General features: G+C 48.1%; 102 protein-coding genes (2 of these 102 cut by a window edge). 38 read left to right on the top strand and 64 right to left on the bottom strand.

Annotated features, from left to right (window positions below):
• From HNQ56_RS00775 to HNQ56_RS00760, 4 genes are all read left to right on the top strand, one after another.
• Nucleotides 1-242 carry the 3' end of an ATP-binding protein gene (locus HNQ56_RS00775; protein ID WP_429141795.1) on the top strand. It extends 316 nt beyond the left edge of the window, so only the last 242 of its 558 coding nucleotides appear in the window; its start codon lies off the left edge, out of view; it ends in the stop codon at nt 240-242.
• A 95-nt stretch (nt 243-337) separates the two neighbouring features.
• Complete coding sequence (locus HNQ56_RS00770) at nt 338-709, top strand: (2Fe-2S) ferredoxin domain-containing protein (protein ID WP_429141793.1); 372 nt, start codon at nt 338-340, stop codon at nt 707-709.
• Between the two features lie 18 nt (nt 710-727).
• Nucleotides 728-2515 (top strand): NADH-ubiquinone oxidoreductase-F iron-sulfur binding region domain-containing protein, encoded by a 1788-nt coding sequence (locus HNQ56_RS00765; protein WP_429141791.1) that lies wholly within the window; start codon nt 728-730, stop codon nt 2513-2515.
• A gap of 38 nt (nt 2516-2553) precedes the next feature.
• Nucleotides 2554-4308 carry an NADH-dependent [FeFe] hydrogenase, group A6 gene (locus HNQ56_RS00760; RefSeq protein WP_429141789.1) on the top strand — a complete coding sequence of 585 codons (1755 nt, stop codon included), beginning with the start codon at nt 2554-2556 and terminating at the stop codon, nt 4306-4308.
• Between the two features lie 143 nt (nt 4309-4451).
• Here the strand turns inward: HNQ56_RS00760 and HNQ56_RS00755 are convergent, their stop codons facing one another.
• The 5 genes from HNQ56_RS00755 to tig all read right to left on the bottom strand — a co-directional run bounded on the left by HNQ56_RS00755 (nt 4452) and on the right by tig (nt 11133).
• Nucleotides 4452-4997 carry an NADH peroxidase gene (locus HNQ56_RS00755; protein WP_429141787.1) on the bottom strand — a complete coding sequence of 182 codons (546 nt, stop codon included), beginning with the start codon at nt 4995-4997 and terminating at the stop codon, nt 4452-4454.
• Between the two features lie 413 nt (nt 4998-5410).
• Entirely contained in the window at nt 5411-5794 is a 384-nt protein-coding gene (locus HNQ56_RS00750; protein ID WP_429141785.1) for a Fur family transcriptional regulator, read from the bottom strand.
• 88 nt (nt 5795-5882) lie between these two features.
• Nucleotides 5883-7475 (bottom strand): DEAD/DEAH box helicase, encoded by a 1593-nt coding sequence (locus HNQ56_RS00745; protein ID WP_429141783.1) that lies wholly within the window; start codon nt 7473-7475, stop codon nt 5883-5885.
• 294 nt (nt 7476-7769) lie between these two features.
• Nucleotides 7770-9935 carry a YgiQ family radical SAM protein gene (locus tag HNQ56_RS00740; RefSeq protein ID WP_429141781.1) on the bottom strand — a complete coding sequence of 722 codons (2166 nt, stop codon included), beginning with the start codon at nt 9933-9935 and terminating at the stop codon, nt 7770-7772.
• 52 nt (nt 9936-9987) lie between these two features.
• Nucleotides 9988-11133 (bottom strand): trigger factor, encoded by a 1146-nt coding sequence (tig, locus tag HNQ56_RS00735; protein ID WP_429141779.1) that lies wholly within the window; start codon nt 11131-11133, stop codon nt 9988-9990.
• A 260-nt stretch (nt 11134-11393) separates the two neighbouring features.
• Between tig and HNQ56_RS00730 the strand changes: the two genes are divergently transcribed.
• On the top strand, nt 11394-13181 hold the full coding sequence (locus HNQ56_RS00730) for an ABC transporter ATP-binding protein (protein WP_429141777.1): 1788 nt from the start codon (nt 11394-11396) through the stop codon (nt 13179-13181).
• Nucleotides 13178-15052, top strand: a complete 1875-nt coding sequence (locus HNQ56_RS00725) for an ABC transporter ATP-binding protein (RefSeq protein ID WP_429141775.1) — start codon at nt 13178-13180, stop codon at nt 15050-15052. Before HNQ56_RS00730 ends, HNQ56_RS00725 begins: the two co-directional genes overlap by 4 nt.
• 56 nt (nt 15053-15108) lie before the next feature.
• On the opposite strand, the gene HNQ56_RS00720 is transcribed toward HNQ56_RS00725, so the two are convergent.
• Both HNQ56_RS00720 and ileS read right to left on the bottom strand, forming a co-directional pair.
• Nucleotides 15109-15426 (bottom strand): cyclic-di-AMP receptor, encoded by a 318-nt coding sequence (locus HNQ56_RS00720; protein ID WP_429141773.1) that lies wholly within the window; start codon nt 15424-15426, stop codon nt 15109-15111.
• A gap of 558 nt (nt 15427-15984) precedes the next feature.
• Nucleotides 15985-19263: an isoleucine--tRNA ligase gene (ileS, locus tag HNQ56_RS00715; RefSeq protein ID WP_429141771.1), complete on the bottom strand. Its 3279-nt coding sequence runs from the start codon at nt 19261-19263 to the stop codon at nt 15985-15987.
• 472 nt (nt 19264-19735) lie between these two features.
• On the opposite strand from ileS, the gene HNQ56_RS00710 reads away from it, so the two are divergent.
• The 6 genes from HNQ56_RS00710 to HNQ56_RS00685 all read left to right on the top strand — a co-directional run bounded on the left by HNQ56_RS00710 (nt 19736) and on the right by HNQ56_RS00685 (nt 26419).
• Nucleotides 19736-20383: a manganese efflux pump gene (locus HNQ56_RS00710; protein ID WP_429141769.1), complete on the top strand. Its 648-nt coding sequence runs from the start codon at nt 19736-19738 to the stop codon at nt 20381-20383.
• 232 nt (nt 20384-20615) lie between these two features.
• Entirely contained in the window at nt 20616-22070 is a 1455-nt protein-coding gene (locus tag HNQ56_RS00705) for a nicotinate phosphoribosyltransferase (protein WP_429142983.1), read from the top strand.
• 220 nt (nt 22071-22290) lie between these two features.
• A complete protein-coding gene (locus HNQ56_RS00700; RefSeq protein ID WP_429141767.1) occupies nt 22291-23598 on the top strand; it encodes a M15 family metallopeptidase in 1308 nt (435 codons plus the stop codon).
• Between the two features lie 27 nt (nt 23599-23625).
• Entirely contained in the window at nt 23626-24357 is a 732-nt protein-coding gene (locus HNQ56_RS00695) for a lysophospholipid acyltransferase family protein (protein ID WP_429141765.1), read from the top strand.
• A gap of 322 nt (nt 24358-24679) precedes the next feature.
• The gene (locus tag HNQ56_RS00690; protein ID WP_429142981.1) at nt 24680-25138 is read left to right on the top strand and encodes a hypothetical protein; all 459 of its coding nucleotides are present in this window, start codon (nt 24680-24682) and stop codon (nt 25136-25138) included.
• 87 nt (nt 25139-25225) lie between these two features.
• Nucleotides 25226-26419 carry a CapA family protein gene (locus HNQ56_RS00685; RefSeq protein WP_429141764.1) on the top strand — a complete coding sequence of 398 codons (1194 nt, stop codon included), beginning with the start codon at nt 25226-25228 and terminating at the stop codon, nt 26417-26419.
• Nucleotides 26420-26552: 133 nt separating this feature from the next.
• Here the strand turns inward: HNQ56_RS00685 and HNQ56_RS00680 are convergent, their stop codons facing one another.
• From HNQ56_RS00680 to HNQ56_RS00660, 5 genes are read right to left on the bottom strand one after another with little or no spacing between them, the layout of a single operon-like run.
• Entirely contained in the window at nt 26553-27632 is a 1080-nt protein-coding gene (locus tag HNQ56_RS00680; RefSeq protein WP_429141762.1) for an Ig-like domain-containing protein, read from the bottom strand.
• Nucleotides 27633-27687: 55 nt separating this feature from the next.
• Nucleotides 27688-28581, bottom strand: coding sequence for a carbohydrate ABC transporter permease (locus tag HNQ56_RS00675; protein ID WP_429141761.1), 894 nt, complete (start codon nt 28579-28581; stop codon nt 27688-27690).
• On the bottom strand, nt 28578-29513 hold the full coding sequence (locus HNQ56_RS00670) for a carbohydrate ABC transporter permease (protein ID WP_429141759.1): 936 nt from the start codon (nt 29511-29513) through the stop codon (nt 28578-28580). The genes HNQ56_RS00675 and HNQ56_RS00670 overlap by 4 nt, the downstream gene beginning before the upstream one ends.
• Before the next feature lie 2 nt (nt 29514-29515).
• Nucleotides 29516-31216, bottom strand: coding sequence for an ABC transporter substrate-binding protein (locus tag HNQ56_RS00665; protein ID WP_429141757.1), 1701 nt, complete (start codon nt 31214-31216; stop codon nt 29516-29518).
• Nucleotides 31217-31226: 10 nt separating this feature from the next.
• On the bottom strand, nt 31227-32600 hold the full coding sequence (locus HNQ56_RS00660; protein WP_429141756.1) for a beta-galactosidase: 1374 nt from the start codon (nt 32598-32600) through the stop codon (nt 31227-31229).
• 164 nt (nt 32601-32764) lie between these two features.
• Between HNQ56_RS00660 and HNQ56_RS00655 the strand changes: the two genes are divergently transcribed.
• Nucleotides 32765-33694: a helix-turn-helix domain-containing protein gene (locus tag HNQ56_RS00655; RefSeq protein ID WP_429141754.1), complete on the top strand. Its 930-nt coding sequence runs from the start codon at nt 32765-32767 to the stop codon at nt 33692-33694.
• Nucleotides 33695-33697: 3 nt separating this feature from the next.
• Here the strand turns inward: HNQ56_RS00655 and HNQ56_RS00650 are convergent, their stop codons facing one another.
• Both HNQ56_RS00650 and HNQ56_RS00645 read right to left on the bottom strand, forming a co-directional pair.
• Nucleotides 33698-35869: an alpha-L-rhamnosidase-related protein gene (locus tag HNQ56_RS00650; RefSeq protein WP_429141752.1), complete on the bottom strand. Its 2172-nt coding sequence runs from the start codon at nt 35867-35869 to the stop codon at nt 33698-33700.
• Between the two features lie 272 nt (nt 35870-36141).
• Entirely contained in the window at nt 36142-36564 is a 423-nt protein-coding gene (locus HNQ56_RS00645; protein ID WP_429141750.1) for a YwiB family protein, read from the bottom strand.
• 201 nt (nt 36565-36765) lie between these two features.
• Here HNQ56_RS00645 and spoIIR point away from each other — a divergent pair, with 201 nt between their 5' ends.
• Both spoIIR and ispE read left to right on the top strand, forming a co-directional pair.
• Complete coding sequence (spoIIR, locus tag HNQ56_RS00640) at nt 36766-37503, top strand: stage II sporulation protein R (protein WP_429141748.1); 738 nt, start codon at nt 36766-36768, stop codon at nt 37501-37503.
• Between the two features lie 105 nt (nt 37504-37608).
• Nucleotides 37609-38478 (top strand): 4-(cytidine 5'-diphospho)-2-C-methyl-D-erythritol kinase, encoded by an 870-nt coding sequence (gene ispE, locus HNQ56_RS00635; protein WP_429141746.1) that lies wholly within the window; start codon nt 37609-37611, stop codon nt 38476-38478.
• On the opposite strand, the gene HNQ56_RS00630 is transcribed toward ispE, so the two are convergent.
• The gene (locus HNQ56_RS00630) at nt 38466-38609 is read right to left on the bottom strand and encodes a hypothetical protein (protein ID WP_429141744.1); all 144 of its coding nucleotides are present in this window, start codon (nt 38607-38609) and stop codon (nt 38466-38468) included. The genes ispE and HNQ56_RS00630 overlap by 13 nt on opposite strands.
• Nucleotides 38590-39183 carry a hypothetical protein gene (locus tag HNQ56_RS00625; protein WP_429141742.1) on the bottom strand — a complete coding sequence of 198 codons (594 nt, stop codon included), beginning with the start codon at nt 39181-39183 and terminating at the stop codon, nt 38590-38592. Before HNQ56_RS00625 ends, HNQ56_RS00630 begins: the two co-directional genes overlap by 20 nt.
• 253 nt (nt 39184-39436) lie before the next feature.
• Between HNQ56_RS00625 and HNQ56_RS00620 the strand changes: the two genes are divergently transcribed.
• The 5 genes from HNQ56_RS00620 to HNQ56_RS00600 are packed head-to-tail and all read left to right on the top strand — an operon-like array spanning nt 39437 to nt 44240.
• Nucleotides 39437-40585 carry an MGDG synthase family glycosyltransferase gene (locus tag HNQ56_RS00620; RefSeq protein ID WP_429141740.1) on the top strand — a complete coding sequence of 383 codons (1149 nt, stop codon included), beginning with the start codon at nt 39437-39439 and terminating at the stop codon, nt 40583-40585.
• Nucleotides 40560-41156 (top strand): polysaccharide deacetylase family protein, encoded by a 597-nt coding sequence (locus HNQ56_RS00615; protein ID WP_429141738.1) that lies wholly within the window; start codon nt 40560-40562, stop codon nt 41154-41156. The genes HNQ56_RS00620 and HNQ56_RS00615 overlap by 26 nt, the downstream gene beginning before the upstream one ends.
• Nucleotides 41149-42195, top strand: a complete 1047-nt coding sequence (locus HNQ56_RS00610; protein WP_429141736.1) for a lysylphosphatidylglycerol synthase transmembrane domain-containing protein — start codon at nt 41149-41151, stop codon at nt 42193-42195. Before HNQ56_RS00615 ends, HNQ56_RS00610 begins: the two co-directional genes overlap by 8 nt.
• A gap of 34 nt (nt 42196-42229) precedes the next feature.
• Nucleotides 42230-42928: a response regulator transcription factor gene (locus HNQ56_RS00605; protein WP_429141734.1), complete on the top strand. Its 699-nt coding sequence runs from the start codon at nt 42230-42232 to the stop codon at nt 42926-42928.
• Nucleotides 42918-44240 carry a HAMP domain-containing sensor histidine kinase gene (locus tag HNQ56_RS00600; protein ID WP_429141732.1) on the top strand — a complete coding sequence of 441 codons (1323 nt, stop codon included), beginning with the start codon at nt 42918-42920 and terminating at the stop codon, nt 44238-44240. Before HNQ56_RS00605 ends, HNQ56_RS00600 begins: the two co-directional genes overlap by 11 nt.
• Before the next feature lie 61 nt (nt 44241-44301).
• Here the strand turns inward: HNQ56_RS00600 and HNQ56_RS00595 are convergent, their stop codons facing one another.
• A complete protein-coding gene (locus HNQ56_RS00595) occupies nt 44302-45084 on the bottom strand; it encodes an OmpA/MotB family protein (protein WP_429141730.1) in 783 nt (260 codons plus the stop codon).
• Entirely contained in the window at nt 45081-45830 is a 750-nt protein-coding gene (locus tag HNQ56_RS00590; protein ID WP_429142979.1) for a motility protein A, read from the bottom strand. Before HNQ56_RS00590 ends, HNQ56_RS00595 begins: the two co-directional genes overlap by 4 nt.
• Here HNQ56_RS00590 and HNQ56_RS00585 point away from each other — a divergent pair.
• Nucleotides 45748-45933, top strand: coding sequence for a hypothetical protein (locus HNQ56_RS00585; protein ID WP_429143022.1), 186 nt, complete (start codon nt 45748-45750; stop codon nt 45931-45933). The genes HNQ56_RS00590 and HNQ56_RS00585 overlap by 83 nt on opposite strands.
• Nucleotides 45934-46180: 247 nt before the next feature.
• Here HNQ56_RS00585 and HNQ56_RS00580 read toward each other — a convergent pair whose 3' ends face one another.
• Entirely contained in the window at nt 46181-48148 is a 1968-nt protein-coding gene (locus tag HNQ56_RS00580) for a glycoside hydrolase family 31 protein (RefSeq protein ID WP_429141728.1), read from the bottom strand.
• A 285-nt stretch (nt 48149-48433) separates the two neighbouring features.
• Here HNQ56_RS00580 and HNQ56_RS00575 point away from each other — a divergent pair, with 285 nt between their 5' ends.
• Entirely contained in the window at nt 48434-49345 is a 912-nt protein-coding gene (locus HNQ56_RS00575; RefSeq protein WP_429141726.1) for a cupin domain-containing protein, read from the top strand.
• 93 nt (nt 49346-49438) lie between these two features.
• Nucleotides 49439-50398 carry a stage II sporulation protein D gene (spoIID, locus tag HNQ56_RS00570; protein WP_429141724.1) on the top strand — a complete coding sequence of 320 codons (960 nt, stop codon included), beginning with the start codon at nt 49439-49441 and terminating at the stop codon, nt 50396-50398.
• Between the two features lie 94 nt (nt 50399-50492).
• Here spoIID and HNQ56_RS00565 read toward each other — a convergent pair whose 3' ends face one another.
• The 14 genes from HNQ56_RS00565 to HNQ56_RS00500 all read right to left on the bottom strand — a co-directional run bounded on the left by HNQ56_RS00565 (nt 50493) and on the right by HNQ56_RS00500 (nt 62719).
• Entirely contained in the window at nt 50493-52934 is a 2442-nt protein-coding gene (locus tag HNQ56_RS00565; protein ID WP_429141722.1) for a DUF4129 domain-containing transglutaminase family protein, read from the bottom strand.
• 69 nt (nt 52935-53003) lie between these two features.
• On the bottom strand, nt 53004-54197 hold the full coding sequence (locus tag HNQ56_RS00560) for a DUF58 domain-containing protein (protein WP_429141720.1): 1194 nt from the start codon (nt 54195-54197) through the stop codon (nt 53004-53006).
• A 100-nt stretch (nt 54198-54297) separates the two neighbouring features.
• Nucleotides 54298-55341: an AAA family ATPase gene (locus HNQ56_RS00555; protein ID WP_429141718.1), complete on the bottom strand. Its 1044-nt coding sequence runs from the start codon at nt 55339-55341 to the stop codon at nt 54298-54300.
• The gene (locus HNQ56_RS00550) at nt 55328-56077 is read right to left on the bottom strand and encodes a 5'-methylthioadenosine/adenosylhomocysteine nucleosidase (RefSeq protein ID WP_429141716.1); all 750 of its coding nucleotides are present in this window, start codon (nt 56075-56077) and stop codon (nt 55328-55330) included. The genes HNQ56_RS00555 and HNQ56_RS00550 overlap by 14 nt, the downstream gene beginning before the upstream one ends.
• A gap of 139 nt (nt 56078-56216) precedes the next feature.
• Nucleotides 56217-56963 carry an alpha/beta fold hydrolase gene (locus HNQ56_RS00545; RefSeq protein WP_429141714.1) on the bottom strand — a complete coding sequence of 249 codons (747 nt, stop codon included), beginning with the start codon at nt 56961-56963 and terminating at the stop codon, nt 56217-56219.
• Between the two features lie 41 nt (nt 56964-57004).
• The gene (locus HNQ56_RS00540; RefSeq protein ID WP_429141713.1) at nt 57005-57433 is read right to left on the bottom strand and encodes a pyridoxamine 5'-phosphate oxidase family protein; all 429 of its coding nucleotides are present in this window, start codon (nt 57431-57433) and stop codon (nt 57005-57007) included.
• A gap of 106 nt (nt 57434-57539) precedes the next feature.
• Entirely contained in the window at nt 57540-57980 is a 441-nt protein-coding gene (locus HNQ56_RS00535) for a MarR family transcriptional regulator (RefSeq protein ID WP_429141712.1), read from the bottom strand.
• Between the two features lie 155 nt (nt 57981-58135).
• Nucleotides 58136-58507 (bottom strand): ankyrin repeat domain-containing protein, encoded by a 372-nt coding sequence (locus HNQ56_RS00530; protein WP_429141710.1) that lies wholly within the window; start codon nt 58505-58507, stop codon nt 58136-58138.
• The gene (locus HNQ56_RS00525) at nt 58508-59029 is read right to left on the bottom strand and encodes a GNAT family N-acetyltransferase (protein WP_429141708.1); all 522 of its coding nucleotides are present in this window, start codon (nt 59027-59029) and stop codon (nt 58508-58510) included.
• 68 nt (nt 59030-59097) lie between these two features.
• A complete protein-coding gene (locus HNQ56_RS00520; RefSeq protein WP_429141707.1) occupies nt 59098-60216 on the bottom strand; it encodes a MerR family transcriptional regulator in 1119 nt (372 codons plus the stop codon).
• A 151-nt stretch (nt 60217-60367) separates the two neighbouring features.
• Nucleotides 60368-60886 carry a helix-turn-helix domain-containing protein gene (locus HNQ56_RS00515; RefSeq protein ID WP_429141705.1) on the bottom strand — a complete coding sequence of 173 codons (519 nt, stop codon included), beginning with the start codon at nt 60884-60886 and terminating at the stop codon, nt 60368-60370.
• Between the two features lie 109 nt (nt 60887-60995).
• Complete coding sequence (locus HNQ56_RS00510; RefSeq protein ID WP_429141703.1) at nt 60996-61532, bottom strand: hypothetical protein; 537 nt, start codon at nt 61530-61532, stop codon at nt 60996-60998.
• Nucleotides 61533-61686: 154 nt separating this feature from the next.
• Nucleotides 61687-61995: a type II toxin-antitoxin system RelB/DinJ family antitoxin gene (locus tag HNQ56_RS00505; protein ID WP_429141701.1), complete on the bottom strand. Its 309-nt coding sequence runs from the start codon at nt 61993-61995 to the stop codon at nt 61687-61689.
• An 88-nt stretch (nt 61996-62083) separates the two neighbouring features.
• Entirely contained in the window at nt 62084-62719 is a 636-nt protein-coding gene (locus tag HNQ56_RS00500; RefSeq protein WP_429141699.1) for a YcxB family protein, read from the bottom strand.
• Nucleotides 62720-63014: 295 nt separating this feature from the next.
• Here HNQ56_RS00500 and HNQ56_RS00495 point away from each other — a divergent pair, with 295 nt between their 5' ends.
• The 5 genes from HNQ56_RS00495 (at nt 63015) to HNQ56_RS00475 (ending at nt 68654) form a co-directional block, all read left to right on the top strand.
• Nucleotides 63015-65711, top strand: coding sequence for a DUF4118 domain-containing protein (locus tag HNQ56_RS00495; protein WP_429141697.1), 2697 nt, complete (start codon nt 63015-63017; stop codon nt 65709-65711).
• A complete protein-coding gene (locus HNQ56_RS00490; protein WP_429141696.1) occupies nt 65704-66423 on the top strand; it encodes a response regulator in 720 nt (239 codons plus the stop codon). Before HNQ56_RS00495 ends, HNQ56_RS00490 begins: the two co-directional genes overlap by 8 nt.
• A gap of 126 nt (nt 66424-66549) precedes the next feature.
• Nucleotides 66550-66705, top strand: a complete 156-nt coding sequence (locus HNQ56_RS00485; RefSeq protein WP_429141694.1) for a hypothetical protein — start codon at nt 66550-66552, stop codon at nt 66703-66705.
• Nucleotides 66680-67975 (top strand): TrkH family potassium uptake protein, encoded by a 1296-nt coding sequence (locus HNQ56_RS00480; RefSeq protein ID WP_429141692.1) that lies wholly within the window; start codon nt 66680-66682, stop codon nt 67973-67975. Before HNQ56_RS00485 ends, HNQ56_RS00480 begins: the two co-directional genes overlap by 26 nt.
• Nucleotides 67976-67985: 10 nt before the next feature.
• Nucleotides 67986-68654: a potassium channel family protein gene (locus tag HNQ56_RS00475; protein ID WP_429141691.1), complete on the top strand. Its 669-nt coding sequence runs from the start codon at nt 67986-67988 to the stop codon at nt 68652-68654.
• A 25-nt stretch (nt 68655-68679) separates the two neighbouring features.
• On the opposite strand, the gene HNQ56_RS00470 is transcribed toward HNQ56_RS00475, so the two are convergent.
• A complete protein-coding gene (locus HNQ56_RS00470; protein WP_429141689.1) occupies nt 68680-69141 on the bottom strand; it encodes a GNAT family N-acetyltransferase in 462 nt (153 codons plus the stop codon).
• Between the two features lie 280 nt (nt 69142-69421).
• Here HNQ56_RS00470 and HNQ56_RS00465 point away from each other — a divergent pair, with 280 nt between their 5' ends.
• Complete coding sequence (locus HNQ56_RS00465; protein WP_429141688.1) at nt 69422-70384, top strand: hypothetical protein; 963 nt, start codon at nt 69422-69424, stop codon at nt 70382-70384.
• 329 nt (nt 70385-70713) lie between these two features.
• Here HNQ56_RS00465 and HNQ56_RS00460 read toward each other — a convergent pair whose 3' ends face one another.
• The 3 genes from HNQ56_RS00460 to HNQ56_RS00450 all read right to left on the bottom strand — a co-directional run bounded on the left by HNQ56_RS00460 (nt 70714) and on the right by HNQ56_RS00450 (nt 72287).
• Nucleotides 70714-71523 carry a hypothetical protein gene (locus HNQ56_RS00460; RefSeq protein WP_429141686.1) on the bottom strand — a complete coding sequence of 270 codons (810 nt, stop codon included), beginning with the start codon at nt 71521-71523 and terminating at the stop codon, nt 70714-70716.
• 247 nt (nt 71524-71770) lie between these two features.
• A complete protein-coding gene (locus HNQ56_RS00455; RefSeq protein ID WP_429141684.1) occupies nt 71771-72049 on the bottom strand; it encodes a hypothetical protein in 279 nt (92 codons plus the stop codon).
• The gene (locus HNQ56_RS00450; RefSeq protein ID WP_429141682.1) at nt 72036-72287 is read right to left on the bottom strand and encodes a MerR family DNA-binding transcriptional regulator; all 252 of its coding nucleotides are present in this window, start codon (nt 72285-72287) and stop codon (nt 72036-72038) included. Before HNQ56_RS00450 ends, HNQ56_RS00455 begins: the two co-directional genes overlap by 14 nt.
• A gap of 528 nt (nt 72288-72815) precedes the next feature.
• Between HNQ56_RS00450 and HNQ56_RS00445 the strand changes: the two genes are divergently transcribed.
• Nucleotides 72816-73067: a TIGR03905 family TSCPD domain-containing protein gene (locus tag HNQ56_RS00445; RefSeq protein ID WP_429141680.1), complete on the top strand. Its 252-nt coding sequence runs from the start codon at nt 72816-72818 to the stop codon at nt 73065-73067.
• Complete coding sequence (gene murG / locus HNQ56_RS00440; RefSeq protein ID WP_429141678.1) at nt 73064-74140, top strand: undecaprenyldiphospho-muramoylpentapeptide beta-N-acetylglucosaminyltransferase; 1077 nt, start codon at nt 73064-73066, stop codon at nt 74138-74140. Before HNQ56_RS00445 ends, murG begins: the two co-directional genes overlap by 4 nt.
• A gap of 145 nt (nt 74141-74285) precedes the next feature.
• Here murG and HNQ56_RS00435 read toward each other — a convergent pair whose 3' ends face one another.
• A complete protein-coding gene (locus HNQ56_RS00435; protein ID WP_429141676.1) occupies nt 74286-74702 on the bottom strand; it encodes an HIT family protein in 417 nt (138 codons plus the stop codon).
• A gap of 149 nt (nt 74703-74851) precedes the next feature.
• On the opposite strand from HNQ56_RS00435, the gene HNQ56_RS00430 reads away from it, so the two are divergent.
• Entirely contained in the window at nt 74852-75604 is a 753-nt protein-coding gene (locus HNQ56_RS00430; RefSeq protein WP_429141674.1) for an ATP-binding protein, read from the top strand.
• Nucleotides 75605-75616: 12 nt separating this feature from the next.
• Here the strand turns inward: HNQ56_RS00430 and HNQ56_RS00425 are convergent, their stop codons facing one another.
• The 5 genes from HNQ56_RS00425 to bglB form a co-directional block, all read right to left on the bottom strand.
• Nucleotides 75617-76618 (bottom strand): SCP2 sterol-binding domain-containing protein, encoded by a 1002-nt coding sequence (locus tag HNQ56_RS00425; RefSeq protein WP_429141672.1) that lies wholly within the window; start codon nt 76616-76618, stop codon nt 75617-75619.
• Between the two features lie 22 nt (nt 76619-76640).
• The gene (locus tag HNQ56_RS00420; RefSeq protein ID WP_429141670.1) at nt 76641-77750 is read right to left on the bottom strand and encodes a rhomboid family intramembrane serine protease; all 1110 of its coding nucleotides are present in this window, start codon (nt 77748-77750) and stop codon (nt 76641-76643) included.
• A gap of 60 nt (nt 77751-77810) precedes the next feature.
• Nucleotides 77811-79307, bottom strand: a complete 1497-nt coding sequence (gene glpK / locus HNQ56_RS00415; protein WP_429141668.1) for a glycerol kinase GlpK — start codon at nt 79305-79307, stop codon at nt 77811-77813.
• Between the two features lie 33 nt (nt 79308-79340).
• On the bottom strand, nt 79341-79589 hold the full coding sequence (locus HNQ56_RS00410) for a hypothetical protein (RefSeq protein ID WP_429141666.1): 249 nt from the start codon (nt 79587-79589) through the stop codon (nt 79341-79343).
• Nucleotides 79590-79792: 203 nt separating this feature from the next.
• Complete coding sequence (gene bglB, locus HNQ56_RS00405; protein ID WP_429141664.1) at nt 79793-80914, bottom strand: beta-galactosidase BglB; 1122 nt, start codon at nt 80912-80914, stop codon at nt 79793-79795.
• Nucleotides 80915-81066: 152 nt separating this feature from the next.
• Between bglB and HNQ56_RS00400 the strand changes: the two genes are divergently transcribed.
• Nucleotides 81067-82077, top strand: a complete 1011-nt coding sequence (locus HNQ56_RS00400) for an AraC family transcriptional regulator (protein ID WP_429141662.1) — start codon at nt 81067-81069, stop codon at nt 82075-82077.
• Nucleotides 82078-82079: 2 nt separating this feature from the next.
• On the opposite strand, the gene HNQ56_RS00395 is transcribed toward HNQ56_RS00400, so the two are convergent.
• Complete coding sequence (locus HNQ56_RS00395; protein ID WP_429141660.1) at nt 82080-83768, bottom strand: hypothetical protein; 1689 nt, start codon at nt 83766-83768, stop codon at nt 82080-82082.
• Nucleotides 83769-83782: 14 nt separating this feature from the next.
• Nucleotides 83783-85444 (bottom strand): CehA/McbA family metallohydrolase, encoded by a 1662-nt coding sequence (locus tag HNQ56_RS00390; RefSeq protein ID WP_429141659.1) that lies wholly within the window; start codon nt 85442-85444, stop codon nt 83783-83785.
• A 391-nt stretch (nt 85445-85835) separates the two neighbouring features.
• Here HNQ56_RS00390 and HNQ56_RS00385 point away from each other — a divergent pair, with 391 nt between their 5' ends.
• Nucleotides 85836-86171 carry a helix-turn-helix domain-containing protein gene (locus HNQ56_RS00385; RefSeq protein ID WP_429141657.1) on the top strand — a complete coding sequence of 112 codons (336 nt, stop codon included), beginning with the start codon at nt 85836-85838 and terminating at the stop codon, nt 86169-86171.
• Here the strand turns inward: HNQ56_RS00385 and HNQ56_RS00380 are convergent.
• From HNQ56_RS00380 to HNQ56_RS00320, 13 genes are all read right to left on the bottom strand, one after another.
• Nucleotides 86166-87536: a DUF6382 domain-containing protein gene (locus tag HNQ56_RS00380; RefSeq protein WP_429141655.1), complete on the bottom strand. Its 1371-nt coding sequence runs from the start codon at nt 87534-87536 to the stop codon at nt 86166-86168. The genes HNQ56_RS00385 and HNQ56_RS00380 overlap by 6 nt on opposite strands.
• A 2-nt stretch (nt 87537-87538) precedes the next feature.
• Nucleotides 87539-88117 (bottom strand): hypothetical protein, encoded by a 579-nt coding sequence (locus HNQ56_RS00375; RefSeq protein WP_429141653.1) that lies wholly within the window; start codon nt 88115-88117, stop codon nt 87539-87541.
• A 23-nt stretch (nt 88118-88140) separates the two neighbouring features.
• Nucleotides 88141-88581, bottom strand: a complete 441-nt coding sequence (locus HNQ56_RS00370) for an A24 family peptidase (protein WP_429141652.1) — start codon at nt 88579-88581, stop codon at nt 88141-88143.
• Nucleotides 88582-88646: 65 nt separating this feature from the next.
• Entirely contained in the window at nt 88647-89705 is a 1059-nt protein-coding gene (locus HNQ56_RS00365; protein ID WP_429141650.1) for a hypothetical protein, read from the bottom strand.
• A gap of 111 nt (nt 89706-89816) precedes the next feature.
• Nucleotides 89817-90191 carry a DUF5702 domain-containing protein gene (locus HNQ56_RS00360; protein WP_429141648.1) on the bottom strand — a complete coding sequence of 125 codons (375 nt, stop codon included), beginning with the start codon at nt 90189-90191 and terminating at the stop codon, nt 89817-89819.
• Nucleotides 90179-92257 carry a DUF5702 domain-containing protein gene (locus HNQ56_RS00355; RefSeq protein WP_429141647.1) on the bottom strand — a complete coding sequence of 693 codons (2079 nt, stop codon included), beginning with the start codon at nt 92255-92257 and terminating at the stop codon, nt 90179-90181. The genes HNQ56_RS00360 and HNQ56_RS00355 overlap by 13 nt, the downstream gene beginning before the upstream one ends.
• A gap of 167 nt (nt 92258-92424) precedes the next feature.
• Nucleotides 92425-92631, bottom strand: a complete 207-nt coding sequence (locus HNQ56_RS00350; RefSeq protein WP_429141646.1) for a Flp1 family type IVb pilin — start codon at nt 92629-92631, stop codon at nt 92425-92427.
• A gap of 61 nt (nt 92632-92692) precedes the next feature.
• Nucleotides 92693-94231 (bottom strand): hypothetical protein, encoded by a 1539-nt coding sequence (locus HNQ56_RS00345; protein WP_429141644.1) that lies wholly within the window; start codon nt 94229-94231, stop codon nt 92693-92695.
• A gap of 36 nt (nt 94232-94267) precedes the next feature.
• The gene (locus tag HNQ56_RS00340; RefSeq protein ID WP_429141642.1) at nt 94268-95008 is read right to left on the bottom strand and encodes a type II secretion system F family protein; all 741 of its coding nucleotides are present in this window, start codon (nt 95006-95008) and stop codon (nt 94268-94270) included.
• A gap of 19 nt (nt 95009-95027) precedes the next feature.
• On the bottom strand, nt 95028-96242 hold the full coding sequence (locus HNQ56_RS00335; RefSeq protein WP_429141641.1) for a TadA family conjugal transfer-associated ATPase: 1215 nt from the start codon (nt 96240-96242) through the stop codon (nt 95028-95030).
• Entirely contained in the window at nt 96239-97243 is a 1005-nt protein-coding gene (locus tag HNQ56_RS00330) for a P-loop NTPase family protein (RefSeq protein WP_429141639.1), read from the bottom strand. The genes HNQ56_RS00335 and HNQ56_RS00330 overlap by 4 nt, the downstream gene beginning before the upstream one ends.
• A gap of 581 nt (nt 97244-97824) precedes the next feature.
• A complete protein-coding gene (locus HNQ56_RS00325) occupies nt 97825-98157 on the bottom strand; it encodes a hypothetical protein (RefSeq protein ID WP_429141638.1) in 333 nt (110 codons plus the stop codon).
• 172 nt (nt 98158-98329) lie between these two features.
• Nucleotides 98330-98596, bottom strand: a complete 267-nt coding sequence (locus HNQ56_RS00320; protein ID WP_429141636.1) for a pro-sigmaK processing inhibitor BofA family protein — start codon at nt 98594-98596, stop codon at nt 98330-98332.
• 145 nt (nt 98597-98741) lie between these two features.
• Between HNQ56_RS00320 and HNQ56_RS00315 the strand changes: the two genes are divergently transcribed.
• The 3 genes from HNQ56_RS00315 to HNQ56_RS00305 all read left to right on the top strand — a co-directional run bounded on the left by HNQ56_RS00315 (nt 98742) and on the right by HNQ56_RS00305 (nt 102938).
• The gene (locus HNQ56_RS00315) at nt 98742-98963 is read left to right on the top strand and encodes a YaaL family protein (RefSeq protein ID WP_429141635.1); all 222 of its coding nucleotides are present in this window, start codon (nt 98742-98744) and stop codon (nt 98961-98963) included.
• 715 nt (nt 98964-99678) lie between these two features.
• The gene (locus HNQ56_RS00310) at nt 99679-102006 is read left to right on the top strand and encodes an excinuclease ABC subunit UvrA (RefSeq protein ID WP_429141633.1); all 2328 of its coding nucleotides are present in this window, start codon (nt 99679-99681) and stop codon (nt 102004-102006) included.
• A complete protein-coding gene (locus tag HNQ56_RS00305) occupies nt 102003-102938 on the top strand; it encodes a serine hydrolase domain-containing protein (protein ID WP_429141631.1) in 936 nt (311 codons plus the stop codon). The genes HNQ56_RS00310 and HNQ56_RS00305 overlap by 4 nt, the downstream gene beginning before the upstream one ends.
• 167 nt (nt 102939-103105) lie before the next feature.
• On the opposite strand, the gene HNQ56_RS00300 is transcribed toward HNQ56_RS00305, so the two are convergent.
• The 3 genes from HNQ56_RS00300 to HNQ56_RS00290 all read right to left on the bottom strand — a co-directional run bounded on the left by HNQ56_RS00300 (nt 103106) and on the right by HNQ56_RS00290 (nt 108881).
• Complete coding sequence (locus tag HNQ56_RS00300) at nt 103106-103585, bottom strand: flagellar export chaperone FliS (RefSeq protein ID WP_429141629.1); 480 nt, start codon at nt 103583-103585, stop codon at nt 103106-103108.
• A 52-nt stretch (nt 103586-103637) separates the two neighbouring features.
• A complete protein-coding gene (locus tag HNQ56_RS00295) occupies nt 103638-105239 on the bottom strand; it encodes a flagellin N-terminal helical domain-containing protein (protein ID WP_429141627.1) in 1602 nt (533 codons plus the stop codon).
• Nucleotides 105240-105362: 123 nt separating this feature from the next.
• Nucleotides 105363-108881: a DUF6240 domain-containing protein gene (locus tag HNQ56_RS00290; RefSeq protein WP_429141625.1), complete on the bottom strand. Its 3519-nt coding sequence runs from the start codon at nt 108879-108881 to the stop codon at nt 105363-105365.
• A gap of 249 nt (nt 108882-109130) precedes the next feature.
• On the opposite strand from HNQ56_RS00290, the gene HNQ56_RS00285 reads away from it, so the two are divergent.
• Nucleotides 109131-110882: a DUF885 domain-containing protein gene (locus HNQ56_RS00285; RefSeq protein ID WP_429141623.1), complete on the top strand. Its 1752-nt coding sequence runs from the start codon at nt 109131-109133 to the stop codon at nt 110880-110882.
• A 224-nt stretch (nt 110883-111106) separates the two neighbouring features.
• On the opposite strand, the gene HNQ56_RS00280 is transcribed toward HNQ56_RS00285, so the two are convergent.
• The 3 genes from HNQ56_RS00280 to HNQ56_RS00270 all read right to left on the bottom strand — a co-directional run.
• The gene (locus HNQ56_RS00280) at nt 111107-112903 is read right to left on the bottom strand and encodes a phosphoenolpyruvate carboxykinase (GTP) (RefSeq protein ID WP_429141621.1); all 1797 of its coding nucleotides are present in this window, start codon (nt 112901-112903) and stop codon (nt 111107-111109) included.
• Between the two features lie 252 nt (nt 112904-113155).
• Nucleotides 113156-114772 carry an ABC transporter ATP-binding protein gene (locus HNQ56_RS00275; RefSeq protein ID WP_429141619.1) on the bottom strand — a complete coding sequence of 539 codons (1617 nt, stop codon included), beginning with the start codon at nt 114770-114772 and terminating at the stop codon, nt 113156-113158.
• On the bottom strand, nt 114766-115343 hold the 3' end of the coding sequence (locus HNQ56_RS00270; protein ID WP_429141617.1) for an ATP-binding cassette domain-containing protein. Its footprint extends 1072 nt past the window's final position; only the last 578 of its 1650 coding nucleotides appear in the window; the start codon falls outside the window, past its right edge; it ends in the stop codon at nt 114766-114768. The genes HNQ56_RS00275 and HNQ56_RS00270 overlap by 7 nt, the downstream gene beginning before the upstream one ends.

The following is a 115343-nucleotide window of genomic DNA, read 5'->3' as shown; positions in this document are numbered from 1 at the left end:
CCCACATTGACCGTATGCCCCTTGGTGATATGAACAGTACAATACATACGTTAATTACCTTGAATACTCAGATCGATTTTCTCTACCGGTATCAGTTCCACGACAGGGAATTCACCCTGGACACCAGGGAATTCCGCCAGATTCTCGGCGGCGTGCCCTTCAATACCCCGGAGGTCTCTGATTATATCAAGGAATACCTGAAAGAAAACCAGTACGAAACGGACGGCGGTTATCCCGTGTAGGTTTTCTTAACTCCATTTTAAAAAATCTTACGCTTATATATTATCAGAACAGAAGCATGTTCCGATAATCATGTATTATCGAAGGAGGATAAACTATGAAATCTCTCGAAGAGCTGAAAGCAATCAGAGAAAAGATGCAGGGCCAGATCGGAATCCGCAGTGAATCCAGTGACCAGACCCGTGTTATTGTAGGAATGGCTACCTGCGGCATTGCCAGCGGCGCACGTCCGGTTCTTACCGCGCTTTCTGATGCAGTTCAATCCAGGGGGCTTACCAATGTGGCTGTCACACAGACAGGATGCATCGGATTATGCCAGTATGAGCCCATCGTAGAAGTACTGGAGCCCGGCAAGGATAAAGTCACCTATGTAAAAATGACTCCCGAAAAAGCACTTGATGTCGTAAACTCTCATTTAATCCACGGTGAGGTTGTCACTAAATATACGATTGCCGAAGTACTCGGCTAATCAGAAGGAGGGCACATAATGTATCGTTCACACGTATTGGTTTGCGGTGGTACCGGATGTACTTCCTCTGGAAGCATCAAAATCATCGAATCCCTGCAGGCAGAAATTCAGAAAAACGGTCTGAAGGACGAGGTTTCCGTAGTACAGACCGGCTGTCACGGCCTCTGCGCCCTGGGACCCATTGTAATTATATATCCGGAAGCAACCTTCTATGCCATGGTTAAGGAGGATGACATTCCCGAGATCGTATCCGAGCATTTGCTGAAGGGCCGTATTGTACCCCGTCTGCTTTACAGGGAGATGGTAACCGAGGACGGACTCCGTTCCCTGAATGACACGGATTTCTATAAGAAGCAGCACAGAATTGCTCTCCGCAACTGCGGTGTAATCAATCCTGAGAATATTGATGAATATATCGGAACCGGCGGCTATGAGGCACTGGGCCGTGTTTTGACCGAATATACCCCCGACCAGGTTATCCAGACGCTTCTGGACAGCGGTCTGAGAGGCCGGGGCGGCGGCGGTTTCCCCACCGGCTTAAAGTGGAAGCTGGCGAAGGGAAATGATGCCGACCAGAAATATGTATGCTGTAATGCCGACGAAGGCGATCCGGGCGCTTTCATGGACCGTTCCGTGCTGGAGGGTGATCCCCATGTAGTACTGGAGGCTATGGCCATTGCCGGTTATGCCATCGGGGCTTCCCAGGGCTATATCTATATTCGTGCGGAATATCCCATCGCGGTTGATCGTCTGGAGATTGCCATCAATCAGGCAAGAGAATACGGATTGTTAGGCAAGGGTATCTTCGGCAGCGATTTCGATTTTGATATTGAGCTGAGACTTGGAGCCGGCGCCTTTGTGTGCGGTGAGGAAACAGCGCTTATGACCTCCATCGAGGGCAACCGCGGCGAACCCCGTCCCCGTCCTCCGTTCCCCGCTCAAAAGGGCCTGTTCCAGAAGCCTACTATTTTAAATAATGTAGAAACCTACGCGAATATTCCTCAGATTATTCTCAACGGTCCCGAATGGTTCTCTTCCATGGGTACCGAGAAGTCCAAGGGAACCAAGGTATTTGCCCTGGGCGGTAAGATCAACAACACCGGCCTTGTGGAGATTCCTATGGGAACCCCCCTTCGTGAAGTAATCGAGGAGATCGGCGGCGGCATCCCTAACGGCAAGAAGTTCAAGGCAGCCCAGACCGGCGGCCCCTCTGGCGGATGTATCCCCGCAGAGCATTTTGATATTCCCATTGACTATGACAATCTCATCAGCATCGGCTCCATGATGGGCTCCGGCGGTCTGATTGTAATGGATGAGGACAATTGCATGGTTGATATCGCCAAGTTCTTCCTGGAATTCACCGTGGATGAGTCCTGCGGAAAGTGTACTCCCTGCCGTATCGGAACCAAGCGTCTCTATGAAATTCTGGATAAGATCACAAAGGGACAGGGTACCATGGCGGATCTGGATAAGCTAGAGGATCTTTGCTACTATATCAAGGAGAATGCACTCTGCGGCCTGGGCCAGACTGCTCCTAATCCGGTATTGTCAACCCTGCGCTATTTCAGGGATGAGTATGTTACCCATGTAGTGGATAAAAAATGTCCCTCCGGTGTATGTAAGGCCCTTCTTTCCTACATCATCGACGCTGATAAATGTAAGGGCTGTACCCTCTGTGCAAGAGTCTGCCCCAGCAATGCCATCGAAGGTAAGGTGAAGGAGATCCATATCATTGACCAGAGCAAATGCATCAAGTGCGGCGCTTGTATGGAAAAATGTAAGTTCGGCGCTATTTTCAAGAAATAACGGATGCTGGCCATATCGATTATTATAGGAGGATTTAAATGGAAACGGTTAATATTAAAATAAACGGCATGCCAATGCAAGCCCCTAAAGGCGCTACCATATTAGAAGCAGCAAAGCTTGCCTGCATCGATATTCCCACCCTCTGCTTTCTGAAGGATATCAATGAGATCGGCGCCTGCCGTATCTGCGTCGTAGAAGTCAAGGGTGCCCGGAGCCTTGTTGCAGCCTGTATGTACCCGATTTCGGAGGGTATTGAAATTATCACCAATTCACCCAAGGTTCTTTCATCCCGTAAGAAAACCCTGGAACTGATCCTGTCCGACCATGACAGAAAATGTCTCTCCTGTGTGCGCAGCGGCAACTGCGAGCTCCAGAAGCTCTGCAATGACCTGAATGTACAGGATGAGTACCTGTATGACGGAGAGCGCACCCACTATACACTGGACAACAGCTCTTCCCATATGGTTCGTGACGATAACAAATGTATTCTTTGCAGACGCTGTTCCGCAGTCTGTGATACCATTCAGGGCATCGGTGTCATCGGCGCCAATGAGCGCGGCTTTGATACCAATATTTCCTGTGCCTTTAACATGGGTCTGGGCGAGACCAGCTGTGTATCCTGCGGTCAGTGTATCGCCGTATGTCCCACCGGCGCACTGCTGGAGAAGGATTATACCGATGAGGTATTTGCAGCCCTTGCAGATCCCGACAAATATGTAATTGTCCAGTCCGCACCTTCTGTACGTGCCGCTCTCGGTGAGTCCTTCGGTCTCCCCATCGGCACCAATGTAGAGGGCAAGATGGTGGCAGCCCTTCGCCGCTTGGGCTTTGACAAGGTATTCGATACCGATTTTGCCGCTGACTTAACCATTATGGAGGAAGCCAATGAGCTGATCGACAGAATTCAGAACGGCGGCAAGCTGCCTCTGATTACCTCCTGTTCCCCCGGCTGGGTTAAGTTCTGCGAGCATTATTTCCCTGAGATGCTTGATAATGTATCCAGCTGTAAATCTCCTCAGCAGATGTTCGGTGCCATCACCAAGACCTATTATGCTGAGAAGAACAATATTGATCCTAAGAAGATTGTTATGGTCAGCGTTATGCCCTGTACGGCGAAGAAGTTCGAGATCGGCAGAGAGGATCAGAACGCTGCGGGCGTTCCCGATGTGGACATCTCCATCACCACCCGTGAGCTTGCCAGAATGATCGAACGTGTGGGCATCAACTTCCTGTCCCTGCCGGATGAGAGCTTCGACGATCCCCTGGGCAGATCCACCGGAGCGAGTGTAATCTTCGGCGCTACCGGCGGTGTTATGGAGGCAGCCCTCAGAACGGCAGTGGAGACCATTACCGGTGAGGAGCTTTCCAGCCCTGACTTCAAGGAAGTTCGCGGAACCATGGGCATTAAGGAAGCAACCTACCAGGCTGCCGGCCTGAAGGTTAATGTAGCGGTAGCTTCCGGTCTTGCCAATGCCAGAAAGCTTCTGGAGGATGTGAAGGCCGGCAGAGCCGATTACCACTTCATCGAGATCATGGGATGCCCCGGCGGCTGTGTAAACGGCGGCGGACAGCCCCAGCAGCCCGGCGTGGTAAGAAACTTCACCGACATCAGAGCACTGCGTGCAAAGGCCCTGTATGACCAGGATGCCCGGATGGAGGTTAGAAAATCTCATGAAAATGAGGCGATCAAGGCCCTTTACAATGATTATCTCGGGAAGCCGGGAAGCCATAAGGCCCATGATATCCTCCATACCACCTATGTAAAGAGATCCGTGAATAAGATCGGATCATAGTACCCAAAAAGATAGCCCCTGTTTTCACAGGGGCTATCTTTACTCTGGGAACAATATATAAGGGGAGTATATATAATGAGGGGTTATATATACTTTAGATGTAAGCAAATTCATTGGGAAGCTCTCTCTGGGAGATCCCTTCTCTATTTATTGAAATATCTCTGAAGCAGACCCTGGAACGCCTTACCGTGTCTGGCTTCATCCTTCGCCATCTCATGAACCGTGTCATGAATTGCATCCAGATTAGCCGCCTTGGCACGCACCGCCAGATCCTTCTTACCCATACATGCACCGTTCTCTGCGTCCACTCTCATCTGAAGATTTTTCTTCGTGCTGTTTGTTACAACCTCACCAAGGAGCTCTGCAAACTTCGCCGCGTGCTCTGCCTCTTCCCAGGCCGCTTTCTCATAATACATTCCAATCTCCGGGTAACCTTCTCTGTGGGCCACTCTTGCCATTGCGAGATACATTCCGACTTCCGTGCATTCACCCATATAGTTGTCTCTTAAATCCTTAATGATATCCTCGCTGACACCCTGGGCAACTCCTACCACATGCTCATCAGCCCAAAACATATCATCCGACTTCTCGGTAAACTTCTCTTTCGCTGCCCTACAGATAGGACATGCATCCGGTGCACTGTCTCCTTCGTGAACATAACCGCATACCTGGCAAACAAACTTCTTCATGATGAAAATCTCCCTTTACTGTCACAATTTATGTATTTTTAATATCAGTAATAGTTATCATTACTGTATTTATATGATACTACTTGATTAACTGTTTGTCAACACCCTTTTTAAACTTTTTTTCTAATATCTTCATTAAACAATAACCGTTGAGCCTGTGGCAGGGAGGAGGGCATGGTGCTCCCATAATGCACTGTATGTAAGAGATGTGATTGGATTTGTATAGCACAAACGAACATTTTTGTACGATGGTGACATACAAATCCAGTCATATGTCTTCCATTCCGTGTGTGAGGGAGCACCATGCCCTCCTCCCTGCCACAGACTCAGCGGTTCCACTAAACTCAAAAAGGCCCGGAGTATTATGAAAATTCATATCACTCCAAGCCTTTTGGTAGCATCCTTTTACACTGTCACATATTACAATCAGGGCATAAACCATGGAAATAGGTGACATGTCCTTCGACCTTGCCCCCAAAGCCCTTTCCTGCAGCATTAATAATATGATCAATGGACTCCATTTCAAGATCCATTACCTTACCGCATTCTTTACAAATAAAATGATAATGTGGATCCGGGTTGGCGTCAAAACGGTCACTGCCATCCTGACAATTTATCTTTAGTATTTCCCCCTGCTCCGCCAGCAAATTCAAATTGCGGTAGACGGTTCCAAGGCTGATGTTCGGATGTGTTGCCCTTATATTCATATAAACGGTGTCAGCGGTCGGATGCTCCTTCGTTTGCATTAAATATTCTTTAATGGCCTCCCGCTGTCTGCTGTACTTATTGACTGCCATAATAAATACACTCCTATCAATAATAGTAATTATTATTATAAACTCTTTAGAGTGCCTCGTCAAGATAAGAATTCTACCAGTTCAGTTCCTACTTACGGTTTGCCGGTTCGATATTGATGGTCTTTCCTTTGATTTTTGCTGATTTCATGACCTGGATGACATCGGAGGCGTACTCTCTGGGCACCTCCACGAAGGTGTACTTGTCGTACATATCGATGGAGCCGATGAGCTTTCCGGGCATGCCGGTCTCGCCGGCAATCGCTCCGAGGATGTCTCCCGGCCTTACATTCTGCTTCTTACCGAGATTGACGAAGAGCCTTACCATTCCAGCCTCCGCACCGGTATCGCCGAAGTCCTCCCGGCCTTTTTCCTCTTCCGGCCTGCTCAGGTCCTCTCCCATGCTCATCTTAAGGAAAGCAGCCGCAAGATCCAGGGAGGTGAAGTCCTCTTCGTTTAATCTCTCTTCGATCCGATCGATATATTTGGATAAATCCTCATTGAGGATGAGCTCCTTTACCCGGTCCAGAATCTTATCTGCCTTGACCGCTGTCACATCATTCAGGGAAGGAATTGGCTGAACCTTCACCTTGGTGTTGCAGTATCTCATAATATCCTTCAGCTTATAGATTTCCCTGCCTACCACCAGCGTAAAGGCTCTTCCTTCCCGCCCGGCCCGGCCGGTACGTCCGATACGATGGACATAGTATTCATCATCCTGGGGAACATCATAGTTGAATACCGCCTCCACATCATCCACGTCGATTCCCCTGGCCGCCACATCCGTTGCTACAAGAATCTCTGTTCTTCCGTTGCGAAAGCTATGCATTACCCTATCCCTCTGCTGCTGCTTCAGATCACCGTGAAGCCCCTCGGCAAAATATCCTCTTCCCTGAAGCGCCGCCGTAAGCTCATCCACCTGCTTCTTGGTATTGCAAAAGATCAGGGAAAGCTTCGGATTATACATATCCAGAAGGCGGGACAATACATCCTCCTTATTTCTATGGGTAACCTCATAATAATATTGCTCAATCTTGGGAACCGTCAGCTCCTTCTTAACCACGCGGATCGTCTGGGCATTCTTTTGATAGGTCCGGGCAATCTCCAGAATCGGTCCGGGCATGGTAGCAGAAAATAATACAGTCTGCCTTTCCTCCGGAACCTGGCTTAAGATGGTTTCAATATCTTCCCGGAATCCCATGTTCAGCATCTCATCCGCCTCGTCCAGGATTACCGTATTCACAAAGTCAAATTTGACCGTCTTTCTTCTCATATGATCCATTACCCGTCCCGGCGTACCGATGATAATCTGTACACCCGACTTCAAGGAACGTATCTGTTTTGCAATCTCCTGTCCGCCGTAAACAGGAAGGATCTTAATCCCATGCATAAAAGCCGCCAGCTTCCGGATCTCTTCCGCTACCTGAATTGCCAGCTCCCTGGTAGGGCATAGCACAACGGCCTGAAGCTGCCGTTCCTTCGGATTCACCTTCTGCAGCAAGGGTATTCCAAACGCAGCAGTCTTGCCCGTTCCTGTCTGTGCTTGCCCCACTACATCCTTACCCTCCAGAATTACCGGAATTGCCTTCGCCTGTATAGGCGACATCTCTTCAAATCCCATCTCCTCAACTGCACGGAGAATAGCAGGATTCAAATCTAACATTTCAAATTTTGTTGTTTCCATTCAATATCTTCCTCTTTCTTTCTATAAATAGTCTGCTGCCCAATCCTCTGATTTGATATAAGAGTGGTTCGAAAAGCGTGCCGCCCGTTGTTCTATCACTGTTATTATTACCCGCAGGAATGTATCCATTCCAGAGACACACAGCACACCGTAAAAACAGCTCTTAGTCCCTTAGACCAAGAGCTGATTCATCCTTAAATTAACTTTAAATCAATTCATTATGAAACAGATTCCTTGCGTAGTATATCATTGGAACCATCCGATGTCAAGAACTTTCCTTAGGAGCAGGGTATTTTAGTGCCTGCTTTTTTGTTTCTGCGATTTGCCGGATGAACGGGATCCTCCTGGCCTTCCCAGATTCTTAGATCTTTCCTGGACCGGTCCTTTCGCTTTACTGCTTCTGTCCATTCTCCCCTGCCGGTCTCTCCCCGCAGCTGCTACTTTCTGTCCCTGCTGCTCTCTTTCTGTCCTTTGTCTGCTTCTCTGCTTTTCTCTTTCTATCCTTTGTCCGCTCCTCTGCTTCGACCCTTCTATCCTTTGTCCGCTTCCCTGCTGCTCTCTTTCTGTCCTTTGTCCGCTTCTCTGCTTCGTTCCTTCTGTCCGCCGTTTTCCCTTCTCGGCTCCCTGCTTTACGGCCTCTGCCCCTTGCTTTTCTCTGGAAAGCTGTCTGGGACGGATCAGACATTTCTTATCAAAGCCGATCAGATCCATACGCCCGGCCTTTCTTAGGGCTTCTGCTACCAGCTCATAATTCTTCGGATTGCGGTATTGGATCAGTGCACGCTGCATCGCCTTCTCATGGGGGGATTTGGGCACATATACCTCCCGCAGGGTCCTGGGATCCAGTCCGGTATAGTACATACAGGTGGAGATGGTGGAGGGGGTAGGATAGAAATCCTGAACCTGTTCCGGCATATATCCCAGATCCCTGAGATACTCTGCCAGCTCAATTGCCTCCTTCAGCGTGGAACCGGGGTGGGAGGAAATCAGATAGGGCACAATAAACTGGTTCTTCCCCAGCCTCTGATTCATCTTCTTATATCTCTCCTGGAACTTCTCATATACGGCATTGTCCGGCTTCCCCATCAGCGTCAGAACACTGTCACTGATATGCTCCGGTGCTACCTTCAGCTGACCGCTGACATGATGCTCACAAAGCTCTGCCAGGAACTGATCGTCCTTATCCGCCATGAGATAGTCGAACCGGATACCGGAACGGATAAATACCTTCTTAACCCGGGGCAGACTTCTGAGCTTGCGCAGCAGATTCAGATAATCGCTGTGATCTACCTTCAGACTCTTGCAGGGCTCAGGAAACAAGCATTGCTTATTGATACAGGCCCCTTTCGTCCCCTGCTTCTCACAGGCAGCATGGCGGAAATTCGCGGTCGGTCCTCCCACATCATGGATGTATCCTTTAAAATCCGGTTCCCAGATCAGCTGATTCGCCTCGGACAGAATGGACTCATGGCTTCTTGTCTGAAGAATTCTTCCCTGATGGAAGGTCAGTGCACAATAATTGCAGCCTCCGAAGCATCCCCGGCTGCTGGCCAGACTGAACTTAATCTCTTCAATTGCAGGGATTCCCCCTGCCTCCTCATAGGAGGGATGATAACTTCTCATATAAGGAAGGGAATATACCCGGTCCATCTCCGCCTGAGTCAAGGGTCTGGCCGGGGGATTCTGCACCACATATTCCTTTTCTCCATAGGATTCCACCAGACGTTTCCCGGAAAAGGGATCCGTATTGGAGTATTGGATTTGGAAGCTCCGGGCAAATTCTCTCTTGCTCGCGGCAATATCCTCATAGCTGGGCAGCATCACTGCATCATAGACCGAATCCAGGCTTTTGGCCTTGAAGACAGTGCCGTTAATAAAGGTGATATCCCTGATCGCTATCCCGCTGTCCAAGGCCTCCGCTATCTCCACGACGGAAAGCTCGCCCATTCCGTAAGAGATGATATCCGCCTGGGAATCCAACAGGATTGACCGCTTCACCTTATCACTCCAATAATCGTAATGGGCAAGCCTTCTTAAGCTCGCTTCTATTCCGCCGATAATAATCGGTACCTGTTTATATTTCTTCCGGATCAAATTGCCATAAACAACTGTCGCATGATCCGGCCTTCTTCCCATCTCCCCGCCGGGAGAATACGCGTCGGTCTGCCGCCTTCTCTTAGCAACAGAATAATGGTTGACCATGGAATCCATGTTTCCGCCGCTTACCAGAAATCCCAGTCTTGGCTCTCCAAGAACCGTGATGCTCTCGCTGTCCTTCCAGTCCGGCTGAGGAATGATACCAACCCGGTATCCGTGGCTTTCCAATACTCTGCTGATAATAGCCGGACCAAAGGAAGGATGGTCCACATAAGCATCCCCTGTCACATAGACAAAGTCGCACTGCTCCCATTCCCTCCGTTTCATATCCTCCATGCTGATGGGTAAATAATCTCTAATCATTCCATTCTACCTTTTCATTAGATACCCTGCTTCGGCCGGTTAACTTTCTATCTTAAGCCTCTACAGACTGTCCGATAATAAAATCAACCGCCTTTTCCCAGGTCAGGCTTTCCCTGATCTGCTCTTCTGTGGCATACTGTAAGAACTGTTCCTCGGACTCATAGCCATATTGATCCACAAAATCCGCGATGCCCTTCTTGTATTCATCCTCTGTAATATCCAGCTTCTCAGCCTTAATAATTGCAACAAGCACCAGTTCCTGCGCGGCTCTGCTTTCTGCAAGGGACTTCATATCTGCCTCAAAATCCTCCATTGTGATACCGTTAAGAGAAACAAAGTCCTCCAGGCTATACCCAAACATGGCCGCATACTGTGTATAAGAGCTTTCCAGCTCGTACGAATAATAGTCAAGCAGTGACTGTGGGTAGGATGAAATCGTAGAGTTCTCAATGATGGCGGTCAGCAGATTCGTGGCCTTCTCATTCCTCATCGCATCCTCATTCTCTTCCACCAGGTCCGCACGGATCGCTTCCTTATATGCAGCTATACTATCATAATCCGTATTGTCCTTTACATAGTCCTCGGTTAATTCAGGAACTATGGAAACCTTAATGGCATTAACCTTTACATTAAAAACTACAGGTTGTCCCGCCAGATCGGGATTTCTCTCATACGGGCTGGGAAATGTAAGATCCAGCGCCAGCTCGTCTCCCACCTTGGCACCGATCAGTCCTTCCTCGAAGCCGTCAATAAACTGGTTGGAACCGATCTCCAGGTCAAAGCCCTGGGCCGTACCGCCTTCAAAGGCAACGCCATCCTTTAAGCCTTCATAGTCAAGATTAACCGTATCACCGGTCTGAACCGCGCGGTCTGTTACTTCTTTTTCCTCCGCATTTGCATTCAGTTCATCCTGAATTGCATCCTCTACATCCGTATCCGTTACTTCACGCTTCGTATAGGTTACAGTAAGCCCCTTATAGTCACCCAGTGTGATGTAGTCATCCACTTCATAGGCTTCCTTTACCGGAGCTTCCGGTACAGTGCTGTCTCCTTCGGAATTATCGCTGTCCGCCCCCGGAGTTACTTCCGTATTCGTATTATCAGGCTGTAATCCGTCCCCTATATTCTTCTTTCCGCATCCCCATGCCAGCGTCATGACGCTTAGGCTTAAAACTAAAAATAATAATTTCTTTTTCATTCTATTAATCCTTTCCTCTTTGCACATCGGCAGGCTGCTCTCCTCATCCGAAACATATTTTTGCAGTGCTATACTACGTTATATCATATTTTTCATAAAAAAGAAAGTCAAAAACAAGATTTCACAAATATTTCATCTATTCTGAAGCAGTTATTTTTTTAATTGTTGCGATTGCCGTAATCTGTTATAATGTCCACGATGAGCAGATTAGTCCATAACAGCTATGATGCCAAAGGTTTCTATCGGGGGAGGACGGGGACATGATAAAAATAGAAAGCCGGGAATATACGCTGGGGGATTTTTTCAGACTTCCCTGGGCCGTCTCGCCGGGAATGGCGCTCTTGCGGGTAGTTGATAAAATTATCTACGCTCTGATTCCTTCCTTACAGGTATTGGTAACGGCAGATTTTATTGATACTGCCATTGATATTTTCAACGGGCAGGGGGAGAAAAGCCGGATTATTATGCCCCTGACGGGAATCCTGCTGCTAATCTCCCATCAATATATTACCTATGCCCTTATGGGCCTTGTTAAGACAAAGCTGGATTTAAATCTGACGGAGGCCTTCCGCACTGCTGTTACGGACAAATGTGCCATGTTGGAATACCGTCATATAGAGAATAATGAAACCTGGGATTTGATTGAACGTGTGGGGAAAGATCCTGCCGGGCGGTTTGGAAACGGATTCGACATTATGCTGCGGATGGCCGACATGGTCCTCCGCGTCGGTTCCATATTGCTTGTGCTGGCAGCCCAGGTATGGTGGGCGGCGCTTGTTATTCTAGCCTTCTCCATTCCGCTGTTCCGGCTGGCTGTCAAAAGCGGCAGGGACAATTATGAAGCCTCTAAGGAGGCCGCAAAGCATACGCGCCGGGCCGGCTATCTGCAGGGTGTGCTGACTCAGCGGGACAATGTGGAAGAACGGGCGCTGTTTGAATATTCCGGGGAGCTGAATAGACGGTATTATGAAAAATATACGGCAGCCTATCAGATTACCATGCGGGCACAACGCCGCCGCTTCGTGAAGATGAAGAGCGCCAGTCTGATCACCGTGCTGATTTCTGTTTTAATTGCAGGAGTGCTGATTCCCCCGCTGGGTACCGGCGCGATTACCCTGGGAATGTTCATGGGTTTTGTCACATCCGCCTTTGGTCTGGCTCAAATGATGTCCTGGGAGCTCACCCACATCACGAGCGAACTCGCGGGCAGCCGGGAATATCTGCGGGATCTGACCGCCTTTGGCAGACTCTCTGAAACAACGGGCGCCGCGGATCTGCCCTCTCCTCATGTGATCGAACCGCAATGCATGGAGTTTTGCGGGGTATCCTTCGCCTACCCCGATACCGGAAGGGTGATTCTCCAGAATTTAAACCTGAAATTGCTGGCCAAAAAGCATTATGCCTTTGTTGGTGTCAACGGTGCGGGGAAGACCACCATTACCAAATTACTGACCGGCCTGTATGATAATTACACAGGAGATATTTTGATTGACGGAAGAAACCTTCGCGATTTCACCCAGTCAGAACGGAAAGCCCTGTTTTCCGTGGTATATCAAGACTTCGCCAAATACCAGCTTCCCATGGCTTCCAGTATTGGGCTTGGGAATATCCATGGAGCGGCGGAGCCGGAGATCAAAGAAGCACTTCAGACCCTGGGACTGGATGAAATGGTTTCAAAACTGCCGGAAGGCCTGCATACACCCCTGGGCAGGATAAAAAGCAACGGAGTCGACCTGTCCGGCGGCGAGTGGCAGAAAATAGCCATTGCCCGCTCCCTTATCAGCCGCGCTCCGGTACATATTCTGGACGAACCCACCGCCGCTCTTGATCCTGTGGCCGAAAGCGAGGTGTACCGGCTGTTTGGCAAAGTCACGGAGGGTAAATCCACCATATTCATCACGCACCGGCTTGGTGCGGCGCGGCTTGCCGACGAAATTTTCGTAATTGCAGACGGATGCGCAGCCGAGCAGGGCACCCATGGAGAGCTGATGGAGAAGGGCGGCGTCTATGCAGAAATGTATGAGGCCCAGAGGGGGTGGTACGCATGAAGACAGAAACACGCAAAAAGACGAAGGATCATTCCCGTATCAATGTTTTTGAGGCATTTTGTACCCTGCTTCCTAAAATCATCCGGGTTTCCCCCTGGGTTTTTGTTCTGTGGCAGGTAATATCCATAGCCCACGGACTTGCCTATGGCATGATGGCTCCTGTTACCCAGATATTTTTTGACCAGGCCGCCGGCTACGCGGCCCATAAGACCGAATTATTAACCGTGATCCTGGGATTGATTTTTCTGGGGCTTGCGCATGCTATAAAGCAGGTGCTTAACGGTGTCTCCAACTTTATGCTGATGATGTATTATCGTAAGGCCGAAGGGGCCCTCTCCCTCGGGGTTCACGAGAAGATGAGCCGGATTGCGCCCGTATGCTTTGAGGACACCGGGATACTGGACGATATGAATAAGGCCCTTCAAGGAAAGAACGAAGCTGTCTGGTTTACAGGAACCATTTTATTAATGTGCAATTTTTATATTCCTTATTTTGCGGTCATGGCTTTTTATCTTTTTGCCATCAAACCGCTTTTAGCAGTTTCACTGGCACTCATCTTCACGCCGACTTTACTGACCCAGATTTTCCGGACAAAGGTTTTCACAAGGGCGGAGGATCGGGCGGCTCCGGTCCGCCGGGAATTCGATTATTATGAAAGCTGTTTAACCGGGCGGGAATATTTCAAGGAAACCCGGATTCTGGGCGCCTTCTCCTTCTTTAGAACGTTGTATGCGGATTCCTTGTCCCTTTTGAACCGGTTAAGGTTTCGGGCTTCTGTAAAATCCGATCTGGCTGAATTGGGAATGCAATTGCTGTCACTTAGCGGATACGCGGGTATTTTGCTTCTGCTGCTTGATTCCCTCTTGAAGGGAGAGATCAGCGCCGGCGCTTTTGCCGCCATATTCGGTTCGGTTGATCAGATGTTTTCCTTGATGAAGGAGTTGATTTGTTCCAATCTCGGGGCCGTTGCCCGTGATTTCGGCAGAGTCCAGAATTATCTCCGCTTCCTGCAGATGCCGGAGAGGGAAGGTGCAGACGCTGAGATGCCGGAACATGCGGACATCTCATTGCAGGGAGTATCCTTTTCCTATCCGGGGGCAGAGAAAAAGGCGGTGGACAATGTCACCCTGACCATCCGCTCCGGGGAAACCGTCGCTTTGGTGGGTGAAAATGGTTCCGGCAAATCCACCCTGGTCCGCCTGATTACCGGGCTGTATCTGCCCGATGCCGGAGATGTGCTGTATGAGCCGGTAACGGTTCCTGCTTTGCAGACCGCCCCGGTGTTCAACGGCGGAAGGCCGGACTCCCCTCGTATCTTTAATACAAGGAATATGTCGGCAGCTTCCTTATTCAGACAGACTTCAGCCGTGTTTCAGAAATACCAGCGGTATCAGATGACCCTGGGTGAAAACATCGGTATCAGTTCTGTAAATAAGCCCGTCAGTGAAACCGAACTGGGTAAGGTCTGCATCCAGGCCGGCATTGATCAGAGTGACCGTTCCTTATCCAATGGCTGCGATACCATGCTGTCACGGGAATTTGACGGTGTTGATCTGTCCGGAGGCCAGTGGCAGCGCGTGGCGATTGCCCGAAGTTTTTTCCGGCCCCACCGCTTTATTGTCCTCGACGAACCTACGGCGGCCATTGACCCCATTGAGGAAACAAAAATATATAACCGCTTCGCCGAAATTTCCCGGGATAAAACTGCCCTTATTATCACCCATCGGTTAGGCTCGGTTAAATTGGCGGACCGGATTTTAGTAATGAAGGGCGGCAATCTGGTTGAGCAAGGCACACATGCGGAATTGATGGCATTGGAGGGGGAATATACCCGCCTATACCGGTCACAGGAGCAGTGGTATATTGAATAGGTCAAACCAAAAAAAGATATCCTTCATCTTACATTATGAAGGATATCTTTTCTTAACTATATTTTTTCATATCGGTCTACATCCATTACGAATATGGTGGCTCCCCCTACATTGACGACAACATTCATTGATGCATATTCTACTGTGCCTACCGGATTGGAGATGATCTGCTGTCTCGGACCGCATTCCTTCCTCACAATTTCGATCACCTTCTCCACCTTCTCTTCTTCCGTTCCGATCATCAGAGTGGTATTGCCTTCCCGAAGGAATCCTCCCGTCGACGCCAGCTTGGTCACATAATATCCGGCTTTGTTCAATGCCTCCGTTACATAGCTGCTATCAACATTACGAACAATTACATAAATTAATTTCATAAGACTCCCTTCCTTTCTATACTTCTGTCTTAACAAATGTCTTAATGTATAAAAATTCTGTTATCTGCAGACAAGCTTACCGTTCTTCCTTATACCTTTTTATACCTTTATTATAATATACCCGCTTTGGAAAGTAAAGTGACAATACCGTCTTGCAATTCCGCCTTGCGGCTCCATTTTCCTCTGCCTTCCCTCTCTTCGCTTACCGCTTTTAAAAAGAGGAGAAGCCAGCGGATTAGGCTGGCTCTTAAAAAGGGAGGGAAATTTATGAAAAAAACTCAATCTATGTAAATAGGCTAATTGTTAGTCGAAGCCAGTAACCGCTCTGCAGTCGTGACTTCTTTTATTGATGCTATAACCATATTATAAAATAGAAATGTGTTCATTCTATTACCGAATAGTGAATTATTTATGAAGATTCTGAGCTTCTGTTCACAATTTAGATTCTTTCTCGGTGCCTGACACCGGATCAAAAGAAGGCCTGCAATTATAAGAATCTCCTGCAATTCCTATAATCCCGGCCTTCTTAAGTTTCATATATGCCTGCGGTATGGGTGCCTACAGCTTCTCCACACCAAGCACAACATCCTCGCTATTCAAATTCCAATTCCGGTGGTACCCCTGATTCTGGCCAAAAACTATTTCTTCTGCAAGCACCTGGATCTTAATCTCCTCCGCATTCCGCAAAAGGATTTCTTTAATCCTGTCATTACCGCTTTGGAATACCCGGATATGATCCATTACCTCGAATCCCGCCTCCTTACGCATTGTCTGTATCTTGCTGATAATCTCATTGACAAAGCCTTCTTCAACCAAAGCATCCGTCAAGTTCGTATCCAGAACAACTGTAATTCCATGGTCGGAATCGGAGACAAAGCCCTCGGTCTGGGCGGCCTCAATCAACAGATCCTCCTTATCCAGCACCGCCTCTGTTCCTTCCAGCATGATCTTAAGCTGTCCGGTGGCATTGATTTCATCCATGGACTGATTCCCATCCAGCTCCGACAGCAGCGTGCGGATGGCGCCGATCTGCTTGCCGAATTTGGGACCCAGGGTCTTAAGCTGGGGCTTAAAGCTATAGGAGGTAAAGCTGCGGACATCCCCGGTGAAAACCACTTCCTTGACATTCAGCTCCTCCGCAATAATCGCGGTATAGAAATCGGACAGCTTCGCCTTTGCCTCCGCCTTTACATACATCCTGCCGATAGGCTGGCGGTTCTTTATATTTGCCGCGTTACGGCAGGCACGGCCAAGAACCACAACCTCCAGTACCTCTTCCATATTCGCTTCCAGCTCTGCATCAATCCAGCTTTCCTGACATACGGGATAATCACACAGATGGATACTCTTCGGTGCCATTTTATCGATATTGACCACCAGATTCTGATAGATATCCTCCGTCATGAAGGGAATGAAGGGTGCTGCCAGCTTCGATACCGTTACCAATGCTGTATATAAGGTCATGTATGCATTGATCTTATCCTGGGGCATTCCCTTGGCCCAGAAACGTTCCCTGCTTCTTCTCACATACCAGTTGGACAGCTCATCTACAAATTCCGCCAGAAGCCTTGCCCCTTCCGTGATCCGATAGTTCTCCAGATGCTCATCCACGGATTTTACCAGGGTATTCAGCCTGGACAGCAGCCATTTGTCCATTACCGTCAGCCCGTCATAATCCAGCTCATATTGGGAGGCGTCAAACCCGTCAATATTCGCATAGAGCACAAAGAATGCATAGGTATTCCACAGAGTACCCATGAACTTTCTCTGTCCCTCTGTAACCGCGGCATGATGAAAACGGTTTGGCAGCCATAATGCGGAATTGGTATAGAAATACCAGCGGATGGCATCGGCACCGTGCTGCTCCAGAGCCTCAAAGGGGTCTACCGCGTTGCCCTTGGATTTGGACATCTTCTGTCCATTCTCATCCTGCACATGTCCCATTACGATGACATTTTTAAAGGAGGGCTTATTGAAAATGAGAGTGGAGATCGCCAGGAGGGAATAGAACCAGCCCCTGGTCTGATCCACCGCTTCACTGATGAAGTCCGCTGGGAAATTCTTCTCAAAGATCTCTTGATTCTCAAAGGGATAATGCCACTGGGCAAAGGGCATGGAGCCGGAGTCATACCAGCAGTCAATCACCGGCTTCACACGGGTCATCTGCTTGCCGCATTCCGGGCAGCGGATGGTGACCTCATCAATAAATGGACGATGAAGCTCGATTTCATCCGGACAGTTATCCGACATGGACCTTAATTCTTCAATGCTTCCAATGCAGTGGCGGTGTCCGTCCTCACATTCCCAGATGGGAAGCGGTGTTCCCCAGTAACGGTCACGGGACAGCCCCCAATCCTGTACATTCTTCAGCCAGTCACCGAAGCGTCCCTGCCCGATGCTTTCCGGCATCCAGTTGATCTTGTTATTATTGGCAATCAGTTCTTCTCTTACTGCCGTCATCTTAATAAACCAGGATTCCCTTGCATAGTAAATCAAAGGCGTATCACAACGCCAGCAGAAGGGATAGCTGTGCTCGAATTTCAGTATCCGGAAGAGCAAGCCCTTCTCCGCCAAAAGCTTCATAATCGGCTCATCTGCTTTCTTGCAGAACAGGCCTGCCAGTTCTCCTGCTTCCGGCTTGAATTCACCCTTGCCGTCAATTAGCTGAACAAAAGGAAGGTCATAGCTTCTTCCTACACGGGAGTCATCCTCACCGAAGGCCGGAGCAATATGAACTACCCCGGTACCGTCGGACAAAGTTACATAATTGTCACAGGTAACATAATGCCCCTTCTTATCCAGCTGCGCATAATCAAACAGGGGCTCATACTCCTTATATTCCAGATCCTTGCCCACATAAGTCTCTTCTATCTCGTAGTCACCTTCCAGCACAGAAAGCAATGCCTCCGCAAGGATATAATGTTCTGTGGAGACAGCGGCTTCATTTCCATGGTCATGTTCCTGCCCATGCTTGTGATCCTGAGCGCCATCCTGTCCATGCTTCTGCTTCTGGACGCCATCCTGTCCGTGGTCATGCCCGCAGGAGCAGCCGCCCTCCTTCTTCAGCACATTGCCCCTGGCATCCACACTCACCTTGACCTTAACATAGGTTTCCTCCGGGTTTACACACAAAGCCACATTGGAGGGCAGAGTCCAAGGGGTAGTTGTCCATGCCAGAATATATTCATCCGCAGCTCCCTTCACACGGAACTTGGCAATCACGGACTTTTCCTTCACATCCTTATACCCTTGGGCGACCTCGTGACTGGAAAGAGGAGTTCCGCAACGGGGACAGTAGGGAACGATCTTAAAGCCTTTGTATAGCAGCCCCTTATCCCAGATTTGCTTTAAGGACCACCACTCCGATTCGATATAATCATTATGGTAGGTTACATAAGGGTCCTTCATATCCGCCCAGAAGCCTACGGTTCCGGAGAAATCCTCCCACATGCCCTTATACTTCCACACGCTTTCCTTACATTCCTGGATGAACGGTCCCAGACCATACTCCTCGATCTGCTCCTTTCCGTCAATTCCCAGCTTCTTCTCAACCTCCAGCTCCACCGGAAGCCCGTGGGTGTCCCAGCCCGCCTTACGGAGCACATCATACCCCTTCATGGTCCGGTATCTCGGAATCATATCCTTAATTACCCTGGTCAGCACATGGCCGATGTGTGGTTTGCCATTGGCTGTCGGAGGGCCGTCGTAGAAGGTATAGGGCATTCCTCCCTTCCCCTTTTCAATGGTAGCCTCAAAAGTCTTGTTATCCTGCCAGAACTTTAAAACCTTTTTCTCCCGGCCGACAAAATTCAGGTCCGTAGACACTTTATCGTACATAGTAATGCTTCCTCCTTATCTTAGATTAATGATTACAAAATTGCTTAACAATTAAAACAGCTCCCATCCGAAATAGGATGAGAGCTGTTCACTATCATTATACCACCTGTTTCACGTACTCCGCCGTCAAGGCTTCCATACATTATCCATATAACGGTGGATACCGGCACAGCCTACTGGGCCCGCACGGCCTTTGGAGCTTGCTGCTAGGGAGTGATGTTCAGCCGCAGGCTACTGATACCGGGCTTACACTGTCCCCGGCTCGCTGGGATGTTCCTCTGCGCTTACTGTCTCCGTCAATGCATTTATCAGTTTCAATTTAATCTATCGTCTATCATAGTATAAATTATTTTTATTGTCAATAGGTAGGTGCCTGACACCGCAATAACGGTGTCAGGCACCGGCAAGGCGGTAACCCCGTACAGGCATCAGACATAAGATAATCTCGACAATACAGCAAAGGGCATACAAAATGAGTGATCTATTATTCAAAGTCTTGGAAGCAATTATATTTGTAGCTGCACTTTCTACGGATGCCTTGATCGCAAGCATAGCCTATGGAAGCAATCGAATCCGGATTCCCCTGATTTCTCTCCTGGTAATCTCTTTTCTGTGTACTATCATCCTCGGAATTTCTCTTCTGCTGGGGACATTCACCAGGCAATATATTCCCGGCGGCTTCCTGCACTTTATTTCCTTCGGTATTTTATTTGTCTTAGGCATTATCAAACTGCTGGATAATGCAATCAAGTCAATGATTGATAAACATACCATTATTAAAAAACAAATCCGGTTCCATTTCTTAAATCTCAATTTTATTCTAAGCATTTATGCAAATCCGAAGGAAGCAGATGTGGATGACTCCAAAATACTCTCGCCGAAGGAGGCCATCTCCCTTGCCGCCGCCCTATCCATAGATAATATGGCCGCAGGCATGGGGGCCGCTCTTTCGAGCATAAGTATTCCCGCGGTACTGACCGCCTCTCTCCTGCTCAGCATGCTGGCTGTAAAATCGGGAGAGCTTTTGGGAAATAAGCTGAGTGACAAGTTTTCCTTCCGCTTATCCTGGCTCAGCGGCGGCCTGCTGATCCTGCTTGCTTTCCTGAGATTGGGTGCCTGACACCCAAATGAAAATAAACAGGTGGCTGATACCGCGGGGAACGGTGTCAGCCACCTGTTTTATTAGCCGCTTATATCATAATGATCTGCAGTTATATCCCCTCTTTCAGAATTTTACTGGGCAGAAAGGAGTCAGAAAAGATATGCCCTTGACTTATTTACGAATCTGGTATATGTTTTTCTATGATAAAATGCTTATGTCACGGCTGCCTGGCAGCAATACGGAGGAAATGATGGGTAAACAAAACTTAACCTTATTAACGGATTTTTATGAGCTGACAATGATGCAGGGTTATTATAATAATAAGAGCAATGAAATGGTAATCTTCGATGTATTTTACCGTGAGAATCCCAGCGGAAGCGGGTATGCCATCTGCGCCGGCCTGGACCAGGTGATTGACTATATAAAGGAACTGAACTTTAGCGAGGAGGATATTGGGTATTTACGTACCTTAAAGATTTTCCAGGAAGATTTTCTGGCTTACTTAAGGGACTTCCGCTTTACCGGGGATATCTACGCCATTCCGGAGGGAACCGTCGTATTCCCCATGGAACCGCTGGTGAAAGTAATTGCTCCTATTATGGAAGCACAGATGATCGAGACCGCTCTTCTCAATATTCTGAATCACCAGAGCTTAATTGCTACCAAGGCCTCCCGTGTGGTTTATGCGGCAAAGGGCGAGCCGGTGATGGAATTCGGACTCCGCAGGGCCCAGGGGCCCGACGCCGGAACTCTGGGTGCAAGAGCCGCCGTCATCGGCGGCTGTATCGGAACCAGCAATGTGCTGGCGGCAAAGCTCTATGATGTTCCCGCCCTGGGAACCCATGCCCATAGCTGGATTATGAGCTTTGACGACGAGCTGACCGCTTTCCGTAAATACGCGGAACTCTATCCTCAGAATACAACGCTGCTGGTGGATACCTATGACACCCTTCGCAGCGGTGTTCCTAACGCAATTAAGCTTTTTGAAGAGCTGCGGGCCGCGGGAAAGATGCCGAAGCGGTACGGAATCCGCCTTGACAGCGGCGACCTGGCTTATCTCTCCAAGAAGGCCAGAAAGCTCCTGGATGCCGCCGGTTTTACGGAGGCCGGGATTACTGCGTCCAGCGACCTGGACGAGTATCTTATTGACTCCTTAAAGACCCAGGGCGCTAAAATCGATACCTGGGGTGTCGGCACCCGATTGATTACCTCTAAGGACTGCCCTGCTTTCGGCGGTGTCTATAAGCTGGCTGCCATAGAGAAGAACGGAGAGTTCCAGCCCAAGATAAAGCTGTCCGAGAACCAGTGGAAGATCACAAATCCCGGAAACAAGAAGGTCGTGCGCATCTATGAAAAGGAAAGCGGAAAAGTAATGGCAGACCTCATCGCCCTTAATGAGGAAACCTTCCACCCCAGTGAAGGATTGCTGCTCTTTGACCCGATTGCCACCTGGAAAAAGACTTATTTGAAGCCGGATACCTATACTCTGAGAGAGCTCCTGGTTCCTGTCTTCTTATCGGGAGAATGCGTCTATACCTCTCCCTCCGTTATGGAAATCCGCGACTACTGCTTAAAGGAGCAGGATTCCCTCTGGGATGAGGCCAGGCGTCTGATCAACCCTCATGAGGTATATGTGGATCTTTCCCTCAAGCTATACCGTATGAAGACCGGGCTTCTTGACAGCCTGACCGGGCACAGCAAATGAATCAGCCGCGCTGCTGCAGTCCACTCCGTGGCAGTGCTGCAATGTTCCCATATATTACATTGATTTTATGAGATTATTTACTGCATTTATCGCCTAAATATGTTATACTATCCACGATGAGCAGATTAGTCCAAGAGTTCCTGATCTGCGGGCGATACGTTTACTATCCACCAACAGCAGATTAATTCTCCTCGTTATATTCACGAAAGGAGCCAAGGTTTTGAAAAAAAGACAAAGAAAACATATTCTTATTGCAAGCTTCGCCGCTTCTCTTACATTACTCAGCGGAGTCGTATTTGTTAACATATCCCAGGCCCGAGGTAATACCGGCATCATTCCGACCGGAGGAACCTTTCCCGGTGTCCATGAGACAAAGATGGCCGGGGAGGATACATACACTACCCCGATCCCGGCCGGCGCCGAAGCCTCCCCGGATGATTCGGTTTCCGTTGATCCGTCTGCCAATGCGGAAGAGACCTTTGTTCCCGCCACCGAGATGGATCTGGATCCCTCCAGCCTTACCGTTTTTGTCAATAAAGAATATGCTCTTCCCAAGGATTACAGGCCTGACGAGCTGGTAACGCCCAATGTGGCCTTCAACCTGATTTCCTATGATGAGCGGACCCTGATGCGTCCCGAGGCTGCCGAGGCTCTGGAGAAATTATTTGATGCCGCAAAGCAGGACGGCATTATCCTCTATGGCATCTCCGGCTTTCGCTCCTACCAGCGCCAGGCCAGCATCTTCACGAGTAATATTGTAAAGAGAGGCAAGAAATATACTCTGCGTTACAGTGCGGTTCCCGGCACCAGCGAACATCAGACCGGACTTGCCATTGATGTATCCGCCAAGTCCCTTGGCTTCAAATTATCCACCGGCTTTTCCTCCTCCCCGGAGGGTATCTGGCTGGCAGATAACGCCCATCATTACGGATATATTATCCGCTATCCTAAGGGTGATGAAGAAATTACAGGCTATGCTTATGAGCCCTGGCATATCCGCTATGTCGGAACAGCACTTGCCGATTACCTGTATACAAATCAGCTGACCCTGGAAGAATATTACCACTATACTCCCAGCCCGGACTTTGATTTTGAAGCGGTTTATGCAGACTTTATAAATTATACGCCCCCCAAGGTTACCGAAGTGCCCCTCGAAGAGGATGAGATTATCGTAGATGAGAATGGCAATGTCATTGAAGGCACCCCCGATGATTCTCTGGAGAATCCGGAAGAGGAAGGAGAGGACAATGTACCGGGCGATGTGCCGGAACAGCCCTCCGATCCCGAGGAAGAGGTCCCGGAGGAAGAGGAGGATACCGAGGAAATCCCGAAAGAGAACGAGACCACTCAGGTGCCGGAACAGCCTTCTGAAGAAGAGACCGGCTATGAGACTGACGATGATGGGATAACCGATGTTCCGGAAGTGACAGAACCGGCAGCTCCCACGCCTACCGTCATTCCTTTCTCCACGGCTGCGCCCGGCCCTACGGCTACTCCCTCTCCGCTGCCGGAGCAGGATGGTCTGTAACAATCAAAAACAGGAGGTCTGTCATCCATGCTGCGATTATTATTAACACTGATTTTTTTGCTTATATTCTTTATTATAAGCATTCCCCTATATCTAATCGAGTATATCATAGGCCGTTTTAACCGCAGGGCCATGGTAGCAAGCTCTCAGGCCATTGTCGTGGGCGCTTTTCATATCATTTTATTCCTCTGCGGAATAAAGCGGACGGTTCTGGGCCGGGATAATATTCCCAAGGAAGAAGCGGTTCTTTATATTTCCAACCACCGGAGTTATTTTGATGTTCCGGTTGCTTATTCCAGCATCCCCACCCTGACCGGATTCATGGCGAAGAAGGAGATCGCTAAAATTCCTTTTCTGAGCTATTGGATGCGGTTCCTGCAGTGTCTTTTTCTGGACCGCAGCGACATCAAGCAGGGGCTGAAAACCGTCCTCAAGGGCATTGAACTGGTAAAGGACGGCTACAGCGTATTCATCTCCCCGGAGGGCACCCGCAGCCAGGGTAAGGAAATGCTGCCCTTTAAGGAAGGAAGCTTCAAGATAGCCGAGAAGACCGGCTGTGCCATTGTTCCCGTTGCCATCCTTAACACCGAGGCGGCATTTGAAAATCATATCCCCTGGATTCGCAGCGCGCATGTGGTAATCGAATACGGCAAACCCATCTATCCCAAAGATCTGAGCAAGGAGGAGCTGAAATTCCTGGGCTCCCACGTGCAGGGCATTATCCGTGAAATGTTAACTAAAAATGAGGCTCTGATATAATATTACCGGCCTGTGCTGGCATGAAGTTACGCTGGTGTCACTCCACCAAGTTACTTTTGCGCTGACCGGCTGAGTGCATCTTGTGAAGCGGAGCGTTCTGAACGCACGAAGGTAAGGCAAGCAAAAGTAACTTGGTGGAGTGACACCAGCGTAACTTCATGCCAGCATTGGCTTAGTTAGTATATTTTTTTAAAAGTGAATTTCCCTATTTATTTTTTTGGGAAAAGATGATACAATAAACGGTGCCCAGCCTGTCAGCGATTCCGCTTACATGACTCCGGCACAGAATAGAATTTGCAGAGGAAAGAGAGGTACATATCTCATGCAGCCATGGGTTATTGTATTGATAGTGGTAGCGGTCGTAGTTACCGGTGTGTTAATTGCTTTATATTTTGTAGGAAAGAAGCTGCAAAAGAGACAGGAGGATTCAGAATCCCAGATGCAGGCAGCTGCACAGACGGTCTCCATCCTCGTTATTGATAAAAAGAAACTGAAGATGAAGGATGCCAACCTTCCCAAACTTGTTCTTGATCAAACGCCAAAGTATCTTCGCGGCTCCAAGGTACCCATTGTAAAGGCAAAAATCGGTCCCAAGGTAATGAATCTGGTATGTGATGCCAAGATATATGACCTTATTCCGGTGAAGAAGGAAGTAAAGGCTGTACTCAGCGGTATCTATATCATGGATGTCAAAGGAATGCGAGGCCCTCTGGAGCAGAAGAAGGAGAAGAAATCCCTTCTGAAGCGGGTGACCGGCGTATTCAAAAAGGAAGCAAAATAAAGAGACAATATTGTGTAAACTGTAGAATCCTCTTACTCTGATGGTATCAATGCTGTCTGGTAGGAGGATTTATTCAAAGGAGGGCCTATGAGAAAAAGAAATCTGATTCTTTTAGTTATCATCTGTATTATGTCAGTCCTTGTACTTACCGGCGTGCTGGCTTACGTCTATTATCAGCAGCGCACCCAGGAGAGCGCTCCGACAGCAAGCATTACACCATCACCGGAGCCGGCACCCACGGAGGCACTCACTCCTGCTCCCAGCCCGCTGCCCCAGACGACCGCAACGCCTATCCCCACCCCCTCGCCCGCTCCGACAGAGCCTCCGGAACCCATTATACTTGGATTTGCGGGAGATGTTAATTTTGACGAGGATTCCTATCCCGTCAAGGAGTATGACAAGGTGGGTAAGGGTCTCCCCGGTGTTCTCTCCGAGGATCTGATTGCGGAGATGAACCAGGCGGATCTTATGATGCTGAATAATGAATTTGCCTACAGTACCAGAGGAGTGGAGGAACAGAACAAATCCTACACCTTCCGGGCTGATCCCAAGCGGGTGGACATTCTTAAGGAAATGGGTGTGGATATCGTATCCCTGGCCAATAATCATACGCTGGATTTTGGGATGGAGGCTTTGCTGGATACCTTCACGACCCTTGACAATGCCGAAATTCCCTATGTAGGGGCAGGGGATACCATGGCCCGTGCAAAGGCTCCGGTCTATCTCAAGGCTGGAGACAAGACCATTGCCTTCGTCGCTGCCTCCCGTGTAATATTTGCCATGGACTGGTATGCCACCGATACCTCCCCCGGTATGATCGGAACCTATGATCCGGCTCTGTTTCTGGAAGCCATCCGTGAGGCGGATGCCAGCGCTGATTTTGTTGTAGCCTACGTTCATTGGGGTGTGGAATATAAACACTATCCTGAAAAGTACCAGAAGACCATGGCCAGGCAATATATTGAGGCCGGTGCGGATGCCGTAATCGGCTGTCATCCCCATGTCATGCAGGGCTTGGAATTCTACCAGGGCAAGCCCATTGCCTACAGTCTCGGCAATTACTGGTTTAACCGCTCCAACAAGGAATCCGGAATGCTGAAGATCTATATTGATCCGGATGATACCCTGCGTGTTCAGATCCTTCCTGTCATGAACAAGAACATGAAGACCTACCTCCTGACAGAAGAGGCGGACCGCCGCTCCTATTTTGATTTTATGGAAAAGCTCTCCTTTGATGTGGACATCGACGATAATGGCTTTGTTACAGAAGAGGGTAAATAATTCTAATATGAACCACATGGAAAATGCGCCTTGAGCTGGCTGTGACAAGCCATCTCAAAGCGCATTTTTTATATTCTTATATCGGCCCTGCTGCCCCGGGATATTGAACCCGGCCGAAGCAATTGTGGCGGCCTTATTTCGCAAAATACGGGTTTCCGATATAGAATGTCCCCTCTTCTCCCGGAACCGCAAGCCCAAATGCGCCATTTTCCAAATTATCCTTTTGAATCCGGATTTTAAAGGTGTATGCCGTATCTTTCACAAGCTGCGTTCCCAGTGCGCTTTCTCCATCCTTTGTCAGGATCTCAAGATCACCCTCCTGGAAGGTCTGACCATCACCTGCGGATACCTCCGGGCCATTGACAAAGACAGGATATCCGCCCGTCCATATAATCAGGCCGGGTACATCCTGATTAAATACAACATCAAATCCATAATATTCATATTCCCTATATACGGGACCTACCGCAAATACGCTGTCGATTTCCTTCCGGCCGATTATCAGCCTCTCTCCCCAGGCATCCAGCATATAATTTACCTGATACCACTGTGCATAATCCCCTGATTCTGCCTTCTCCCCCAGCTCACCGGCTTCGACCTGTTCCCCTCTTATGATATACAGGCCTTTTGTATCCATTCCCTGCTGACTGCCTTCTTCCTCAGCTCCTACCTGTACAGCAACGGACTTATCAAAGGTCTGTCCTTTATAAACACCTGAAACAGATATAACAGCAGTACCATTGGATACACCGGTAACGGTTCCATTATCGACGGAAGCAACTTCTGTATTATCTGATTTCCATTCTAACTCTGCTGCTATATCCTTTCCGTCCTCCTTCAGAACGGCAGCTACTGTGTCTGTCTCTCCAGGCAGAAGTACAAACTCTTCCTTGTCAACCATTAAGGTACGCCCTTTGGCTGAAGGAATTACCGTCACCTCACAGGAAGCCTTCTTTTCCCCGCTGGCCGCGGTAATTGTGGCGCTTCCCAGCTTTAAGGAAGTGATCAGCCCATTCTCTACCTGCACCGTTCTGGGGTCGGATGATTCCCATTGCACCTCGCTGCCTCCCTCCACGCTAAGCTGCATGGTTTCATACTGTTCCATTTCCAGCGTTTCATGGCTGAGCTTTAATTTACCTGCGCATGCTGCCAGCACCATACTGCTGCATATCACTGCTGCAGTTGCTATTGTCTTTCTAATCCATTTCTTCATATTCTTCCTCCTCGTTTTTTATATTTTAGCCTTTATAAAGGCTGAAAATATCCATTTATTCTTTAATACCGCCCATAGAGATATTGCCCAGCAGCCGTTTATGAAAGGCAACAAAAACAAGCAAAATCGGGATGATCAAAACAATGCATCCAGCCAGACGCATGGGGGTGTTGCTGATTTCCTGGGATGCGGAAAAGCTGTAAGCATACAGCCCATAAGCCAGTGTCGGATGGGTCGGCATATAAGTCAGCGTCACGGTATAATCATTCCATAGCTCAATGAACTTTATCAGCATAACGGTCATAAAGGTCCCCCGAACCAAAGGCATTGCTATGGAAAACAGTACCCGGAAATTGGAGGCGCCGTCCATATAAGCGGCTTCCGTAAAGTCCTTCGGCATAGTCTTAAACAACGCATGAAAGACCAGATAATAGAGCCCTAAAAAGTTGGCTTTGCAAATCCACAAGCCCCATATATGATCATAGAAGCCAAGACTCTTTAACAGCTGAAGCTCTGACGGTAAATTTCCTACTATGGGCAGCGTCATTGTTATAATAACGATGGCATAGATAACCTTGCTCAGCTTAAAGTCAAATCTCGCCGTGGCATATGCCGTCACGGTACAGGTAAAGGTTGAAATAAATGCTCCTCCTAATGCATACAGCAAGGAATTAAGAAGCATTTCTTCAATATAAACCGGAGCCATGGAACCGTTTTTATTAACCGTTACGGTAAAATTATTAACAGCTGTCAGTATATTTTTGAAAAACCATTTCTGAGGCATCCAAAGGGGATTCTCAAGATAATCCAGGTTGCTTTTAAACGCCGTCACAAATGCCCAGACCAACGGAATGCACAGAGAAATCACATAGAGAATTAGTACGGCCAGGGTAAGAATGGCCAGAACATTGATTTTTTTCTCCGTTCTTATATTTACTCTTTCCTTCATCGCCTTCTTCCTTTCTTTTCATAACCGGGCCCATTCCTGGCTAACAGGTGTTTTATAAAATACACCAGCGGAATCGTTATGAAAGACAGCAGGAGTCCAAAAGCAGAAAGCATCGGATAGTCCGCATAACCGTTTGGTTTCACCGTTTCCTTGTACAGCCAATAACCGATGGTAACAATCCGCTCCTCCGCCGCATCGGAGTAAAATGCATAAATATTGGCCTGATTTACGAAGATACCTCCTACCGCAACAATGAGAAAGGTGGACATTGTCTCCCATATTAAAGGAAGCGTGATATACCTCAATTCTTTAAAATATCCTGCGCCATCCAATTTGGCCGCTTCTACCACGGATTCGGAAATATTGCTCATAGCGCCTACATAAAGCAGGATGGATACACCGAAGCCCGCCCATATATTATAAAACAGGATGGTCCCAAAGGTCGTTCCCGCATTGGACAATAATCCGTTTACCGTCTGCCCCAGAACATCAAAAAATGCCGGAAACGCACCATCTGCAATCTGCTTGAACATGACCACCAGGGCTATGCTGGGAATAATACTCGGTAAAAAGAGCATTATTTTAAAGAAATTTTTCAGCGGTGCTTTTTTATAGATATAGTAAGAAAATAAAATACCGCAGATCATCCCGGTTGCTGTTCCCACCAGAAACACCGTGAGAGAATTCCTGAGCCCGACGCCAAATACCGTCAGATCGCGGAAATTAGTGAACAGGGTTTTAAAATTATCCAATCCGCTCCAGTGATATCCGCCATCCTCTCCATAGCTTTTAAAGGCAAGAAGAATGGAATTGATATTGACGCCGAGATAAAAGATAACAAACTGCAGCAGGGGGAAGAAGACTAATACCGTATAAAAGATACCATCTCTGGTACGGCGCTTTTCAAGGTACTTCTTAAGCTTTTCTCTCACAATCAACGCCCCTTTTGAACACTTTTAAAGTGGTTCTTCCACACACTTTCCGTCCAGTATGCCGACAATCCCTCAAAATAATCTTCCGCCTTAATGTTCTCATTGATCATGGCGGTTGCCGGGTAGGTAAAGGTCTCTCCGTTCACCGTCGACAGCCACAGTCTTGGGGAATACCAAAGATCCGTACTGTAATTTTGCATCATCGGGCTTGCCGAATCCTGAATTGCTTTCCGGGCATTCTCATGCATGTCTACCATGGTCTTTCCCCATGCGCTGAGCTCCTCCTTTTTGTCTCCCATCTCGTAGTCAACCGCACGGCATACATTGGTAACCGTTGTGTACTCAACGAGAGATTCCTCCGTATAACAAAACTGGAGAAATGCTTTTGCTAAATTAACCTTCTCAGCCGGTGTCTTTGCATTAATGAATGCAATATCCCCTGTAAGCTGCAGGATGGTATACTCCCCTGCTTCCTTTACCTTTGGCAATGGCATAAGCCCAAATCTGCGGTTTTTAACGGAGGCCTCTTCCCCGTGCTGTGCCGCGAGATCATTAAAGACCCCCTTTGCCTCACTTTGCCACCAGTTTCCGTCGATGAGCATAGCCGCACGCTGTATTTTTTCCGAATACTTTCCCATGACGAACTGTCCCTGGGCATCCTTATGGGTGAAGGAGGTGCTGGTTGCCGTCTTATTATTATAATATCCCGGATTGCTTACCAGTCTTTCTATGAATTTAAGAGCATAATAACGGCCTGGCAGCTTATACAGTTCATATCCGTTTTCTGCGGTAATAGCAATGGGATCGCTGCTGATTACCGGAGCACCGCTTTCGTCAACGGAGCTTACATGATGACTCATTACACCATCATAATTATAATTAAGCTCCATTTGCTCCACACCCTCATAATCCGCAGCCAGTGCGATTAACAGGCTGTTCACATATTCTTGTACATTGCCTCCCCACATCACCGGTATCAAATTGGGATCAAGGGAGAGGATTCTGTCACAAAGCTCGAAGAACTGGTCATAGGTTGCCGGAAGTCCGTTGTCATAGACGGTTTCCTCTCTTCCATCCGGTCCCCCGGAGCGCGCCGCATCTTTGTCCTTAACAAAGCTTCCATCGGGTGCAAAAAACAGATTGTTTTCTTCAAATAACTCGATATCATATGCAATTCCAAAAAACTTCTCCGTGGTGGGCAGGGCATAGTATTTTCCTTCAATTGCAGAGTAGTACTCCTTCTGCGCCTCGCTTAATTTAGACTCAACGGTACTGGTCTCCGCCGCCTGGGAATCCGTCTCCCCTGTTACAAAGTCATAGGACAGCGGTTTTGTGGCAACATCCGTGACATCCAGGAAATTCCCTTTCTTCGCAAAATAAGTTGCGCTTGCACCTTCTGCAAAGATTATGTTTTCATTGAAGCTGTCTATATTATTTTCCATTCCGGTCTGTGTAAAAGCCGCAGATTCCGTTACCCGAATCTCAACGCCCTTTTTTCCCTCTTCAAAAGAAGTCTCTTCATATTTCTTTTCAAACCGCTTTTTCAGAGTGTAAACCCATTCCGACCCCAGACCGCCGTCGAATACCCCTATGGTCAGCTGGGTTTTTTCCTTATTGGCTACTTCCGCCTCTCTTCTTCCGCATCCGGTAAGCCAGCCCAACGCTATCACAACGGACAGGAATATACATAATTGTTTTTTCATAACCTTCCTCCTAGATAAATAAATAGATTGCATCTCCTTTTAATATGGTCAGCTTCAACGTTCCGTCCGTCACCGCCATTTCCACAGCCTCGCCATTTACATATGCCTTGACGAATTTTACGCTCCGTGCAAAGCTCAAGGTAATATTAACATCCTCTCTTGGGGTGGTTGCTGTGATAAGAACACTCTTTTTTTCAGTATTGCGGTCGGTAAAGCATCCGATTAATACCGTATCGCCCTCCGCACCAAGTAAGGTTCCAAAGGATGCCAGGCTTTCTTCATATAATTGATAGCGCTCCTTCTGGGACTCGGTGTTTAAGATGACCCCTTCTGCATGGCAATTTAAAAGCTTGTCCCCATAAGCCCCAATCTCCCGGTTCAATTCCTTCACGTAATCAAAACGTTCCGTTTTCTGCCCGTCCGTTGTGATAAGTGCGGGAGTGAAGGACTCACTTCCCTTATCGGGTGTAAAATAACAGAAATACTGAAGTCCTTTTACTCCGAAGGCCAGATTGGTAAACACCTGCCATCGGATATCCTCCCGGGAGGGTGTCCGTTTATCGGGCACTCCCTCCGTACCTGAGATGCCCACGGTTTGAATAAAGGACCAAAACGGGATCTCTTCCCGGCGGGTTTTCGAACGGAGCAAATCCAGATTGTAGTAATAATCGCTGATCTCCTGACGTGCCAATGGGTTATTTTCATCATAGGTCAGCAGCGGATAGGAATCGTAAGAATAGTAATTCGGGCGCGCCAGTTCGATCCAATCATCTACATATTGTTCATAAGGAGCGCCAATGCCCCCTTCCGCATAATGGGGAAACATATTGACATGCCATTGCTTGCCGGGATAGTTCCGGCCGTAGGCTTCCACAAAGGGATATAGGCTGTCAAACATAGCCCTTCCCGGTTCATCCATCAGGAGCTGTCCGGCATAGGCCGGATACTGATAATATTCCTCTATCTGCTTCATTGCCTTTTCCAGTATTCCCGCATCGGAAGACTTCTGATATTCTCTGATACAGGCGGTCACCTTCTGATCTGCAACCAAAAATTTTAATCCCTGTTCCTCGGCAAGGGACAGGCTCTGTTTAATTGCATCCGTATTTGCCTCATAGGATGCAAAGCCATTGACAAAATTAATACCGCACTCCTTCATCAGCGCATAATATTCTGATGTGCGAAACTTCTCCGGCGGCGTAACCCACATTCCAATTGGAATTTCCCCCATATGTAATACATCATAACTATTATTTTCTGCGGAATTCCCCCTTGTATCCGTCCTTTGGCATCCGCTGCAGCCTACAACAAACAAATTCACCATAATAAAAATCAGACCTCTTATTACCACTTTTTTCATGGTATCCCCTTTCAAATTTTGCATCTTTCATAGGTAGAGTATAATCCTTTCTGCCATATGCATCACATCATTAATTTATAAAAATACACCGTTTTTTATTATTGCAAACTTGACATTTTCCATGTATTTTGATAAGTTAGCTATATAACCACCAATATTTTTCCAGGTCATTCAGAAAGGACCTTCCTATGCTGATTTATGATATCAATGAGATAAAATCCACACCGTTTTCCAAATTATCTGTATTCTCCTATTCCGCCATTATGCACAGCCACACGTTTTTTGAGTTCACTATCATTTTAGACGGAAGCTGCAACAGTATTATCAACAGCGGCAAGAAAAGTATTCTTCATAAAGGAGATATGATCTTTCTTCGTCCCGGTGACGTCCACATGCTGAACCCTATTACAAAAAACTACAGACACCGTGATTTCTATGTTACCGTTGAAAAGATGAAGCATATCTGCAGCATATTTTCAGAGACATTCTTTCAGGAGCTGTTTTCTCCGGAATTGAAGCTGCACTATGTTTTGGATATTAATGAATACACCCTGCTGGATCAGAAATCATCTGTCTTCGATATCTCTTATCTTCCTGATTCGGAGGCCGGTGAAAAACTGGATCAATTGCATACCTCGATTATCATACAATTGCTGGGCGTTATCATAAACAGAACATTGCCTGCCAATCATAATGTACCGGAGTGGTTAAGCTCTCTTTTTTTACATTTATCCAGTTTTCATTATGTTAATCACAGTATTGACGAAATCATCGCCACAACCGGTTATTCCCACAGCTATGTATGCCAGAAATTCAAAAGTACTTACGGCATGACCCTGCTGGACTGCCTCAATAAAAGCAAGATTATATTATCCGCCAATCTGCTGGGGAAAGAGAAGATCATTGATATTGCAATGTCCCTGGGCTGGGAAAATCCCAAAAATTATACCATAGCCTTTAAAAAGGTCTTTGGCATTACGCCTCAAAAATATATTGCCGCAACAAAATCCGATAAGGTTTGCCATAACGCCAATGTTGTCTTCCCTGTTCCGCCGCAGACCAGCCATCTGACGGATTTACCCCCTATGGTTCTTCCAAAGAACGCAGAGGAGGATTGATTCCTATTTCAGATATTTATGAAAGATATAGCAGGGAACGGCTGCCCAGGCATGGCAGAGACTGCCCGCATCTTCAAAATCACGCTCGCCGTCCTGGGTTTCCGGAAAGGTGGATATCCCTTCCAGAAGCACACGGCCAAATACCTCACAGATCTCATCAATAACACTGTCGATATCCCCGGTTGCTCCAATGATCGCGTCATATTTCCACTGCAGTGTTGCGAAGGTCTGGGTTACCATGCCTTCCGGGGGATTTTGCAGTGCCGCCGCTATGCCTGCAATACGTGATTCGGGAATTATTTTTGAACAGATCAGCAGGGACAGGGTATACCCATGAAGCCCCTGCTTTCCATTTTGGCTGAGATAGGAGGCATACAGCCCGGTATCCTCGCAGTAGAATACCTCTGCCGCCCAATATGCCCTCTGTGCCAGGCTTTCATATGCTCTTCCCTGCTCCCTGTTGTTAAGGCGGCATTCTAACCGGGACAACTCTTTCGCCGCGATATAAAATAAAGCGGTCAAGATCAGATCCTTTGTCCGGCCTGTCCCGGATATACTGAATGAACCATGCTCCGATGCTTCCTCGTCTGTAAAAACCGCACCGCCCTCCAGCCCGTCCGCCCATTCATAAAAGTTCCAGTAGCGGCTTCCGCCGAAGCTCTCTACTCCTTCCTCCGTGAGCTGCCCCTCAAAGGTATAGATAATCCTTTCTGCATAAGGAAGCATCTCTTCTATAAATTCCTTCTGAAAATCCGCCTCGGCATTCTCACATAGTGCAATAATCCAATACAAGCTGAAGGAGGGTATCGTAATTTCCGTCCGTGCAGGGGCACACAGCGCCAGAAGACCGTCTGCCTGCTGGGAGTATGCCATCAGTCTCAGGCTGGCTTTGGGCATCCGGTATTCGCCAAAGACGCTGTATCCAAATAGCATTTGATTCCTTGAGTCCATGGCGTATAATGCCTGTTCCCGCCATGGACAGTCTTCATAATGCTCGTGCGCGCAGAGCCTTAGTGTCCGGACTCCCGCATCGTAGATACGCTGTAAAAACCGGTCCTTCAGTCTCCTTCCCGCCACAGAAAACGGATAGTCACAGCTTACCAGCGTTGCCCTGTGCAAAGTAAAGGAGGGTGCTGAAACAAACAGCATTAAATACCTCCCGCCAAGTCTCCTTGTATACTCCGCGAGATAATTTCTCCCCTCTTTCAGCTGTATCCCGAATGCAAAATTGCGTCCTCCCATGGCTGTCCGGACACGCAAATCCGCCAAATGCTCTCCATAACCCAAATACATCCTGCAGGATTCGCCTACCTCCACTTCAATAATAGGATAGCCTGCTCTCTCTTCTTTTAAATCGATTACCAGGTAAATTCCATCTGCTCCCTTTGCCTGAAAGCATACCGGTTTTTCCAGCTCGTCTGCTCCCTTCCTCGGCTGCCCTGTCATTTCCCAGAAGGTTCTCGCGCTCATCCAGGCAGACTGCATCCGTTCTGCCGGTGTCCCGCGTTCTTCTTTCTCCCGGTAAACGCCCTGTGCACAAATTTTTGAAGGCACGGTATGCTTTACCTCACATTTTGGAATGGGACGCGGATACAGCCTATATTCCGTCTGTACGACCACCGCCGGAACGAAGCCCTCCGCCGGTCTGACCTTCCATTGGTCCTCACGGGTGAAGTCATATGACCATGCATATCCTAACTGCGGTGTAATCATATACCCCGGAGCTAATTGCTCAAGGTATGGCGCAGCCTGCCGGGATTCCCCGCCGCTGCCCCCGTTCCCGTATGTATGAGTGCCGCCATATCCCCTGGAGATACGGCACTGGGTAGAGACACCGGATTCCTCCAGCACCCTTCCCTCCGAATCTATGATGCTGAAACAGATTGCTGCGCATTTGCTATAATGAGTGGAAACATCCTCTCCCATGTGCCAGGCCAGTATAGCCAGCCTGTTTTTTCCGCAGGAAACAAAGGATGAGAGATCCACTTCATCATATACCTTATAATGCGGATAATCCGCATACTGACCATTTGCGGCAAATACTCCGTTGATCCAAACAACATATTCTGTATCCGCACTAATGTGCAGTTTGCAGGCCTTTGACACAGCAGTAAAGTCTGCCGCAAATTCTACATATTGATTCTTACAGGCATGATCCGTCCATATCCATTCCATATTTGTTCTCCTCATTGTTTTTACTTCCTGTTTTTGCTTCTTATCTTTGCCTCTTATCTTTGTTTCTTGTTTTTATTTCTTGTCTTTATTCCTTGTCTTAGCTTCTTGTCTTTTCCCAGTCTACATGATACTTTCTGCAAATTCACTACATTAATTTTGATTTTCTAACCGCAAATTATGATACTGCCTGTAAAAGCAGGAAAACGCGCTCTGATTTGGCTGCGGCAAGCCATTTCAAGGCGCGTCTTTATATTCTTATGCTATTTCCGGTCCTAAGAAATGCGGGGTGCAATCCGGATCATGGTTTGATTCCTCGAGGCACATACCCCGTCCGAGTACAGGGCATATTCCAGATGGATCTCCAGAAGCTCCGGCAGCTCCTTGATTACAATCCGGGAGGTGTTTACTTCAAATCGCAGCTCCCCGTAGGGGGTCCGGTAGACCGCCTCCGTATTGCGGCCCAACTCAAAGCTCATATCGGCACTTGCCGCACCGGTTCTGGTTATCACCACCAGGTTCGGGGCTATTTTAATTCTGCTCTTAATAAGCCCTTCTCCCTCTGCCGGAAGCTCCTCATAACTAATATAGTGCATTTCCTTATGCAGATGATAGGTTCCCTGCGCTCTGGTGACCACCGGCTCCTCCGGGGCGTCTGATTGGCATCCCTCTATTAAAACAAATACTTCCTTTGTCATTTTCTTCTCCTTCTAACCCATGCACGGGACTTGCTCAACGGCCTGAATATTTTTTCACTCATTATTGTACTACCTGTCCCGGTTTTGTTCAACTGCTTCTAAATTTTCCTTCAGGCCTGCTACTTTCTCAATTTTTATGTATAGCGTTCCATTAACTGGAAACACTTAAGAAAACAACAAGCACTTTACATGGAGGTCGTTATGAAAAAAAAGCTTTTTCCTATCATAAAAATACTTACCGATAAAATGCACATTTATGATTGCCCCGCTGCATCCTCCCCTGCCATACATACCCGGACGCAGAATCAGTCCGGATTCCGGCCTTTTCTGCTCTTCTTCCTTCTTCTCTGCTCCGCTGCCTCCATATGGCTGATTAAGGCCAATGCAAGGGCTGATTCAGACATTCAGGAAGGGATCGCCCGGAAGGTTCTCCGGTTCCATGTCATTGCCAACAGTGACAGCGAGGAGGATCAGGCATTAAAGCTGAAGGTAAAGACCGCCCTGGTACAGGAGCTGGCTCCCCGTTTGGAAAACCTTGCGGACATAGACGCTGTACGGACCGCGGTGCGGAAACAACTGGGTGATATTGAGAAGCTTGCAGAGGAGATTCTTCGCCAAAACGGCTCCTCCTATCCTGTCAGCGTCTCCCTGGAGCAATGCTATTTTCCTCTGAAGATCTACGGCGGCTACACCTTTCCTCCGGGCAGCTATGAGGCTCTGCGGGTGAGAATCGGTGCCGCAGAGGGCAAGAATTGGTGGTGCGTCATGTTCCCCCCTCTCTGCTTTGTGGATGAGACCTACAGTGTCGTAGACGAGAATTCCGACAAAAAACTTCTCTCGTTATTAACGGAGGAGGAATACGATGCCCTGGTCGGCAACAAGACTCCCGTGAAAATAAGATTTAAACTGCTGGATAAGATTAAGAGCCTGTTCCAATAACTCCATTTATATTCTGTCCCGTTGCTTTCCGCCTCCTTTTTTATTTGTATCCGGTATTTCTATGTGTTAAAATACAAATAATGAAAACACGTTACGGAGGTTCCCATGGATTCAATTACGGTGAAAGCCTATGCAAAAATAAATCTTGGTTTGGATGTTCTTAGAAAAAGAGAAGACGGATATCATGATGTTTGCATGATCATGCAGTCCATAAAGCTCTGCGATACCATCACCATCCGAAGGGAGGCGGCGGAGGGAATCCGCATCCGGACCAATCTTCCCTATCTTCCCGACAACCAGGATAATCTGGTTTATAAGGCCGCCGCTCTCCTGCAGCAGACCCTGGGCATCCGGGACGGTCTCTCCATCGAGCTGGAGAAAAAGATTCCCGTTGCCGCGGGCCTGGCAGGCGGAAGCTCCAATGCGGCCGCCACCCTTCTGGCCCTGAACCGGCTCTATCAGGCCGGCCTGCCCAAGAGCGAGCTGAGACAATTAGGGGTTCGGCTGGGTGCGGATGTTCCCTACTGCGTCATGCTGGGGACAGCGCTTTCCGAAGGAATCGGGGAGGTACTGACCCCTCTTCCATCCATGCCCTCCTGCTCCATCCTGTTGGTTAAGCCGGATATCAGCGTATCCACCCGGTATGTTTATGAAAATCTGAATCTGACAGAGGACAGCGCCCACCCGGATATCGAAGCGATGAAGATAGCCCTCTCCCGAAGCGATCTCTACGCTCTGACCAGGGCCATGGATAATATTCTTCAGAGTGTGACAGTAAAGGAATATCCCATTATTGCGGACATTAAGGATAAGATGAAGGAGCTGGGTGCCTTAACCTCCCTGATGAGCGGCAGCGGCCCCACGGTATTCGGAATTTATCAAAACCAGAACTTTGCCAGAAAGGCGCTGAATTACTTCCGAAAGCACCGTCATTACGGCAAACAGGTCTATCTTACCACCCCCTACTGGCCGTAACAGCCGGATACATAACCGGATTGCTGCAAAATAACAGGGTTATTGCAAATTGTCTTCCCATGGGGAAGTATTCTGCAATAACCCTGCTCTACTTCTTTTCTTATCTGCTTTCTATTTGCTTTCCGTACCATCCCGCCATGCTTCCATCTTCTTAATGGCCGCATCGATTGTCTTCTGGGAGATATCCGGGAGGTCGCCGCCCCAGGCCTTTGCTGCCTGATTAAAGCCCTTCTTTACCGCGCCGATCAGCTCGTCTGCTTTGGAGGTGTCTCCGCCGGAAAGCGCCTTGGCAAATTCCAGTATACGGTCCGAGGTCTTCTCTATTCCCCAGTAACCATCCTCTGCAATGTCCTTCTGTGCCTGCAGTCTGGTGGCATCATCCACCTGAACCTGACCGGTCCGAAGCGCCGCATAAATATCCGAAGCGCTGTTCACGGTCTTCCCCTGCTTCGTCATAAGCTTCTGAACCAGATCCAGCATGCTCTGTGTTCTTCTCTCCGCCTCTGATTTCAGACGGTCAATGGTAACGGTATCCCTGGTATAAAGCTTGCCGGAAGCCGCTGCCTGATCACCCTTCTCATATACCGCAGCCGCACCGTTATCCGGCGCCTTTGCCTGCTCCTTCTGAGCGGCCTGATTCTGCGCCGCCTTGGCAGCTGTGCTGTCATAGGCCGGTGTCGTATTGGAAACACGATTTACACTCATTGTATCATCCTCCATGATATTGTCGGAGTCTTTAATTCTCCTCAGTAATGGGCTCTCGCCCGGTTCCATCTGTGCCATCCTTGGCTGTAATTGTATTATTGTCTTATCTGTAAATACTATTTCGGTTGATTCTTTATAAAACCTTAGCTTTTTTCCTTAATAATTCTTAATAATTGCTTTATCCTTCCTAAATACTGACATGTTATACTACGCTTATGTATTAAAGCATAGACAAAGGAGTGTGGCATAATAAATGAAAATCGTGGTATTAACAGGTAGATTCGGAATGGGCCATATGATGGCGGCCCTGGCTGTCAAGCAGCAGATTGAGCTCAGCCGCCTTGAAGCCGAAGTGGAAGTAGTTGACTGGCTTGAATATGCCTCTCCCAGGTTGGCAGACCAATACTACGCCTTTTTTCAGCTCCTGGTAAGCAAGGGACACACCCTGTACAACAGAAGGTATCGTTACCTGGAGAATAAACAGACGGATCAAAAGCCGGAGCTTCGCGGGTTCTTCCTTCGATGCTGTTCCCGGCTGATGAAGGAGAAAGCTCCGGATTTCATCATATCAACCCTTCCCATCTGCTCTCAGATTCTGTCCTTATACAAGGAAAAGACCGGAGCTTCCCTGCCCCTCATTACCTGTGTTACAGATATCACCGGCCATTCCGAATGGATTAACCGGAATACGGATTATTATTTTGTAGGCTCCCGCTGTGTTGCGGATAAATTCATCGCCAAAGGTGTTCCTCCCTCTGAAATATTTATTACCGGCCTGCCGGTGCGCCCCGGCTTCCTGGAGGAGCTCCCCGGGAATGCGGATGCAAAAGGCAGCGGCACCAGGCATATCCTGATTATGGGGGGCGGCCTGGGTATGCTCCCGAAAACCCGGGGCTTTTATTCTGATCTGGATCGCATTCCAGGCATCCGCGTCACTATTATTACGGGTAAGAACCAGGCTCTGTTTCGTCGGCTTCAGGACCGGTATGAGAATATCCGGGTATTGGGCTATGTTCCTAATGTCCATGACTATATGAGACAGGCGGACCTCATTATTACCAAGCCCGGCGGGGTCACGACCTTTGAAGCGATTTACGCCGGAGTTCCCATTCTTGCCCTGAAGCCTTCCCTGCAGCAGGAATGCTATAATGCCCAGTATATTCAGGATATGGGAATAGGCACTGTGATGCCCGGCAAGGCCAGGCACTGCCTGAGGGAAATCACCAGGAATCTGGAGGATTGCCGTCTCTTAAGCTATAGAACCAATGTGGAACGGCTCAGGAACAGCCTGATCCATTATAAAATGACCGAGGTTCTGGAAGATACCCTGATCAAGGACAGTTATAAATACCATTCAAGAGAGGATTATGACATCGATGAAACGGTTAGTTTTAACATTTGACGACGGTCCCGATCCGGTTTACACCCGGAATCTGCTGGACGTTCTGAAGGATGAGGATATAAAGGCCACCTTTTTTGTCGTGGCAGGCAACGCCGCCCTTTACCCTGCTTTAATCAGCCGCATGCGGGCGGAAGGGCATTCCATCGCCCTCCATTCCCTTCACCACCGGCATGCCCTGCTCTGCAGTTACCGGTATATGAAACACGATTTTTCCAAAAGCCTGGAGATCTTAAGAAATATGAACTGCGATATCCGCTTCTACCGTCCCCCCTGGGGTGCAAGGAATCTCCTGACCCCCCTGTTTCTAAAACGGCATCAGCTGAAGCTGGTTCTATGGGATGTTATGGTGGGGGATTGGAAGTCTGATTTCGCTCCCCAGGAGCTGGCGGACCGGATACAGGCGAAGGTTTTTGACGGAGCCATCCTCTGTCTTCATGACGGCTGCGAAAAATACGGAGGAGCCAAGGGCGCGCCCTTTAATACCATTGACGCCCTGAAGCTGGTTCTTCCCAGGCTGAAGGAAGAAGGCTACCAATTTGTGACAGTGGAGGAATTTTATCATTATGCATGAACAGGGTATTAAATTGAAAAAACAAATTGCCGGCGTCCTGCTGCTTCTCGTATTGATTGTTATCACCTTTCTCATCTATATGAGGGGCTATACCCTTCGTGAAATGCAGCAGGCCCTGGCCGGAACCGATATCCGGTATCTTGCCGCCGGCCTTGGCATGATAGGGATCTTTATCCTGTGTGAAGCAATTGCCATCCGCCTTATACTGAAGGCCTTGGGCTACCGGACCTCCTTCTTCCGGTGCTATGAGTACTCTTCCATAGGCTACTATTTCAGCGGTATTACCCCTTCTGCCAGCGGAGGGCAGCCGGCCCAGATTTACTATATGAAACGGGATACGATTCCTATGGCGGTGTCTTCCATCACCATATTCTTTATTGTATACGTCTATCAGATTGCAATGATGCTGGTGGCCGCCGCTGCCGCCCTGCTGCGGTTTACGGAAGCATCCCTCTTTGCCGGCAAGCTGCCTTACTTATTAATCTACGGTATCATTGTCAATACCGGGGCTATATTCCTGTTTTTCGCCCTCATGTTTTCAAAAAAACTGGTTCCTTCGATTCTCAATCTGGGTCTGGGCCTTGGCGCGAAGCTCCGGCTGATTAAGCGGACGGAGGAGCGCCGTCATAAATTAGAGCAAAGTCTGTCATCCTATCATGAAAAGGCTCTGGTTTTAAAAAAGCATCCTCTGCTGTTCATAAAGATATTAATTGTAAGCATTGCGCAGATACTCTCTTTTAATTCCATACCTGCTCTGGTATACTGTAGTATGGGTTATGATGCAGGGCGTGTTCCTGATCTCCTCACCTGCCAGTCCCTTCTGACGGTCTCCGTCTCCGCCGTTCCCCTGCCGGGTGCGGAAGGAGTCTCCCAGGGCGGCTTCCTGCAGGTGTTTGACGTATATTTTCCCTCTGATATGCTTACCTATGCCATGCTGATTCACCGGGTCATCAGCTTTTATCTCCCGTTGCTTCTCAGCTTTGCCATGTATCTCTTTACCCATATAAGAGGTCCCAAAGGGTATGCCTCAGAGGAGTAGCTTCCGACAATCACAGCAGAATGGAGGGGTAACTTTGAAAGAAAATAAAATCAAAATATTGGTTGCCGATGATGATGCCGACATTCGCGAGATTCTTGAGATACTTCTGAAGGCGGAGGGCTTTGACGTTATTCTGGCCAGCAACGGGAAAGAGGCCATTGAAGCGGTGGATGAAAGCATTGATCTGATTATCCTGGATGTAGCCATGCCGGAGAAAAACGGCTTCCAGGTATGCAAGGAGATTCGCACCATGTCCGTGGCTCCTGTTCTGTTCTTAACCGCCAAGACCCTGGAATCAGATAAAGCCATCGGTTTCAGCGCCGGGGGCGATGATTATCTGGTCAAACCCTTCTCGAACTCCGAGCTGATATTCCGGGTCAAAGCCCTGCTTCGGCGCTGCTACCAATACCAATCCCTGCACCGGGAGAAGAAGAACATTTACCGGGTGGGCAATATTCTTCTGGATGACAACACGAAGAATGTGACGGTGGATGATATCCCCACCGTATTGACTCCCATCGAATATGACATTCTATGTCTGATGATGCGGTATCCCACTAAGGTCTTTTCCGTACAGAATCTGTATGAATCCATATGGAAGCAGGACTATACCTATCTGGATAATAACACGATTGTGGTCCATATCAGCAACCTGAGGAAAAAAATCGAGAAAGATCCAAAAAATCCGAAGCATTTGAAAAGCATGTGGGGAAGAGGGTATTATGTGGATTAAACAAATCAAGCCTTCCAAACTGGAATTAAAGCTGATGATCCGGGTTATCGCCTCCGGTCTGGTCTGCATTCTGATCTATATTATTTTCATTAATATTGCCGTCTATTATGTGGATCATATGAAGGTGGACTCCCAGATATACCATGAGCAGATTCTCAGCGCCAGCCAGGACTTCCAGAACTATGTCACGGAAAACAATCTGTCGGTCCAGGATATCAATGCCATCCGGGCCTGGGATAAGAAGCAGAATTTGATGCATATTAAGCTCATCGAGAACGGGAAATCCATCTATGACTCTCTGGATTATACCATTCGGATTACCCCGAAGGTATCTTATATTTATTATGAGGCCTCCAGAGACCCGTCCCAGGTGATCAGCTTCCGGGACGGTGAGACCAATCTGTATGTCACCATCCTGTACAAGCAGCAGCTGGAACAGAGGCTGGACTACTTCTTGGGCTTTTTTTGTGTATTTATGTTTTTTATCTCCACCCTGCATGAATTCAGAGTACTGGTAAGGGACATCCTGGAGATCAAGAAAGGGATTCAGATTCTGGAGGGCGGTAATCTGGCTTATGAGATTCCGTCAAAGAGGAAGGATGAGATCACTGATCTGGTGAACTCCATTAACCGGATGAGCCGGGAATTGGATCTTCAGAGAAAGGAAGAGGAGCTGCTCCGTCAGAGAAATTATGATTTAGTTACGTCCATCTCCCATGATATCCGGACCCCGCTGACAACGGTGAACAGCTATATTGATTTGATCATGGACCGGAAGTATTCCTGCCCCCAGGAATTAGACCGGTATCTGACCAAGATCAAGGAGAAATCCATTCTGATCAATGATCTGTCGGATAATTTATTTTCTCATTTTTTGAATCAAAATAAGGATTATACCTATAATTTTGAAACGGTAATCGGCAGCGAATTCATCAGCTATCTTCTTAACAGTATGCAGGAAAGCTTAAGGGATAAGGGCTATTTGATGGAAACAGAAGTGGATTTAAAGGATGAATGCTTCCTTAAGGTAGATGTTATGCAGATTGAGAGAGTGTTCAATAATCTGGAAGGTAATCTCATTAAATATGCCCAGAAAAGCAAACCCATTCATTATAAGGCTTTTCTTGTGAATAATATGCTCTATTTTACCGGAAGCAACTATATTGTACAGAACAGCCAGCTTGACAGCCATGGTGTGGGCATTATTACCTGCCAGGAGATCATGAAGCTGCATTCGGGAGAGATGAGAACCTATATCGAGGGAGATTATTATCATATTGTAATCGGTTTCCCAGTCTATCTGATCCCATAGAATACGGACAATAAAAAGACCTGTCCCTACGCAGCGCAATGCTTTCGGTTCAGGTCTTCTATTATTTATCTGCATCACTTTTCTGTTCCTGCTTGCCTGCAATCTCTTCACTCACCGTCTCAATTACGAAGTCTACACGCCGGTTCAGCGCTCTGCCCTTTTCCGTTTTGTTGCTGGCAATCGGGTGATATTCCGAGTAACCGGTAGCGGACAGCTTGTTGGCATCCAGACCGGAGGTCTCCAATATAACCCTCAGGACATTGACGGCTCTGGTGGTGGACAGCTCCCAGTTACTGTCGAAGTTATCCTTGTTGGTAGGCACATTGTCCGTATGTCCCTCAATTCGAACGACATCAATATATTTCTCGTGCATCATAAGTACTTCGCCAATCCACTGCAGCAGGGTCTTCGCACCGGGAGTCACCTTTGCCTTGCCGGGATCAAAGAGAACGGAAGCGGCTACTCTCAGGAGGACGTCATCCCCTTCCTTTACCACCGTCAATTGGTCGCTAATTCCCTTTTTCTCAATATATTCACTAATCGATTCGTAGAAACTGCTATCCGAACTCTCCGAGGCATCCGGCTCGGCAAGAACATTATCCCGCCCTTCCATGACACTCTCACCGTTGGCGAACTCCGTTACCACATCGGCTCCGCCGATCATCTGCATGATTTCCGTTGCCGCCGTTGTCCGGCGATTCGCGGCGCTTTGATTTATCATAGCAAAGGACAGAAGCAGCACGAACACAGCAAGCAAGTCGGTCATCAGGTCACTGTAACTATCTTTCCAGTCCGCCTCTTCGCCGTCATCATCGTCTTCCATGTCACTAAATTTGCTCCTCATGCCTGCTTCGGTACCTCCCTTCCTCTGATCATTTCTGCTTCTTTTTCTTCTTCCTCTATGGTTATATTTGCATAGGACATCAGCTCTTCCTTCATCAGCTTCGGATTCTTTCCCTGCTGAATAGCGGCAAGACCCTCGATCAAGATATCTCTCCGCTCTGCTTCTTCCTTGCTCATATTCTTCAGTCTCTTAGCCAGAGGAGAGAATATGATATTAGCCAAAAATCCGCCGTAGAAGGAGGAAACCAGCTCCAGAGCCATCATGGGGCCCAGGTTATTGGGATCATCCAGATTGGTTAACATGGGGATAAGGCCTACATAGGTACCAACGAGTCCAAGTGCCGGTGCAGTAATTGCCAACAATTCTAACATTGCCGCCCCTTTTTGATGTCTTTGCTTCATGAAGTGGGTGGCACCCTCCAGCTGGTTCCGCAGCTGTTCCTCGTCTGCACCATCCACAATAAGCCTTATGCCTTTTTTGATAAATTCATCATCAATGTACTGGTCCACATGATCTTCAAGAGCCAGTAAGCCTTCTCTTCTTGATACCTCTGATAGCTTTACCAAAGCTTTAATATCTTCTTTTAGATTATAATCGTTCTTTGTAAAAGCCTTCTTTAATACCGCGCCGAAGGTCTTAAGCCTGGAGGGCGGAAAGGCTGTTATGAAGGAACCCATAGTTCCTCCGATAATAATAAAGAAGGAGGGAAGATTCCAGAATAACTCCGGTTTTCCGGACGTTACTATTCCGCTCAACATAAATCCTAAATTTAATAACAGTCCAAACAACGTTGATATGCCTAATACTCTTAACAAGATTAATGCCCCCTATTTTTATAATAATGTATGATCACATGGTAACCTATCTTATCTATTCATCCAGCCAAAATATTATATCGGCCTTTTTCTGTCATAAATTAATAGCTTCCGGCCTTATAGAGCCCTTTGTACTATTTTATAACCATAATACCACATTTTTCTTATAAATCCATATTTTTTTTGACATATTACGAGGATTTGCAAAGCTTTGTCCTATGATTCATAAAACAGCAGACTCTACGCGGTCTGCTGTTCTTTTCTGTGCTTATAAGCCGGCTTTAGAATATCTCCAGGATATCACTGCCCCTTTTTACAAATGCGATGAACCGATCCAGCCCCGCCTCCATTTCTACGTACTGTCCGCCCGCATATTCCTTCTTTTCATATACCTCGTTCCATTCCCCTTCCGGAAGATAGACCCTTCTCCTGGTCTGTCCCTGGGTTACAACGGGCGCAAAAAGGATATCCTCTCCGAACATATACTGGTCTCCCAAGCTATAGCAGATCTCATCCCGGGGATATTCATAAAACATGGGCCTCATCAGCGGCGCACCGGTTTTTTCGGCAATCTCCATGTACCGGTGGATGTACGGCCTCAGGCGCTCTCTCAGCTCAATCAATTCCTTCAGGATGGGATATACCTTCTCACCATAGCTCCAGATCTCGTTATCTCCGCCGCTTGGTTCCCGGACCCCGGGATTCCGGCTGACAAAATCCTTGGGCCGGTGCCTTGTTCCATGGAGCCGTGTCACAGGGCAGAATACGCCGAACTGGAACCAGCGCACCAGCAGCTCCCGGTAAGTCTCGCTCTCCGGGTCTCCTCCCCAGAAACCGCCGATATCACTGTTCCACCAGGGAATGCCGCACATGGCCATATTAAGGCCTGTTTTCACACTCATGCGAAGAGCGTCGAAGGTGGAGGGCACATCTCCGGACCATACCAGGGTGCCGTATTTCTGGCTTCCGATCCAGGCGGCACGGGCCAGGGAGATAATCTCCGTCTCGCCCTCCTGCTTCAAGCCCTCATAAAAGAGCCTGGAATAATAATAGGGATAGACCAGCGCCACCTCTTCCCCATTGCCTATGGATAACCGCAGGTTATCAAAATGCGTGGGATGGATCTCCGGCTCCGCCTCATCCAGCCAGAAGTTCTTAATTCCCTTGCTGTAATAGTTCTCATGTACTCTGGACCATACATATTCCCTGGTCTCGGGATTGGTCGGATCGATATAGGTCTGCATTCCGTTAAAATGGAACAGCCCGTATTGTCCGCTTTCCGTCCGCAGCAGCATATTTCTTTCATCCATATGGGCATAATTCTCACTGTTGGGGTTGATGGTGGGCCAAATGGACACAATGGTCCGGATTCCCATCTCCTCCAGCTCCTTCACCATTTTCTCCGGCTCCGGCCAATACTTCGGATCCAGCTTCCAATCCCCCTGCTCCGGCCAGTGGAAGAAATCGATTATAATGGCGGAAATGGGAATTCCCCGCTTTTTATACTCTCTGGCTACGGTCAGCAGCTCTTCCTGGTCTTCGTAGCGGAGCTTGCTCTGCCAGAAGCCGGAGGCCCAGGCCGGGAAAGCAGGCGCGTGCCCCGTCAGATCCGCGTATTTTTCCATAACCTCTGCGGGCGTATCCCCCGCAACCACCAGATAGTCCACCTGCTTCGCAGAATTGGCCTGCCATAAGGAATGATTATTGGTCAGTTCACAGTGACCTATGGACGGATTATTCCACAGGAAGCCATATCCCCTGGAGGAATATACAAAGGGGATGGAGGATTTGGTATTCTTATGCAGGAAATGGCTGGTAGAGCCCTTCAAATCAAAGCAGTCATTCTGCTCCTGGCCCAGGCCATAGAAATGCTCTCCCTCCTTCGCCTCAAAAATCACCGTCATCCGGTGATTGTCCGCCCCTACGGCGCGGTATTCCCGGTATCTGGCAAAAAAGGCCATCTCGGAACGCTCCGTAAGAATTTCCTTTCCCTCCTTATAGTAAACCACCTTGCCTGCGTCGGTAATCTCTGCGGACAGCTTTCCATTGACAATAACCGCTTTCTTTTCCTCCAATGCCGTATTGCAGTCCGTTCCCTCCTGGGGCAGCAGATTCCAGTTCTCTTCGGTCAGCTTCCCATTGGGCGTGGAGCGGAAGCGAAGGCAATCCCTTCCCCATGGTTCAATCACTACGGTCTCATCCCGCTTCTGAAATTGAATCCGGTTGCTTTGCACTGACAGTATTCCCATATTCTTCACCTCGTTTTTCTATTTTTTACGAACCGGTCCCGCAGGTATACCAGCCGGGCATTTTCTCCTTTGCGGATATATCAGCCGGGTTATCCGGTCTATAATTAACATTGTATAATATAATCTTCTTAATACTTTAAATTTATAATTAATTTCTAACACTATTTTGATATCTTGATCTATAATTAAAAGAAGAACAAAAGGAAAGACAAAAAACACTGACAACCGGTGCCTGGCCGAAAAATTGCAGCAATAAAAGCCCAGGTACAGAAAGGAAGAATTGCCATGCCTGTTACAGAGACGAATCGGAAAGCCTTAAAGGAAGCCCTGGCACACGGAACCTTTGAGATGCCCTTTTCCCTGCATCATATCAGAATTCCTGCGGGAGAGAAGCAGGTGCTTTATCTTCACTGGCATACGGAGCTGGAATTTCTGATGATTGAATCCGGAGAAGCTTTTTTTACCGTGGAGGATGATACCATTCATCTGCGTGAGCAGGAAGCGATATTCATTAACGGCAACCAGCTGCACAGCGCCAGGGCCGCGGAGGACCGCCCCTGTGAGTTCTATGCCGTAGTCTTTCACCCCTCCCTCCTGTTCGGCGATACCCGAAGTATGTCCTTCCTCCGGTACGTAAAGCCGATCCTGACCCGTTCCCTTTCCTGTCCGGAGCATCTTCGCCGGGAGAAGGACCGGGAGCTTCTGCTTCTGCTGAAGGAGATTGCCGCCGTCTTCCATAAGGATGTATATGAATACGATCTCTATGTGCGCGGAAAGCTGCTGGAGCTGTGGCATCTGTTTTATCGCCGTTGTGTCCCCTCCTCCGCCCCTGCAAAGGAATATAAAATCGACCGTCTTCAGCCCGTCCTGGATTATATCAATTCCCATTACAGCGAAGAACTGCGGCTGGAGGAGCTGGCCTCCCTTATCCCCCTCAGTCCGGGCCAATTCTGCCGCTCCTTCAAGGAGACTATGGGTCTGACTCCCATGGCCTACCTGAATCGGCAGCGCATTCTCAAAAGCTGTGAACTCCTAGCTTCCGGCAACCGGAAAATCTCAGAGATTGCCGGTCTGACGGGTTTTGATAACATCAGCTATTACAACCGCTGCTTCCTCTCCCTCATCGGATGCACCCCTTCCGCCTACCAGGCGCAGGTATCCCTGCGCTCCCGGAACGGCATCCCCAAAAACGAATAAAGCCGGAGTTTTTATACATAATCACCGCCTCCTCCAATATAATGTAATGATAGCAATCTCTCTGTACTGCATATCTGTTAAAATGGAGGCTCTATGAAAAAAGTACTGATAAAAGCTGCCCTTGTGACCCTGCTTGTCCTCGTTCTTCCCTTTTTACTGACGCTGCTGTTTGCCCGGAAGGAGCATGCGGCTTCCCTGGATGCCCTGGACTTCGCCATAATCTATCAGGTAAATGATATCCAGAAAAAGCTTACCTTTAATGAATATCTCACCGGAGTAGTGGCCGCAAATATGTCCGTCGGTTACCATGTTGAAGCCCTCAAGGCACAGGCTGTTATTGCCAGAACCTATGCCTTGTATAATATTGCCCTTCTGACGGAGCAGAATCCGGAAAAGACCTCCTTCACCACCTCTGAGCTGGGACTTTCCTATATCAGCCTGGAGGATCTGAAGCAGCTCTGGGGCTCCGATTATAATAACTCCTACTTCTCTAAATTGGAGAATGCCGTCTATGGCACGAAGAATGAGGTTCTTCTCTATCGGAAGGATCTGATTCTTCCGGTTTTCTTTGATACGGGCTCCGGCTATACCCGCAATGCCTCCGAGGCCTGGGGTGTTTCTGTCCCCTATCTGACCAGCGTGGCCAGCAAATATGATGTTACTTCGACGAATTATCTCTCCATCGATGAATTCCAGCTGAGCGAACTCATTGACCTGCTGGAAAAATACTACCCGGAGCTTTCCCTGCAGGAGAGCAATTTCTTCAGCCAGGTAGCCGTGGCCTCCCGGGACAGCGCCGGATATGTGACGCAAATGAACCTTGGCCGCCAGACCGTCTCCGGTGAGGAATTTGCCAAGGTTCTTGGGTTAGCTTCCAATCATTTTTATATTGAGGAATATGAGGGCAAGGCCCGCATTATCTGCAACGGCTCCGGCCACGGTATCGGCATGAGCCAGTACGGCGCCAATGCCATGGCAGAAGGCGGTTCTTCCTACACCGAGATTCTGCAATACTATTATTCGGGTGTATCTATCACCGATCTCTCCCACTGACCCCCTGCCGGTTTTCCGCTCTTGCAAGGGGTTGTTATGCTTCGTGTTCCTGCGGCAGCATATGGGATTTGGGAAGGCGTCCTCCTTCAGTGGATTATTGCGATTGCTTCCAGCCCATGTGTAATTGGCTTAAAAAGATAAACTCCTCCAGCCATAGCTTCAGCCTTGGCTGCGTCTCCCGGCGTCTGCGCATCAGCTCATCCTGAAAGCCTGCCACCGCTTCCTGCTCCTGCGCCGTAACGGCCTCCTCACCATAGCGATACCGCATGAATATCCTCGCCACATCCTCAAAGAGAATTTGATCATGCCGGAAATGATCCTTTACCCTCTCCGCCAGCATGAATATTGTCTCCTGGGGTTCCAGCATGAAGCCTTCCCTTCTTAGCAGCTCCAATATTCGCAGAAAGCTCAGATACATCTTCCCGCTGTCATCCTCCCTGTCATAGAGCTTCCGGTAATGCCCGGCCAGAACAGTATAATACAGCAGGACCATGAGCAGAAGAATGAGCACCCCTCCCATGAATATCAGCATACCTGCCGCCACTTCATGGATTCTGCCTGCTCTTTCCTGTTCTGAAGACATCCTCTCCTCATTATTATAGATCAGAGGCGGGGTGGGTACTTCCGGTATTTCCACGTAAGCTCCCTCGCCGCTCTCTGTCCCTGCACTCTCCTTCTTGGGCTCCGCCCATCTGGTATAACGCGCTCCCTGGAAGGGTGAGGTGGCTTCAAAGGGAATCCAGCCCACTCCTTCAAAATAGGCTTCTGCCCAGGCATGGGCCTGACTGTTTCGGATGAGATACATGCCGTCCTTGTCCTTCTCCTCATATTTTGCAATAAAGCCTTCCACATACCGGGTCGGTATTCCGACGCACCGCCCCAGGACTGCCATGGCGGTGGCGTAGGAGGTGCAATAGCCTTCCTTTCCTTCAAACAGAAAATAATCGATAAAATCCTGCCCCTCCTCCGGCTGTTTGGACGACAGGCTGTAGGTATAGGCGCTGAGATAGGCTTCTATCGCCTTCAGCTTATCATAATTGGTATCGCAGTCCGCCGTAAGCTCCTGCGCCAGCTCTCCGACCCGGGAGGGCAGCCCTTGGGGAAGCGCCGTGTATGCCTGCCGGATCAGCTGCGCCCGTTCCCCCAGCCGCCCATAGATATCCTCCCTGTCCTCCAGCGTAACGGAGCTTCCCCTCCGCAGCGGGTTGGCCTGGAGCCATTCCATAGAGTCCTGCCGGATGGCCGGCGGCGTCTGATAGGAAAAATGATCCGATGCCTTCAGCATGTTGATAAAGGCTTCCCCCTGGAGATTCATCTCATAAAAGGAATTCTCATAGCGGGTTCCTCTCTTCCGGATCTTTCCGAAGGCGAGATTGGCCGATTCCGATACCGGCGCCGCTGTCTCGGACAACATACGATAGGAATTCATTTTCAAAGGGTAGAAAAAGGTTTTTGTCTTAATATTACTGTACTGCAGCTTCAGAGACATCCTCTCGATGAAGCGGTTGTTCTCCAGAACCATCGGCTCCTGTCTGGAAAGGGCATAGATCAGCTCCAAATAATCCAGCTGGTACTCCTGTTCTCCCGGCAGATAGTCCTTCCCGCTCTTCTCCCAGCTGTGTCCCGTATAGGTATCGCTCACCGCGCCGGTCAGGTAGACCGCCCTGTCCCTGCCGGAACCGGAGAAACGGATCGCTACATTATCATTCTTCACCAGTCTGTCATTTTCATTGCCCAGCTCACTGGAATCCTCCGAGTACCCGGTGATACTGATAAAGAACTCCTCCGGCTGCCGGGTGAAGTAGTAATCCAGATCGACTTTCCAGATTTCAATCTGTTCCCTGATATTCTCATAAACATAGCGCACCGTCTTCCAGCGGATCGGCTCCTCCCTGGAGGGCATCACCACGGATAGAAAAGCCAGAAGGAGACAGACCGGCAGCAGATAGAGAATGCTTTCTCTTTTCTCCTGCTTTCCCGCCTTGCGGGCATAGAGAACTCCGAAGCTCTCCACCAGGACGGACAGGATATAGAAGATAACAATGGCAATCACCAGCTTGTGCAAAGGAATCTCCCCGATGCTCAGCAGCACCAGTCCGATGACCAGAGCCGCCGCCAGGAGCATCTTCCCCAGCTGATTCTTTGTCAGCAGAAAGAAGAGCAGGGCGCTGAGGACGCCGGTCATCAGCCCTGTGAAATTGGAAAAGCCCGCCTGGTACAACTCCTTAGAGCCGTCATACAGGGCAATCCATGCAGAATACTCCTCCATCCAGGCCGCGGGATTAAAATGCCGCACCCAGAAGACCAGTATCAGAAGGAGAAGAATGCCTGCGATGATAAGATAGGTCAGCGCATTCTTCCGGTTGAGCTGGATGAAGGAAAAGCCGATGGCAGGAAGAAAGGAAAAGCACAGGGTCAGAAAGACCGGGATGTGAAGTTCAAAATACTGGTTCACAGCCAGGGACAGGGCCCAGCTTAAGGCCATGCTTAACAGAGTGTGGTAGATTTGATAGCGTTTTTCTTTCTCTCGAAACATAGCTCTCTCCCTTCCGTAATATTACTAATGTTACGCATCAGACAACAACGCCATCAAGTCCGGCTGAGGTTAGTCCAGCTCCTGCGAAAGTATGTTGGCGATTTCATCCTCCGACATGATCTGATGCACCGCAACACCGGAGACCTTCATCCCGGCGATCCTCTGCTTTGTCTCTTCGGATACGTCATCGCTGATGAACAGGATGCAGAAGTGGTTCCCCGCAGCTGCCGCCGCCATGCCCGCCATATAGAGCTCTTTGGTCAGGTTGTGGGTGACTGCCACGCAGAACAGTCCTTCCTCTCCCGGACGCATTCTCTCCCTGATCATATCACTGAGGGGAATCCGGCTGTCGAACCGCATCTGGGCACAGGCCCTGTAAAAGGCGTTAAAGTCCTCCTTTGCGGCTATCTGAACCTGCTTCTTTCCTCCCATTTCGTATATGATCTGGGAAGGAGTATTACGCCGGGCATAGAAATTTGCAATCGCCAGGACGCTCTCGATGATCTTGTCCTCGGCAATCACGACCTTCAGCTCCTCTTCCTCTATTGTCTCAAGATCCATGAACAGCAGAATCCGCGCCTTGGGGATATGCTGATATCTTCTGCTGACCAGCTCCCGCATTCTTGCAGATGCCTTCCAGTGAATCCGCTTGCGGCTGTCTCCCGGATAGTACTTCCTTACCTCCGTGTCCAGCTCCTCCTCGGCTGTATCGCTGTAACGCAGAGGATTCTTCACATCCGCCTGAGGCGGGGCAATCCCCAGCCGCTCCAGGGGCACCACCCGGGGCAGAACAATCACCTTCAGTTTGGAAGCCATGGGGTAGGTAATCCGGAATAAATATAGAAAATCCGTTATTTCTACGGAATCCACACCCACATAATACTCTCCCCGGTAATTGCAGCGGATTTTTGTCTCCATGCGCTCACTTTCACTGGGCAGCAGACTGTATTCCGTGATCTCCTTCCTCGCTTCGATGGTAGATTTGTCGCTGAGAAAATTCACCTTAACATTGCGGAAGGTGATATAGTCCTCATTGGCAACGACAAAGGAATAGGTGGTCCAGTCCCCCTTCACCACCAGACGGGCCTCTATGGACTGGTACAGCTTAAAACGGAAATACACATATACCGTATATAAAAATGCGATCACCGGAAGAAGCACCGTCAGATAAAACAGGGCATAGGAAATATTCCCCCCGTAAAAGGAGGCAAAGAGACCGCTTCCAAGGATGGCCGCCGTAATAAATAACCGGTTTATTCTCATAGAAATCCCCATTCTGCCGCCCTGCGGCATGTCAGCCAGGAAGAAAACCGGGATGGTTTCCAACCGAGACCCTGTTGATTTTCTTCCCGCATAAAACATCTTACACCAGTACCGGTACAGGCACTTTGGAAATCAAATTCTTCAACACCCGCTCCACTCCCGTCTGGGACAGTCTGGCCTCCGGCGCCAGGATGATACGGTGCGCCAGCACCGGATGGAACAGGCGCAGGATATCGTCCGGGATGCAGTAATTCCTTCCCTCCAGATAGGCCAGAGCCTGGGATGCCCGCAGCAGGGCCAGGGTTGCCCTCGGACTGGCCCCCAGGGCGATATTGCTGTCCTTTCTGGTCTCCTGGACCACCTTGGTGATATAGGTAATCAGGTCCTGATTGACCTTAACCTCCTCCACCTCTTTCTGCATCTTCAGCACCGTCTCTCCGTCCGCCACCGGCTCCAGCTTCTGGTTCAGCTGACGCTTTAAGAAGCGTTCCGCCATCAGCTTCTCATCCCCCGCCTGGGGATATCCCACGGAAATCTTCATCATAAACCGGTCCAGCTGGGCTTCGGGAAGGTTATAGGTTCCCAGATAGTCGATAGGATTCTGGGTGGCAATCACCATGAAGGGACGGGGCAGCAAATAAGTGGTTCCGTCCACCGTCACCTGCTTCTCCTCCATGGCCTCCAAAAGGCTGGCCTGGGTCTTGGGAGAGGTGCGGTTGATCTCGTCCGCCAGTATGATATTATTCATAATGGCCCCCTGGGAATACTCAAAGCTCCCGGTCTGCATATTGTAAATGGACAGACCCGTCACATCCCCGGGCAGGGTATCCGGTGTAAACTGTATCCGGGTAAAGCCGCAATCAATGGTCTGAGCCATGATCTTTGCCAGCGTGGTCTTTCCCACTCCCGGAACGTCCTCTAAAAGCAGATGCCCTCCCGCCAGGAGGGTTACCAGGGTATGCTCGATCACCTCTCTTTTTCCTACGAGAATCCGTTCCATGTTCTGTAGCATTTCCGCAATTTTCTTCTGGTTCTCCATTCTATCCCCCTTCTCTCTTATTGACTGATCCCCTTTATGCAAAAAGGATGCCAGAACCTTTCGCTGTGCAAAAGGCCCCGCATCCTGATATTCATATTTTTTCAAGCAAGCCGTTTAACAGCTTTACCGTATTTCTGATGGCCAGCTCTTCGAATTCCTGGTAGCTCATCTCCGCACTGTGGTCCGCCTTATCCGATATGGCCCGGATAATCAGGAAGGGAATCCGGTTTAAAAATGCCGTCTGTGCGATTGCCGCACCCTCCATTTCCGTGCAGTAGCCGCCGAACTGCTCTGCCAGCCATACCTTTTTCTCCTGATCTGAAATGAACTGGTCCCCGCTCACGATCCTTCCCACGTGAACGCCCAGCCCCGGCAGAGTTTCCAAACATACCTGCTTCGCCAGCTCCACCAGACGCCGGTCCGCCGGAAAGACGGACTGCTCCATCCTGGGTATCACCCCTGCAGGATAGCCAAAGCCCGTGGCATCCATATCATGCTGCTGTGTATCCGAGGACAGCACGATATCCGCGATATCTATCTCATTTCTCAGGGAGCCGGCCACTCCGGTGTTGATCACTGCGTCCACCTGGAAGAGATCAATGAGAAGCTGGGCGCATACCGCTGCATTCACCTTCCCGATCCCGCAGCGCACCACCACCACATTACGGCCCTGCAGGCTTCCTTCACAGAATTCCATAGAGGCAGCCGTTCTCACCGCGGCCCCTTGCATCTGGCTTTTCAGGATATGAACCTCTTCATCCATGGCTCCGATAATTCCTATTTTCTTCATGACAACCTCCATCCCGGCCTCCCTGGCGAAGCTGCTCCGGATCAACGGCATTTTCCTGCCCCTGTCCCCTGATCGTTCTGCTGCTTCTTTTCAAGAATACCATTTGAAAAATATTGTACATGATTTTATAAGGAAATTCAATATATCATATCCTGTCCGCGGTATTATTATTTTATTAAAATTCTTCCTCTTATGCGGTTTTAAGAAATCCCAGAATTCGCTGGTTGACCTCAATACACTGCTCCATGGGCATATGGGGACGGTGGCTTCCTCCGTGGACGATAAGAAGCTCCGCCTGGGGACAGCGTCTCTGAAGCTCCAGCAGCTTCTCCCGGGAAGCAAAGATATCCTTCTCCCCTCCGATTGCCAGCATCGGCATGGTGATACGGTGCCAGTCCTCCTGCGTAAGCCGGGGATAATTGCGCCAGTCCCCGGCGCTCTGCCTGCAATGCTCCTGCCAATCCCCGCCGTGGGCCGGCCCATGCAGCGCCTTGATCATCCCGATGAAGGCTTCGTTCTGACCCTTTAAAAGCGCCTCCGGTTCAAAATCATCGGCCCCGGCAGGGTCCGCCTCCCCACCGCAGCCGATGGTCACAACGCTGCGGACCATCCCGGGATATTTTGCCGCTATATGCAGGGCTACTCCCCCTCCCAGGCTGTAACCGACCAGATGCGCCTGTTCGATCCCCAATTCCTTTAAAAAGCCTGCCATATCATCACAGATCATGGGGGTGCTCCAGTCCTTGCGCCCGCTGACGGTCCGTCCATGCCCCCTCATATCCGGCAGCAAGCAGCGGCAGGTATGGAAGAAGGGCTGGATCTGCCCGCAGAAAGCGATAATTCCCCGGCTGTAGGCACTGTGCAGAAAGAGAACCGGGTCGCCTGTCCCGATATCCTCATAAAAGATATTACAATCATTTACCTGTTGATAAGGCATACCATCCCTTCTCCCTTCTATACGCTGCCCGCGTATGCTTTTTATAATCCGGCCGCTTCAAATTCGTATTTTCCCTGATACCAGTAGTTGCCCTTGTCCGCCGTAAAGCGCAGCATACAATAATCCGGGTCTGTGGGGCCCTGGGGATAATAATTAATGTCACCCGGCTCAAAGAAGCGCTTCTTTGTCTCATCGTCCATACATACCTGAAGCTCCCCTGTCACCATCAAACCCCGGAATTCCTCCGAATTCAGAAAATAAAGACATGCCTTGGGATTCTCCTGCCATCTCTTCGTCCGGGACGCAGATACATTACTGGAAAACCAGAAGGTATGCAGCCCCTCATGGCTCCTTAAAAACATGGCCTTTGCATTGGGCATCCCATTTTCATCCACCGAGCATACGATAACATCCCGGGTATCGTCCACCTGCTTTATAACATCCTCTAATACCTTTTCCGTCAGTTTCATTGTTTCATCCCCCTGTTATTTTCATTGATGATTTCCGTTCATGATATCCATTCATGATGTCCGTTCATGATGATATCCGTTCCTGTCTTCCATCCACGGATTTCCATTACAAATCCTTTCCCTGCTGTTCCAGATTATCCTTAATCCGCCGCAGCAAAGCCTCGAAAGCCTCTATCTCTTCCTCGGCAAAGCCTTTGTAAAATAAATGATTCATCTGTTGGGATACGGCGTCATACTGCTCCCGGTATGCCTTCGCTTTCTCGGTAATTCGTATAAAAATCCTTCTCCGGTTCTCCTTATCCGGGATTCGCTCCACCAGACCGCTTTCCTCCATCCGGTCCAGCATACTGGTCAAAGTCGTCTTCGCCAGGGAAGTGAGCCTGCCGATCTCCGTGATGGGCAGCTTGTCCTTCTCCCAGAGGACGTATAAAATCCTTCCCTGGGGTCCGTTAAAGGCATCTACCTGGCTTTCCTTCAACAATTTCTCAAAGGCACGCCCGTTCAGCTGATGTATCTGTGACAGAAGAAACCCTCCGCTTGTCTTCATTCTTCTCCTCCTCTCCCGGGATACTTTTCTCTGGTTGAAAGATGCGCATTTAATTTACACTATATAGGATAGTACTATATAGTACATTTGTCAATCTCTTTTTCTTATATCCCTTCTGCTGATTGTACTGTTTCTGTTGGGGGAAGCAATCTGATTTAAAAATTGCTGCTCATTATGGCCGCATTGATTGCATCATGAAGAACGGGAGCTTTCCATTCATTGCAGCAAGGTTCTGCTTCCATAAAATTTACATCTGCGCCCAACTCCAGAAGATAATCTACAATATCAAAATTTCCTGTTTTTAATGCGACCTGCAACGGAGATTGACCATCGTCGTTTTTCGGCGGCTGCTTCGCTGTACAGGCAATTAGCTCCGGTCTATCGGTAAGTATTTCTTTTACGGTATCTATATCACTATGTCTGATGGCTATAAATAATTTTTTCAAAATAGTATCTCCTCCAAACCAAAGTTTTGAAAATGGCCCATCCCTTGAAAGCAGCTTCTTTTCATATATACCGTCTGGCATTTATAAAACCTTTTGATAGAGCTGAAATTTATCCAGGCCATATTCACTGTAGCCCAAGTCCACTGTATCAATGTACTGAAAACCGTATTTTTTGTATAGGGAAATTGCGGGAGTGTTTTTCTCATACACGTCTAAACGGATTGCTTTTAGCTTCAGATCCCGGCTGTATTGAATAATAAATTCCATCAGCGCCTTTCCTACTCCCTGTTTTAAATAAAGAGGATGTACCGCAAAGGTATATATAACAAAAATCTCTTTATACTCTAAATTTATCTTCCAATTGGCCTGAGAATAAGCCGGCTCCGGTTCCTGTCTCAGAATAACGCTGCCTATAATCCGGCCGTCCTCCTTTATCACAAATAGATTATCTTCTTTTATGCCTTCCATGGCTGTTTCTCTAACAGGATAGATTCCCTTCCTCCAGCCCGGAAAATTAGTATGCCTTTCAAGGTAATCGTTTAAATCATCATACAGAACTTCCAATTCATTTATATCACTTATCGTTCCTTTTTCTATCCTCATTGTCTTCTCTTCCAGTATATAATTTTTTGTTTGTTAATCTGCTGAATTATTCTCTGGTACTGCTCTTATCAACCACAGTACAATCCAAAATACTCCGCAATCATATCCACAGCTTGTTCCACTGTCGAATTATCATCCCAGATAATATGCTTTACCCCATATTGTGTTGTTTCACCGGGAATCTCACCCTTGACTTTTTCAAATGCTGCATTAACCGTACCAACCAGTCTTTCCTTATCCTTTTCAGAAATATCACGGCTGCGAATCTCTTCTGCATACCGGTTACAAAATTCATCGGCGGCCCTATCGTTGGAAATTCTCACTGCATTGGTTACATACGGGAGTATACTTTCAATGTCAATATCGTTTTCACAGATTACTTTATCATATTTTGCAGTAAGCTGAATCAAATCCATTATAACCATTGGCGTAAAATCACGTACGACTTCATGTTCCCACTGCATGGCATCCTCCGGATCCTGCGCCCAAAAATCCGGTATGCTGCGGCATAATCCCGGCTGAAATTTGGGGTCGGCATTTTGGGAATGCTTAGCCCGATTCTCACATGTGTGATATACGAAAAGACCGTATCTGCGTCCAAGCTCCTCCGCCACAGAGATTCCTTCGTTACTCCCCCATATAAAATAAACATTCTGCAGCATTCTCCTCAGAACATTATCGGGAATTGACAATCTTGATACGGCTCTTTCCTCAAGTTTTTCCGTCACTTCAAACAACCGGTGTACGGGGGAGGGGTTACCGGTATACTCTGCGTTGATGAACTGCGTTTCGATTTCCTTTGCCCTGTCATACAGCTGCTTTATGTCGGAAGCTTTGCTAAAATCAGCCTGTTCAATCTGCCGGATAAAGGTTAGTACAATCGCCTTCAACTCATGCAAAAGCGCGACCTCTTCGTCAATGTCATTTACCTTCTGCCCCAATACTTCCAAAACGGCTTCCGATCCGGCTGTGCTGAAAATACGCCGGATGTCCTTGATGCCAATATTGAGCTTACGCAGGATCAAAATCTGCTCCAGCCTTTTTATATTGGCATCGTCATACATTCTATAAGCATAATCCTTTGTTCGCCGGCTCTGAATTAGTCCGATTTCCTCATAATAGCGGAGCGTCCGCGTTGTCACGCCATAGCGGTTTGAAAGGTCGCCTGCCTTGATTAATTCAGTCATTGCTACCACCCTTATTCAATTTAAGTACAGTAAATTTTACTGCCTGATTATATGGTAACCGTTGACGCAACGTTCGTGTCAATACCAAATCATACAATGGGGAAAATGAGACGCAACAGTTCAAATTTATCCAATGCATGAGTAAACAATATCAAGCTTTTTGTCCGTTATTTCTTTGCGGATAGATCCGATCTTCGATATAAATCATCATGCGGTTTCTAAAAATCATATATGCAATAATGCCGAGAAAAGGGCATGCTCCTGCAATCCAGGTAAAATCCTCGTACCACGCCCAGGCAAACAGCCCGATGCCTGCCGTAGCACAGGCAAGAATGAATGAGATATGATCTTTTATCCATTTTTGTTTCCAAAAGGCAGTGCGTTCTTTCAAAGAAAAGCTGCTCTCCTTGAAAACGGAAATAAGGTTTAAATCCGCTTTTTCTTTAAATTCACTATCCGTTAACCGTTCTCCGCAAAGCAGTTCATTTATGCTGACATGAAAGATTTCACTTAGTAATTGGAGCATTTCTATATCCGGCATATAATTTCCTGTCTCCCAGCGGGAAATGGTTTTATTGGTCACACCGATTTTCTGTGCCAATGCTTCCTGCGTCATGCCTTCCCCGTGTCGTAATGTCGCTATGAATTTACCTGTTTTGATTTGATCCATGTCGTATCCTCCTTTTAAGGATAAATGTATCTCGTATTCCGTTCTGTGTCTTTACCATAAACAGCGAATTCAATTGGACATGACAGGTGTTAAAGGAATTTATCCGTTATTATGTCAGCTCAAACCGTTTTATCAATCTCATGGGATAGGTGTAAACCTCTAATGCGGTAATTTCCGCTCCCCCAAAAATATTCTGTGAAAAGATAAGCTCCATCATCCTTTGCATCTCGGCCACCTTGACAATCCCTATTGTCGCATGAATAACGGGGTTGCCGTGAGTAATAGAATTAAACCACCCGATGCCAGTGCAATACTCCTCGTATTTTTCATGGAATTCGTAATAAAAATCAACAAAGGACTTTGAATGTGCCGGATCAAGACATATTACCGCCGTTTCCGTATGCTCACCGCCAGGCGGGAGGACACTGATGGAATGAAATGCAATTTTCTGTCTCTTATGCTTCGCTGCAAAGTCCGAGGTCCATTTGCAAAGAAGCTCCTCATCTAAATTTTCATAGGCCGCAATGGTAATATGGAGCGGCCATTCAGGCACAGAATATCCCTCATCAGACAATGCTTTTTTCAAATCCATTAATTGCAGCTCTTTTTCTTCGTTAAATCTTGCCAATACAACATAGTTACTCATTGCCTGCCCTTCCCTTCACTTATTTTTCTATCTGCTTCATAAGCTGGTTATCAATATCTCTGCCCGAATACATCACACGAATTACAGTTACAATAGCCGCACCCTTTTCCTCTCAAATCGGCATCCGCCTGGTCGGTGGTAATTACTTCATAATTCATACACCATAGTCCCTGCGAATATCAGCAAATGTCTGTTTTGCAGGCTTTGTTTTTCCTGTAACCATATCCGTATATCCTTTCTCAAGTTCTGCATTTAAACCTGCTTCAGAAAGCTCCGCTGCATTTACAGGTCTTGCATTTGGAAGCTTTACGTCAAAAGGAAGTCCTCTATTTAAAATAATCTGTTTATAAAACATATTGATTGCATTGGATGCAGGGATGCCAAGAGCTGATAAAATGCTCTCGGCTTCTTCTTTCACATCCGGTTCTATTCTTGCGTATAAATTAGCTGATTTTGCTGCCATAGTCTATACTCCTTTCCAAAGCATAGTATTCCTACTTCTCACCTTCATTATACATTTTTGTGCGCACAATAGCAATACAAATTATTTTCTAAGCGATATTCACTACCTCAAATAAATTGTCCGATTTATATGTAATGAAGTTTATAAACTCCGTCACATTATTTGGCGTCAAATCTTTCTTTTGCAAAACGGTAATTCGCTTATTCCAAATCAATATAAACAAATCGTCCGTGATAAACATTCTTTCTATTTCACTATAGTCAATTGCATTATCTTCCAATAATCGGATTTTTTCGTCCGTAAATGTAACCTGATGCTCTGCAGGAAGTGCTTCATACCCGCCAAACAGCTGCATTGCCGCTTTATCAAATGCAGTTAACTTTACCTTCTTTTGTTTCCTTCCGCTCATTAAATATATCATTCCTGTACCAATGGCAAGGGCTCCTACTATTAACGGCATTCGCATCTCCTTTGGGTCCATAAGTGAAGGAATAAAAAGAAAAAACCCGAAAAGCAAAAAAAATATTCCATATATTTTATATATGATCCGCCCCGTTTTCAACGCTTTTCCGGCGGCTTTTTTCGCATTCATTTTATCTGTAAACCTCCATATTTTAGGGTATGCTTTTCTTGAAAACAGCTCACTTCTCTTTTCTAACGCCTTACTCACTTGTGACTTAAAGATTACATCATTATACTCACTTAATACAAAAACAAACTCCATACCCTGTTTCTCCTCCTAAGCACTGACCTGGATGCCGGTCAAATCCTGTTTGCCGGTCTGCCAAACCGGAAGCTGTTAAACTTCATATTGTACTTACATGGACTTCATTATATCAGATGACACCGCTTATTTCTATCATTTATATCAGTATGGTGCAATCAAGTCCCTTATTTATTTTCAAGTCATCTTTATGTAAATTTAATGTCATATGGGAAACCATAATGCTATAGTAATTTGTTTTATGTTACACTATAATTTAAAATATACATTATGAAAGAAAGGGGGACAAATTGAGATGCCAATTCATCAAACCGATTCCGAAGGCCTTTCCGGGCAGTCTTCTCCTGCCCCTGCCGAAAAAAAACGCGGCAGGCTGAAAATATACTTCGGCTATGCAGCCGGGGTCGGCAAGACCTGCGCCATGCTGCACGACGCTCATGAGGTAAAAAAAGACGGTACCGATGTTGTCGCCGGCTATATTGAACCCCATGCCTGGCCGGAAACGGCGGCCCTGATAGAAGGATTGGAACCGTTGCCCCCTTTGGAACTCTCCTATAAAGGCGTCACGTTCAAAGAGTTTGATTTGGACAGGGCGATGCGCAGAAAGCCTGAGATTATTCTGATCGATGAGCTGGCCCATATCAACACGGAAGGCTGCCGTCACAAAAAAAGGTATCAGGATGTGGAAGAACTGCTGCGGGCCGGAATCGATGTATATACCACCATTAACGTGCAGCATATCGAAAGCTTGAACGATGTTGTGGTGTCCATCACGGGTATTCCCGTGCCCGAACGTATCCCGGACAGCGTGTTTGACAGTGCGGATCAAATTGAACTTGTGGATATTGAGCCGGATGAGCTGATCGACCGCCTGAATAGAGGGAATGCCTATCATGAAGAGCCCCGGCAGACGCTTTCCGACTTTTTTTCCAGGGAAAAGCTGATTGCTCTCCGTGAAATTGCGCTGCGGCGCACAGCGGACCAGGTCAACCGGATTTCATTACAGAGCGGTGAGCAGGCACAAAGCAGCGGCCCTTATCCCAATGAACATATCCTTGTCTGCCTGTCCCCGTCGCCCTCCAACGCCAAGGTGATTCGCACCGCCGCAAGAATGGCAGATGCATTCCATGGCATGTTCACCGCGCTCTTTGTAGAAACACCGAAAACATCGGATGGAAAGAATAATGGTCAAACATGGCTTAAGGAGCACTTAAGGCTGGCCGAGCAGCTTGGCGCTCAAATCGCCACCGTGTATGGGGAGGATGTTCCCGGACAGATTGCGGAATATGCTAAGGTGAGCCGTGTTTCAAAAATCGTCATGGGCCGCTCCAATCATATAAACAGATGGTTCACAAAACCTACCTTTATGGACAGGCTGTCGATTCTTGCGCCCAATATAGATATTTATATCATCCCCGATTCTCAGCCTTCCTTCCGTTTTCGGCTGCCCGGATATCCAAAAACCACTCGGTTCTCACTGGCGGATTCCTTTAAAACCATAGGCGTTTTAATTGTCTGCACGTTAATCGGGCTGTGGTTTAACTCGCTGGGCTTCAGCGAAGCAACGATTATAACGGTTTACATTTTGGGCGTATTGATCAATTCCATTGCGACAAGGGGGCAGATATACAGTGTGATATCCTCCGTCGTTAGTGTGCTGATCTTTGATCTTTTCTTCACCGAGCCATATTTTAATTTTCATTCCTTTGACGGAGGATATCCGGTCACCTTTCTGGTCATGCTCGCGTCGGCCATCATTACCAGCACGCTGACCAAGCGGGTGAAAGCCCAGGCACGGCAGGCCGTACAAAAAGCTTACCGTACGGAGGTGCTTTTGGAAACAAGCCACAAGCTGCAGCAAGCCAAGGATGAGGCGGCCATTTTAAGTGAAACAGCGCAGCAGATGGTCAAGCTGCTGGATAGAAGCATTGTTTTTTATTCCGTACGGGAAAACGCGCTGTCCGACCCGACGGTTTTCTTGAAGGAAGCTTCGGAGGCCGATCCCCAGGATTATCTCGAACCGGATGAACGCATGATAGCGGAGTGGGTTTATAAGAATAATAAGCGGGCGGGAGCCACTACAGACACCTTATCCGCCGCAAAATGCCTATACCTTGCGGTGCGCGGAAAAGACAGCGTTTTTGCTGTTGCGGGAATTGCCATGGAAAACGAAGCGCCTCTGGAGGCATTTGAAAAGAGCTTAGTGATCGCCATGCTCGGAGAATGCGGCCTGGCGCTGGAAAAGGAATGGTTAAATGAATCGAAAAAAGAGATCACCCTGCAAGCGCAGCAGGAGCAGCTCCGAGCCAACCTGCTTCGAGGAATCTCCCATGATTTACGCACCCCGCTTACCAGTATTTCAGGCAACGCAGGTATTCTCATAGGGAATTCAAACGTCCTTAGCGAGGAGCAGAAAAATGGGCTCTATACCGATATCTACGACGATTCCATGTGGCTGATTAAGCTGGTGGAGAACCTGCTTTCCATCACCCGAATCGACAACGGTACGCTGAATTTGAATTTACAGCCTGAGCTTTTGGATGAGGTGATCGCAGAAGCCCTGCTTCATATCAACCGGAAAAGTGCGGAGCATAAGATAGAAACGGTTCTCGACGACGAATTTCTTATGGCGAAAATGGATTCCCGCCTTATTATTCAGGTTCTGATCAACGCCGTAGACAATGCGATTAAATATACTCCGGCGGGCTCTCATATTAAGCTTTCAGCAAAAAAGGAAGGCCCATTCGTCCGCATTGAGATAGCCGACAATGGCCCCGGTGTTTCGGATGCGGTAAAGACGAAAGTGTTCGATATGTTTTTTACGGCAAATACCGTCAGTATAGACGGCCGGCGCGGGCTAGGGTTAGGTCTTACTTTATGCAAGGCAATCGTGAATGCCCACGGAGGTACAATCTATATTAATGACAATATCCCGCAAGGGACCGTGATTGGCTTTACCTTGCAGGCAGAGGAGGTGGATGTTCATGAATAAACCGTTAATTCTTGTGGTGGAAGACGATAAGGCGGTGCAAAAGCTGATCACCACAACGCTGGAAACCCAGGGGTATCAATATCATGCGGCCAGCACCGGCAAAGGCTCCATTCTTGAGGCTGTTTCCAAACAGCCGGATATTATGATACTGGATCTGGGGCTTCCTGATATGGACGGTGTGGAGATTATTAAGAAAGTCCGGGCATGGTCGAATATGCCCATCATTGTGGTCAGCGCTCGCAGTGAGGACCGTGACAAAATCAATGCGCTGGATGCCGGTGCCGACGATTATCTGACCAAGCCCTTCAGCGTGGAAGAGCTCCTGGCACGGCTCCGGGTCAGCCTGCGCCGGGTACGTTATGACAGTGACAAGCTGCAAAAGGATGCGACCGTCTTTATAAATGGGAATTTGAAAATCGATTATGCCGCGGGCTGCGCATGGCTGGATGACGAGGAAATACACCTGACGCCTATGGAATACAAGCTCCTATGCCTTCTGGCCAGAAATGTCGGAAAGGTTCTGACACATAATTTCATTCTCCATGAGATTTGGGGAAGCTACTCCAGCGATATTCCGGCCCTGCGTGTCTTTATGGCGACCCTGCGTAAAAAAATTGAAAAAAACTCCTCACAGCCCAAATACATTCAAACGCATATCGGCGTTGGTTACCGGATGCTCCGGGTGGGTGATGACGGAAAGGCGGACTATTAGCTTTATGCTGATAGTCCGTCTTTCATCTTAATGCGGTATTAATGCTCTCATAGGAACCCTAACCCTATGCTAATGCCATAAATGGTATAGTAAAGTCAGGCTTATGGCAAAAGGAGGGAAGCAGACATGAATACCGCAGGTTTTTTTCTTTCTGCAGTGTTTTTCCTGTTAGCTATGAATGCGGCGGTGATTGTCGCAGTAGTATTGAAGTACACATCTGAGTTTATATATAAGGCGGCTGATAAGAAGGAGTGTGGTGGTGTTGACAAAAAGATGGCTTAGTCCGGGCAGGTTTTTGGCTTTGGGATTTGCTGCTGTAATCCTGCTGGGAACAATATTATTGCTTTTACCTGTTTCTGCAAATCCCGGCGTTACGATTCACCCCGTGGATGCGCTGTTTACTTCCACAAGCGCTGTTTGCGTGACGGGACTCATCGCCATCGACACGGCAGACCATTTCAGTGTGTTCGGGCGAACCGTGGTTGCGTTGTTAATCCAAATCGGAGGACTGGGCATTACTTCCATCGGCGTCACATTCATTTTATTGGCCAGGAAAAAGATTGGCCTCAGAGAGCGTGTCCTTGTGAAGGAAGCCTTAAACCTGGATACCCTGAAAGGCGTCGTACAGTTGGTAAAATCCGTTATGCTTGTGACATTATGCTTTGAAGCTGTTGGCATGGCCCTCAGTTATATTGTGTTTTCTCAGGACTACCCTCCCCTGGCAGCGTTAGGAATCAGCGCGTTCCACTCCGTAGCGGCTTTTAACAACTCCGGCTTTGACATCCTCGGCGGATATCAGAATCTGATTCCCTATCGCGACAATGTGCTGCTGAACCTGACAACCTGCGGACTAATCATCTTCGGCGGTTTAGGCTTTTATGTCATTCGGGAGATATTGCATAAGCGTTCCCTGCGAAACTTAAGCATGAATACAAAAATCGTTCTGACGATGACGGTATCCTTGCTGGCTATCGGTACGGTCCTATTGAAACTTACGGACGATGTGACATGGCTGGGCGCTTTTTTTCAAAGCACCTCCGCAAGAACAGCGGGCTTCAGTACCTATGCCCTCGGAGATTTCACCGCCGCGGGACAGTTTGTTTTGATCATCCTGATGTTCATCGGCGCCTCGCCAGGCTCAACGGGAGGCGGTATAAAAACAACAACGGCATTTACTATGCTGAAGAGCCTTCTTGCGTTCTCTACTAATCGGGATTGCACCGCTTTCCGGCGAAAAATCCCAAAAGAGAGCATCATAAAGGCATTTACCGTTACCAGTCTGGCGGCAGTCGTTGTATGCTTCATGACCCTTTTCATCTGCATTACTGAGCCGCACTTCACCTTCATGCAGGTGTTTTTTGAAGTCGTGTCGGGATTTGGCACGGTAGGCCTGTCAACGGGCATTACGCCGAATTTGACAGCTGTCAGCAAAATCCTTTTATGTCTGACCATGTTTATCGGCCGGCTCGGCCCGCTCACCATGGCCTGTGTCTGGGTATACCAGCCGTCATCAAACCTTTCTTACGCGGAAGAAAGAGTAACCATAGGATAGGAGAATCATTATGCCGTATAAAGCGAGTATCGATTTTGGAGTCATCGGGTTAGGCCGTTTTGGATTTGCCCTTGCGGAAACGCTTTCCGACAACGGGAAAGAGGTATTAGTGCTTGATAACAGCGAGACCAAGGTCAGACAAATCCAGGACAAAGTGCAGCAAGCCTTTGTGATTGACCAACTGGATAAACCAACGTTGGAGGAGGCCGGAATACAGAATTGCGGTACTGTTATCGTATGTATCGGCGAGCACATTGAAGCCAGTATACTGACAACCCTCAACGCGATTGAACTGGGTGTTCCGCGTGTCATTGCAAAGGCAATCAGCGCGGAGCATGGACGGGTATTGCAAAAAATCGGGGCAGAGGTGGTGTATCCGGAAAAAGACCGGGCCATCCGCCTTGCAAAGTCGCTGGCAACGCCGAGGGCCGTGGATTATATTGACCTTTCGAATCAATATGCGATTTCAGAAATAAAGCTGACGGATAAACTGCATGGAAAAGGAATTATCGAGCTGAACTTTCGCAAAAAGTTCGGCCTCAACATTATTGCCATTGTCAGAGGGAATGCTACCATTGTTGAGATTACCCCTGACCTTCAATTAAACACAAATGATTTAATTGCTGTTGTGGGTACCAAGGACAGCATTATGAAATTTGAACGGTATCTGACCTTGTGACACCGTGCGAGAAGAGTATCTGCTGTTAAGCTCCCCAGCTTAATGCTGTTTTCGCTGAAGCAATATTATCTTTATCACATACAATCATTACTTTCGGGATTTTCATCTTTCGTGCAGCATCTAAAACCAGTAAAAGCTGCTGTTTGCCGTAGCCTTTTTTTCTTTCTGATGGGCGTATTCCATAAGCAATATGCCCACCATGCTTTTCTAAATAAGGGGTTAAGGAATGGTGAAGCTTTACGCTGCCTATGATTTTATTGTCTTCTTTCCGTACAGAGAAAAACGTACTTGTATGGACATCCTTTCTTAGCTCCTCTTTTTCAATGGAAAGGACGAGGTTAAGCCATTCATCAAAATTATCATAATATGCCAGGCCGCAGCTTCCGTTGACCTGTGTCTCTCCAAAGTCAAAATACTCCTGTCTGTACTCCCAAATTTCCCTTTCTAATGCCTTGGAAGGTCTGACTAAAAACAGATTGTCCGTCATATTCTACACTCCTGTTCCTTTTGTTCGTATATTAAAATCTGAGGTTTTTAACATACTGTAACAGTTATTAAGCCTCATTATATCTCATTCGGATTTTTCTGTCACTTTCTTTCCGTTCTGATACCCCATCCTTCACCCGTTTTATTTATTATGAAAATCAGATGAACTTAAAACTATAAGAAAGCATATACAAAACTGAAAATACAATTTAACTCTATTATTGATATTTAACTTTATTTTAGTTATAATATTAATAAATAGTTAAATTTGAGGTGATTCTATGGACTACATCAAGGAAATACTGGGCATTGAAGTAACACGTACGGAGTGGACGCAGGCAGGTAAGCTTCCATATTTCTTGATAGATGAATACCGCTATGAATGTGTCCTGCTCGAGGGTGTTCCGTGTCTGTTTTTGAAACCCGTCGATGAGCTCGGTACGATTAATGTGCTGAAAAAGCATCTGAAAAGGCTGCGGGAAATCTGCAATTGGCCAATGGTATTTGAATTGCAAACCATTACAAGACAGAGACGGGCATCGTTTATCAACGCCCGAATTGCTTTTGTCGTGCCGGGAAAGCATCTCTATCTTCCCTTTCTGGGAATTCAGCTTCAAGACCGCTGCGACAGCGAAGCCGCCATTGCCCCCGTATTGGAAAGGCTCCAGCCGTCTGCCCAAATGCTGCTCTTTGCATTTATCCTCCAAAGAAACAGAGCGATGTATCTAAGCGAAATGACAAAACAGTTTGACTTTTCAGCCATGACCATTTCCCGGGCCGCCAATCAGCTCGTCCAGCTGAACCTTGTATCGAAAAGCAATGACGGTGTGCAGAAGGTACTCACATCCGATTTAGAGCCGGAGGCTCTTTACCGAAAAGCGGCGCCATATCTGCTCAACCCAGTGAGAAAAGTCGTGTATATTGACAAGACAGAACTTAGTTCCAGGATGTTTCCTGCGGGGCTAAGTGCTCTTGCAGATATTAGTATGCTGAACTCCCCCACACCGGAAACCTGGGGAACCACAGAGTCCCCAGGGCACTTTGCCAGTGCGGGGTCCCGTCTGATTGACACAGATACTCAATATGCTCTGGAGCTATGGAAATACGACCCTCGCCAGATCAGCGGGAATGCTCGAATGGATGTGCTATCCCTGGCAGCAAGCCTTCGCAATGAAAAGGATGAGCGCGTTGAGCAGGCGTTACAAGAGACTCTAAAGAAAGTGTGGGATCAATCATGGTATTAACCAATGCATACATAATGGAATAGGAAAAGTCAGCGAAATGATAGATGCTAAAAGGGATGAAGAAATTCGCTTATTGCAAAGAACAAAAGGGGCAAATAGCAACAGGCCAAAGTCTGCTTGCATCCTAACACACTCAGAGCCATTTTTTTATGGTCATAACCCTTATAATATTTTGCAAGCAGAAACGGTAAGAGATTATCCATGATCATCACCGCCAGCCATATTATTAAAAACAGCCTCATCTTATTCCTTCTTCCAAGGGGTTTTTATGAAAAGCACCATAAAACTCTTATCTAAATAGTAAAGGGATGCATATTTTTACATTTGTATCAATCATGATAGGTACTCGCATTAATTTTATAGGAAACCGTCACCTGCACGGTTAAGATCAGACCCTCTGCCGTAACGAGATCCCCTGCGGCTTCTGTACTTGCCGTATCCCCATGGATGATTGTATCCTTGAAAAGCCTTATATGAAAATAGCTTTCCCCGGGAAAATCCCATGCCTGCCAATTTACATTGTTAAAAACGTCCGGCGTACCTCCGGAAAGAAGGGTGCCGTCAACCGTGGTTTTACATTTATATCCTGAACCGATATAGCCGGTAAACGTATCGGAAAAACTATCTCCTGATGAAAATGATTTTGTGTTATCATCTTTTCTTCCGGACGAAGAAGAGGCTTCCAGGTATCGATATTCCGAACTCTTATCGTTGGAGGAAACCCCCGGAACTCCTTTATTACTGCTATTATAAGAAACCGCAGAGGAAACAGCCGCGGACACTCCCGGAACGCCGCCGTCAAACTCGCCGGGATAAGGTGTAAGCTGTGTGTCGTTGTCACGTTCAAGCACTATGGGTTCCTCATATTCCAATACCGACTGAAATCCTTTGAATATCTCCTCCAAATTATTTTCCCATTCAGATAAGGATACCCTTTTACAGGTTTCATAAAACGAATCAATATTGCCGACCCGGGCATCCGCTCCGGCTTCCCCGGCGTACTGTTCCAGCAGGGCTATATACGGAGCCAGATATTCTTCCTCTGTTTCCTCTGATGCGAAAGAGGTGAAGCTAAGATTTGATAAAACAAAAACAGATAGCAGTAGGACTGTAAATATCCTTGAAAATAACCTTTTCATAATACCCCTCCCGTTAGTATAAGACCGTGCAGGACAATGTATAACTTTTGAAAAAGCTGCAAATATTGGATTCCCCTTCTATTATACCTGTAACAATTATAAAGTGCAAATAAATTTGTTATGGTTACCCCTTTCGGCAGTAAGCAGTATCAAATATCTTTCTGCCGGAAATGCCATATAGCCATACCCGCAGCCAGCGCGCTCCAGATAACCAGTACCATAAAGGCCGTTAACTCCCCAGTGTATTCTATACTTCCCGCTTGTGCTGCTCCCGAAAGGGTATGTATTGCGGATGCAGGCAGAAGCCGGATGACGGTCCCCTGAACGGTCTGCGGGAGAAGCTTTGCAGCAGCAGGAAAAACATCATTAGCTTCGCACCAAAATAACGGGTCCGGTCCGGCACCGCCATCAGATAGGTCTGTATCATTTTCCCTTGAAACTCCCTGCCGACCTGAACGGCGGAAAACAGAATGAGCAAAATGGCTGCCACATCCACGCCAAGCATATTTATCTCAATAACGGACATGGGTTTCAGCTCCGATAACGTCTTGTGCTGGGTTATTTCTGTTGTGAAGGTAAGCAAAAGGCTCGCTAAAACGCTCAAAATCAATGCAAATGGCAATCGTCCTCTGTATAATAGCGACGCCCTCCTCCGTCCTCCCTGAAGACGGCAGCAGGCCGATGTTATCATAATGCTGGACCGCTCTGATTGTCAGACCCGCAGAAGACGCAATTTCGCCGCTTGTATATCTCTTTTTACTCATAATCCTTCCTCCTCTCCCTTTTATTCTATTTCATTACGTAATGTAATGAGCAAGAAAAAAATTTTATGCCCGTCCTTTCGGGTTGGAACGAAGCCACAAAAGGACGGGCATAGATCATGATAGGTATCAGTCACCTACGCGGTTACTATTAATTCCAGTTCTCTTGACCATTCTCTTCTTCCGGAAGCAATCGCGCTAAAAATTCAGAGGGTGAATATACCGGAATGAATGATTTAGAATCATCTTTTATATTTCTGGTAACAATGCAGTCCATTCTCGATTACAGGAACACGTATTTTGTTCCTGTAATATTATTATATACAAATCGAACGATAATACCAATAAAATCATTCGATTTATTTTTACACTGTTAAAGGTGTAAATTATATTTGCAAAAAGTGGTATACTGAGATACAATGTATTCGGTTATCTGCTGTCTTTACAGCGACTGTAGCAGATACGGACGGATTACATATATTTAAAGTATGCGCAATGCGGATACTTAGGAAAGGTCAGGTAAAAATAGCAATGGTATACAAGACTTCAGGAGTATGCAGCCAGGAAATCAGCTTTGAAATAGATAAGGAGACCAACACCGTTACGGCGCTGCATTTCACAGGCGGCTGCAACGGGAATGCCAGCGGGATTTCAAAGCTTGTGGTTGGCATGAGGGTGGACGATGTGATACATAGACTGGAAGGGGTAACCTGTGAGAGAAAATCCACCTCCTGCCCGGACCAGCTGGCAAGAGCCTTAAAGGAATGGAGGTCCTGTGAATGAAACGGATTGTATTGACCGGCGGCGGAACAGCGGGCCATGTCACGCCCTGTATTGCCCTGCTTCCGCAGCTGAAGCAGGAGGGCTATGACATTCAGTATATCGGCTCCTACCAGGGAATTGAACGTAAGCTGATAGAGGAATATCACATTCCGTATCATGGCATTTCCTCCGGTAAATTAAGAAGATACTTTGATCCCAAGAATTTTTCCGATCCCTTTAAGGTGGTTAAGGGTTATCTGGAGGCACGCAAATTACTTAAGAGCCTCAAGCCGGATATTGTATTTTCCAAGGGCGGGTTCGTAACGGTTCCCGTGGTTATGGCTGCAAAACACTATGGGATTCCTGTCATTATCCATGAATCCGATATGACTCCGGGCCTGGCCAATAAGCTGGCTCTTCCCTCGGCTTCCCGGGTATGCGTGAATTTTCCAGAGACCCTGGATCATCTACCCAAGGATAAGGCTGTATTGACCGGCACCCCCATCCGCAGGGAGCTTTTCTCCGGCAACAAGCTGCGCGGTCTGGATTTCTGCGGCTTCACCGCCAATAAGCCCGTGTTAATGGTGATGGGAGGCAGTACCGGCTCCAAAGTGATCAATGAGGCAATCCGGGATATGCTCCCTACGCTGGTCCGGGATTTTCAGGTAATCCACCTTTGCGGTAAGGACAATCTGGATAAGCGCTTTGAGGCCGCGGCGGGATATAGCGGAAAGTATGCACAATTTGAATACATTAATGAAGAGCTGAGTGATCTGCTGGCCGCCGCAGATCTGGTGATATCCAGAGCCGGAGCCAATGCCATCTGCGAGCTTCTGGCCCTCCGCAAGCCAAATATCCTGATTCCGCTCTCGGCAAAGGCCAGCCGGGGCGACCAGATTCTCAACGCGGAATCCTTTGAACGCCAGGGCTATTCCTTTCTGCTGAAGGAGGAGGATCTGAGCCCCTCCCGTCTCCTGGACGCAATAAAAGAAGTAATGGAGAAAAAACCGAATTATATGAATGCTATGAATCAGAGCAAGCTGAATAATTCTATTGATACCATAATAAAGCTAATCAAAGAAACCTCCAAATAATTGGAACAAAACATTACTGGAGCAAAACATAGTCGGAACGAAATAAAACCCCGCAGAATGAAATAGCCTGAATTATCCAAGGCTATTCCCCTGCGGGGTTTTTCACGGCAGTTTATCCTGCACAAATCCTCTTCTGCAATCTGGTCTACAATCTGCTGGCTATGGATGCTGCAAGAGCTACGGCTTCGCCGTCTTCATATTTCCCATGCTCCCATGTCATATTAACCGGATCCCCTTGATATCTGGGAATCAGATGTAAATGAAAATGAAACACCGTCTGTCCTGCCGCTTCTCCATTATTCTGAAGCAAATTCATACCCTCACAATTTAATTCAGCCTGAAGGGCATGTGCTATTTTCTTCGCTGCAGGCAATACCTTGGCAGCCATAGAATCCTCTATCTCAAAAAGGGTTGCACAGTGCTTCTTAGGCAAAAGAATCACATGTCCTTTGTTGGCAGGAGAAATATCCATAATCGCCTTAAAATCATCATCCTCATACACTGTTGCCGAAGGTATCTCCCCCGCAATAATCCTACAGAAAATACAATTATTATTTTCCATCTAAAAAACCTCCATTCTTCCGCCAATAATAACAATCCATTTTCAATAATATTTCAGCTTATTATTGCTATATTTTCCAATATTTGATATCATAATAGAGAACACACCGTTTTTGGTCGATTTATCTTAAGAATAAGGGGGACAAACACATGTTGCCTGAGCTGAATAACGACATCCTTGCCGACAAGATTAAGGAGAATCCCGAACTGGAGGTTATCATCCAATCCATTGCAGAATCCAACAAGAAGATCAACTCCATGCTTGTTCACGAGCTTCGCAATCCGCTGAGCCTGCTGAAGGGTACCATTCAATATATCGAGACAAAGCATCCGGAAACATCCGAATTCAAGTACTGGGACCAGATCCAGGAATTGATCGGCGATATGGAGCGCCTTATCCAGGATGCCTCCCTGATGAATAATACCACCCTGCTGAATAGGGAAAACATCAATCTCATCGCCCTCATGAACCAGATCCTTGACAGCTTTAAGCCCCAGGCCCTCAGCCGGGACATCGATCTGGCCCTGGAGGTGGCGCCGGGCAGCGAAGCATATTTCAACAGCTACCACTGTGACGGCAATAAGCTGAAGCAGGTATTTGTCAATATCATCAAAAATGCCTTTGAGGCTACCCGTTCCGGAGACTTTGTACATATCCGCCTTGCCTGCCTTTTTCAGAAAGAGAACAGGCCGGCAAAGCTCTCTATTTGCATCAGCAACAACGGACAGCCCATCCCTGCCGACGCCCTGGAAATCATATTCCAGCCCTTTGTCAGCTACAAAAAGGGAGGTACCGGTGTAGGTCTGGCTCTGGTGAAAAAGGTAATCGATCTGCATTACGGCTCTGTATCAGTCACTTCAGAGGAAGCACTGACCGCCTTTACCATCCTGCTTCCCCTGTAGAACCATGGCGGCCTACAGTATATTGAACTGAAATACCTGGTCAAAGGTCCGGAGGGTCTTAAAGTTCCCTTTTGCTGTCAGCTCTCCGGACATAAAGGCCCCCTGGAAGGTAACCCGGCCAAGCACCAGCTTATTCATAACCGCATGGGTGGTTTTGGCAATCACATCCGCATCTGATTTCTCTCCGTAATAGCATTTCATGCGCTTGCCGTTAATCTCCACCACCAGATTCTTATTGGTGTCGGATATCTGAATCCAATAAGAGGCTGTAAAATCCTCCAGAGGGTGAAAATTATCCTTCAGATTCTTGAGGAATTCCTGATTGCCTTCGCCGTCGCTGTTATTGACCAGCATATCCTTAAACAGCTGGGTCAGTTCCTCAATGTCCTCCTTCTGCTTCTTTACATAAGCATCATCGGAGACATAGACGGAAAGCTGCTCACTTTCCTGAGGCGTAAGGGCAATGGAGTTTCTTCGGAGAACATTCTGCATAATGACCGCATTGCTGGTGGGAAGATTTTTCTTCTTCTGATGAATGGTGCGGTAGAAGGCTTCCGCCGTTTTTTCTATAATCTCTGCATAATCCTTATTGGTCTCAAAATCCACATGATCCTCAACATAGGCGCCAAGACCGCTGACAGGATACCCTCCCAGCGTCTCCCAGGCTTTAATCATATAAAGCTGTGCATCCCTCTCGCCATAGGTGCTGGCCATGGCTACGGGAAGCATATACAGACGGCTCAGCTTATCCTTATCTGCATAGAGCCAGCAGGCATCCAAAAACTGCTGCATCAGGCCGCCGATCCCGAACCATTCCACGGTGGCCGCCAATATTACACCGTCCGCTTCCTTCAGCGTATTCGGAAGCATGGAAATTCCATTCTTCTCTTCATACAGATTATATCTGATCACCTTTACCCGGAGTTCCTCCAGCACCATGGTCAGTTTGCTTATTACATAGAGGGTCGGATCCTCAATCAATCCCCGTCCGCCATAATAAATATTAATCTTCATGCCAATAACCATGCCTTTCTCTTTATTCTAATGATTGCCCGGAGGCCGCAATCCGCCTGGGGCGCCGGTAGATTACCGCCGCAATTACCAGTCCCGCAAGAAAACCTCCGACATGGGCAGCCTGATCAATCCGGGAGTTCATAAGCCCCCCGTACAGGCTGAACACGGCAAAAAGCACCATCTGCCTGGTGCTGATATCCTCCAGTCTTCCGCGGTTAATGGCTGCAATAAACAGCATCGCTCCCACAATCCCGAAGATAGCACCGGAGGCTCCGACGGAGAATACACTTCCCTCGCCGGAAAGGATTCCGTTCTCTTTCCACATATTATAACCTATGGATGCAGCCCCTGCAAGAATTCCCGCGGCAAAATAGAGGAAAAGATATCTGACCCGGCCAACCACCTTCTCCAGCTTGTCTCCGACGAAAAAGAGCACCAGCATATTATTAAAGAGATGGCTGGGATCCGAATGCAGAAACATGGAGGTGACAATCCGGTAATACTCCTTTTCATAGATAACCTGGTACCAGGACAAAGCTCCCCCGGCAAATACACGGTTTCTTCCTCCCAGAATGGAGGTATATTGGGAGATCACAAAGATCAGGACATTGATAAGGATGACCCCTGAGTTGACCAGAGCAAAGTACCGTCGGCCGAACCCCGGCCTGCCGGCTTCTCTCCCTCCGGGCATCCCTTCTCCTGCCCCGGCTTTCTGCTGCCGGCCTGCGGCTTCCTCCGCCAGAAGCTCATCCAATTTTCTCTGCAGAGCGGAAAATTCATGGGATTGCGTCTCATAGAGAATCAGCCGGTCTGTCTCAAGATCAATGATCCAGTGATCATCCTCCCCGGACTTCACGCACAAAGGCCTTACTCTCGATGGGAAAGCGGTAAGAATCAGACTTAGCAGTCTTATATCGGGACGACCGGAGCTTCTGAAATTATTTTTAATCTGCTCCAGGATATGCTCATACTGTTCCTTTCCCAGCTCATTCCCGGTAACTGCCCGGATTACGGATATTACCGTAAGCTCCTTCTCCCCTGCATGATAATACAGATAAATTCCGGGAGCATTGGAATTCACTCTCCGATACCCCATATTCACTAAGGCCGTTTCCAATCGTTCCTCTATCATGAATTTCCTCCTTCCTGTCTTTTTTGTATCCCTGTCTATTGCGAAGGAACACCGCTCCTCTTAAATTCCGTCTTCCCAGGCAAAGGAACGGGTTACCGCCTTCTTCCATCCGGCGGTGAGCGCTTCCCTTCTCTCCTGGGCCATCTCCGGATAAAAGGTCTCCGCCAGAGTCCAATTTGCCTTGATCTCCTCCTGATCCTTCCAGAAGCCGACTGCAAGGCCCGCCAGATAAGCGGCTCCCAGTGCCGTCGTCTCGATGCACTCCGGCTTATGAACCACCGTGCCCAGGAGATCCGCCTGGAACTGCATCAGAAAACGGTTCGCGCAGGCTCCCCCGTCCACCTTCAGAGAACACAGCCTTACGTTAGAATCCCCTTCCATGGCCCGCAGGACATCCTGGGTCTGATAGGCGATAGCCTCCAGGGTGGCACGGATAATATGATCCTTGCCGCACCCCCGGGTAATGCCTACAATAGCTCCCCTGGCATACTGATCCCAATAGGGCGCTCCCAGTCCGGTAAAGGAGGGAACCACATACACTCCGTTGGTATCCGGCACCTGCAGGGCATATTTTTCACTCTCCGCAGCGGTGCGAATCAGCTGAAGCTCGTCCCGCAGCCATTGTATCGCCGCTCCTGCCACAAAGACGCTGCCTTCCAGGGCATAGTTCACCTCGGCATCCACAGAGGCTGCAATGGTGGTAATCAGTCCGTGCTTGGAAGCAATCGCTTCCTTTCCCGTATTCATCAGGAGAAAACAGCCGGTCCCGTAGGTGTTCTTCACCTCTCCCTTCCCAAAGCAACACTGGCCGAAGAGCGCGGCCTGCTGGTCTCCCGCGGCTCCCGCGATGGCAATGGCCTCCCCGAACAGGGCGCGGTCGGAATATCCGTAGACGCAGCTGGAGGGCTTCACCTCCGGCAGCATCTGAATTGGAATGTCCAGCTCCTCCAGAATCTTCTGGTCCCAGGTGAGCTTCTTAATATCAAAAAGCATGGTCCGGGAGGCATTGGTATAGTCCGTTACATAAGTCTTTCCTTTGGTCAGGTTCCAGATAATCCAGGTGTCAACCGTCCCGAACAAAAGCGCTCCGGCCTCTGCCTGTTCCCTTGCCCCCTCCACATGATCCAAAATCCATTTAATCTTGGTGCCGGAAAAGTACGCGTCGGGAATCAAGCCTGTCTTCTCCTTAATATATGGCTCAAGCCCTCTGGCTTTCAGCTCCTCCACCATATCCGAGGTTCTCCGGCACTGCCAGACAATGGCATTATAGATCGGCTGCCCCGTCTCCTTATTCCATACAATAGCGGTTTCCCTCTGGTTGGTAATGCCGATGGAGGCAATCTCCTCTGCTTCAATTCCCAGCTTTGCCATGGCTTCCGTTGCAACAGAAATCTGGGAGGACCAGATTTCCATCGGATCATGCTCCACCCAGCCGGGCTTCGGATAGATCTGCGTAAATTCCTTCTGCGCAACGCTTTTCATTTTCCCCTGCTTATCAAAAATAATACATCTTGAGCTTGTTGTCCCCTGATCCAGAGCCATTACATATTGCTTCATTCCATTAACCTCCGCCCTATACGATTAATCCTTTTACGCCAGTATTACCGATATTGCAGCAACCGCAAGAATAATTTCCAGGGGCAGCAAAACCCAGTAGACGACCTGCTCCCTAATCCTGCCCGTCCTTTTCGCCCAAAGTCCCAAAGCGGTATTGGCAATCAAAGCGGAGGCAAACAGAAAAAGCAGTACCCCCTTGACTATGCCGTTGCCTATAACGCCTGCGGCCACCAGAATGATTACTAACAGGGCCGCCTGAACAATATCATATCGTTTCTTCATGCAAACATCTCCTATCCTGCCGGAATATACTTTTCTTCTGAACATAAAATCATGCATAAAACAAGCGGCTTGCTGCTTGCCGTTTTTACTTATTGTACCCTTTTGTTCCAGCATTTACAAGACTTTTGTATACGATGAAGGAAGATCGCGAATAGGGGAGCCATTCACGATCTTCCTTTGTCTTGCAGCTTTCTGTAGTCCTGTTATTTTGCAGCAGCCTCTTTCCAACAGCCGTCTTCCTTCAGCTCCAGCAGGAAGAGGATTGCCAGCGCCTGTCCATAGGGCATGGGCCTTATCTCGATTTCTTTGTAGAATTGCTTTGACACTCTCCCCATCGCCGTTCCATAGGACACCTGATTTACAATGCCGTCCTCTGTGATATTGTTTATAATTGCCTTTAGGGATCGGTAGGAACACTCCTTGTAGGAATTCTCAATATAGCCCAGATGCGCCGCTCTGAGGATGCCATAGGAGAAGCCGCAGGTTGCGCTGGCCTCAAGATAAGAATCCGGATCATCGATGAGCGTATGCCACATTCCCGACGCGTCTTGATACTTTTTAAGAGAAGCCACCTGTAATTGCAGAAGCTCCGTCAGATATCTGCGCAGGCTCTCCTCACAGGGAATCATATTAAGAAATTCGGGTATGGCAATGGTTACCCAGCAGTTCCCCCGTCCCCACAGGGCTTCTGAAAAATTATGATTTCCGTTGAAGGTCCATCCATGGAACCACAGTCCGGTCTTCCGGTCCGCCAGATATTTGGCATGAAGTAAAAACTGGTATTTCGCCTCCTCTATGTACTCCTGCTTCTTAACCATCCGTCCGTAATTCGCCAGGAAAAGCACTGTCATCACCAGGGTGTCATCCCAGAGCTCCTGCTCATTCACCGTATCCGAGGTAATATGCTGAAAGCCTCCCTCCTTCGTCCTTGGAAGCTCTTCAAATACCCACTGTGCCCATTCCTTACACAGGGAAAGATAGGCAGGGTTGTTGGTATATTCAGCCAGATAGGATAATGCCAGCATGGGGGCGCAGGTATTGATATTCTTGGAGGGAAGACCAGTCTCAATACGGTCATTGTAGTATTTCGTCAATAAATCCAGGTACTGCTGCTCCCTTGTCCTCTCCAGCAGCTTCCATAAGCCGAACAGCCCGACTCCCTGGGTCCACTCCCAATACTGGTATCTGCTTATATCATCTCCTGCCAGATTATTGGCCTTCATATTTGACAGGAAGGTGCCGTCCTTCTCGTACAATACTTTTTGAAAACTCATGATCAGCCTTGCCAGCTTATCATTTATTATATCTTCCCTTTCCATTGGCATGAAATCTATTTCCTTTCAGCTTTTTCTTAATTTTATATGAACAATGTATGCCTTTTTGAGAACAAAATCTACTCTCTTTTTGCCTTTAGGCGGATTTGTATTGCATTATTTGCTTTTTTCATCTATAATAATTTATTAAAGGAGGACTTGCCATGCTGCTGGAGAATACGGTTCTTTATGAAAAACATCATCTGGTGGAGATCAATTCTCCTGAGGATAAGTTCTTTTATTTCTTTGACTATGACGAACGCTCCTATACCATTAATATGGAGTTTCAGCATTTTCACCGGTTTTATGAATTCTGTATTTTTTTAGATCAATCTGCCAACCATCTGATTGAGGGTGATATCTACGACCTGCAATTTGGAGATATTGTTGCCATCAAGCCCTCGATATTGCATAAAACCCAATACCCCCACGGCGCCCCGAAAAAACGGCTGATCATTAATTTCCTCTTTCCGGTGGATACGGATTATCTGAGCGGGGATCTCAAGAATCTGCTCACTATTTTTGACGGTTCCGTTCCCATCTACCGGTTTACGGGGATGTATCGGGACCAGATCTTTCAGATTCTGAATGAAATCTTCCGTTTAACCAAGCAACGGCAGGCAACGGAACACGCATCCTATACCGAACAGCGGCCGACAGCGGAGCGCCTGGCTGAGCCCCAGCCTGCTGCAAGCTACCCGAAATCAAATCACAGCAGTATCCATACCCTGTTAATTCATATGAAGTTCCTGGAATTCTTAACAAAGCTTTATTTATTCCGGGATCAGAATACCTATGTGGTCCATTCCTCGGTGGATAATCTGACCCATAAGGTTTATTCCATTACCTCTTACATCCATGAGCATTACATGGATGATCTGACACTGGAATTCCTGGCGAAGAAATTCTATATCAGCCGATACTATCTGTCCCATCAGTTTAAGAACATCACCGGCTTTACCCTGAATAATTATATTCAGATGACAAAGATTCGAAACACCCAGCAGCTTCTCCTTACAACGGACCGGAATATCACCGCCATAGCGGAGGAGTGCGGTTTCTCCAGCTTTTCTCAATTTAACCGCACCTTTAATAAATATTGCGGCATGTCACCTTCCAAATACCGCGCCAGCAAGGGCTCCATGGCTTCCTTCTCCTTTGTAAATACGGAATAGCGCTAGCTCTCTGCCCGCAGGGTGATGGTTCTGTTACAGGGCGTGTAGTCATTCAGATAAATCGTATATCCCGAGGCATTCTTTTCCTCTCCGGAATAATGCCCCTGGAATTCGTGTGTGCCAAAGCCCGGTCCAATCTGTATCCGATTCCCGTTATGGGTCAGCGTAAGACACCCATCCCGCAGAATCATGCTCTGGCCCTTTTCTCCCTGCAGATAAAAATGTTCATTTTCCAGAATACTGCCGGAGGGCACACAGATACAAAGCCGGAGGGGCAGCTGGTCCAGTCCGTCCGTCTTCAAATTCAATTGCAGTCCGTCCTCCAGTTCCGTTACCTTCACCCGGATCCCCAACTCACCATTATTCAATATCTCCCGCTGAGCATGATCCATCTTCCACCAGTCACTGGTACCTTCATAGTCCTTAAAGGGAAGGTAATACCAGCTCTTATCATTGGCCGTCAGGATATATTCTCCCTCTTCTCCCGCCTCCAGGGTCTTTGGTATAAAGCTGCGCACTGCGCAAAAGCTTTCTCCGATCTTAAGATAGATCATGGTATCCCCTGCCTTAAAAAACAAAAATGCACGGCTGTCCTTTAACAGGGTGTAGCCAAACCTCGGTGTCTTTACACGGAGCACGCCGGGATTGGGATAGAAGCAACGGTAGCTGTCCATAAAGCCATAGCCGGAGAAGCTGTAATGCTGCATCCCATCATGGAGCATAATAATATGCAGGCAATCCGGAGCATCGTCCCCCCGTTCCACGCAGTCCTTAATGATCTTATGGGCCGCCGCGTCAAATTCCGGGTTGAACTTCAGGCTGGTCAGATACAGATATTGATAAAAATAACGATCCATGTACTCTGTTCTTCCTTGATCCTGCCGGGTGGAGTTCTGGGTGAATATGGTGTCATCCGGGTCCACATAGGTGAGCATCATATGGAGATTGCGCTCCACATAGCCTAGATATTTCTCATCCCTGCTCTCCTCATACATTGCAATCATGGCATTGTTCACGACCGCATTATAGCCGCCGGTAGAGCGTTCCGCATACTGGCCGTCCTCATCCCCGTCGATTCCTTCCGCCAGATACTCCCCTGCTCTTGCCCGATAACGCTGTGCCGCTGCTTTTTTATCCGGGTTCTGTTCCGCCGCCGCATTGGGAGCCTGTAAGCCGGAGGCTTCTTCCAGAAGGCCCGCTCCCTGCATCAGGGCCGCGCAAATCGCCCAGCGGTGGTTCGGTGTATGAAACCCGCCGTTACAAATACCCTCTGCAGCCCGGCACAGAAGAGCATAATATTTGCTCTTTAATTCCTCTGTGTTCTCTGTATCGTATTTTTGCAGGAGGCGGTATGCGGCTATCAGTCTTTTGAAGCAGAAGGAGGTGTCCGGCGCTGATTTGAAGTTGCAGGTGGGAAAATCGAAGGTTCCGTCCTCCCGCTGCAGCCTGGCGACAAAGTCAAGCCCTCGGCTGACGGCCTCATAAAGCTCCGGACTTTGATAATACCGGCTGTTCCGGTTCAGATACACGGCCACCGCCGTGGTCAGCACATATACTGTCGGCTTTACATCTACAACGGGCATCTTCATTCCTCCGCAGTCCCTCCTGCCGGTATCTCTGACCTGATTCCTCCTAAAGGCATCCACCCTCTTTTCGGCGGCTTGAATCAGCTTTCCCATATATCTGTCCATTCTGCTTTCCCTCCTTATGATTTTGGGCTGTTTCTTTTCATAAAGATCGGATTTGTAACCGCCATATTCGTACAGTCATCCGAGGCTACAAAAAAGATCCAATCCGTTTCTTTGATATCAATCTCCGATAGTATCCGGCTGTAATCATAGCTGCTCTGCACCGCATCCTGGGCTTCCAGAGGAATTCTCATCACCCGGTTCCCGTTCCTGTGCAGCATTACCTGTTTTAAAGGACGGTTTGACACCAGCTTCAGCCGGATGCTGATCCGGTCTTCCTCCGTGCTGACCGTTTCTCCCGGATGCTTTCCGCCGATCTCAGGAATAAGCACCGGGCCGTTGGTCAGGAAGCTGTGACCCTTTTTAAGCGCGGTCAGCAGCTTCTCCTGGGTAACCTCTCCCGGAACATACGCGTAGGTTCTTACTCCTGCGCTGGTGAGATTATGATTGGCCCATTTCTTCAGAATGGGCAGCATCTCCTGCAATAACCGGCACAGGTAGGAAATCTCCTCTTCCATCTCTTCCGGAAGGGACAGACTGCCCTTGCATAGCTGCTCCATCAGCCAATCCATCCGGTCAAAATAGACATGATAGTCATTGGCATAAATATTATGGGTATCGCTTCCCGCCGTGGCCGGAATGTATCTTCCCTGCTCCAGCAGCTCCTTCCACAGGCGGAATGCCTTCTCATTGGTGGAGCCCTTGATCATGGGACTGGAGCCATTCCAGATCTCCATCGTCTCAAATATCCCTATTATATCATTATAGCGGGGGTTCCAGGAGATCGCCCTGCTCAAATCACAGGGATGGTTTATCTGCGGCAGCCCGCCCAGGTTCTTAATCTCTCCGGTAATCCGTATAAATTCATTTCTCAGGTAGTCATCGCTACGGTTCTCCTGTTCCGGAATGCGGTATATGATATCCTGCTCTACGCCCAGGGCCATTACATGACCGTTGGAGGTGGATATTTCCTTGGACAGAATCGGAGTGAATCCCTCCCTCTTACATGCCTTCCATTCTTCATGATTCAGGACATTATGATGGTCGCTCAGCGCTCCAAAGGAGGCTCCCATTGCGGCCATAGAGCAGCTGACCAGCTGCGGGGTCTCAACCACCGGATCGGTTCCGCCGTATGCCGGGCTGCTATAGATGCTGTGATGATGAAGATCACCTGCATACCAGCCTTCCTTTCTCAGGTTCCATATCAGCTTCAGTTCTTCCTCAATACGGGAAGTCCCGCCGGGAGTTACCTTCAGGCTGGCTGCGGATATTTCGTATTCCGATCCCCTGGAGATTTCAACAAAATAATTACCGGCGGGAAGCTCTGTCTCCAGCTTCCCCTGCCAATCCGTTATTTCCCGGAAGAAAGTAACCTTGTCCTCCTTATCCCGAGCTTCGCCTGCCAGTCTTCCTGCTTCCTCAGGGAAGAACTTTACCTGTGCCGGCACCCCCCTGCCGGTCTCATCCCTCACCGTCACCTGAACCAGGCCCGTGAGCTCCGCTCTCTGTCTGGGCGCATAATAAAGTTTCTGATGATAACACAGGGCCTCAAGCCATTGAAGAATATTCTGGAATTTGTCCAGATTCCAGCTCTGGTCCGCAGGGTTTCCCTCCAAATCCGGGTCGATCCCTTTTAGAATATCATATCCTGTTGATAAAAACTTCCTGTATTTAGACATACCAATCCCGCCCTTCCTACGATATAACAATTCTACCAAGCCCCGCTTGGAAAAACTATGCTTTAATTGCGTTTTTTAAAAATATATATTGTATTATTTGTGTTTTTATTGTTCGTCCTTTTTATTATGTTTTATAGCATATTTACTAAATGTGCACACATAAAATGGCCTCAGGCTTTATCTGCCTGAGACCATTTTACCTTAAATATTTTAATAGGGAATAATGTAGAACATCGTTTCGTTGATGATTTAATAAAATTATATACCAAAAAATCCTATTTGTCAACATTTAATTCTTTCAGTCAGTTATCCGTATGGATTAACTTGTATAAAATAGATATATTGCAGGAACTTGAAACACAACTATATGAATTAAGAGGATTGATTGGTCATGGTAGAAACGGATTATATTAAGATTGGCATCAAAATAAAACAGGCCAGAATAAAACATCAGCTGACGCAGGAACAGCTTTCAGAAAAATGTGATATCTCCACTTCCTACCTGGGTCACATTGAACGGGGAACAAGAAAGCTTTCCGTGGACACCCTGGTATCTCTTTGCTCCGCACTGGAGCTCAGCACGGATTATGTTCTTCTGGATGTACTCCCTTCCAATGACTCGGTTATTATCGGCCTGTTAGAACATGCCAAACAAAATAAAGCGAAAAGCTATGAACGGTACCTCAGAGTAATCAAGGCCCTGTCCGAGGTAATGGATAAGCTATAAGGCGCTGATACAGCTGAACTCAAAATTAATATCAGCTAACGCTACCCTGTCTCCGTGCTTTACCTCCCGCTTTTCATAAGAAGCCAGCTTGGCTCCGTTCACATAGGTTCCATTGGTGGAGTTCAAATCCGTAATGAAATAGTTATCCTTCTCCTTCGTAATTTTCGCATGATATCGACTGACTGCACTCTTTTCAAGGCAGTAATCCACATTTCTGCGCAATTTACCAATGAAGAAGGGGAATTCTTCGAGGGAAATCGAGGGGTAAAGGGTCTCATCCGAGGATTTCAGACAGATGGAGATCTCACAGATGTGAGGATTGATTTCTTCATTTAAGATGCAAGTGGGGTTATATTCCTCCTCTTCCTCCTTAGCTCTCTGCTCCTGTTCCTCCCCGCGAAGCGTGGTCTGCCATATACTCCGCTCTCTGCTGGTAAGCCGGTCGGGCGGCAGCTCTTTTACATCCTCCTGCCGGGGATCGATATATTCCCTCGTAGAAATTATTTCAGCCAGCCTGTGATTACTGTTCCATATGATTTTCATAAGATAGGCTTCTATGCACAGAAGAATTAAGACGAGGCCCAACAGCTTTCCGTATTCGATTCTTCTTCCGTAAGAATTATACAGAAGTCCGGATGTAAACCCCAGAACTAAAATAACAATTCCGGTAACAGCACAGACTCCTGTAAGCAGATAAGTTGCCACCGGATATCGGCAGATCTCTTTTTCTTCCTCTATTCTCTCCATTACAACAGGGATATTCCTATTCTCCTGCTCATGCTCCATGGGCACGGGCGCCTCCTGCTTTTTCTGCACAGCTTCTTTCGCCTCCCCATCGTGAAGCATGGCTGCAATATGGCCCAGAGTAAACCCCTCCTCCCGGCTGGCGCCATAAAGCTGGTACACCAGCATGACAGCCTTCTGGTCCCCATAGTTCACCTTATTCATCAGGTATTCTAAAAGAATACTGATCTGCTTCCTGCTGTCCCTCCGGTAACCCGAAAGAAAACACAGGGACGGCATATTCGTCACGATATCCAGATAGATATATTCCGGTGTCAGAATAAAATCATCCTCCGGAAGCAGATGCTCATACGCCTCCTCCAAAGCTGCCAGAATATGCTCTATAAGCAGCCTTAGCTGATTATAAGATAATTTCTGTTTCTCAAGAAGATGGTTCATGGACTGCTTTCCGGTAATCTCATAGTAAAACAAGGTCTGATTATCCATGGAATGCTGCTGCAATAAAAGGATTGCGCCGGAGATAGGCTCCTCCAGCATCCGAATACAATAGGGCTCAGCAAAATTCTCCTCTGGTTTCCATATAACCATATAATTATGCTTCAAATCCCTTTTATACTCCACTCTCACTTCCTTCCCCCCTTTAAAAAAGTCTCCAGCCTGCTCTTTAACTGATCCACCCCTTTAACCTGTGATCCTGTATCCAGAATGACCTCACATAGCCTGAGCGTTTCCGCCGGGTCATGAACCGGATAATCCCCGGCTATCACCGTATCGGAGCTCCGGGCAAAGAGAGAAGATACCCAGGGCAGGGATATAGGGGCTTTCGCCTCTGCCTTAATGCAAACCTTTTTCCTGTCCGCGTCCGCCTCTATTTCAGCTATTCTTAGCAGGAACAGCCCCTTTTGCAGCTCCCGGCTTAAATATATCAGGAGTTTCTCCTCCCCAATAGAAGGATCTCCCTGTAGATCCAGGATCACTCCTTCGTCTCGGATCTTCTCATAATCTATTTCGCCCGAAGCAATATCCGTCTGATGCTTATATGATATTCCAGCCTGATGCAGCGTCCTATCCACCACCCCCTGGATACGGCATATATCATGAAGCTGCAGCGTAAGGCAGATCAGGGCAAAGACCGTGAGAAGAACGACCGGCATTACAAAAGCAGCTTCAACCGTTATGCTTGCATCATACTCGCCCTTCATTGATTTATTCCATGCCCCCTGCCTCATGCCGAAAAATTCAAGATTACATATCCGATAAACAGAAAGGGCACAAACGGAATGCTCATTTTACGGTTTGCCCATCGCAGAGCGAGCAGGAAAATCGAGATTACCGCTGCCAGGAACAGGGACGCTCCGAACAATTCAAGATTTCCCCAAAAGCCAAGTATTACCCCGGTAATACAGAGCAGCGCCCCATCCCCGGCACCAATTTTACCCGCTGTAATGATACTGAGCACAATTACACAAAGTCCAATGATAAGGCCCCCGATCCGGTCAAGCACCGGCAGGCCGGTACAGAACGGAAGGCATAGAATAGTAATCACTCCCCCCATCCCAATGGTCCACAGATATATTTTCTTTTTCAATATGTCCTGTATCGCACAGGAAAACAACAGGACACCAAGAAGCAGCTTTATGCCATACTCTGCCATAATCATCTCCATTCTGCCGAAACACCCTCCTTGTGTGCTTCCGGCTCTAATCTACATTTTTCAGTAACCATTTCCGGTTATTTCCCTTCCCCGGATGCTCCGCAGCGTTTACAAGCCGGACGGCTGCCTGCCTCTGACCGGGGAATCGCTTTTACCGTACGCTTGATCCCGGAGCAATCCCTCCTGGTATGGTATCTGGTTCCATCCGAGGTTATGTAATAGACTGCATAGGGAGAATGCTCCCCCTCACAGCAGCTCTCACAGGGATAATATTTTCCGCCGGAACTGTTTCTCTGTGCCGCCGGTATGCCGGAAACCATGGATACAGAGAGACGGATATGGGAGCAGGCCGCATCCACATGATATACGCTCCCATTTTCCGTAATATATACTGTCTCTTCCTCCCCGGCTTCCTCCTGCAGTTCATAGGCTGCCGCCACCCGATGCCCCGTCCAGGCCCTTACCCTGATCCGCTGCATCATCGGCAGCTCTCCTATTGTAATCAGCCTGACCGGTATCGCCACACGATAATGTACTATAATATCTATGGTGTCTTCTTCCTGCAAAATCTCAGATGCCGAGAAGCTTATTCCCTCAAAGCCCTTTCGGATACAGGAACGGTTGATCCGGTCAACATCCAGATACTTTTTCCCATACTGCTTCAGGATGGTCCGGTCAACCATTGATTTGGCAAAATCCCCAAGACCGGCCTCCATTTCCGTATCAAATATTGTTCCGTCAAAATTCAGCGCCTCCTCCAGTCCTGCAAAATCCTCATACACATAGGCTGTTTTCGCCATATTTAATCCCATCTTTGTTAGGGCTGCCTGAATAAATTCCTGTACTGTTATAATTTGAATCAGATATAACAGGGACAGAATAGCAAAGAGAAATACCGGCAGCACCAAGGCCGCTTCCACTGTCAGAGATGCCTTAACTTCACGCTTTTCTTTTATATCCTTATAATTGCTTCCATACCTCATATTTCCTTGATCACCAATTCCTTTGCATGCACCGCAGCCGCCGGTACCGGCAGCCCGGTCTATTCCCGGGCTCATTCCTGCTGCCGGAAATCGCAATCCGGGCTTCGTGTATTCTATAATGGACTGGGATGTCCGTTCTTTCTTGTTTGGCAAATGATTTCCTGGAGAGAGATTTATTATTTTTTGTTTTATTTTTAGGGGGTTGATTATAATGCCCTGAGGCATGAAAAGAAGAACGGACATCCCAGTCCATCATAGAAAAGATTAATAGCTGCAGCTTGCTTTTTCGAAGAAAGTACAACCTGTTATCTCTTTATTAAGATATCGTGAAACCATGGGAAGAGCGAGGAAACGGGACGCGATACTATATTGGGCCTCCGCTTCCAGGCCAAACAGACAATCCCGCATATGGAAGCTTTCTTCATAACGTAGATTTAGATTTTCCTGAATTAGATCCATAGACCGATAGATTATCTCTTCCCCTCCTTTTAGCATTAAAAATCCTCTCAGATAATCCTCATAGGATAGGGATAATCGTCCTGTTTCCGTGTAGGCTGCCGCCTTTGTCTTTAGAAAGCTGTGACTGATCAAGAAAATTTCCGGCAATTTCAGGGTCAGCCTCTCCTTTAATACGGGCACTTCCTTCCCCTGGAGCAGAGCAGAGCAGAGACATCCGCCAGTGCCTCCGCAAAGGACCATACCAGCAATAGGATTGCCTGAGTAATATGAATCAGCATGGGCATTCCCGTAAAACCTATAATTGCCGTCGCGGCCAGCTTTGCCTCATCGCAGCCGGCCCGGTCTCCAAGTAAGGTGACAAAATCCAGTATCATGCGAAAAAAAATGATTTTGAGAAGAACCGCCGTTAAATTCTCACGGTCGGACTGCTCTCCAATTAAAAGGTATTCCATCTCATAATTTAAAGCAGAAGGTTTTTCTGTATGCCGGAGATTCTGCTCCGGCCGGTAACAGGTAAAATGCTCCCTCAAATATTCCCGGAACAGCAGATGCTTTGCCAATCCGTCCAAGCTTTTGCCTATCAATCCCTCTGTTCTGGCCTCATTTCCGAAGCCGTCAAAAAGCCCCTCCATTTCTTTTCCCAAGGCCCCTTCTATTGCTGCCCTAAAAAACCCGTTAATCATGGCTTCAAAATCCTGATTCTCTGTCTGTAACGCAGCTTCCGCGGAAGGCAGCTGCAATCCGGTCAATTTCTTCTCCGAGATTTTATCCGCTTCGATCACAAGGCCTGTGATCCCATTCTTAATTTGCCCGAAGACCTGTTCCGCGGGATTTTCCCTGCCGGACTGATCCAGAGTCAGGGTACTGTAGTCCAGACACAGGCTTTTAATATCATAATCCTTCAGACCGTCCAGCAGGATGTCTGCCTCGTAAATTGCCCCGGAATAATCCTCCCGTGTCAGGCACCCCAGCATTTGATCGGCAGTATCCCTTGCCTGGGTAAGGCAATCGTAATTCTTCTCCAGGACTGGACTCATTTCTGAAATTCCTTTCCGCCCTTCCTGCTGAGATATGTAGTGCCGCATTTCTTCCAGGCTTTTCTGAAGACTCTCATAGAATGCCGTATCAAGACTGCTTCCCTCTGCCGCAAGGCGCTCTTCAAAGGATCTCATCAGCGCGGAGCCCCGCTCTATGACGGGTTGAATGCCGTTTATCTCCTCCTGTCCTTCCCTGATAATGGGGTGAATGGACCCGGCAAGGCGTTTTATATTATTAAGCTTGTCCTTTACAGAGGATATTCGTTCCTGTTTCTCTTGTCTTAGCTCTCCCTCCCTGCCATACAGACGGCTGAGCTGCTCTTCTATGGCAGTTACTCTGTCCTGAAGATGCTGCGGGTTGTTCTGATCCGGCACATCCATCTCCTCCGGATCAGTCTCTTTGCCTTTCTTCTCTAAACCGTCCTCGGTACCGCCGTCTTCCTCCTCCTTCTCCAAGGTTTTTTGTACGGCCAGCTGTGCCTTGGCCTCCTCCAGGGCTTCTGAAGCTCCATCGATCTCATCGCTGATATGGATCATTTCCTCTTGATTTGAAATAAGCTCAGCTAATTCCTGCCTGATCTGTCCGCCGATGTCCGGAGCGCTCACATAGCGTTCCTTTACTGCTTCAAACACGGCATGGTGGTTAATGGCTGCACTTGCCATGGACACGGTCTCCGGACAGAGCATTTTTACAAAGCTTTCCTCTGTCTGCAGCCTGCCGTTTCGATCCAGTTTGATTCCTGTTTTTGACGTCTTAACCCCATCCAGAAGCTTCATCAGTTTGAGAATGCTTTTATCAGCCTTTGCCAGCTCCTGTTCCGCAGCCAGTTTTTCTTTATAGATGGCGCTGACCTTCTTTGGTGTCTCAAGCAAGGACAGCTTGTCCAGAAGCAGGGCAATGCCGTCCGCTACCTCCTTATACTTCATGTATTCAACTGCTTCCTTTAGAAAAAGCCCGCCTTGATAATCCATTAGTCCGGTCAGAGTTCCTACGGACAGGGAGTCGATGCTGATGCCGTAGAGTTCCGGCCCTTTTTCTCCTTCTTTCTTTAATCCCAGGTTTGGATCAAGGGTATAGGACATGTATTCCTTTAATTTCTCTACAATCCTCTCCTCCTTGCCGCTGCCATCTGCCGCACCGCAATGATATCCAAAAATATGATATTCTTCCCACAGCGGCCGGTAGTATTCTGCACAAATCGAATCCATTGCCGTGGTCATGGCCCGGCTGGTAAAAACTTTAGCCGTACTGACTCGCGCACCTTCGATGATTGTGAGAACAAAAGAGAGGATAAGAATTAAAATCAGCGCAAGATATACTGTAATGGAACCCTTTAAAAGATCTTTTTGTTTTCTGATTCTTAACCCTCCCTTACTTAGTCAATCACAACTTTTTCAGATATCCCAGCCGTATCTGCCTTGATTGATTCAAAGGCCGCTGCGATGATATCTCCGATTTGCTGCCGGAAGATCAATACCAGCCCGATTATGATGACCAATATCAGAATAATCTCAATTACTCCGATGCCGTCCAGCTGTATTTTTGCTATATTGGAACCCATCTTCTTAATTTTATGCTTCATCCTTATTCTTTTACCCTGATATACGGGTAACTCTCCTTATTTTAATTTATTGAGGCAGCCTTTAGATTTGAAAAGATAAAAATGCCGGAACCAGTATTATAATAAATACCAGAATTAACATTAGCATCATAGGAGCCAGAAGCTTCGTCCCTGCCTCCTCTCCCAGCCTTTTGGCCGTCTCCTTTCTCTCTCCAAAGGCTTCCAGGGCTTCTTGCCGAAGCTGTTCGGTAAACCCCTTATTTCCTTTTTTCAAATTCTGGGATACCAGAGAACTGAATTTGATATAGGGAAGCAGGCCAATTCTTCTTCCATATTGTTCATAGGCTGTTCCCTCTGAAATTCCCAGCTTAAGCTCATGAGCAGTAACCAGCATTTCCTCATAGGCATAGCGCTTCTTTGTCCCCCGATTGCAGCCTTTGCCGGAATAATCCTGCGAGATCTTATACCATGCCTGCCTCGCTGTCATCCCAGCGTTCACCAGCAAGGTGAATTTATTAATAATCTCCGGATAATCCATCAGCAGCTGCTCCCGGCGGCGTTTCATCTGTTCCTGCAGCTCCCGGTCTCCCGCAATCCAGGCCGCAGCCGCAAGAAGAAGCCCCAGAAAGAACACGGTCATCCCGGTATTGTCCTTCTCTTCACTCCAACGCAGGTCATAGGGATCCATTCGGTCCGGCAGCTTAAGCTCATGTTCTTCTGCTGTCCTCTCCTCTGCCTGGACTATCTCCTGCACCAGCTTCTTGTCCACTTCTTCCTCTTCACTGACTTGCTTCGGCATGATTTCAAAGGACACGGTAAAGCTGGTTCTCCTCTCTCCATAAATTAATATTACCGTGACTCCCGTATGGATGCTCTGTTGCAGTTCTCCGTTGTTTACCGTACCGTCGCTTTGAATCAACCGGATATTCTCCGGCTCCCATTTTACCTTGATCCCGGTACCCGGAATTTGCTCACAAAAATAAAGGTTCTCATACACGGCTTCTGAGCTGCTGTTTTTTCCAACAACCTTTTTTCTGAGATATGCTTCCGCCTCCCGAAAATGCTTCTCCAGCTCCTCCTCCGTATATCTGCGCTCCGGAATTCGAAGGGTAAGACTGCGGGAGCTTATTGGATTGCTTTCCTCTCCCGGCTCCTCCTTCGCCCCCTCCTTGTTCCTTTCTTCTGTAAAGTCTACCGTAAGTTCCACTTCCCTGGTTCCCTGTCCCTGCTCCGGTCGAAGCAGATATCCGCCTTCCCTGAGATACCTCCCGTCCTTTGCACTAATCTGCCCAAGAATGGACAGGATACAAAAAGCCGGAAGAATAATCAGCATCATTGCCACCTTCCCGCACCAATACAGTCTCTGTAGCTGTTCCGGCTTTGAAGTGACCTTCAAGGCCCGGATGGAGTTATGAATTTCCTCCTTTTTCTGTAGTCTCCGGTCAAGACCCGTTGAGGATAAGATGAAATCCGCCAGGGGATACAGCGCGTACAGCTTATGCTCCTTCTTATCCGCCTGCTGAAGCCATTCCCTGGGTCTTCGCAGGGAATATACATAAAAGATTGCCAGTAAGATCAGAATTATTATATTGATGATAATCAATCTCTTTGCTCCTCTCATAAACTCTTAATGAATCATTTTCTCTGTCCGGCATTTCTACACCTCAATGGCGGTAATTTTATCAATAACCAGATATGCTCCAAGATACCCTGCAAGAACGCCTGTCATAAGAATGATTCCTAATACATTATGATACAGGGGATCCAGAAAGCCGGGAGACCCTACCGACAGGTAGATGAGAATTAACAGGGGGATTCCCTTCATGATATTCGCTTCCAGGCGTTTTGCCGTAATCAGGGTAATAATCTCCCGTTTTACCTCGATTTTATCACTGATGATATCCCCGGTCAGCTTGATGATATGAAGAAGATCCCCTCCGGTGCGCTTTGCCGTGCCAAAAACCTCGGCAAAGCTTTGGATATCCTCCACACCGCTTCTGGCTGCAAAATCCTCCAGAGCTTTTTCCACTGTCGTGTTTGTACGAATCTGATTTGTCATGTACTTAAACTCCTGTATGATCATGGCATCCCCGGGGTAGATAAGAGTCAAATCCTTGCCCGCCTCCTCCAATGCGTTTTCCGAGGAATATCCCGCCTCCAAAGCGGCTGCCAGCGCCAGGATTCCATCACGGAATTCCAGATTAAGCTTCCATTTTCGCTCCTCTCTTAAACGTTTTTGCGTTTTCTTGAGATAAAAGCAAACCAGAGGAAGCAACAGAAGAATGCCGGGGATGCTTCTGTAAAACAGATATCCAATAAAGACTGCTCCGCAGCATCCCTGCAAAAGATATCTTCCTTTTTCTCTGATATTGAATATGTAGCTGTTATAATCCTTCATATATACCCCTGTCTTTCTTTCAAACTTCTCCTATGCCGGCTCTCTTTCGCTTGTCAAGAGAGCTTAATTCATTTTTTTGTACCAGGCCTCCTGTTACCCTTCCCTTGACCTCTCCGGTTTCTATAAATTCGTAGATGGGATTCAGCAGGATCTCACCGTTCGGGCATCCTAAGACCTCCGTAATCTCCAGCAATCTCCGGGAGCGGTCTCGCAGCCTTCCCAGGTGAACAATAATATCAATCGCTGAAGCGATCTGCTTGCGAACTGCCAGCAGGGGAATCTCTGTGCCCATCAGCACCAGGGTTTCCAGCCGGCTCAGCATATCTGCCGGCGAGTTGGCGTGTCCCGTGGACAGGGAGCCGTCATGTCCCGTGTTCAAAGCCTGAAGCATATCAATTGCCGCCGTATCCCGCACCTCTCCCACAATAATTCTGTCCGGCCTCATTCGAAGGCTGGCCTTGATTAAGTCCCTGATGGTAATCTCGTTGGTGCCCTCGGTATTGGAATTGCGCACTTCCAGTCTGACCAGATTAGGGATATGACGTATCTGGAGCTCGGCGGAATCCTCGATTGTTATGATGCGTTCTGTTGGGGGAATGTAATTGGACAGGATATTAAGAAATGTGGTCTTACCGGAACCGGTACCACCGCTGATAAAGATATTATAACCGGCAATGACAAGCTGCTTTAAGAAATCGGCTGCCTCTGCGGTAATGGCTTCCAGCTGGATCAAGCGCTCCATGGTGATGGGCTGGCTCGGAAATTTTCTAATGGTAATAATGGGGCCTTCTAATGCCACCGGCGGCAGAACCACATTGACACGGGACCCGTCGGCCAGCCGGGCATCTACAATGGGGGATGCTTCATTAATCATCCGGTTTGAATGGGATACCATCTGCTGCACTACATCTTCCAGCTTTCGCACCGATTCAAACTGACGGCTGCTGAGATGAATTCTCCCGTCAATTTCAATAAAGATGTGATCCGGGCCATTGACCATGATTTCAGTGATTGCCGGATCCTCAATCAGTTCCTGAAGGATATCCAGTCTGCGGATTGAGTTAAAGATGTCCTTCCGCAATCTCTGCTTCTCCTGGATGCTGATGTATTCCTCCTTGCTGTGGTCAATAAGAGTGCGGTCAATGGTCTCCAGTAATTCCTCATCGCCCACTTCCCGATGCAGATCGATGGATTCGATGACTTGCTGGCGAAGTCCTTCCCTTGTGTGCCTCATCGGTGTCCTCCGCCTGGCCCAAGCTGTTCTGCCGCCTGCTGCCAGGCGGAGCAGCCGCTCAGCTCCTGCAGGCTGCGATACTGTGTTTCTTCGTAATCCGACTTCCTGTAATCCGGCGGCCGGAGAACATATCGGAAGCTGTCCTGACACGGATCGGTACCGATACACTCCAACTGCCTTCCCCATTCATGGAGACGGCCAGACTCACCGGGACCTGCCGCACTGACATCATTTAAAATATAGCTCCGGTCACTCAGCTTTATAAGCTCAATACCGCTCTCATGATAATAGCCAAGATAAAATATCACCGCCTGATATTCCATACTTTTTCGCAGCCCCTCCATCCATCTTTGAATATCATCTCTGCTCAGAGATTGCAGGTCAAATCCGTGGGAAGCCTCTGTCAGATAGAATATCCCTCCTCCATAATTAAGAAGCTCTTTCATTTTCAGCATATAATTTGGATTTCCTTTCAAATAGTAAATAAATTCGCTCAGCCCCTCCCTTCTCCGTTCCAGAAAAGAAAAATTTACAACGGGCAGCAGCTCCAGCGGGAAAAACAGCACCTTCTTCTGTCTGGAAAGCTGAAAGGCCATGGACCAGGCAAATAACTTGTCCCAAGCGGATGCTTCCGGTGAAAACACCGTATAAATTATTGCGGAACGCTCCCCTTCTTCCCCCGGAGCGCTCTCCTGCCTTTGAAAATATCCTCCCAGAAGCTGATTCATAATACCCTGAACGGATTGATATTTATAGATACCCTCCTCCCTGCTTTCTGTCAAACGGCAGCAATACTTTACCTTTTCCTGCAGGCCCTCACTAAGGGCCTCCTGCGAACCAAGAAGCAAAATCTCAATTCGGTTGGACAGCAGATACTCCTCCAGCTTCTCCTTCTTTGTGAACACCCTAAGATCATGACCAAACTCTTTTTTATGATTGAAATATTCCAGGAATCTGCCTGCATAGACGGAATCCGAATCAAAGAGCGCAATCTTTATCAAGGCATCTATCGCCACCTTTCCTGCTTTGTTTTGTATAAAAGGAGCCCTATGTATTGTGGGAAATAATAAGAATTTAACTTCTGAAATTACTGAAACTGCTTTGATAATATAAGTTATAAGAATGACTATATCCAAATCGTGCACCACGATTACAGGAACACGCATTTTGTTCCTGTAATATAAGTTATCAGAAGTGGTTTTATACTTCTGATAAAAGGCGCTGCTTTTGCGCCGCCCATCCCGATTACAGGAATACGCATTTTGTTCCTGTAATATAAGTTATCAGAAGTGGTTTTATACTTCTGATAAAAGGCGCTGCTTTTGCGCCGCCCATCCCGATTACAGGAACACGCATTTTATTCCTGTAATATAAGATTTGTCTTGTAAGGGTCTGACTGTTCTCACAGCCCCATATTACAATATGTGGCATTTCCTGTCAACCTTAAAGCCTGATATCGAAATATTTTTGTAATAATCATACAAATTTTTCAATATAATCTGCTTTTTTTCACAATCCGCCTCTTATTCTCTTTGAAGTTCTCTTTACTATTCCTATGCGCTTAATGCTCCTGCGCGCTTTCCTATTCACATACGCTTTCCCATTTACATGCACCCGTCTGCAGAACTGCCGCAATTGCGGCCCAGAGAGAGGAGTCCGCCAGTTTATAGAGCGAAAAGGCGGAAAATAACATAAACGGAATGGAGAAATTAGCGATTAACGCGCCAAAACGTAAGCGAGAAACAGAACCCGTGAGCATCAGTACGGCCATTTTCTTGTTTTTAATCCCTGTATCTTGAAAAAAGTCTTTATATTTTTCTTCCTCCACATCAAAGCCAACCAAAAAAACATCTCCAATCAGCCAGCATATTCCGCTGATAAGTCCTGCTATAAGTGATATGAGTACCCAATCCATGACACATCCTCCTCCTATTATATTTCCAGATAAATTACTAACCTGTTATTGCCTGATACAATCCCTCTGATTTTATTATCACAGAAAAAAACTCTGCATGAAACACAGAGTTAGATTGTGCTAACTATAAGTTTATCATATCTTTCTGAAAAATCAACACCCTATCATGGAATTACCCGTAATAGAAGGACAGCCCATAAAGCAGCAAAAATCCCGGCAGTCCCAACAGACCGTTGGTCAGCACTGTAATTCCATTGACCCCCACATTCAGCGAATACCCCTGTATGCTCAGGGCCAGATTCAGCAAGTAGATCCCCGCTGTACCAAAGCAGGCGCGGAGTGCAAAATCCACCAGCAGATCCGGTCTCCGCCGGATGATGCAGGCGCCGATAAAGATAACACATGCGAAAATAATCACAATAAATATATAGCCGTTCATGCCCTTCTGCTCCTTTTTCTTGTCCCTCAATTGCTTTTCCTAATACATTTATATACGTCTTAAACCATTTTATGTTAATTAATAGAATAATAGGCAGCATTTTTGTCCATACTATAGGCAAAATATAAATAGGGATGGTGAAGCAATGCCACTATTTAGAAAAAAGAGACGGCCATCAAAAGAGAACCTTTTGCTGCTGAATGAGATTAACCGGACCAAAATTGCGTTGGAAGCCGCATACTCCAACTTTGAGAATGTCATAGATCCCGACCTGATAGACAGCTGTATCTATGAAATGAACGCAATTCAGAACCGATATCATTTCCTGCTGAAACAGGCAAAAGCTACAGAGCAAAGATATTGCTGACTTATAGAGATACCAGTCTGAAGGGAATATTACAAAAGGGTATGGAGGAAGGCGCGGGTTCGCAAAAACCCGGCTTTGCTCCATACCCTTTTGCAGCGGCCGGAGCAGCCAAGTTTGCCCGACTGGTCAAATGTCTTCTCGCAGACAACCGGATGAACGAACTGGGGGCAAGTCACCGAAGATGAAAATCTGCGTGAGCAGCTATATCAGGAATATAAAATATCATAACAGAAAATATATACGGAAGTCCTAGAGAAGTCCACGGTATCATAGGGACAATTTGCGGCCACTGCGCGTCCATATAGGCGTTTGCCTTCATGGCGTCCTGCCGGGTCTGGCAGACGCGCTTCATCATAAACAGGGCGATTACAAATAATAAGGCAACTCGGGATTAAAAAATATATATTTAATAGACTTCCGCTGAGAAAGATGGTATCCCGTGTCACTAACAGGAGGTGACACGAGATGCAACCCCCATTGGACGAGCTATACGATCAGTACAACCGCTTTGTCCCCGATACTGAAATTCAGCGAAAGATTGAAGATTACCGCCAGCAGCCCATCCTAAAACCTTTTCTCAAGTACGCAATGACCGTTTTTCAAATTCTCAAATGCTTACCTCTTTGAAAACTTTTGATTGTCAAACATCACAGGTCATACTATGATATAAGATATCCGTATATAATCTCAAAATAAGAAGCATGTGGAGGCTCCTGTGAAAAATCACATTACGATAAAAAACGCAAGAATACATAATCTCAAGGGTATTGATGTCACTATTCCAAAGCATAAGCTTACGGTGATCACCGGCGTTTCGGGAAGCGGCAAATCAAGCCTTGCCTTTGACACCCTCTATGAGGAAGGGAAGCGCCGTTATCTGATGTTTTCCGGCACCCAGTTCATGGTTGACAGCGTCTCGAGCTTTGACAGCATTACCGGACTGTCCCCCACCGTAGCCGTGGAACAGCGCATTATCCGCCAGTCCAATCCCCGAAGCACCGTGGGCACCCGTATTAAAATCAGCACTCTTCTGGCGGCTCTGTTTGCAAATTACGGTGTCCGGGACGCGGCCTATGACGATGGACTTCCTCTGGATATCTCCATGTTTCAGAAGAATTCCCCAAAGGGAATGTGCGTGAAATGTCTGGGGAACGGCCAGATCTTCAAGGTGGAGGAGAACGCGGTTTTCTCTGACAGCAATCTCATGCTCCGCGAACTGTTCGGCGGGGAAGCCAGGCATCTTCAGCATGTCCTCAGGAAATTTCAGCGTGCCTCCGGGATAACGCCGGATACACGTTTAAAGGACCTGACCGAGGAACAGCTCCTCCTGTTCAAATACGGCGGAAATAATTTCGACGGCCTTATTCCTTGGCTGATTAATGCTTTTCGCTGGAGCATCGGCAAGCATAACTGGATTTCCCAGCTCACCTGTGTAAAACAGGTTTCCTGTCCGAAATGCGGCGGGACAGGCATAGGCGAACAGGCCTCCCATACAACTGTCTGCGGGAAAACAATTACGGAAATGGAAAACCTATATATCAGTGACTTACTTGCACTTTTGAAGAGTGACACAAATGCAGGGAATCCGCTGCTGACGGAAATTATTATAAAGCTTTCCTGTATGGTGGATGTGGGGCTGCATCATCTGGCCCTGTCCCGGCCCGTTCCCACTCTTTCCGGCGGTGAGATTCAGCGGCTGTTTCTGGCCTCGTATCTGATTGCGGAAATGGATTCTATTATCTTTGTATTTGATGAGCCAACCATCGGCCTTCATGAGGTGGAGAAGGAAAATCTGATCCGCATTATCCGTAATCTTGTCAATGCGGGAAATACCGTAATTGCAGTCGAGCATGACGAGAATTTCATGCGCAAGGCAGATTATATTGTGGATCTCGGCCCCGATGCAGGTATCCTTGGGGGTATTAAGATTTATGAGGGCGGTTATGAAGAATTTCTGCATTGTGAAGAATCCCGGACTTCGCCCTACCTTTTACAGAAAAGCGGTTTTGCCATCAAGCACAGCTACCGGATGCCTGACCGGGAGAAGGTTCTGACCCTCTCCAACTGCAATCTGCATAATCTTAGGAATGTTGCCGTAACTATCCCTTTGGGGGTTATGGTGGGGGTTGCAGGGGTTTCAGGAAGCGGGAAATCAAGCCTGATCTCCGATACCCTTGTCCCCAAGTTAAAAGAGCTATTAAAGGCCAGATGTGTGGCAGAGGAGGATACCGAAGAGGTTTCCGATGCCACGCTGACCGGCACCCAGCATATCCGGCACTGTTATGTGATTGACCAGCGCCCCATCGGCAGGAGCAGAACCTCCTGCCCCGCTACCTACACCGGTATTTTTGACCGTGTCCGTGTCCTTTTCGCCGAAGCCGGACAGACCAAGCAACAAGCTTGCACCCCTGGACTTTTCTCCGTCAACAGCGAGGGCGGCTGCCCTAAATGCAAGGGTGACGGGGTTGTTCACTATCATGTCGGCTTTGGTAATTTTATTGATGTGGATTGTGAGGATTGCGGGGGAAGCGGTTATATCCCCGAAGCCATGGAGATTCTTCTGGATGGGAAAAACATTCGTGAGATTCTTGAAATGAGTGTTGATGAAGCGAAGGATTTTTTTGCCGAAAAGGACAAGAACATTTTCAGTATGCTGAATATTTTACAGCGTGTGGGAATGGGCTATATCAAGCTTGGACAAGCCACTCCCACTATTTCAGGCGGAGAAAGCCAGCGTATCAAGCTGGCAAAGGAATTATCCAAGGGCAAAAATGCAAAGGGCGCCCTATATATTCTGGACGAGCCCACCACAGGACTCTCCTTTTATGACAGCGAACGGCTTCTGAAACTAATGAACGAGCTGGTTGACCGAGGGAACAGCATCATTGTAACCGAGCATGATCCCTATGTACTATCCAACTGTGACTATCTCATCGAGCTGGGCAGGGGCGGCGGCAGCGATGGCGGAGATCTCATTGCCCAGGGTACGCCCTCGGAACTGAAAAGCAGCCCCGACTCCATCATAGGCAGGTATTTGAAATGAATAAAGCGGATTTAAACAGTGCAATTGACGATTATATTCGCGGGAAACATTACCGGCAGATCAACAGCCTGCTGCTGTGGCAGGACGGGGAAATCCTGGCCAGACGGTATTACAACGGCTTTACTGAGAGCAGCAGAAACGTCATTAAATCCGTTGCCAAAAGCATTATGTCCATCTGTGCGGGAATTGCCCTTGACCAGGGCTTGATCCAAGGTCTCGATGAACCGATATGCCGGTATCTTCCTCAGTTTAACCAGGGCCGTGATCCACTTCACCGGGCAATTACCCTCCGGCATCTTCTCACCATGTCCTCCGGAATTTATTTTAACGGCGGGGTGCATTATCATTGCCCCATGCTTACACAGATGCGCCGCAGTGATGACTGGATCTCCCATATCTCAGACTGCGCCGTGACCGACCTGCCCGGAACAAAATATAATTATAAGGAATGGGATGTCCTCCTGCTTGCCGGGCTGTTGAACCGTGCCTGCGGGGATATGTATGATTTTCTGGATCAGAATTTGTATCAACCCCTGGGAATTGAAAGCAAACGCTGGTATCAAAGTCCCTGCGGCGTGTACTACAGCGTTGCCGAGGGTGACGAGGGCACTCAGGAAAGCCTTGCTAACCTGACAGCAGCAGACATGCAAAAGATTGGACAGCTGTTTTTAGAAAAAGGGCATTACAATGGAAAGCCCATTGTTTCTGAGGAGTATATTGCCCAGGCCGTTGCTCCGTCAAAATGCAATCCCGGCTACGGCTTTCTCTGGTGGCTGGGCGAAGGCTGGTACGGCTGCCGGGGCTTCGGCGGGCAGAATATTACCGTATTCCCGGAGAAAAATACTATCTTTGTCATGCAGGCGACCCCAACTTCAAGGGGCATGGGGTATGATGACGTTCTCTGGAAATGTCTCGATTTTATAAAGCCTTAAGAATTACCCGAATAGATAGAACGAATAAAAGCAGGCCCGGAGTTATTAAAGCTGTAACCCCAGGCCTTTTATTCGTGTCTTCTAAACACCGCATTTTCCTTTATGCTCTCTTATTTTACAATATTCCTGCCCCCATGGATTCATCCGATCAAACCAATTTATCCGATTTACGCCATAAATCCCCGGTTCTTATCATTGGGATCCACATAGGTCTCATTGAGATAGCCTTTCCCATAGGTCAGTCCCGCATAAAGCTGCTGTGTATTGCGCATCACCGGGCCGCTTTGATCCGCCCTGCTTACGCCTTCAAAGCCGACCAGAAGTGTCTTTAATACCTGCTCCGCGCTATCCAGCGGCTCCGGTTCCTTCCGGACGATTGCCGTAACAATTTCTTTGTTTACATACAGATACAGGCTGAGCAGTTCATAGGATATCGCATAGCTGTAATTTAACGTAGCCTGAAGCTCTGTCACATATTTCTGGGCCAGCTTCAGCTCCTTATCAAAGACCGCCATATCTCCCTGCTCATATGCCTCCCTTGCTTCCTTCAGCTCCGTCAGAGTCATCTCATAGAGGATCACCGTCAGTTCGCTCCTGGATGCTTGGGTTACCCGTGCGGTAAATGCTTTTACTGCTTCTTTTTTCAAATGCTGCTACCTCCTGTCACTTCCTCCGCCTCTTCCCGGCAGCAGATATCCCTTACTGCTGCAGCAGGGACAGAATGTTCTGCGGCCTCTGATTGGATTGCGCCAGCATGGAGGTTCCCGCCTGGGCCAGTACGTTCTTCTGCGTATAATTTGCCATCTCCTCCGCCATATCCACATCGGAAATACGGGACAGGGATTCCGTCAAGTTCTCCGATGTCGTATCCAGGTTGGCAATGGAATGCTCCAGACGGTTCTGATAAGCACCCAGCTTGGAACGGATTGCGGATACGTTATTAATTGCAATATCCAGTAGACCTATCGCTTCCTGGGCACCGTCCGCCGTTCCCATGTTCAGCTTATCAATTCCCAGTGTCTCCGGCGAGACTTTCGGAATTCTTACGGACATAATCTGTCCTTCGTTAGCACCGATCTGCAAGTCCATGGGGCCAGCATCCAGTACGGACACGACCGGACTAATTGGTATGCCGGAGGATGTGTTAGGGCCTGCGTCATCTGGGTCTGGCGCTGTTGTATTATCTGGAATTATGGCATCTACAAAGTCTGTTTGAACCGCTCTATATCCCACCTGGAATACCATTTTAAAATTGCTGCGGTCTGATACGGTAATCTTATTTCCGTCCGCCGATACTGTAGCCGTGTTGTTGAATTCGCTGGTTTTAGTCGAACCGCTGCCCGTATCAATCATAACCTCCGCCTTGGCATCCACACCCCTTGCCTTGACTCCGCCCGTTGTGAGCCCAAGCAATTTACACAAATCCGGATTATCACAGTATACTTCCATCTTCTGCTTAAAACCATATTCACGGGACACAAAAACCAAGTTGGTGTTATTCGCCAATTTTACCGGATTATATCCTGCGTTCTCCGCAACCATCCCTGTGGGAGGATCTGCTGCCGGGTCTATATTAACTGTTCCATTCGCATCTGCAAATACATTGATTCCAACTGTGTTGCAGGTATCCCGAAGCTTCTGGAAGACATCATCCAGACTATCCCCGGCCTTAATTTCCACGGTTTCGCCATTAATATTAATCTTTCCGGCTGATGCTACCGGCACTTTATCACTGACCAAACCCGAGGTATCCACTTTAGTGCCAACCACTACCGCCTGTCTTGCATCCTGCGTTATTCTTATCATATAAGGGCCAACCCCCACCGTATCAGATAAGGAAATCAAATTTACACTGTCGTCATTGGAAAAGGACTTTTGATCAATGCTTCCATCCAGCAGCGGCATGGTATTAAATTCCGTATCCCTTCCGATTCTGGCTATCTCCGCATTCAGCTGATCCACCTCTGCCTGAATCGCAGCCCGGTCCTCCGCAGTATAGGTGCCGTTTGCCGACTGAACCGACAGCTCTCTCATTCTCTGAAGCATGGTTTCTACTTCCACCAGTGCTCCTTCCGCTGTCTGAATTACAGAGATTCCGTCCGCCGCATTCCTGGAGCCTTGATCCAGACCGGCAATCTGTGTTTTCATCTTTTCCGAAATCGCGAGACCTGCGGAATCATCCGCAGCGCTGTTGATCCGATATCCGGAGGATAATCTCTCTAAGCTTTTGTCAAGCAGACGATTGGTTCTGCCCAGCTGGTTATTTGCTTTTAAGGCTGAAATATTATGGTTAATTCTCATAAACTGTCACCTGTTTCCTTTCGTAACGGCAGCCATCCTCCTCCCTGCAATGATGGTTCCCCGAATTATATTTTTGTTTTATTCCAGCCACCTCCCTGTGGCCGAATATTTCTTTTTCAATACTTAACGGCTTTCCCCGTTATTCTCCGCCAGGCTCACGGTCTTCACCAATGCCCTGGCCATGCGGTACAGGATCCGTTCTGTCTCATTACCGGGCAGAACGCCAGGTTCCCCCTGCTCCGGATTCTGATAAGTATAATTATCCCTGTCCCAATCATTGAAGCCAAAATCCAGCTGCTTTAAATCCACGCCGCTTTCCGCCGCCGCCTGCATCAGCTCCGCCGCATTATCTCGGAGCCTGTCCAGACCCTCCCTGCTGTTGCAGGTAATGAAGCCCTTCACGGTCCGGCTCTTCAGCGAGAACTCCGCTTTGACGTCACCCAGCGCCTCCGACTGCAGGATGGCCGAGACCCGGCCGGATTCCTGTGAACCTCGGAGAATGGTTAAATTCATATTTGTAATTCCCTTTGCCGTCTCAACCGGTATCTGATAAAACTCCCGGGAAGCCAGCTTACGCAGGAAGGTGGTCTGCTGACCCAGCATCTTCAGCTCTGCAAGCCTGCTGCTGTCGATAACCTCTCCGGAGCATGCCTTTTCCAGCATGGTCCTGGCCTGCCCCTCCAGCTTCTCAAATGCCTCATTGATAGAGGACTTATCGATTAATGTATCGGACAATTCCTGCGTTTCCTTAAGCTCCTGGTCCGAATTTCCCTCCTCTTCCTCCTGCTGCTTTACTATACGCAGAGCGGGAGGCAGTCCGTTGCTTAGGAGGCGGCTGGCCAGCATGATATTCTGGATGGTGCTCTCCATCTGGTAGTCATTTAAAAATTTCAGAGCCTGCTCCCCATTCCGGCTTAACTCTCTTATCTGCTGCACCGTATTAGTGTAAAGCTCCTGATGGGCAGTATCGTTATTTCTATCCTGCAATTGTTCCAGCAGCCTTTCCAGGGAGATGTCCCGGATGCTTCCCCAAAGTCTGCCGCCTTCTTCCGGCAGGGACGTGAAACGATCCGCTTCTCCTTCCGGCATCTGGGACAAGATACTTTGCAGCAGAGCATTCTGCATCTGAGCATCTCGCGCCAGAGTCTGGGCATTCTGTGTCCGGATCTCCTGTGCCTGATTATTCTGTGTCTCTGCCCTTTGCTCCTGTGCTTCTTTCCTTTCGATATCCGGATCCTGTACGGCCTTCCGCACCCGGTCATCCGACTCCTGATCATCCGGCAGCAAGGCATTCTGCTGTTTTTCCTGCTGCAGCCGGGATAATTTCTGAGGGGTAATTTCCTCCGTAATCTGTTTCAGAAGCCTTTCCTGATACTGTACCTGCTCCGCAGTTTTTGCTTCCTCCGCCAGCATGCCAAATCCATCGTCCACTGCGGCATTCACGCTGCCCTTTCTTCTGGTCTGCAGTGCGGTCAAAAGATTTGCCAGGGTAACCTCCCTGTCTGCCCGGACCACTGCTCCCAAGGCCGCTCCATCCGATTTTTCAATTTGATATAATAACCGGTATACACCGATATATTCCCTTCGTTCCTCGGGAGTAATCCCATCCTTCTTCTCCAGGCGGTGAAGGTAGCTGCTGAACTTATCCTCCGAGGTGATCCCCTGCTCCTCCTTCATCTTCCCGATCATCGTATTCAGCTGATCAATGGGAAGCTTCATGGGATCGATGCCCTCCTTGATCATCCTTACCGTCACTGCCGGATGGAGGTTTTGAAGCAATGACTCCACTTCTTTATCATAGACCTTCACCTGTTCTATGGTTTCCTGGTTTATTTCCATTTGATTATAGCCCAGAATTCTGGCTGCTCTCTGGTTCGCCCGGGTATTCTCTATCCCCAGCTCCGACAGCAGCGAATTCACGTTGGCAAAGGCCTTTTGAATGGAATCCCCATACTCTGCACTGGGTACTGTCATCAGAGGCTCGTAGGCGGTTCCTGCCCTCTCAAAAGCAGCCTGAAGCTTTACTCCTTCCGAGAGAAGCCCCGGTATAGTCTGGCTTCTTCTGTCTGCCAGCGTGCTTCCTAATACCGCACTGGGAATATGGCGCAGACGCTCCATGCCGGCTGTAGTATTCTTTAGTATCTCAACAGACTCCGGTGTGCTCCCGGCTCCCGCTTCCCTCAGCAGGGATTGATAATAGCTGTCCTCCTGCCGGCGAAGCTCCTCCACGATCTTCTCCAGACGCTCAGTTTCAATGGATATCCCTTTCTTCTCCAGCCTCTGTGCAGCTTCCAGGGTCATTCTCAGGCGGATCTCCTCCAACTGCCGCTGCGCCTTCACTTCTTCGTATTCCTGGAGGGAAGCTCCCGGAAGCTCTGCTTCTTCGTACTCCTGCCGGGGGGAGGTTTCCTGCTCCTCGTTCCTCTTCCTTGAATTAATTCTCTCGGCCTGGATCTCCGTCAGCTTCTTAATGGTAAGTTCCTGCCCTTCCCGGACCGCGCGGCTCACCGCTTCGCTGCTGATACTGTTTACATCCTCTATCACCTTCTGCAGACGGGCTGTATCCGGAACTGCCAGGCTTGCATCCTCCGGCGCTGCTCCGCTCTTCATACCCTCTGCCATACGGTCCATCAAATAATTCTTATCCGCCTGTTCCTTAATTCCCTCCAGCTCCTTCTTATAAGCAAAGGTCCGTGAGGTGAGCGGAAGCTCATTTTCAATCAGCCATCTGGCATCTGACAGATTCTTCTTATCTGCCTCATAGCCTGTATTTTCAATGATTGTCCTGGCCTGGCTCTCCAGCTGGCTCCATTCCGGGCCGGTCAGCTCCCGCTTCTGCTCCCGCCCCCCGGTGCCGCCGCTATAATATGCCTTATAAATATTCTTTACCGTGGGCTCCGCATCCGCGGCAATGAGATACTTCATCGTCTTCTCATCCATCATGCCAACGGTATCGCCAAGAGCCAAAGCCTTATTAATACGCTGGACATTCTGCGCTGTCACCGGGAGATTCTCCGCCCTGAGTCTGGCTGCAATCTCGATTTCCGTCCATCCGTTCTCTATTCTGTCCAGGGTGGACCCCATACCGGCTCCCCCTGACTTAATCCGGTTGATTGCCCCGTACAATCCATCCACCGTCATGCTTCCTGCCGGAAAGCCTCCGCGTTCCAGCTGTTCGCAGTCCTGTTCCGTGAATATGGAGCCGATGTCTTCCAGCCTGCCAAGAGAATCCCGGACTGCCCTGTCCTTCCCTGACTGTCTGGCCTCCTGCTCTTTTCTTGCCCTGGCCTCTTCCCAGTCCTTATCCGTGATACCTACCTCGGCCTTAATAATCCGGCGCGCTTCTCCCCGGGACCGCTCCACCTGACGAAGCTCCAGCTCCGGCGGCGGAACCTTCACCACCTCGAAGCATCTCTTCTCTCCGGGGACCGCATCCGGAAGCATCTCCAGGGGAAAGTTCAGCTGCTGCCCCCCAAAATCCATTGTCACTCTTCCATCTACCGCAAGAATTGTGCCGTCAATCCGCTGGCCTCTGGTCAGCTTCTCCAGAAAGCCTCTATTATAATCTGTAGCAAGGGGAGAATTCGACTTCTTTTCTGATACTTCTCCCCTCTCTGTCCCCAATCGCAGTGTATAGTTCATTCTTATGTCCCCTTTTCATCTATATATTCTATTTCTCTCAACCTTACCTCCGTCTTTCGCAAAGCCGTTCTTTTTTCCAAAGGGAACCTGCTCTTTCCCTTTTGCATCTATAGCTGTATTTCGGAAGATAAAGCATAAAACTTAATGCTTTTCTTCAGCTTTGCTTCTTACCGGCCATACTTTTGAATAAATATAAACTAACACAAGATCCCAGGGTGAATTACAATTCCATCCTACAGGAGGCCCTTTATGAATAAAATGCTTTATAAACGGATTTTTTCCCTGTTTCTTATTCTGATTCTCAGTTTAGGGTGTATCGGCTGCCACCGCCAGGTCAGCCCGCAAAATCAACAGAGCGAATTTGATACCTTTCTGGAGGAACTGTTTATCCAGAAGGTCCAGTCTGACAGCCTTTCCCTTAACTATTCCCTGGCCCGGCCCGAACGCTACGGTATCACCATGGCGGAGGCTACCTTCGGGGAGTTCAGCGCCAAAAGCATGAACCGGGAACAGGCACTTTTGGAAAACCAACTCAGCCGCCTGCTGTCCTATAATTACCCTTCGCTGTCCGAGGACCAGCAGCTCACCTATGATATTCTCAAGGACTATCTCCAGAACGATCTCGCTCTGGGGGATTATAATTATTATTATGAATGTCTGGGTCCTACCACCGGCATTCAGGCCCAGCTCCCCATCCTGCTGGCGGAATATGGCTTCTACGACAAAGATGATATTGATGAATACCTCCGGCTGCTTCCCCGGGTCTATGACTATTTCGAGGAAATCATCCGCTTCCAGCGGGAGAAGTCAAAGGCAGGGCTTTTTATGAGCGATGCGGTGGCCAAACAGGTTATCGCCCAGGGAGAAGCCTTTATCACCGACGCGGAGAATAACTTCCTGATCACCTGCTTCAATGACAGAGTCTCCGGATACTCCAATCTGTCCCAGGAGGAAATCTCCTCCTACCAGGCCGCCAACACAGAGATCGTCCTCAGCAGTGTCATCCCTGCCTATCAGATGCTGGTCGATGCCCTGCGGGAGCTTCTCGGAACCGGCACCAACAATGCGGGCCTCTTCTATTATCCTGAGGGAAGAGATTATTATGCCTGCCTTGCCCGTCGTAAAACCGGTTCAGGCAAAAGCATGGAGGAAATGACAACGCTCCTGGAAGCCGCCATGGCGAAAGGGGTTCGGGATATCACCTCCCTTACCCTGTCCGATCCGGATATTCTCGGTAAATACATAGCCTTCCGTTCCTACCCCATCACCGCTCCCGAGGAGATTCTGCTGGATCTGAAAGCCGACAGCCAGGAGGACTTCCCCGTTGCTCCGGAGGTTAATTGCAGAATCAAATATGTCCCGGATTCCCTGGCTGACTACCTGAGCCCTGCTATGTATCTGGTGCCGCCCATGGATAATTACAGAAATAACGATATCTATATTAATGGCAGCGACGAAGAGACCCTGTCCCTGATCTACCCCACCGTAGCCCATGAGGGCTATCCGGGCCATATGTACCAATGCGTCTATTTCCGTAGCCTGAATCCCGCTCCCATCCGAAATGTTATGAACTTTACAGGCTATGACGAGGGCTGGGCCACCTATGTGGAGATGTATTCCTACAAGTATGCGGGAATTGATCCGAATCTGGCCCGCTTCCTCCAGGCCAATAATGCGGTAATCCTATGCCTGTATGCCCGGACAGATATTGGTATTCATTATGAGGGTTGGAATAAGAAGACCGCCATGGCTTACATCATGAACTATATCGCCGATGCCAAAATTGCCGGGGCCATCTATGACACCCTGCTGGAGGAACCCGCTGTTTACCTTCCTTATGCTGTCGGTTATCTGGAGCTTGAGGAATTGCGGGGCAAAGCGGAGCATACCCTGGGTAAAAAGTTCGTTGCTAAAGATTTTCATCAGTTCCTGCTGGAAATTGGCCCCGCTCCCTTTGAAATCATTGAGGACCGCATGGTCTCCTGGATGAAAAGCCGGTAGAGGTTACACCCCTGCCTTCCAATTATCCTTGATTGAGAATGATTCTCTTGCTGCCGAATCTAAAAATGCGCTTTGAAATGGCGGTTAAGCCAGATCAAAGCGCATTGCATAAAACAAATTTCTTATCTTTCCGCCGGTGCTGTTTTCACAGCAACACGTTTTTCATCCTTAATATAACTCTTCTGAATGCCGGTATACTGCATCCCATTATAGCGGGCCGTATGCTATGCGTTCAGTCTGCTCTCAAGAGCTTCCAGCTGAGCATGGAGTTCCTTCGGAAGCTCCTCGCCAAACTTGGCATAGTGCTCCTTAATGGATGCAACCTCATTCAGCCACTCTTCCTTATCTACCTTAAGCAGCTCTGCAACATCGGCATCGCTTACACCCTGAAGTCCGGTCAGATCCAGAGCATCCGCTGCAGGCATGTAGCCGATGGGGGTCTTAACAGCCTTGCCGTCACCCTCGGTTCTTTCAAAGATCCACTTCAGAACACGGCTGTTCTCGCCGAAACCGGGCCATAACCATCTGCCGTCCTGATCCTTGCGGAACCAGTTCACATAGAAGATCTTAGGCAGCTTATCCGCGCTGGATCTCTCACCGATGTTCAGCCAGTGCTGTAAATAATCACATACATTATAGCCGAAGAAAGGAAGCATTGCAAAAGGATCACGGCGAACCTGTCCGATGTTCTTCGAGATTGCCGCAGCAGTGATCTCGGAGCCCATGATGGAGCCCAGGAACACACCGTGCTTCCAGTCGAAGCTCTCATGTACCAACGGGATCGTCTTCGGACGGCGTCCGCCGATCAGGATCGCTGAAATCGGAACTCCTGCAGGGTCCTCCCAGTCAGATGCGATGGAGGGACACTGATAGGCGGGAGCGGTAAAGCGGGCATTGGGATGAGCAGCCAGCTCCTTGGAATCCGGAGTCCAGTCATTGCCCTTCCAGTCAATGAGATGATCCGGTGCGGGTGTTCCGATGCCTTCCCACCATACATCTCCGTCATCCGTAAGAGCCACATTGGTAAAGATCGTGTTCTTCTCTATGCTGTGCATTGCGTTAGGATTGGAATCAAGGGAGGTTCCGGGAGCCACGCCAAAGAAACCAGCCTCAGGGTTGATGGCATACAGGCGTCCGTCTTCTCCGAACTTCATCCATGCGATATCATCGCCCACTGTCTCCACCTTCCAGCCGGGAACGGTAGGAACCAGCATGGCCAGGTTTGTCTTGCCGCAGGCGCTGGGGAATGCAGCCGCAACATACTTAACCTTTCCTTCAGGATTGGTGAGCTTAAGAATTAACATATGCTCTGCCAGCCATCCCTCATCACGTGCAAGCACGGATGCAATTCGAAGCGCAAAGCACTTCTTGCCTAAGAGAGCGTTGCCGCCGTAACCGGAGCCGTAGGACCAAATCAGTCTCTCCTCCGGGAAATGGCTGATATATTTCTTCTCAATGGGTGCGCAAGGCCAGCTGGAATCCGCCTGTCCTTTTTCCAAGGGCGCACCGACAGAATGTAAGCAGGGAACAAATTCACCGTCTGCACCAAGAACCTCTAGCACCTTGGAGCCGATACGGGTCATGATGCGCATATTAACAACTACATAAGCGCTATCGGTTAATTCAATACCGATCTTGGAAATAGGTGAGCCGATGGGTCCCATGGAATAAGGAATCACATACATGGTTCTGCCCTTCATGCAGCCCTTATAAAGACCCTTCATGGTGGTCTTCAATTCCTCCGGATCAATCCAGTTGTTGGTAGCGCCGGCTTCCTTCTTTGTCTTGGAAGCGATAAAGGTTCTGTCCTCTACGCGCGCTACGTCGGAAGCATCACTCCGGAATAAATAGCATCCGGGACGTTTCTTCTCGTTTAATTTGATTGCCATACCGCTGTCAACCATCATCTGAAGCAAACGCTGATTCTCTTCCTCTGATCCGTCACACCAGTAAATCTCATCCGGCTGGCACAGATCGGCCATTTCCTTAACCCATTCCAATAGCTTCTTGTTTTCTGTCATATTGATCTCATCTCCTTTTTATATTTTGCCCCTTTGTTTCACCTATAGATTGAGATAAATAGGAGCGTACTATTGTTACCTTTTTATTGAGCATACCTCTATGTATGGATCAAGATGTCAAATGTACCCAGCTTAATCATACATAATAATACAAGTATACTAGCTATTATAATTAAAAAAAGAAAAAAATGCTATAGTAATAATGAATTTTTTAAAATTTTTATTTATTTATCTAAAAATCAAATCATTTTATCAATAAATTCCATGCTTCACCGTGAGCACCCTGTCATATAAATCCCTGGTATCCTTAAAAATGACATGGCTGACATTGATCACCGTGATATCCTTCAGTCCAAGGATGGTCTTCTCAATCTCTCTGGCTCGTTCCATATCCAAGGACGCGAAGGCTTCATCCATGAACAGGATACTGGCCTTGCTGAGGAGGGCTCTCGCTATTACGAGCCTGGAGCGTTCTCCTCCGGAGATATTCTTACCATTATCATAGATAATAGAATCCATCCCTTTCTCCAATCCCTTCACAAAATCGGTAAGTCCGGCTGCTTCCACCGCTGCCGCAATCTCCTCGTCGGAATACTCCTTATACAGGGTGAGATTATTTTTCACCGTATCCTCGAAGATAAAGACCTGCTGCTCAATATTCGCCACCAGCTTATAATAAGAGTCCCTGGTCACATCCTTCAAATCATGCCCGTCAATCAATATCTTGCCCAAAATAGGATTAAAATACTTTCGAAACAGCCTGAGTAAAGTGGATTTCCCGCCTCCGCTGGGACCGACGATCAGATATTTCCCGTTCTTGCGGACGGTCAGGTTAATATCCTTCAGAATTAACTGTTCCCCGTCTTCATAAGCGAACCCTACTTCCTTGAATTCAATGGCATCCCTAAACTCCGGCAATTCTACCGTTTCCACATAGGTGTCCGAATTCTCCAGGGTCTTCTCCATCTTCCGGATCAAATCCCCGGTGGTGAAAATCTTCGGCAAGGCCTCGCTGAGCTCATATAGGGGCCACATCATTTTCTGAATGCTGTTCACCACAAGGAGCAATCCTCCCGCAGTTACCTTGCCCAGGATCACCATATAGCCCAGAACACAGATCACGCCATAGATTGAAGTACTGGTGATAAAATTCTCAGAAGCAAAGACAAAGGTTAACAAACGCTCAATTACGTAGCCCTTGTGCTGGATCGCCTCGCTTTTCTCATAATAATCCGTCGTCACCTTCTCCTGAAGGCCATAGTTTTTCACAATATGAAAGGCGGACAGAATCTCCTTGATATAGGAGGTATATCCGTCAAACATGTCACTCCGTTCCTTATAAGCCTTCTTAGACGGTCTTGCGGTCAGGAAGGATACACTTAAATTCACTGCAATAATAAGGAGCGCCAGCAGAATCATCCTCGGGTCTACGGTAGACAGCAGCCAGATTCCCACGCCGAACTTTACAATTCCGTTTCCTACGGTATGGACCCCTTCCATAAGATTCGTCTCCAGGGTATTAAAATCATTGGTCATAGAGGAAAGGTATTTTGCATTGTTCTCCTTCTGGAACTCCGCAATATTCTTCCCGAACACCTTCTGCATATAATATTTCTTCAGGATCACCGAGGATTGCCTCTTATAGTAATTTTTCGCCATAGCGCTTAAGATCCCCAGAGGCACCAGCGCCGCTGCCATCAGCAGAAGGGGCGGCGCCTCGCGCGCTACCTGGGTCATATCACTTTTCAGGGCGTAATCCAACAATGCCATCATCCGGATGGTTACAATACCATCCATCACAGAATAGGCAGCAGCGGCAAGCATTGCCAGAAGCAGATAGGGTGTTGCCTTATAATATTTTCTTAGCATGTGATCACCTCATTAAAGTAATCCCTGGCGGAGAATTCATGTATCTCTCCGTTCTTCACCTCAAGGACATAATCGTAATTCTCTGTTATCCCCTCATAATAACGGTGACTGATGGCAATAACCGTATTATCCAGCTCCAGGAATACCTTCTCTATCTCCCTGCCCAGCTCTTCATTCAAGCTGGAGGTTCCCTCATCCACAAATAAAATTTCCGCATTCTTGGCAATAGCCCTGGCGATGGAGATTCTTTGCCTCTGACCTCCGGAGAGATTCTTGCCGTTCTCCGTCAGACGCTCCTCCATACCGCCCTTCCGTTCATCAATGATAGAATCCAACCCGCAGACCTTCACCGCATGGTTGATCTGCTCTGCGGGAATGTCCTGGTAGAGGGCAATATTGTTCTTAATGGTATCCTCAAAGAGGAACACATCCTGATAGATGAAAGCAACCTTCTGGTTAAAGGATTTCTCACTAATTTCACGGTAATCCGTACCGTCTGCCGTGATGGTTCCTTCATAATCATCATAGACCATGGCAAGGAGATTTAACAATGTGGTCTTCCCTGCTCCGC

This window comes from Anaerotaenia torta (assembly GCF_050433395.1).
Taxonomy (GTDB): Bacteria; Bacillota; Clostridia; order Lachnospirales; family Lachnospiraceae; genus Mobilitalea; species Mobilitalea torta.
The sequence above is the reverse complement of the archived record's forward strand: the minus strand, read 5'-3'. Positions and strand labels throughout refer to the sequence as shown.

Bases quoted from the DNA above. Each gene is read 5' to 3' on its own strand.
- HNQ56_RS00770 (WP_429141793.1), top strand. From the start codon at position 338: ATGAAATCTCTCGAAGAGCTGAAAGCAATCAGAGAAAAGATGCAGGGC.
- HNQ56_RS00765 (WP_429141791.1), top strand. From the start codon at position 728: ATGTATCGTTCACACGTATTGGTTTGCGGTGGTACCGGATGTACTTCC.
- HNQ56_RS00760 (WP_429141789.1), top strand. From the start codon at position 2,554: ATGGAAACGGTTAATATTAAAATAAACGGCATGCCAATGCAAGCCCCT.
- HNQ56_RS00755 (WP_429141787.1), bottom strand. From the start codon at position 4,997: ATGAAGAAGTTTGTTTGCCAGGTATGCGGTTATGTTCACGAAGGAGAC.
- HNQ56_RS00750 (WP_429141785.1), bottom strand. From the start codon at position 5,794: ATGGCAGTCAATAAGTACAGCAGACAGCGGGAGGCCATTAAAGAATAT.
- HNQ56_RS00745 (WP_429141783.1), bottom strand. From the start codon at position 7,475: ATGGAAACAACAAAATTTGAAATGTTAGATTTGAATCCTGCTATTCTC.
- HNQ56_RS00740 (WP_429141781.1), bottom strand. From the start codon at position 9,935: ATGATTAGAGATTATTTACCCATCAGCATGGAGGATATGAAACGGAGG.
- tig (WP_429141779.1), bottom strand. From the start codon at position 11,133: ATGAAAAAGAAATTATTATTTTTAGTTTTAAGCCTAAGCGTCATGACG.
- HNQ56_RS00730 (WP_429141777.1), top strand. From the start codon at position 11,394: ATGATAAAAATAGAAAGCCGGGAATATACGCTGGGGGATTTTTTCAGA.
- HNQ56_RS00725 (WP_429141775.1), top strand. From the start codon at position 13,178: ATGAAGACAGAAACACGCAAAAAGACGAAGGATCATTCCCGTATCAAT.
- HNQ56_RS00720 (WP_429141773.1), bottom strand. From the start codon at position 15,426: ATGAAATTAATTTATGTAATTGTTCGTAATGTTGATAGCAGCTATGTA.
- ileS (WP_429141771.1), bottom strand. From the start codon at position 19,263: ATGTACGATAAAGTGTCTACGGACCTGAATTTTGTCGGCCGGGAGAAA.
- HNQ56_RS00710 (WP_429141769.1), top strand. From the start codon at position 19,736: ATGAGTGATCTATTATTCAAAGTCTTGGAAGCAATTATATTTGTAGCT.
- HNQ56_RS00705 (WP_429142983.1), top strand. From the start codon at position 20,616: ATGGGTAAACAAAACTTAACCTTATTAACGGATTTTTATGAGCTGACA.
- HNQ56_RS00695 (WP_429141765.1), top strand. From the start codon at position 23,626: ATGCTGCGATTATTATTAACACTGATTTTTTTGCTTATATTCTTTATT.
- HNQ56_RS00690 (WP_429142981.1), top strand. From the start codon at position 24,680: ATGCAGCCATGGGTTATTGTATTGATAGTGGTAGCGGTCGTAGTTACC.
- HNQ56_RS00685 (WP_429141764.1), top strand. From the start codon at position 25,226: ATGAGAAAAAGAAATCTGATTCTTTTAGTTATCATCTGTATTATGTCA.
- HNQ56_RS00680 (WP_429141762.1), bottom strand. From the start codon at position 27,632: ATGAAGAAATGGATTAGAAAGACAATAGCAACTGCAGCAGTGATATGC.
- HNQ56_RS00675 (WP_429141761.1), bottom strand. From the start codon at position 28,581: ATGAAGGAAAGAGTAAATATAAGAACGGAGAAAAAAATCAATGTTCTG.
- HNQ56_RS00665 (WP_429141757.1), bottom strand. From the start codon at position 31,216: ATGAAAAAACAATTATGTATATTCCTGTCCGTTGTGATAGCGTTGGGC.
- HNQ56_RS00660 (WP_429141756.1), bottom strand. From the start codon at position 32,600: ATGCAAAATTTGAAAGGGGATACCATGAAAAAAGTGGTAATAAGAGGT.
- HNQ56_RS00655 (WP_429141754.1), top strand. From the start codon at position 32,765: ATGCTGATTTATGATATCAATGAGATAAAATCCACACCGTTTTCCAAA.
- HNQ56_RS00650 (WP_429141752.1), bottom strand. From the start codon at position 35,869: ATGGAATGGATATGGACGGATCATGCCTGTAAGAATCAATATGTAGAA.
- HNQ56_RS00645 (WP_429141750.1), bottom strand. From the start codon at position 36,564: ATGACAAAGGAAGTATTTGTTTTAATAGAGGGATGCCAATCAGACGCC.
- spoIIR (WP_429141748.1), top strand. From the start codon at position 36,766: ATGAAAAAAAAGCTTTTTCCTATCATAAAAATACTTACCGATAAAATG.
- ispE (WP_429141746.1), top strand. From the start codon at position 37,609: ATGGATTCAATTACGGTGAAAGCCTATGCAAAAATAAATCTTGGTTTG.
- HNQ56_RS00630 (WP_429141744.1), bottom strand. From the start codon at position 38,609: ATGGTACGGAAAGCAAATAGAAAGCAGATAAGAAAAGAAGTAGAGCAG.
- HNQ56_RS00625 (WP_429141742.1), bottom strand. From the start codon at position 39,183: ATGAGTGTAAATCGTGTTTCCAATACGACACCGGCCTATGACAGCACA.
- HNQ56_RS00620 (WP_429141740.1), top strand. From the start codon at position 39,437: ATGAAAATCGTGGTATTAACAGGTAGATTCGGAATGGGCCATATGATG.
- HNQ56_RS00615 (WP_429141738.1), top strand. From the start codon at position 40,560: ATGAAACGGTTAGTTTTAACATTTGACGACGGTCCCGATCCGGTTTAC.
- HNQ56_RS00610 (WP_429141736.1), top strand. From the start codon at position 41,149: ATGCATGAACAGGGTATTAAATTGAAAAAACAAATTGCCGGCGTCCTG.
- HNQ56_RS00600 (WP_429141732.1), top strand. From the start codon at position 42,918: ATGTGGATTAAACAAATCAAGCCTTCCAAACTGGAATTAAAGCTGATG.
- HNQ56_RS00595 (WP_429141730.1), bottom strand. From the start codon at position 45,084: ATGAGGAGCAAATTTAGTGACATGGAAGACGATGATGACGGCGAAGAG.
- HNQ56_RS00585 (WP_429143022.1), top strand. From the start codon at position 45,748: ATGAAGGAACCCATAGTTCCTCCGATAATAATAAAGAAGGAGGGAAGA.
- HNQ56_RS00580 (WP_429141728.1), bottom strand. From the start codon at position 48,148: ATGGGAATACTGTCAGTGCAAAGCAACCGGATTCAATTTCAGAAGCGG.
- HNQ56_RS00575 (WP_429141726.1), top strand. From the start codon at position 48,434: ATGCCTGTTACAGAGACGAATCGGAAAGCCTTAAAGGAAGCCCTGGCA.
- spoIID (WP_429141724.1), top strand. From the start codon at position 49,439: ATGAAAAAAGTACTGATAAAAGCTGCCCTTGTGACCCTGCTTGTCCTC.
- HNQ56_RS00565 (WP_429141722.1), bottom strand. From the start codon at position 52,934: ATGTTTCGAGAGAAAGAAAAACGCTATCAAATCTACCACACTCTGTTA.
- HNQ56_RS00560 (WP_429141720.1), bottom strand. From the start codon at position 54,197: ATGAGAATAAACCGGTTATTTATTACGGCGGCCATCCTTGGAAGCGGT.
- HNQ56_RS00550 (WP_429141716.1), bottom strand. From the start codon at position 56,077: ATGCCGTTGATCCGGAGCAGCTTCGCCAGGGAGGCCGGGATGGAGGTT.
- HNQ56_RS00545 (WP_429141714.1), bottom strand. From the start codon at position 56,963: ATGCCTTATCAACAGGTAAATGATTGTAATATCTTTTATGAGGATATC.
- HNQ56_RS00540 (WP_429141713.1), bottom strand. From the start codon at position 57,433: ATGAAACTGACGGAAAAGGTATTAGAGGATGTTATAAAGCAGGTGGAC.
- HNQ56_RS00535 (WP_429141712.1), bottom strand. From the start codon at position 57,980: ATGAAGACAAGCGGAGGGTTTCTTCTGTCACAGATACATCAGCTGAAC.
- HNQ56_RS00530 (WP_429141710.1), bottom strand. From the start codon at position 58,507: ATGCCAGACGGTATATATGAAAAGAAGCTGCTTTCAAGGGATGGGCCA.
- HNQ56_RS00525 (WP_429141708.1), bottom strand. From the start codon at position 59,029: ATGAGGATAGAAAAAGGAACGATAAGTGATATAAATGAATTGGAAGTT.
- HNQ56_RS00520 (WP_429141707.1), bottom strand. From the start codon at position 60,216: ATGACTGAATTAATCAAGGCAGGCGACCTTTCAAACCGCTATGGCGTG.
- HNQ56_RS00515 (WP_429141705.1), bottom strand. From the start codon at position 60,886: ATGGATCAAATCAAAACAGGTAAATTCATAGCGACATTACGACACGGG.
- HNQ56_RS00510 (WP_429141703.1), bottom strand. From the start codon at position 61,532: ATGAGTAACTATGTTGTATTGGCAAGATTTAACGAAGAAAAAGAGCTG.
- HNQ56_RS00505 (WP_429141701.1), bottom strand. From the start codon at position 61,995: ATGGCAGCAAAATCAGCTAATTTATACGCAAGAATAGAACCGGATGTG.
- HNQ56_RS00500 (WP_429141699.1), bottom strand. From the start codon at position 62,719: ATGGAGTTTGTTTTTGTATTAAGTGAGTATAATGATGTAATCTTTAAG.
- HNQ56_RS00495 (WP_429141697.1), top strand. From the start codon at position 63,015: ATGCCAATTCATCAAACCGATTCCGAAGGCCTTTCCGGGCAGTCTTCT.
- HNQ56_RS00490 (WP_429141696.1), top strand. From the start codon at position 65,704: ATGAATAAACCGTTAATTCTTGTGGTGGAAGACGATAAGGCGGTGCAA.
- HNQ56_RS00485 (WP_429141694.1), top strand. From the start codon at position 66,550: ATGAATACCGCAGGTTTTTTTCTTTCTGCAGTGTTTTTCCTGTTAGCT.
- HNQ56_RS00475 (WP_429141691.1), top strand. From the start codon at position 67,986: ATGCCGTATAAAGCGAGTATCGATTTTGGAGTCATCGGGTTAGGCCGT.
- HNQ56_RS00470 (WP_429141689.1), bottom strand. From the start codon at position 69,141: ATGACGGACAATCTGTTTTTAGTCAGACCTTCCAAGGCATTAGAAAGG.
- HNQ56_RS00465 (WP_429141688.1), top strand. From the start codon at position 69,422: ATGGACTACATCAAGGAAATACTGGGCATTGAAGTAACACGTACGGAG.
- HNQ56_RS00460 (WP_429141686.1), bottom strand. From the start codon at position 71,523: ATGAAAAGGTTATTTTCAAGGATATTTACAGTCCTACTGCTATCTGTT.
- HNQ56_RS00455 (WP_429141684.1), bottom strand. From the start codon at position 72,049: ATGTCCGTTATTGAGATAAATATGCTTGGCGTGGATGTGGCAGCCATT.
- HNQ56_RS00450 (WP_429141682.1), bottom strand. From the start codon at position 72,287: ATGAGTAAAAAGAGATATACAAGCGGCGAAATTGCGTCTTCTGCGGGT.
- HNQ56_RS00445 (WP_429141680.1), top strand. From the start codon at position 72,816: ATGGTATACAAGACTTCAGGAGTATGCAGCCAGGAAATCAGCTTTGAA.
- murG (WP_429141678.1), top strand. From the start codon at position 73,064: ATGAAACGGATTGTATTGACCGGCGGCGGAACAGCGGGCCATGTCACG.
- HNQ56_RS00435 (WP_429141676.1), bottom strand. From the start codon at position 74,702: ATGGAAAATAATAATTGTATTTTCTGTAGGATTATTGCGGGGGAGATA.
- HNQ56_RS00430 (WP_429141674.1), top strand. From the start codon at position 74,852: ATGTTGCCTGAGCTGAATAACGACATCCTTGCCGACAAGATTAAGGAG.
- HNQ56_RS00425 (WP_429141672.1), bottom strand. From the start codon at position 76,618: ATGAAGATTAATATTTATTATGGCGGACGGGGATTGATTGAGGATCCG.
- HNQ56_RS00420 (WP_429141670.1), bottom strand. From the start codon at position 77,750: ATGATAGAGGAACGATTGGAAACGGCCTTAGTGAATATGGGGTATCGG.
- glpK (WP_429141668.1), bottom strand. From the start codon at position 79,307: ATGAAGCAATATGTAATGGCTCTGGATCAGGGGACAACAAGCTCAAGA.
- HNQ56_RS00410 (WP_429141666.1), bottom strand. From the start codon at position 79,589: ATGAAGAAACGATATGATATTGTTCAGGCGGCCCTGTTAGTAATCATT.
- bglB (WP_429141664.1), bottom strand. From the start codon at position 80,914: ATGCCAATGGAAAGGGAAGATATAATAAATGATAAGCTGGCAAGGCTG.
- HNQ56_RS00400 (WP_429141662.1), top strand. From the start codon at position 81,067: ATGCTGCTGGAGAATACGGTTCTTTATGAAAAACATCATCTGGTGGAG.
- HNQ56_RS00395 (WP_429141660.1), bottom strand. From the start codon at position 83,768: ATGGACAGATATATGGGAAAGCTGATTCAAGCCGCCGAAAAGAGGGTG.
- HNQ56_RS00390 (WP_429141659.1), bottom strand. From the start codon at position 85,444: ATGTCTAAATACAGGAAGTTTTTATCAACAGGATATGATATTCTAAAA.
- HNQ56_RS00385 (WP_429141657.1), top strand. From the start codon at position 85,836: ATGGTAGAAACGGATTATATTAAGATTGGCATCAAAATAAAACAGGCC.
- HNQ56_RS00375 (WP_429141653.1), bottom strand. From the start codon at position 88,117: ATGAAGGGCGAGTATGATGCAAGCATAACGGTTGAAGCTGCTTTTGTA.
- HNQ56_RS00370 (WP_429141652.1), bottom strand. From the start codon at position 88,581: ATGGAGATGATTATGGCAGAGTATGGCATAAAGCTGCTTCTTGGTGTC.
- HNQ56_RS00355 (WP_429141647.1), bottom strand. From the start codon at position 92,257: ATGGATTCGATTTGTGCAGAATACTACCGGCCGCTGTGGGAAGAATAT.
- HNQ56_RS00350 (WP_429141646.1), bottom strand. From the start codon at position 92,631: ATGAAGCATAAAATTAAGAAGATGGGTTCCAATATAGCAAAAATACAG.
- HNQ56_RS00345 (WP_429141644.1), bottom strand. From the start codon at position 94,231: ATGAGAGGAGCAAAGAGATTGATTATCATCAATATAATAATTCTGATC.
- HNQ56_RS00340 (WP_429141642.1), bottom strand. From the start codon at position 95,008: ATGAAGGATTATAACAGCTACATATTCAATATCAGAGAAAAAGGAAGA.
- HNQ56_RS00335 (WP_429141641.1), bottom strand. From the start codon at position 96,242: ATGAGGCACACAAGGGAAGGACTTCGCCAGCAAGTCATCGAATCCATC.
- HNQ56_RS00325 (WP_429141638.1), bottom strand. From the start codon at position 98,157: ATGGATTGGGTACTCATATCACTTATAGCAGGACTTATCAGCGGAATA.
- HNQ56_RS00320 (WP_429141636.1), bottom strand. From the start codon at position 98,596: ATGAACGGCTATATATTTATTGTGATTATTTTCGCATGTGTTATCTTT.
- HNQ56_RS00315 (WP_429141635.1), top strand. From the start codon at position 98,742: ATGCCACTATTTAGAAAAAAGAGACGGCCATCAAAAGAGAACCTTTTG.
- HNQ56_RS00305 (WP_429141631.1), top strand. From the start codon at position 102,003: ATGAATAAAGCGGATTTAAACAGTGCAATTGACGATTATATTCGCGGG.
- HNQ56_RS00295 (WP_429141627.1), bottom strand. From the start codon at position 105,239: ATGAGAATTAACCATAATATTTCAGCCTTAAAAGCAAATAACCAGCTG.
- HNQ56_RS00290 (WP_429141625.1), bottom strand. From the start codon at position 108,881: ATGAACTATACACTGCGATTGGGGACAGAGAGGGGAGAAGTATCAGAA.
- HNQ56_RS00285 (WP_429141623.1), top strand. From the start codon at position 109,131: ATGAATAAAATGCTTTATAAACGGATTTTTTCCCTGTTTCTTATTCTG.
- HNQ56_RS00280 (WP_429141621.1), bottom strand. From the start codon at position 112,903: ATGACAGAAAACAAGAAGCTATTGGAATGGGTTAAGGAAATGGCCGAT.
- HNQ56_RS00275 (WP_429141619.1), bottom strand. From the start codon at position 114,772: ATGCTAAGAAAATATTATAAGGCAACACCCTATCTGCTTCTGGCAATG.